Genomic DNA, 115,343 nt, shown 5'->3' with positions numbered 1-115,343 from the left:
CTTCCTCTTTTCGACGTACCGCGTTGCGCACTATCATAGCCCCGGTCCAGCGAAGCGGTTCTGGTGGGAAATGCCCCAACGGCCCTTTGGCTAAACCGCTTTTCGTCCACTCGTTATCGATTCCCAATATCAATGAAGATAAGATCTTTCCGCCCATTCGAGTCTGCGCTACACCATTGCCTGAATAACCAAATCCGTAAAAGATATTGCTCTGTTTATCTAGCTCGCCGAAAAAAGGGAAACCAGTAGCAGAACGATCAGAGCCCCCCGTCCATGAATAAGCAAACTCCTCTCCTCTCAAATGAGGAAACAACTTATCGAACGACTTGCGCAGTAGACCTTGGTAGCGTGTTGGCTTGTTAAACATTGCGTCAACTTGGTTATTGAAAGAAAACTGATTGCCGCCTTTCCCCAACATCAAACGGCCACCTGGCGTATCTCGGTAATAGTGGACGAAGATACGTGAATCCAACACGCTAGAACCTGCCTGCCAACCAGATAGAGGTAGTGCGTCACCAAGCGGCTTGGTGATCACCATGTCGGAAGAGACCACCACGATACTGTTTTTAAACTGTTTAAACTGCTCCACCATCCATGCATTTAATGCCAATACCACCTGCTGCGCTTGAATGTTTCCTTTAGGTGTACAGACAATGGCAGGTTTTCCATAATCTAGACGCGTCATCGGCGTGTTCTCATAAACTTCTACACCCAGATCAATAGCAACACGGCGTAACCCTCTCGCTAATAATGCAGGTTGAACGCTCGCTGCAACTGGAGAGTGAAAGCCTTCTATATTGCGCGGCGATCCCGCATTGGCAAGCAGTTCCTCCACCGAGCAACGACGCCAACTGTTCACTTCTAATCGCTTCAACTCGTCCACAACGGGCTGCATTCCCCCAGTTTGAGCCTGATTGGTTGCAGTGTAATAAACCCCTTTCAACGATAATTGCGCATCGATGTTGTGCTGCTGACAAAAGTCGTCAATCTCGAGCACTGCTTGTTCCGACTCTTTTACTAACCAAGCAGCATGTTCTTCACCGAATAACCGTTTCAATGTCGGGAACTTGGTAGACCAAGTCAACATACAACCGCCATTTGCGCCCGATGCACCACTGCCACAAAGGCCTTTTTCAATCACGACTACCTTTTTTTCCGGAGATTGCTGCTTAATCATAATCGCGGTCCAAAGTCCGGTGTATCCGCCACCAACAATCGCAACGTCAGTATTAATGTTCTGCTGTAACGGTTGTGGCGTTTCTGGTTGCTCAGCTTCAATTGCCTGCTTGAACCAATATGAATGATGTGTCATCGGGTATCCTCGTTAGTGCGTTACATCCATTTCCGCAAACACTTTACAAACGATGATGACAATCAACGAGCAAGAAAATCTAACGCTGAGCGATAGAAAATGTTGCACTGAGAGTGTGAAAATTTTCGCTTTCGACAAAAACAAAATGGGGAGCTCGTGGCTCCCCAAAACAAACAGCAAAAAATATTAGTGGTAAACAATTCAAGTCCGTCTTACTGGTTAGTATTTACCGGTATCACGCATGCGGTACTCGTATTGAACATTGAGAATAGGCTGGTAAACAACTTGCCCGTCACTTTGCAAGAACTCATTTACCATGACTTTTGAGTCAGTGATAGAAAACGATTGGCGATCAACATACGTTGTAAGGCTCGTAAACTCATCACGGAGTTGTCCAGATGATTTATTTTGGTAGCTTTGGATCATGTCTCGGCCCATTTCATAAGCCGCTTGTTTGCTATCCATTACGTCACCATGGATAGTTTCGGTATCGTTTGTCCACTGATAACCACCAGCAAGAGCCATAGAAGGTGCAGCAATCAGAGCAATCGTACTTGCTAAAGTTGTTAAGCGTTTCATAAACCTCTCCTTACTTACCTTTACATCGGGCCAAAATTGGCTCGATACTTATAAGGTACGTATAAAGACCTAAAACACGTCAAAACAATTTCAAATAATGTTCAATTTTCGTTCAACTTATTTCACATTAACTTAGCAACTCAACGTCATATTCAGCCGACATTCGCATTTTCTTCCTTTTGAACAATGGGTTTCAACCTGACACTTCCTTACCAAACCATACAATACCTAAGGTCAATTTTCTCTTAGAATTCCAGCAAAAGAACAGTGTTCAAAACCTTACACAAACGTCGGACACAGCAAAAATCACCTCTTTTCAGTCGTGCTTTGCATTCCTCCTTTTCGGGTTCTTCGCTGCTCGTCCGTCGGTTCTTAATTGTCGCTATTGAGCACAAGTTAATCTGGAGTGAAAATGACCGCGAACAAATCCATTTTTTACCATAGCAAATCGATTTACTCAGATGATTATGCTGATGTCTACAAGCCAATTTGGACCTACAGAGCTAAATTCATCTTACGTGCGCTTTATTACAAACGTGCATTTAAGCACCTTTCAGACAATATTGAATCGTCATTGTTAGAGTTGCTTTGTACACGTACGCATCGATTTTTAGAGAAGCCGTTTCGTCCGTATATCATCAAAAACAACTCAGCGTTCGATCGTTCTAACTTGGTGGTTGATCACTACAAAACGATTTCAGAACTGTTTTCTAAACAAACAATCGAAGAAATCTACACAGACTCGAAAGGCCTAACATTAGCCTCTTTTGAAATTGACGAAATACTGTACTCGGTGAGATTAGTATACGAAGCACGTTATCAAAAAGAAGGCGACATGAGCCTAGTGCTGCACAGCGCTGAAGATGGCAACTTCTACACGCTCTCTTTTACGCTAGGTCACATCGAATCTGGACGCAGCATTATGATTGGCGGCTTACAAGGACCGCGAAGCAGTGAAGAAAACAACGCGAAAATTAAAAAGCTAACTCGTAAGCTTTACGGACAGAGACCAAAAAGCTTGATGGTGAGCTTGCTCACTTTGCTCGCACAAATTTGGGAAGTAAATACGATTCTAGCGGTGAAAACGCAGTCCCATACTTACGCAGCTAAACGTTACAGCAAAGGGCGAATAAAAACGGATTACGATGCACTCTGGCAAGAATTGGGCGGCACCGAATACAATCGTCATTTTTACTCAATTGATGTAAATGCACCCCGTCGAGATATCGAAGGCATGTCGCGCTCTAAGCGTTCGATGTATCGTCGCCGTTATGAATGGCTAGACAACACCAAGGTCACTTTCGAACAAATATTAAAAGGCGAGCAAGCTAAAAGCTAAGGAGAAGCGTTCATGCGTTATTCATTCATTACTGCTTTAGTGTTGTCGGCTTTTTCTTTGTCAGCCAATGCAGAAACCAGTGAGCACATCATAGGTACAAACATTGGCTATGGCGATGTGAACTACGATGCTCCGACAAGCAAAGAATCAGGCGACATGTTCTTAGGTGAAATATATTACCGCTACATGCCAACACATAACTTTGGTATCGAAGCAGGTTATAAAGGCGCGTTTGACGGTATCGGCTCGATACTCGTGAGTCCGATTTCAGAAGTCACCGATACGAGCTTCTCCGGACCTCGCTTGAGTGGCTATGCTAGCTATCCTCTGGGTTCAGGTTTCGAACTGTACGGCAAGGCAGGTGTCACTCTCTACACTCTCGAATACACTTATAAAGTGAACGGTCAGAGCAAGAACATCGAACACTCAAGTGTCGGAGGGGAAGCCGCTGGCGGTATCGGCTGGAGCTATAAACACTTTGGTTTGAATGCAGAATATGTGTACTCAAAAAACAGCGATTTTGACTCTAGCGGCGTGATGTTTGGTGCGCAACTGCGTTTTTAAACAAGGCTTACAAGTTAATACAAAAGGCAGCGAGAGGCTCATTCGCTGCCTTTTTTCGTGAATATAGGTCAATACGCAAGCGCGAGAATGATCCCCGCCACGATAGAAGTAACGCCAAGCCCTCGGGTGAGATACCATTTCTCAGACAGAAACCAAATCCCCATAAACAATCCAAACACAATGCTGATTTGCCTTAGTGCTACGACCAAACTCACGTTGTCGGTCATGGTCATCGCAAACAGCACCAAACCGTAGGTGGATGCCATCATTACCCCCGCCATGCTGGCTGTTTTGCGGATCTGCCACGCAGTCTTAATCTCATCTGGCTTGCCTGTAACCAAGCACCAAACAAGAGCAGGAATACCAATTGCCCAAAACTGCACGCCTAAGTAAAAGATCGCACTGTACTGATCATTCAAGATCTCTGACGCTTGCCCTGTGAGTAAACTCAGCGCTTCTTTATCAACCACGGAGTAACCCGTTGTGCCTATTGCGGCAATCAATGCCCAGAACACACCAACGTTCAAATAAGAGCCCAATGTCATTTGACGAAAGTTCGTCAGTGGTACCAGCATACAACCAAGGGTAATCAGCAAGAATCCAAGCCACTGCTGACTGGATAATTCATGCCCCAATGCCACACTGATTGCGCCGACCATCATCACTGGCAGTGCCCGAGCAATTGGATAAACCACACCCACGTCCGCGTGCTTATAAGCGACAATCAAACCGATCAAATAAACCATTTGTGAAATGCCGCTAATGAGCAGCAATCCCCAAAACTCGCTCGGTAATGATGTCCAGCCAATGGTCGCCAAATACCAAATCAAATAAGGGGTAAGAATGAAACATGCAGAGAAGCTGGCGGCCATGGTAAACGCGAGTCCAGAACCTGAGTTGCTTTTACCAAGGATATTCCAACCCGCATGGAGAACAGCAGAGAAAACGACGAGACCAATCGCCAACATATCCATTTCAATGTTCCTGTCTGAATAAAATAAAGGCCCCGAGATGGAGCCTTAGATGATGGAAAAATCCACTTAACGATTGAGTTCCGCCAGAGATTCAATGCTGATGGCATCGTGTCGCCAATATTCGATATCGCAATCAATCAACTCACCGTGTTGGTTGTAGTTGATGCGCTCCACCACCATCGCGGGAGTGCCAGCTGTCGCGCGCAGTGCCTGAGCCATTTCACCCAACAAAGTGCTGGTTGAAATGCGGTAGCGAATCTTTTGATACGTCACGCCATAATGCTCGCGGTAAATGTCCGTCAGTGAATTTGATAAATCGTAATCCAGCAGGTTCGGAAACAGCTCTGGACGAATGTAGTTTGTTACAAACACCACAGGCCTGTCTTCAAGGTATCGCACTCGGTCGACTCGATACACGTCCGAGAAAGGTTGCAAGTCCAACAAGCGCGCGGCTTGTTTGTTTGCCAGCGTCCCTTTTGCTGCGACCAACTCCGTTTTTGGCACACGATTTTGCGCTTTCGCCATGTTCGGGAAGTTCAGCGTTTGGGTTGGGTCGTAACGCAATGGCTCAGGTGAGATAAACCAACCTCGGCGATCTTCGCGATAGATTCGACCTTCCGCTTCTAGCAGTGATAAAGCTTCACGCAGAGTGACGCGTGTAGTATCGAACGACTCCGCCAACTTACGCTCTGCTGGCAGTTTTTGACGCGGCGATAGCATGCCCGCTTCAATCTGTTCAACAATCGAATCTTTAATTTTTACGTATTGCACGAAGTGTCCTTATCTTTTGCGCCAAGCTTGTGTGCGATTTTCTAACAATTTACCCAAAGTCATCTGAACAATCTTCGCAATTGCGGCAGCCATCATAATCATCACAGCCATTGCCGCTGCAGCGCCAGTTTGACCTGCATCATCCATATTCAGAATCGAGACCGAAGCCGGAATCGTATCGGTTGAGTAAAGGAATACTACCGCAGAAGTGGTGGTCAATGCATTAACAAACAAGTAAGTCGCAATGTCCAAAATCGCAGGTAAGCACACAGGTAATGTCACTTTAAAGAACAACTTGTATTGAGGAAGCTTCACCGATGCCGCCGTGGCTTCAATCTCCGATGGCAACTGCTTTAGCGCTGTCAGTGCAGTCATGTGACCCACGGTGTAGTAATGCACTACCGTGTTAATCACCAAGAATGCCATGGTGCCATAAAGCACGTTCAGAGGATTGTTCGCATCATTGAAGTAAAAGATGTAACCCAAACCAAGCACCATACCCGGTACCGCCATTGGCACCACGCTAAGCATTTGCATCACCTGGCGAATTGGATCGAACGCACGCCCTTTCTCAATGCAGTAAGCACCGACAAAAATGATGGCTGTACCAATAACTGCCGTCCAACCTGCTAGCGTTAGCGAGTTGAAGAATGGGCTCCAACCGTAAGTGCTCATTTCGGCAAAGTTGTAGTTGTTTAGCGTCAGCGCTTTGTTCCAAGGCCAGAACGTAACTAACGAGCCATACACCGCCATACCAAGCACCGCCAGCACTGCGATAGAAATGATGCTGCAGTAAACCAAACAGATGCTGTCGCGCGCTTTATTAGGTTCTGGCTGATAAGGCACCGAGCGAGTGTCGAATAAGCTCTTTTGTTTTTTCTGTACCCAGCGGTCTGCGCCAAACGCCATTACCGCAGGGAATAACAACATAATGCTAGTCACCGCACCCATGGCAAAGTTTTGCTGCCCCACAACTTGCTTGAAGATATCAGTCGCCAGAACGTTGTAGCTGCCCCCAATCACTTTCGGCACACCAAAGTCCGTGATAACCAGCGTAAAGACGACGATAAGCGTACTGATCAAACCGTATTTCGCCGCAGGTAACGTCACCATAAAGAAGGTTTTGATGGGTGAAGTTTTCAGTGCGCGGGCTGCTTCATACAAACGGGCATCTGAAGTGCGCAGCGAAGTCGTCAAAATCATCAATGCATGAGGGAAGGTCCAGAAAATCAAACCCATCGAGATACCAATCACGCCGTAAATCGAGTTTCCTAACAGCATCTCTTTGGCAATGCCTTGATTACCGAAAAGGAAGATCAAACTGATCGCTGGTAGCAACGAAGGCGCAAGAATTGGCGCAGTACCTAGGATTTGGAACAAACCTTTAAACGGCATGCGTGAACGAGTCAGCGCGTAGGCATAGCCAAATGCAAGCACACCCACTACCGAGGTCACAATCACGCCCAAAGTGAAGGTGTTTCCCACCGACACCCATAAGCTTGAAGAAGAAAAGTACGTAGCAAAGTTGGCCAATCCAACAAATTCGCCATTGGCATTTTGCACACTCTTGGTCAACATTGCCCAAAGCGGCATTAAGATGAACAGCACCATCATGGTCGACAAACCAGCGAGCAAACCGAACAACACAAGGTTGTCACGGCTAACACGTCCGAGTAAGGATTTTGCTTTGTCTTGTGTGGTCAGGCTATTCATCGTCATTGTCTTCGCATCCATGTTTACACCTACGCTGCTAGCGCTTTATCAACCGAGGGCACGGCGTAACCATGTAGCCCTTCTTCAGCAAACTGGATGTAACGTACATCGCCCGCCTTGATATTGAGTTTTTGAACCGTTTCCACAGGCACATCCACGACGATGGTTTTCGTTGAGCTGTCGTTTTGCAATACGCAATCAATGCGGAAAAACGCCCCTAAAAACTCGGTTGCGGTAACTCGCACAGGTAAAGAGTTGTTGTAGTTTTCAACGAACTTGATGCTTTCAGGACGCACCGCAAGGTCAAAGCGGTCACCACGTTGGATCTTACGATTGGTCAAGCTTGGCGCTGGCATTAGGGTTTCTGCAATGCGTACTTGGGAGTCCGTTGCGACTGAGGTTTCAATAAAGTTCATGCTGCCGACAAACTCAGCGACAAAGCGCGTGGCTGGTTGTTGGTAGATCTCTTGAGGTGTGCCGACTTGCTCAATCACACCATGGTTCATTACCACGATACGATCCGCCATCGACAACGCTTCATCCTGATCGTGCGTAACCATGATGGTGGTAATGCCTAGCTTGCGTTGCAGCTTACAAATCTCATCACGTAAGTGAACACGTACTTTTGCATCCAGCGCCGATAATGGCTCATCAAGCAGCAGTAGACCCGGAGACAAAGCTAATGCACGAGCCAAAGCAACACGCTGTTGTTGACCACCGGAAAGTTGGTTCGGGAATTTCTCGCCAGAGGTTGGAAGACCAATGGTTTCTAACCAATAATCCACCTTCTCTAACGCTTCTTTGGTCGACATGCCTTGGTTCTTCAAACCCACCGCAATATTCTCTTGCACAGTTAAGTTCGGAAACAGCGCGTAAGATTGGAATACGATGCCGAAATCGCGCTTCTCTGGTGGTAGGAATGTGGTCTCTTGACCGTTTTGAAAAATCGCACCAGACGTTGGCAAGTCTAAACCTGCAATGGCACGTAGCAGAGTGGTTTTACCGCAGCCAGAAGGACCAAGAAAACAAACGAACTCGCCCTTTTCAATCGCTAGCGAGATTTTCTTTAATGCAGTGAATTGTCCGAATTGCTTCACTACATTTTCGATATTTAGGTAATGTTGGTTAGTTGACATAACACACGCTCCAAATGGTATATACCAACTTTAGTTTTGGAGTATTACGTTCCAATGACAAATTTATAGCCAGAAGATGACAAATAGATGAAGGGCGATGAGGTTTGTTTAGGTGACAATTAGAGATTCCCGACTCACTCCTTCGTCGCTCTCGAGAATGACGTTGTAAGTGCGGATAGAAGCTCCCAACTTTCTTAAGTCCGTCATTCCAGCGAACCTAGGTGAGACTAGGAATCTACTTTCAGCAAACTCTGAAATAACAGAGAAAACAAAAAATCCACCTCAACCGAGGTGGATTTCAGCATTCAACTCAAAGCAAATTCAATTAAGATTTTGGCTCTGATTTCGCATCGAACTTCTCAGACCATGCTGCTAGAATCTCTGCACGCTTACTGCCCATTTGCGCGAAGTCCATCTTCGCCATGTTCTCTTGAACATTAGGGAAGTTAGACACAGTCGCTTTCACTTCTTTATGTGCAACCACCGGATACATTTCTACGTAAAGCTCGTTTGCTGCTTTAGAGATTGACCAGTCGACAACGCGCTTCGCTGCATCCGACTCTTTTACAAGACCAACGGCTTCTGATTCCCAGCCGATACCTTTTGGTGTGATAACCGCTAGTGGTGCGCCTTGTGTTTTCAGCTTCGCGCCGCGGCTTGCCATCGAAATACCGATAGCCACTTCACCCATGCCCGCTTGAACACATGGCTTAGAGCCCGAGTGCGTGTAGTGTGCAATGTTCTTGTCTAGGTCACGCATGTAGTTCCATGCCTGATCTTCTCCCATGTTTTGTAGCCAAGCAGAAACCTGCATGTAGCCAGTGCCTGAAGAAGCTGGGTTCGGCATTGCAATGTGACCTTTGTAAACCGGCTTTGTGAGGTCTTCCCAAGACGTTGGTTTCGGTAGGTTAAGTTGTTTCGCTACCGCTTCGTTGAAACAAACTGCGTTAAAGAACGCATCGTTACCGAACCAAGCTTGGTTTGATTGAGGGTCGTTTAGGTTCGCGTGCAGCTCTTCCAAACCTTTTGGTGTGTAAGGCTTAAGAAGACTTTCATCTTTAAGCAGTGCCATTGACGAGCCAGCAAGACCCCAAACCACTTCCGCTTGAGGGTTGTTCTTTTCTGCCAGCAATTTCGCCGTCATGATACCGGTTGAATCGCGAACCCACTTAATCTTGATATCTGGGTTATCTTTCTCAAACGCAGACTTGTATTTAGCAAGAATGTCAGTTTCGAAAGCGGTGTAAACCGTGACTTCCTGTGCTGCCATTGCATTCGTAGCTAGCAGAGAGACAAGTGCAGCCAGCGATCCTTTCATCAAACGGTTTTTCATCATTTTCTCCAGTTAATTTGGCTAAGTTTTCATTTGGTCTGTACCAGTTGACGATATACACCCTACTGAGCCTTTATGACGAAATCATGACCATTAAATGGCAGTTTTACGAAAGTTTGCGATGAATAATCGTTCAATTGATCCGCCATTTTCTGGATATTAAAGTTTTATGAAATTGGAGATTCGCCTATTTACTGCCCTTTTCTTCCTCGATAGAGTGAGCTTGAAATTTGGTGTAGACCAACCAGCCTATTCTGATGGAAATCGAGATGAAAAACGAATACCTACTACTGACTCCAGGTCCTCTATCTACTTCTGAAACAGTACGTGAAGCCATGCTAAAAGACTGGTGTACTTGGGATGATGAATACAACAAAGACATCGTAGAAGTGATCCGCACTAAGCTTGTAAAACTGGCAACTCAACAAGACGGCTACACCAGCGTACTAATGCAAGGTAGCGGCACCGCATCAGTAGAAGCGACAATTGGCAGCGCCATTGGCAAAGATGGAAAGTTGTTGGTTGTCGACAACGGTGCTTACGGTGCACGTATCGCTCAGATCGCTGATTACCTAAATATTCCATGCCATGTAGTTTCCCCAGGCGAAACATCACAGCCACACTTGAACGAGGTGGAAACTGCATTGGCATCGGATCCTGCGATCACACACGTGGCCATTGTTCACTGTGAGACAACCTCTGGCATGCTGAATCCAATTGAGGCATTTGCTTCTGCGGCAAAAGCGCACGGTAAAGTGGTGATTCTCGATGCCATGTCGAGCTTTGGTGGCATTCCTATCGATATCGCAGAGCTAGGCATCGATTTTATGATCAGCTCTGCAAACAAATGTATTCAAGGCGTGCCGGGCTTTGGCTTTGTGATTGCGAAACAAACTGAGATCGAAAAGTGCCAAGGTCAGGCACGTTCTTTGAGCCTTGATCTTTACGACCAGTGGCACTGCATGGAAGTGAACCACGGTAAATGGCGTTTCACGTCTCCAACGCACACGGTTCGCGCTTTCTACCAAGCCTTGTTAGAGCTGGAACAAGAAGGCGGCATTGAGGCTCGTCATCACCGTTACCAAACTAACCAGAAAACACTGGTTGCAGGTATGCGTTCTCTGGGATTTGAGCCACTACTGAGTGATGACCTTCACTCGCCAATCATCACTTCTTTCTACTCTCCGACGCACAGTGATTACCAGTTCAAAGCGTTCTACACGCGTTTGAAAGAGCAAGGTTTTGTGATTTATCCGGGTAAGGTATCGAACGCAGATTGCTTCCGTATCGGCAACATTGGCGAAGTTTACCCAGCAGATATCGAGCGCTTAATCGGTGCGATTGAAAAAGCAATGTACTGGCAAGTTGCGTAAAGCAGCCTTCTGATTGAGAGAGCGTTATGACTCAGAATATCAAACCGACCCATTTCCGCAGCGAAGGCGATGTCAACACGACACCAGCGCGCCAAGCATGGAATGCATCGATGGACGATGAACGCACGCAAGCATTACTCAAGCGTGATTCGGAGGTCTTTCTTCATCAAGCCATGTCAACGCCTTGCTTAGATACCTTGGAAGCAGCAGAAGGCATCTACATCCAAGATGCTACCGGTAAAAAGTACATGGACTTCCATGGCAATAACGTCCATCAGCTAGGCTACGGTCATCCGCATGTGATTAAACGTGTGCAAGAGCAAATTGCCAAACTGCCGTTTTCACCACGTCGTTTTACCAATGAAACCGCGGTTGAATGTGCCGAAAAACTCACCCAAATCTGTGGCGGCGAGTTGAATCGAGTGTTGTTTGCTCCGGGTGGCACATCTGCGGTTGGCATGGCTCTTAAATTAGCACGCCACATCACGGGCAACTACAAGGTGGTGTCGTTGTGGGACTCCTTCCACGGCGCATCGTTGGATGCCATCTCAGTGGGTGGCGAAGCGTGTTTCCGCCAAGGCATGGGACCATTAATGGCAGGTGTTGAGCGAATCCCACCAGCCGTATCTTACCGTGGTGCTTTCCCAGTCGCGGACGGCAGCGATGTGCATTACGCCGATTACCTCGAATACGTGATTGAGAAAGAAGGTGGCGTGGGCGCGTTTATCGCAGAAGCAGTTCGTAATACCGACGTACAAGTGCCGAGTAAAGCCTATTGGAAACGCATCCGCGAAATCTGTGACAAACAAAATGTCATGCTGATCATCGACGACATCCCTAACGGCATGGGTCGCAGTGGTGAATGGTTTACCTACCAAGCCTACGACATCGAGCCAGATATGCTCTGCATCGGTAAAGGTTTGGGTGGTGGCTTAGTGCCTATCGCAGCCATGGTAACCAAAGACAAATACAACACCGCCGAGCAAATCTCCATGGGCCATTACACTCATGAGAAAAGCCCTATCGGTTGTGCTGCAGCACTGGCAACCATGGAAGCTATTGAGCAAGACGGCTTGCTAGATAAAGCCAAAGCTGACAGCCAGTTCATGCGTGAAAAGTTGCTAGAGATGAAAGCTAAGTACCCAGTGATTGGTGATGTGCGTGGCATCGGCATGTTATGGGGCATTGAACTGGTCACTGACCACGAAAGCAAAGCACGCGCGTATGACGAAGCGGAAGCTGTGCTGTACCAATGCCTCAACAACGGAGTGAGTTTCAAGGTATCGCAAGGTAACGTGATTCAACTCAGCCCACCGCTGATCATCACTCGCGAACAACTGACAGAAGCGTTGGCAATTTTCGAAGAAGCCATCGCCAAAGTGTGCAAAGACTTTAACTACTTTTAGGGTCGACTGACCTCAACAAAAACCAATTTATCCAGAGCGCGGTTCCAATGTGTAGGCAGCGCTCTGGCAAGCAAGAAAAAGGATTGAACATGAGCAACTCACCAATTCAAGCAGTGATCTTTGACTGGGCTGGCACTATCGTCGATTTCGGCTCTTTTGCGCCAACTAGCATCTTTGTGGAAGCATTCAAACAAGGCTTTGATTTTGAAATCGACCTTGAAGAAGCGCGCGAACCAATGGGTCTTGGCAAGTGGGATCACATCCAAGCAGTGGGTCGTATTCCTGCCGTTGATAAGCGCTGGAATGAGAAGTTTGGTCGCTCAATGACCAGCGAAGATATCGACGCTATCTACGCAGCATTCATGCCGCTACAAAAAGCAAAAGTGGCGGACCATGCAGACCCAATCCTTAATGCGATTGAAGTTGTGAACGGTCTGAAAGACAAAGGCATCAAGATCGGTTCTTGTTCTGGTTACCCCCGCGAAGTGATGGATGTGCTGATTCCTGTGGCTGCGGATTACGGCTACAAACCGGATTACGTAGTAGCAACGGATGACCTGTCGCAAGGTGGTCGCCCAGCACCATTTATGGCACTGAAAAACGTGATTGAGCTGAATGTTACCGACGTTAATGCGTGTATCAAAGTGGATGACGCCGCACCGGGCATCGATGAAGGTCATAACGCTGGTATGTGGACCGTTGGTTTGCTGCTTTCTGGTAACGAAGCAGGTCTAACTTTTGAAGAATACCAAGCCGCGGACGAAGCAACGCTTGATGCCGCTCGTGAAAAAGCGCGTGCAAAACTGCTCAAGAACTCGCCGCACTACCTTATCGATACGATCGCTGACTTCCCAGAAGTGGTTGCAGATATCGAACGTCGCCTAGCAGCAGGTGAGCGTCCTTAGTCTTCATCTTCCACAAATAAATGAAACAAACGCCCCTTACGTGAGGGGCGCTTTTCTTTTTGGCACTATCTTAAGGAGGTTTGGCTTATTGAAGCGTAGTTCCGTTAGATAGCAGCTTCCTTGTCGGCTCTTGCTCGGTGTATTCGACCGCATCGTGAGCGGCGAGCTTCTCGACTTCCGCCTGTTCACCCACCACAACCAACACGTGTTGTTTCACCAGAGCGTCGACCACTTCAATGTTGTGCTGACGAAGAAGCGCTCTCACCTCGCTCTCTTTTCTTTCATGATACTTAACAAAGTAGCGTGCAGGTTGCTGCTCGGCTTGATCTTGGCGTTCATCCACGAGAGGAAATCCTTGATTGTTTGCCAAGCTGCTTGAGCTCAGTCCGATTGCCAATAGTGCGGTAGCGCCTACCACAGACAAAGAAAGTAAGGTCAACTTCTTCATAGTCACTCCTTATTGAAAGGTCAGAGTCCAACTGTTGATGGTGCCTGTGTCTCTTCTGGCACTGTCCACCGCTTTTAGTTCCCATGTGCCTTGCGATTCAAAACCAGAAAAATCCGCTTGGAACGTGTTTTTTATATCGTTAGCGCTGCCGCCAGTATTATTGTGAAGTACAACTTCTCCACCAGTCGGTGACGTTAAAGTCACTCGTAGATCACCGATGTAAGTGTGGCTAATATCAACGTCAATACTTACTGTGCCTGAATCACCAGAGCGATCGACTTCTACTGCACTGATTACGCCAGAAGATTTATTATCTGGAATCGCAACAGGGCTGGTATTTGAGAAGCTAGAGTCCGAAGAGCTACCACCATCAGGTCCATTACAGCCAGCGTCCAAGAACAGCTTCGCCGCTTCAGCATTAACTAGGCCGTGGCCAGTACGGTTGTCTCGACCAGCAACATCAATATCTGTTGCAGTTTTCACTAGGGCATTACGTACTTGCGCTGCTGTACAGGTTGGGTGGTAACTCCACACCAAGCCAGCTACGCCCGTTACGTGCGGTGTCGCCATTGATGTACCATTGTAGTACTCGTAATCTTCACCAGAGGTTGTTGCAACAGTAATTTCCTGACCAACATACCCCAACAGCTCTTGACCAAATGCACGATCAACCGTTACCGAAACCATACGATAAGCGTTGTTTGTGTCTACCAAGAAAGGGTTTTGTAAACCAGGTAGTTCAGAGTTGCTGTATACGATTGCAGCTCGCGCACCCGCATTGTAACAAGCCTGAACCGCATCCACTTCAGGGTAGTTTCCTGAAGACTGGTTGCCGATACGCTCAGTCAAACAAATTTTGCCCGACATATCACCACAGTTAACGTTACCGCCAGATACATCACAGCTATCTAGCGTTGCCGTTACTGAACCCGCGATTGGATCCGGAACATACGAAGAACCGTTATTGATCAAACGATTGTGAGGAACAATCCCACGATCAAACTGGCTTACACCATTCAAGGTAATATCAGAAAGTTTACCTTCACCTACCGTAACCGTTGATAAGATCGCCACACCCGGGCCTGAGATCTCAACTTGATTAGTAGATTGTGAGAACGCCGCATGATCATTTTGATTATCAACAGCCGCAACAGACATCACTGAGTCATAAGAAGCTGGATAGCTGTGCGCTGTATTGCCATCATTACCCGCAGCGGCGATCAATAGAACGCCTTGATCGTAAATATTTTGCAGTGCATTTTGCTCAGTTCGGCTTGATTGACTACCACCAAGGCTCATGTTCACAACGTTAGCACCATTATCGGCACAGGTCTGGATTGCTTTAACAAGCCCAGATGAGTAACCCCAACCCGATTCGTTAAATACTTTCACGATGTGCAAATTAACATTCTGGTTTGGCATCACACCCTTTACACCTTCGGTGTTGGCAATCGCAGCAATCGTACCCGCGACGTGAGTACCGTGGGCATTGTTGTTACCCGGATCACTCCATGATCCCGTACCACTATCGTTAGTACCAGCAACGCGGTTACCGCTTAGGTCGTTGTGCGAAATGTCGTACCCTGAATCGATAATACATACAGTGCGATTACCCGCATTGAAGTCAGCTAGCAGTTGAGCATTAACCGCTTCATATCCCCATGGGGTCGTTTCGCTGAGCAAATAGCGAGGTGGATCGACTTCCACGTATTCCACATCACTACGATTGCGAAGCGGCTCTAAGTCATCGCCATCCAGTTCAACGCTGTAAATGGCGCGATTGCCCAGTTTTTCCACCTTACGTGCCTTCACCTGTTCTAGAACAGACTCCTGCGCGATTCGTGGCCCCCAGAATGAGTTACCACCCATTGAAGAACGGCTGACTGCATCTTCTTTGAATTTGACGATGTACTTCGTCGGTAACTTAGATTCATCAAATCCCATTGGTGGAGCCGCAAACGCTGACATCGAAGTGGTCAGTGCTATTGCTACAGCAGACAACGAAAATAAGCCTTGTTTTTTACTTGTTGTGTAGTGCATTTGCCCTATTCCTTATTTGAGCTAATTTTTATTCACTATATTCTCATGAAAAGTCATCATCATGATGTTTGCATGAGAGCTTCAGCTATAGTTTACAGAGCAAAAATGCCAAACAATTTGTTTCATGAATATACAAATTTGTACAAAAGATCATTCAATAAACACTTTAAGTTAACATTAAAAATCATCAACAAAACCTTATAAAGCAATTACTTAATTAACAAAAAGTGAATGTTAAATTAATGTTAGTGAGTAATTATTCTAAATATCACCCATTTAATCGATTGCTATGCTGAATGGATTTTTTGACCGTGGTGCCAAAACTGAAATATTGAATATTTAGTTGTTGACTGTCTTGAGCATTTACTCAGAATTAGAAGGTTTAGTGAGAAAAATTCTCATCTAAATACTGTTATAGCCGAGCGTATTCACGCATTCGGAACAATAACCATTACAAGAAGAGTGAATGATGAAAAAAACAATCACACTATTAACTGCATTACTTCCGCTTGCCTCCGCCATTGCAGAGGAGCCAACTTTATCACCAGCAATGGTTTCTGCGGCTGAAGTGGTTAGCGCGCAAGAAAATCAAACTTATACGTACGTTCGATGCTGGTATCGTACGAGCCACTCCAAGGACGATGCGGCTACCGATTGGAAATGGGCAAAAAACCAAGATGGTAGTGACTTCACTATCGATGGTTATTGGTGGAGCTCTGTTTCATTTAAAAACATGTTCTACACCAATACCTCACAAAACGTAATTCGCCAGCGTTGTGAGGAAACACTAGATCTAGCGAACGAGAACGCAGACATTACATTTTTTGCTGCCGACAATCGTTATTCTTATAACCACACGATCTGGAGCAATGATGCTGCAATGCAACCAGATCAAATCAACAAGGTAGTGGCTTTGGGTGATAGCTTGTCTGATACAGGCAACATCTTTAACGCGTCCCAATGGCGCTTTCCTAACCCGAATAGCTGGTTCTTGGGTCACTTCTCAAACGGTTTTGTTTGGACGGAATACGTTGCTAAAGCCAAAAACTTACCGCTATACAACTGGGCAGTTGGTGGCGCAGCAGGTGAAAACCAATACATCGCGCTAACTGGTGTCGGCGAACAAGTTTCTTCTTACTTAACCTACACAAAGCTGGCGAAGAACTACAACCCTGCTAACACATTGTTTACGTTAGAGTTTGGTTTAAATGACTTCATGAACTACAACCGTAGCGTGCCGGAAGTAAAAGCGGATTACGCTGAAGCTCTGATTCGTTTAACAGACGCTGGCGCGAAGAACTTCATGTTGATGACACTGCCTGATGCAACCAAAGCACCACAGTTCAAATACTCAACACAGGAAGAAATTGAAACGATTCGTGCGAAAGTATTGAAGATGAACGAGTTCATCAAAGCACAAGCGATGTACTACAAAGCCCAAGGCTACAACATCGCATTGTTTGATACACACGCACTGTTTGAGAAGTTAACCTCGGCACCAGAAGAACACGGTTTCGTAAATGCAAGCGACCCTTGCTTAGACATCAACCGTTCATCCTCTGTTGACTACATGTACACTCACTCATTACGTTCTGAATGTGCAGCATCTGGCGCAGATAAGTTCGTGTTCTGGGATGTGACTCACCCAACCACAGCAACGCATCGTTATGTGGCTGAAAAAATGTTAGAAAGCAGCAATAACTTAGAAGAGTTTCGCTTTTAATGAGCCGTTGTTGTTCATTGCAAGTTAATCTGCATAAAAATGACCACGATGCTTCGTGGTCATTTTTTATCGATATCGAACCCCGATAACGGGTTTATTTGAGCTCGCTTACTTCAAGCCGTTGATTTAGAGACGTTGACTTTGAGCAGCCTCATTCAGCTTTCTGTTTTTGGTACGTTACCGCGGAAACTGTCCACCATAATAGAGATCAACGTCTTTAAGGTTACATCATCACTGCGGTATGAGTAGGCTCGTATACCCGTAAACTGAACCTGGAACAACTGAGCAAGAAGCAATGTATCCTGAGCTTCAATTTCGCCATTCTCGATTGCTCGCTCAAACAGCTTTGCAAGAAAAGATTCAAATTGGTTTGCTAAGCTGTTTGTTTGATTGCGCAGAGCATTAAAATCCTCAGCAAATTCACTTGCTGATTTGACTAACATGCACACTTCACTGGGATTGGAGTCTCGCTGATTGATAACCACATCAATCGCGAAAGCTTCTATTGCATCTAGAACCGTTGTGTTCTGAGTTAAATGCAACTCAAACAGGGCTTGTAAGTTCGCAACGTACATTTTTAGCGCTTCACAATATAGCCCCTCTTTTGACCCAAACGTCGCATAAATACTTCCAGGACGCAGATTAACGCTATCTTGTAAATCACGTGTAGATGTTGCATGAAAACCTTTCTTCCAGAATAGATCCGAGGCAGCTTTCACCACTTCATCACGTTGGAATTTCTTTGTATTCGCCATGAGCAATTATCAATTTTGAACATATGCTCAATTTTATATTGAGCGACCGCTCAAAATCAACTATCCTGTTCTTGCCTAATCCGCTCATATCCAATTACAGGAGATTTAAACATGGCAGAATTTAAACTGTATACCGCAGAAAACGCACCCGAAGGATCAAAGCACCTGATTGAAAATTCAGTCAAAGCGTTTGGCATGCTACCAAATCTTCATGCTGTTATGGCTGAAGCGCCAACCTTGCTTGAGGGTTATCAAGTCGTGCATGAGCTCTTTCAACAAACATCATTTAACGCAGAAGAATTGACCGTCGTATGGCAAACCATCAACGTTGAACATGGTTGTCACTACTGCGTTCCTGCTCATAGTGCGATCGCGGCGTCAATGAAAGTGGATCAGGAGATTGTTGATGCTCTCGTCAACCAAACACCATTGGCAGACGAAAAACTTGAAACACTACGAGAAACAACGCTTCAAATGGTGCGTCAACGTGGTGTAGTGGAAGAGTCTCAGATAGAGAAATTCTTTGCGGCAGGTTACGGACAGCAGCAACTGCTTGAAATTGTTCTTGGTCTAGCGCAAAAAGTGATGAGTAACTACACCAATCACCTAGCTGACACCCCGGTTGATGCACCTTTCAAGAAGTTCGCCAAGTAACTTAAGCTTTTATTACTGGTCCCATTCATGGGACCAGTAATACCTTCAAAAAAGGCTTTGTTGCATGGCGCTTCGCTAGTGTGAGCTGACACCTAATTACAACGGCGCAACGTCGGTTCCTCCTAAAGACTGGTAAAGCGTAACCTGAGTGAGAAACTGGTTGTAGCGGTTCTCCAACAAAGAAGCTTGTGCGTTTCTGGTGTCTTCTTGGGCATTCAAATAGTCCATGATCGATGTCGAGCCATACTGATACCGCGCAGCATATATGGACTCAGCGGCACTTGCGGCATCATATTGCTCTTGTAAACGCGCCGCCTGATACGTCAATTTCTCGCGTGCTGACAAGGCATTTTCGACATCTTGGAATGCGGCGTACAACACTTGGCGATAACTCACAATAGCCGATTGATAGTCTAAATCGGCAATGGCTTGGCTATTTTTCATCTCATTCCACTGCAAAAACGGCAACGTCATATCCGCACCTAAACTGCCGATCGGGTTGGAAAGCAGGTCTTTGAGCGCTTGTGACGATCCACCCAAAGCCCCAGTGAGCGTCAGCTTGGGCAAGTAGTCTAAATCTGCTGCGTCTTTATTTGCTAGCGCGGCTTTGACTTCATAAAGCGCTGCTTTAATGTCGGGTCTGCGGATCAATAAATCAGACGGAGCACCAACACTCAACGATGGCATATCGCCTTCAGGCAGCATTTGGATGTTTGCACTGATGCTCTTCGGCGGTTGATTGAACAAAATCGCAAAGGCGTTGTTTGCCTCAAGTAAACTCTGTTCAAACTCACTTTGCTGCGCTTGTAAGCTTGCCAACGTACGTTTGGCTTCAAGCACATCTAACTGATCCACAGCGCCAAGTTGGTACTGTTTTTCAATCAATTGTAGCGTTTGAGCTGCGTCTACCACATTACGCTGGCTGAGGTTTAAGCGCTGTTGCAGATAGCCGATTTGCCAATATAGCGATGCCGTCGTTGCTACCAAACTTTGTGCGGTCGCCTCGCGATCTTGTTGACTTGCCATCGCCGACCACTTGGCTTGGTCAACGTCTGCCGAGATTTTTCCCCATAAATCCAACTCGTAATTGACGGATAAGTTAGTGCTGTAACTATCTGCCGATTCCCCGCTATCAAGAGATTTTTGAACTTGTCCTGATGTGGAAGAACTCAACGTAGGGAAAAGGTCATCTTGCGCTAAACCCAGCTGTAAACGCGCTTTCTTTAGCGTTAGCGTTGCCAGCGTCAAATCGTTATTTTGAGCCAACACCTGAGTAATGTATTGATTAAGAGTTGGATCGTTAAACGCCAACCACCAAGGATCCATACTGACATCACCCGCAACATGCATCTGTTGCCAATTTGCAGGCACTTGCACCTCAGGAGCTTGATAGTCGCTACGCATAAGCGAACCACAACCTGACAACCACACTGCGCTTAAGGCAGCCGCGACCAATCGAGTCTTGAATTTCATTGTGTTACTCATTTTTAGTCTCTCGCTAGCGCTTCTATCGGATCGAGTTTGGCTGCATTGCGAGCGGGTAAAAAGCCGAAAGCGATGCCAATCAACGTTGAGCAAATAAACGCCCAGATGATCGAGTTCATTGAGTAAATCATTTGGAAGCTGCTGCCAGATGTACTGAATGCAAAACCAATCAAAAACGCCAAGCCAATACCAGCAATGCCACCACACAAACACACTAGTACCGCTTCAATCAAAAACTGACGCAAAATATCCGCTTGCCGCGCACCCACAGCCATTCGTACACCGATCTCTTTCGTGCGCTCTGTCACCGACACCAACATGATGTTCATTACGCCAATTCCGCCGACAATTAGGGAGATCACCGCAATCGCTGAGATCAGTAACGTCATGGTGGCGGTGGTTTTCTCGATGCTCTGACGAATGGTGTCAGTGTTAATCGTGAAGAAATCTTCTGTACCGTGACGCATTTTTAACAAGTTGATGATGCTCTGTTCTACCGCTGCGCTTGGGGCGTTCTCATCAATCCGTACAGTAATGCCGTTGAGGTAGCGTTGTCCCATCATTCGTCCCGACATGGTGGTGTATGGCACCCAAATTTTCAGCGCGTCGCTGTTGCCAAACGCGTCTTCTTTTTTCTGCGTGACACCCACAATACGCACTGGCAATGAACCTAGAAAAATCACTTCACCAATCGGATTTCTATCCGCAAACATTTCCTTTCTGGTGTTGTCATCAATCACTGCTTCTTGGGCGAGCGAATTCACACTCTCTTCATCCCAAAACTGACCTTTGGCGATCTCATAACCGCGCACACGGAAATAATCTTCCCCAACCCCTTCCACAGACGCGGTTGCATCCTGATTGGCGTAACGCACGGTTAAGCTGTTGGATAAAGACGGCGTGACACTGTCGACAAAAGGTAGACTCTCCAACGATTTAGCATCGTCGGCGGTTAGCGTTTTCACTCGTCCGGAGCGGCGGTCACCAAACCCTTTGCCCGGCCTGACATCAATGGTGTTTGTTCCCATGGATGAAATATTCGACAAAATTTGCTGTTGTGAACCATTACCTAGTGCCACCACGGAAACCACCGAGGCTATACCAATAATGATGCCGAGCATGGTCAAAAACGTGCGCATTCTGTGGCTAGACATCGCCAGCAGCGCCATTTTGAGCGCGTCAATAAAACTGTCCCACTTCCACCACTTACTGGCGGCTTGCGCTGGGCGATGAAAAGACGCGCTCGGTGTATTTGCTGCTTGCTCATTGATTACAACTTGTGTATTTGGCGTATCTGCAATGATTTCACCATCTTTGATTTCAATGATGCGATCCGCAAAGTTCGCCACGTTCATATCATGAGTCACTAAGATGATCGTATGCCCAAGTTGATGCAATTCTTTAAGCAGTGCCATCATCTCTTGCCCACTGTGACTGTCTAATGCGCCAGTGGGCTCATCGGCGAGAATCACCTCACCACCGTTCATCAGTGCACGAGCAACACTCACGCGCTGTTGCTGGCCACCACTCAGTTGGCTGGGCTTGTGAGTCAAACGATCTTCCAGCCCCAAGCGAGCCAATAGTGACTGCGCTCGCTCCGTTCTTTGACGATGAGGAACTCCCGCGTAAACCGCAGGTACTTCCACGTTTGCCACCGCGGTTAAATCCCCCAGCAGATGGTAACGCTGGAATATAAAGCCAAAATACTCGCGGCGCAGCTCCGCCAGTTGGTCGGATTCCAACGTCGATACATCTTGCCCATTAATGAAGTATCGACCGCTGGACGGTTTATCCAAGCAGCCGAGCACATTCATCAGCGTCGATTTACCTGAGCCCGAAGCCCCCACGATCGCGACCATTTCACCGCGTTTTATCTCTAAATTAATGTGGTTCAACACAGTAAGCGACTCGTCGCCAGAGACAAAACGTCGAGTTAAATCCTCAACTTTTAAAAGCACGTTACTCATCTTAGAACCTCATTGGAGGTCGACGACGATCACCTCGGCTTGATGATTCTCCATCCATAGCATTGCCAAGAACAACCTGGTCACCCTCCTTCAAACCTGAGAGAATTTCTGCGTTCACTTTGTTGTTAATACCCACTGTCACGGGCTTTTCCACCACTTGGCCCTGTTCAAGCACTGGCACGGTATAGTTGCCTTTGCCGCCAGATTTTTGCAGCACTTGTGAAGGGACAATCAAGGTATTTTCCGATTGCTCAAGGACAATCGAAACTTGCGCAGTCATGCCAATACGCAAAATACCTTGCGGGTTCTTCACATCAAATACAGCGTTGTAGTAAATGGCGTCGCTATCTGAAATGCTCAAATCGCTGTCATCGCCATCCATGATGGTTGGCCCCGGCTCAATGGCGCGCAATGTACCTTTAAACTGCTGATTCGGTTTGCCTAAAATGGTGAACAGCGCCGTTTGGCCTGGGTGAACAAAAATCACATCGGCTTCCGAAATTTCGGCTTTCACCGTCATCGTATCTAACTTGGCTAACTCGATAATCGTTGGCGTGGTTTGATTGGCGTTTACGGTTTGTCCTTCTTCCACCGCGGTGTAGACCACCGTGCCATCCATCGGTGCGTTGATGGTGGTGTAACCGAGATCTAACTGCGCATTGTCGACGTTGATTTTGGCTTTCTCGATTTCGGCATCCAGTTGCGCTAACTCGGCTTTGTAGATGGCGAGCGTCGCTTCGGCATTCTCGTAATCAGCTCGTGAGCTCGCTTTCGCTGCCAACATGCCTTTTTGGCGCACGTATTCATAGTTTGCTTGTTTAATCTGCGCTTGCTTAGCCTGGTACTGAGCGTTGAGACTATTAAGAGACGCTTGGGCTTCTTTGAGGCTATTTTGCTGAGTCAGGCTGTCAATCTGTGCAATCAAGTCTCCCTGTTTTATCTCATCCCCTAAGTTCACAGCGAGGCGTTGAATTTGCCCAGATACTTGCGCACCTACATTCACCAATTTGGACGCTTGCAACATGCCGTTGGCTAATACCGCCTTTTCAATATTGCCTTTGCGAACGACTTCTGTCGCGTAAGGAGAAATGGGTTCTGGACGTTGCAGATAATGATAACCACCAGCACCAATAGCAAGTAGGCCACACAAAACGAGCCATTTTTTATTGAGTTTCATAGCAGGAGTGAAGTAAATAATCGTTTTGATTTTATACTGCTATTTGTCTTAGCCGTACAGGGTACGAGACGTAAAGATAGGTAAATTAACGTCAAGAAACTGAATGAATAACTTCACTAACGTGAAAAATCAGAGATATTATAGTCACTTCAAAACTTTATTATTCAATACGTATAGCAAAGACCATTTTTAATATAGAAATTCAAGTTATAAGTATTATAAACAAAACTTTTAAATACCAACAAACCAGTAAAATCCAAAATTATTCAACATTCCATCAATTTAAATTTCATTATGGCCATTTTTAATTATTGAATTTCAAGAGGAGTTAAGTGATAAGTTAAATAAAAAATACCCACATAACACAGGTAAGACCGAGAGGAGTGTGTCATGTGGGTTTAAACGATAGTTCTCTTGCTGATTCGAACTACCAACGTTGGGATGCAATGGAAATACAAATGACTCAGAGTTTCCATCACGGACACTTTATCGCTGGATTTCCCTCTATTTGTTAGGGAACAGTCAGTACAATAAAAATAGAGAAGTAATACCGCAAAAATAAAAATAGAGGTTCAGGATTTAATTTACACGTAAAATAACCACTATATTCACGCCATGAAGCATTAATAAATTCAACAATAAATATTTATTAAGTTAAATTTACTTATTGTCAGCACACTGTTAGTTTTACTCTTAAATGCACTGGTCAGATTTGTTTATTTTACTGATTTTCGTTGCAATACAACTTCTAATTAATTCATGAGAAAAACATGCAGCGACAATTAACTCTTTCACCGATTTATTTATTAATCGGGTTAGCCTCCTCGACGGCGTATGCCGGTGGTTTTCAAATTAACGAACATTCGGCGACGGGTCTTGGTCGTGCTTTTGCTGGTGATGCCGTCATTGGTGATAATGCGTCTGTAGTCAGCCGTAACGCCGCAGCGATGACGCTGTTTAAACAAAATGCCTTATCGTTCGGTGTCACTTACGTCAAACCTGACGTTACCGTTAAAAATGCGCAATATCATCGAGCTAACATTAATGCGGATGTCAATGTTGGTATGGGTGGTTTTCCTCCGTCCCCTCAAGCTGACATTACCCCGTCCTTCTCTCAAACCGTGACCGACATTGATGACGTCGATGGCGTTGGTCAACCAGCCGTTGTACCCAATTTTTACTTTATTCACCCTATCAACGACGACTGGTATCTAGGCTTATCGGCATACTCCAACTTCGGAACCGACATGGAGTTTAAACCAAACTATGGCGCACCTGTTTTTGGCGGTGTCACCAGCGTAGCGAGTGTCAACCTTGGCGCAAGCTTGGCATACAAGGTGAACGATCGTTTTAGTATCGGTGGTGGTATTGATGTGATTTACGGCTCTGGTGAGCTGTACCGCGATATGGACGTGGGTGTTTGCGTTGGTGGGAACATACTTGGAAACGAACTAGAACAACGCTGTGGATCCGTAAAAGGCAACGCACTTGATGTGGAAGCTGGCGGCATTGGGCTTGGCGCGAACATTGGCATGATGTACGAGTTTAACGAACGTCATCGCTTAGGTTTAAGCTACAAGCACAGCCCTAACATTGATGCCAAGGGTGACATCCACTTTGCTGGCGAATCGTACGACTCGCTTGCTATGCCGCTACCGGATATTGCGGAGTTTTCCGGTTATCACCGCGTCTTACCTAAATTTGCCCTGCACTATTCTGTGCAGTGGATTGGTTGGTCAGCATTTGACAGCTTGAAAGCTGATGATCAGTTGCTAAAAGATTTTCAGTGGCAAGACTCCGCGCACTACTCCATCGGTGCGACTTGGTACGCCAATGAACGTTGGACACTACGCACGGGTTACATGTTCGACAAAACACCTGTCGATGAGCTGACTTCGCTTTCTATCCCAGATTCGAACCGTCACTGGTTATCTGCGGGGGCCTCTTACCAATGGTCATCAGATACCACGGTTGACATCGGCATGACGTACTTGATTGGTGAAGATGTCAACGTAGAAGAGTACGCGTATGAAGGTGTTCCTGCACCGATGGTGACGGGCGTTACCCATTCAAATGCGTTCCTAATTGGTACCCAGCTCTGCCACCGTTTCTAATTTGTCAGGCAGTGATCAGACCTCTAGGTCATTGCCTTGTAACAACGCTTATCAAGGCGACCGAACAGAGACATTATTATGAACAAAACACTACTTGCTTTTTCACTCTCACTTCTCACTCTAAGCGCGGCTCAGGCTTCTGAATGGGACTATGGCAATGACAAACACGGGCCAGAACACTGGGGAGAAATCGCCAAAGACTGCGCAACCACGAAAAACCAAAGCCCAATCAACATCGACAACCCAGCCGATGCAAAACTGGAAGCACTGAACCTTTCGTACACTGGTCAGGTCATTGGTTTAACCAACAATGGTCATACGCTGCAAGCGCAAGTGAACGGACGTAACAGCTTCACCATCGATGGCGAGACGTTCGAGCTGCAACAGTTCCATTTCCACACACCTTCAGAAAACCAAATCAAAGGCCGCCAATATCCACTTGAAGCGCACTTTGTGCACGCCAACGCAAATGGCGAGTTGGCGGTAATTTCGGTGATGTTTGATGCTGGCGATCAAAACGCAGCACTGTCTAAACTGATCAACGCAATCCCACAAGAGAATCAAACCACTTTCTTTAAAGATACGTTTGAGATTAAAGACTTACTGCCAAAAACTGCAAACTACTATCGATTTAACGGCTCTTTAACCACACCGCCATGTTCAGAAGGTGTGCGCTGGTTTGTGCTTAAAGACACTCAAACCTTATCCAAAGATCAAGCCGCGAAACTGATGGAAGTCATGGGACAAAACAATCGTCCGCTGCAACCGTTAAATGCGCGCGTTGTACTTTCTAACTAATCGCCAAATCCGATAAGGGGCATCGTATTTGCCCCTTATTTTGATTCGCTCTAACCTCACTTAGTTACAGGAACCCCCAATGAAAACTCCATCTGTTCTGTCACTCTTACTCGCACTCGCCCCGACACTCGCCTTCTCTCATAACCTTTCTGTCGGTCAAACTACCCCATCCGTCAGCATTGATACCTATGGCGAAATGACGCTGCAAGGAGACGATGTGGCTTATCAACCTTGGGCAACTCAGCAGATGTTAGGCAAAGTCCGTGTGATACAAGCCATTGCAGGTCGTAGTATAGCTAAAGAGATGAACGCGCCGCTGATGTCAGCAATCACTGCCGCTCACTTTCCTGAAGATCAGTATCAGACCACGACCGTGATCAACCAAGAAGACGCCATTTGGGGAACCGGTACATTTGTAAAATCGTCGGCAGAGGACAGCAAAAAGACATTCTCTTGGTCTTCCATGGTGTTAGACAAAAATGGCGTATTAGCAACAACTTGGGATCTGCAGCAAGAAAGTTCTGCGATTATCGTACAAAATAAACAAGGCGAAATTTTATTCGTGAAAGAAGGGGCTTTAACTCAAGACGAAGTCACACACGTCATCGAACTGATTAAACAGAATATCTAAACCTAAGGTAAGGAAAAGCTATGAAACTGTTCAACACCATCGCACTCTGTCTTTTAGCGACTGTAGCCTCTTTCCAATCGGTTGCTGGAGACAACGATTGGGACAAGATTGCAGATAAAACCGTCAGTTTTAAATCGGAAACCGACACAGTCAATCCACTGTCACCATTTGCTAACACTCGTTTCAGCCACATAAAAATCAAATGTACGCAAGGTACGGTCGATCTGAAAAGCGTTAAAGTAATCATGAAAGATGGTCAGGAAAAGACGTTCGACAGTTTAGGTGTTCTGACTAAAGGCATGTCATCAAGAAGCTTAAGCCTACCAACAAAAGATAGCGCGAAATTAGACAAGATCGAGTTGAACTATGAATCGGTTGGCAGCACTGCGCTGCAAGTCGCGGGGGTGACCAAAAAAGCGCAAGTGGAAATCTTAGGTAAGAAAATCGACGAGTAAGCGATGGCTCAACGAGCTCACCCAAACTAAAAACAGCGGCACTAGGCCGCTGTTTTCATTAAAAAATCATCATGGATAACTAAATGAATTTCTTCAGCTTCGCCAAACCATAAGCGGCGATGGTGACACAATCTTTGATCGTGCCGTCGATCATCATCTGTTCGAACTCCTCAACAGAAAAAGCACGAGTGATCAAATCCTCTTCTTCACTGTCGAGTTGATTGCCCGCGTCCGTTAAGTCACTGGCGAAGTAGACGTGACATGTCTGATTCAAAAAGCCGTATGCGATAAACTGCGCGCCGACATACGCCATGGCGCTCGCCTGCATGCCCGTTTCTTCACGCAGCTCGCCTTTGGCAAGCTCAAGATGATCCGCATTTGGGTTTGATTCCCACGCCCCTTGTGGGATCTCCCAACAACGTTGACCTACGGTGTAACGGTACTGCTGAACCAAGTGAATCATCCCGTTATCGATAGCCAGAATCGCAGCACAATCAGGTTTGTCGACCACACCATAGATGCCCTCTGCGCCGCTCGGACGTAAAATTTTGTCCTCACGCACCGTCATCCACTTATTCTGGTAAACGACTTTGCTGTCTAGCTGTTTGATGTCTGACATGGTTATTCCTTGATTTTTCTGAGGGTTACTGCGGAATAATACCGGATTCGGTTACGCCACCAAAATGTTCTTTAGTTCACTCAAAGACTCAACGGTGTAATTTGGTGCGATACGCTCATCGACGCTTGCGCCTGTGGTATTTAACCAGCAAGTTTCAATACCAAAATTATTACCACCCAGAATATCGGAATGCAGGTTGTCACCCACCATCAGTACGCGCGTTTTGCATGGGTTGCCCATTTGCTGCATCGCGTATTCAAAAATACCTAAGTCCGGTTTTGCTACGCCCACTTGTTCAGAGATCACCACTTTATCGAAGTACTCAGTCATCCCTGTGCGCTCAAGGCGAATTGCTTGCAACTCTGTAAAACCGTTGGTGATGATGCCCATTTTAGCTTTGCCTTGCAGCGCTTCCATCAGCTCTTTTGCACCTGGCAACAAGCTGCAAATATCGGCCATTGCTTCTAAAAATGCGCTATTGAGATCTGCTGTTGTGGTATTCAACTTCTCAGCCCACTCGGTAAAACGCTTATGTTTTAGCTCATCTGCCGTTACTTTGCCGTCTTGGTAATCCACCCAAAGCGGTTTGTTTACGGTTTGGTAATGAGCAAAATCTTGTTCAGTAAAATCTACGCCTTTGCGAGAAAACATAAGCTGTAAACCTTTGAAAGCATCAAAGTGGAATAAGGTTTCGTCAGCGTCAAACAGGATCCAATCGTACTTCATTTTCTTCTTCCCAAAATCAAGGTCGTAATACTGGTGCATAGTCTAGATTGTTTTCTTCTTGAAGATAATCTCTATAATTGGAAATTAATTGTATCCTTGTGCTCAACAATAAATGCTTCACGATAATAGGAGATTGATGTGAACGCGATTGCCTCCCTGCCCGTTTTTGTTGCTGTTGTCGAATGCGGCAGCTTTTCCCTTGCTGCCAAACAGCTGAATCTGACGAAATCGGCGATCAGCAAACGCATCAACCAACTAGAAGACGATTTGGGCATTCGTCTCCTTAACCGAACTACGCGTAAGCTGAGCCTGACCGAAGCGGGAGAACGCTATTTTGAGTACGCCTCTCAAGCGCTCAACCTAGCCCAGCAAGGCGTGGACGCGGTATCGGAACTGCAAGGCTCGCCACAAGGTCGGCTCAAAATTACCGTGCCGATGTCTTTCGGTGTACTGCATATCGCGCCTTTGATCAGCGAGTTTCTCGCTCGTTACCCGAAAATTGAAGTGGATTTAAACCTCGAAGACAAAATGGTCGATTTGGTTAAAGACGGTTTTGATTTGGGGATCCGTATTGGTGAACTCACCTCTTCCAATCTAATCGCAAAACGTCTCGCCCCTTGTAAAAGTGTGCTTTGTGCCTCGCCAGATTACTTAGCGGAGTTTGGAACACCACAAAAACCAAGTGATTTAGTCAGTCACAACTGCCTGCGCTACTCCTATTTCCGTGGCGGCGTCGAATGGATGTTCATCAACAACGGCAGCGAATACAAGGTACTTCCAAAAGGAAACTTTATCGTCAATAACAGCGAAGCCATTCGCCAGTTGCTGTTAAGAGGTTCGGGCATTGCGCAACTGCCAACGTTTATTGCAGGAAGAGACTTTGCCGCAGGAAATCTAAAACCGGTAATGGAAGAGTATTCTCTACCAGAACACGCCATTTATGCGGTTTTCCCTGAGCGCAAGCACATGCCGTTGAAAGTAAGAGCCTTTATCGATTTTATCAGCGAAAAACTCGGTACAGATTTACCTTACTGGGATCGTTACAGCAGCCCAGAAAAATAACCATATTGATGATAAGTGAGTGAGATTTCACTACTGACACGTTCTGACATTCCATCCGCGTAACCTTATTTGGAAATCAACAGGCAATCCGCCAAAACCAATAAGGAATCACAATATGGAAACCGTTATCGAAACTGTGCAATTTCGTCTAACCGCAGGCACAACAGAGCAAGACGTGATCGCCGCTGCCAAACAGTCACAAACGTTTGTGAAGAATCTGCCGGGCTTTTTGTATCGCTCACTCAGTCACGAAGCGACGGACGATGTGTGGACAGACATCATTTACTGGCGTTCAATGTACGATGCAAAACAGGCGGGAAAACAGATTAAGCAAGCCGTTGAATTTCAGCCTCTGTTATCGATGATTGACTGCGAAAGTTTCGAGCTTAAACATCACAACTTAAAAATGTGCAGTGAGCTAGAGAAGTAATCAGCCACACTATCACTAACAACCAGTAGGTCTAGATAAGGAACATCATGAGCAAATCAGAACGACTGTTTGAGCTACTGACGCTTCTGCGCGCAAAGCGTTACGCCATGACAGCGAAAGAGCTCGCAGAAAGAATGGAAGTTAGCGAACGTACGATTTATCGCGATATTCAGTCGTTGCTCAGTTCTGGTGTTCCGATTCAAGGTGAAGCAGGTGTCGGCTACCTGTTGCAAGCTGGCTCTCATCTGCCGCCTTTGATGTTCTCAGAAAAGGAGATGATGGCGCTTGAACTGGGTATGCGGATGGTTCGAGCCTGGTCGGATGTTGAACTCGCCGAAGCGTCTCACTCTGCGTCCACCAAAATACTTTCGGTATTGCCCGATAAGCTCAAACAACAAGTGGAAGATTGTCCGCTGATTGTGCCCGATTATCACACCCAATCCGAGACTGCCAAACGAGGGCAGCTTCTGCGCCACGCGATTGATCATCAGTTTAAGGTCAGTTTAGATTACCAAGATGAAAGCGGACAGGTGACCGAGAGAAAAATCCAACCGTTAGGCCAGTTCTTTTGGGGCAAAGTCTGGACGCTGGTCGCCTGGTGCAAATTGCGCGATGACTACCGCCAGTTCCGCCTCGACCGTATCCAAGCACTGCGTATGCACGATGAAGAGTTTCAGAGTGCGGAAACCAAATCTCTCAAACATTATATTGCGCAGTATGAATCGAAAGATTGAGTGTTTTTCATCCCTTCATCACAAGGATTCTAAATTGCTCTGCTCAATGCGCGATATTTGGAAAGGCACATTTGGTTAAACTAATGTTTCATTTTTAACAGATGCGCAACCAACCTAAGATCGTTAACTTAAGTAGCACGTCAACCACACCGGAGCGTGAAGCTATGAAAGTACTGATTCAATACACCCAAGCAGGGAAATATCGAGATCAAGCGTGGGAGTCTTTAACTCTTCGATCTAAAGGTGACATGCAGGCAGTTACCCCTTCTTATGCTGCCCAACTTATCGAACAAAGCAAAGCGACACTTGTGATGACAGAGGAGCAACAAATCGTTATTCATCCATAACCGATTATTAGCCTTGTTTAACCAACCTTTGTTAGTTGTGCAAGGCTTACATCTCGCCATTTCACGTTATCAATTTTATACACGACCAACTATATTTACATAAAAATCAATAAAATAGTTCTTATTTTCGTTCTCGACACTCCTTCAAAACGGCCTTACATTCATAGCTAAGATATAGGTTATCTGTTAGTCTCTTTATTTCTTCATGATAAAAATTAGGATAAAACCTTTGAAAAAGCATCGGTTTATTATAAGGATAGGTGCAATATGCAATTGATCTGGAACATTATTGGATACTTAATGTTCTCTGGTGTATTAGTTATTTTTTTTCAAACATTCTTTATAGGTATCATGCACCTTTTAATGCCAAAAGACATTGTCAATAGCTACTTTAAAGAACCTTATTTTAACACTTTCGAACTAGCTCTATTTACAGGTTGGCCTTACGCATTTTTCCGAACATTGATGTTTGTTCGTTTAATCGTTCAACCTAACTCAGGTAAAAAACGAAAGTTACCCGATGTATCCCAAGAGGTGCCTAGGTGGTACCGCCTATTATCCTTCATAATAATATGGGTAATTATCATAAACTCTACAATATTAGCACTTGTATTTTTTATCGCAGGTTTTTTATCACTAGCAAATCATGTATGACCTTTACTTATCCAACCAAGTTTAATATCACACTTTAAATGTAAAAAATCACATTAACAATTTCATGCAAATAATAAATACATCAGCTAATTTGTAACTTTTTAAAATGAAAGTCTAGAATGCAAAAAATAAACCTTTTTAAATATAGTTTTTTGTTAGTATCTGCACAAACAAATTATTAGCTAGAGGTGCTCTGTGTCGGGATTATTTGAGTATAAAATAAAAACTCATGATAACTTATCATCAATTATATTAAACATGTATGGTACTCCATATGAAAGGCTAAATTTATCACTTGATAATAAAAAGCTTACGAGTCTATCCGCATCGCTCGAAGTGGAGGGTTACCTGCGAATGCTCATATAGTTAAACAAGCCGAAAAACTGAATAAAATAGCTCAAGCATCTAAAGTGGGCGGACATGTTTTAGTCGGTGTTGGTCTGACGGCTTCCTGCATTCAGATTGCGAATACACAAGACCAACATGAGAAGAATGAAATTTTTGTTGAGTCAATAACTAGCACAGCTGTAGGAATGGGTACCAGCGCGTTAGTCGGTCTATTTTTAGTATCAAACCCTATTGGCTGGGTGACTGCCATTGTACTCGCTGCCGGTTCAACGGCTGTAGGTTATGCATCCGGTAAAGTGGCAAAAAGCTTTTATAATTCAATTGAAAGCAAGCCAAACTTAGTCGCTAGTACTGGAATAGAGTCTATATGCAGCAAGTAATCACATTTCTTTTTTACACTTTAATGACTGGTGTGATTATTATTTTCTTACAAACCATTTTTATCGGTGTCATGCACTTTCTGATGCCGAAGGAGATTGTTGGGAACTATTTTAAAAAACCATATTTTAATGAATTTGAGCTTTCTTTATTCACAGGGTGGCCTTACGCATTTTTCCGAACATTGATGTTTGTTCGTTTAATCGTTCAACCTAGCTCAGGTGAAAAGCGAAAATTACCTAATATTTCTAGAGAAGTACCAAAATGGTATCGTTATTTGTCGATTCTATTACTGGGTATTATCATTGTTAACTCTGTTGTCGTTGCCCTGACTTTATCAATTGGTGCCGTTCTTTTAGCAATTGAATGAGAAATTAACATTAAAATATAACGATGTACTCGACGAAGAGAGCTCAGTCAGAACTCTCTAATCGCCAGTGTTATTGCATACTGATCTCTACTCTTCTTCGTTGAGACGACGAATCAACTTAGCTGGCGTGCCTCCGTATAGACAATCTGGCGGCACATCATGGTTAACGACCGAGTTCGCCGCAATCACCGAGCGAGCGCCAACTGTTACACCTTGGTTGATGACGGAATTTCCGCCAATCCACACATCATCTTCAATCGTGATAGGTTTACAAAACGTTTCCCAACGTCGACGACTTCGGTAATCAACAGAATGAGAAGCGGTATAGAATTGCACGCTCGGTCCAATGAGCACGTGGTTCCCGATGGTAATTTTGGCACCATCGAGCATGACCACGTTCATGTTGATAAAGGTTTCTTCACCTATTTCGATGGTCTTACCAAATTCACAATGAAAAGGGGACTGGACAATACAACGGCCTACCTTGCCAAATAGCTGCTTTTGCAATTCGTCGCGCTGACTTTCGTCGGTGTTATTATTAAGTGCTCTAAGTGCTTGAAGAGCATGGCTTCTAATGGCGTCAATTTCTTTGTCCATGCCATCAAAGACCTGGCCAGACATCATTTTTTCTAGTTCTGTCACTGGAAGACTCCTACAACCTGCAATTACTGCTTTCAGATTCTTCACAAGGTACGTGAACTGTGAAATAAAAAAAGAGAAAAGCCCGGACTTTTCTCTTTCCTGTTTTTATATTTTGTGGAGTCTGTCAACTCACACAATTTCCCAACTGTGGGTCATCTCAACACCTTCGCCTAGCATTAAGCAAACCGAGCAGTATTTTTCTAGCGAGTCAGCCGCCACTTTTGCTACGACTTCTGGGTCAAGCTCGTCACCTGACACTTCAAAGTGGATATTCACTTGCGTAAAGATACGCGGTGCGGTTTCACGACGCTCTGTGGTTAGCTTGGCATTAACTGACGAAACCTTTTGGCCTGCTGTTTTCAAACCATCAACAACATCGACAGAGCTACAGCCACCAGCAGCCATTAGTACCATTTCCATTGGTGAAACAATTGTACTGTCGCCACTTCCAAAGATAATCTCTTGATTTTTATCTGTTTTACCAACAAATTTTAAATCTTCAATCCACGTTACTTCTGCTTTCATCTTTCCTAAACCTATAACACATAATGATAGTTATCATTTTAACATTAGAAGCAAATTCATGACTTCTTTAAATTAATCAGAGTGTCTAATTTCTATTATTTTTTGATAATGAACGAAGCTCTACACACCTATGATACTCAATCAGATAACAGATCTTCTTACCATTGATTATAAAAAATATAGGGATGTAGTATTGCCCCTTACGCACTGAACTACTCCTTTGCTGCTGTCGCTATCAATCAACAAGACATTTACATTCTGCACCTTTTCAACAAACTTGGAAGATAACAGGGCAACGAAAATTTTTTACTATGTTGTGATACATCACAAAATCCACTCATGTTCATTTAGACAGTATCTCTTTATTGCATAATAACTTGCAATCAAAGTCTTTGGAGTTGTTGAGTATGAGAAACATGACTTCTGTATTTTTAACACAGGAAGATAAAGTAATAGATGCTAATGAGTTCTTAGATTCTTGTGAAGAACAGGAATACTTCCAATTCAGAACCGCAATCGCCAAAAACAGAAAAACAAACCCACTGGCACTTTGTAATGTTTGTTTTCAACCAGTAGTTTTAAGAGCCACACCGCAAAGAACTACATTCTTTGCTCACGTAAAAGACTCAGAAGACTGCCCAATCAAAACTACCACGAATCTCACAATGGAAGAGATTCAAGCAATGAAATACAACGGTCAAAAAGAGGGACGACAACACAAAGAGGGTAAGCAAAGGTTAGCGGAACTACTCAGTTCAGATCCCCTATTCTCTAATGAAATCCATATAGAAAAAACATTCCGAGAAAAGAACCCTGTCGGTATAGCCAAACGCTGGCGTAGACCTGATATTTCAGCTCGTTTTGCCTCAGATAACCGAGAAGTCGTATTCGAACTTCAAGTATCAACAACGTTTCTTGACGTTATCATTAGTCGAGAAGAATTCTACAAAAACAACGATGCCTATATCACTTGGGTTTTTCTCGACTTTGACTCTGAAAAATTCACTACTCTCGACATAGCCTATGCCAATAAAGCCAACGTATTCGTTTTGGACAATGAGGCAACCCATGAATCCGAGCTTAACGGTAAACTGGTAATGAAATGCTATTACCGACAGCCTTATATGAGCGAAGAATTGACTATCGCTCACAAGTGGGTTTCAGAAATCGTGGACTTCTCTATGCTTAGTTTTGATGAGGCGACTAAAAAAACGTACTTCGTAGATACTGAACAATTAAGAATGCAAGTAATCGAACAAATTAATGATGAAAAGCTTAGACAACAGATCGAACAGAAAGAAAGAGAGCGAGCCAGAGAAATGGCCTTACAACAGGAAAGAGATGCACAAGAGCGACTTGATAAGTTAGAACGCTCGTATTCAAGTTTTCATGCTCCCAAAAACTACAAAGAGAAAACTCATCGAAGCCAGAAACTATCCGCCTTACCAATGTCGGTCAAATCTGTTGGTAGCACCTCAATTTGCCGAAAGTGTATTAACATAGGAAAACCTCGAAAAATGGGCAGATTGACCGTTTGCAGCAGATGTGGACATGAAATCATTTAAGATAAGCCTGCGGATATTTTCGCCATGTAAATGCACAAATACCTAAAGCAACTTAAGTTGTAGAAGCCGAAGCCATTAAACTCTTTTTAACTTTATTTAATTCATTTAAAGCCTCAGAAACATAGGTGTTTTGGGGTTCTACTTTTTTAATATAACTACCAATACCGATTAATTCATCAACTTCCAAAAGTTCAAATAGCCTCTCATTACCTAAGTTATCATAACCATTCTTAATTAAGTAGTATGAGTCTTTCCTGAATTTCCTTCTCATTTTTTTAGGTACTCTAATAGAATCAGATTGAACTACGAGACCAGTAACAACTTTTCTTTGATTGTCTTTCACAAGTCTTGATTTATCATCATTAATACTGAAACCATGATTTCTTAAATGAGAGAAGATATCATCTATAACATCTTTTGTAATATTATCGCCCGAAAAAAATAGATCATCAGCATATCGAGTATAAGTTAAACCATTTAATTGCGAAATATCATAAAAAATACAATCTAAGTCATAAAAAATAATATTGCTTAATGCAGGGCTTGTCGGAGCACCTTGAGGAAGGTGGTCATAACATGTGCAAATCTTAGCTAATTTATTACTTAAATCTTCAGTGTACCCACAATCAATAAAAACCTTCTCAATTTGACTTATAGTTATATGACCAAAAAAGTTCACTAAATCCAACTTTAGCATTTGCTTGCAGCCTATATGCATTTTTGCGTTATCAATATGAGATTTACCTTGCAAATAGGAATATACATTATCGTGGACGGTCAGAACAGAAAGGATATTATCATTTATCCATCTCTGAATATATTTTAGCTTAGGGTAAGGTGATTCGATGTGGCGAAAACCTTCATGTTTTTTTTCTAAACTAAATAATCTATAAAACCGTTCATTTAGAGTGCAAATTCGGCTTAGTAATGATAGTTCAACACCCAGAAGTTTGGATAAGTGTTCAAGCTCAAAGATTACAGGGAGTGATTTTAACTCCAGTATTTGGGCATACTTAGTTAGAAGCTGTGCCTGTGATTTGTTTAAATCATTTTCTATAAAAAACTTAAACCAACGACTTTGTTCCATCATCAATGTAGCTTCTCTATAGACGTGTGATATGTAAAGCCGCCCACCGTCACGAAATCCGGTAGAGAATCAATGAGGTTAAAGTGAGCCTTATTGATGGCGGGCGAATCACCCGCTCTAACTAACGGTGAGCAGCCAGTGAACAGTATCATATTTTTCTCACGAGTCAACAAGTAAAGAACCATCAATCCTATTTAGATTTGGCATATATAAATCAGATATTCCCAGTGCTGATTCTTTGTAGCCTTCTATTATTTCGTGTTCAAGACTAAAGCTTCTAAACCTGATCGAATTATATAAATTCGATATATTTTCAATAGAAACATCATCGTTTAAAGAAAAGTTATACCCGTCAAAACTAACAATATTTTGATCATTGAGATAGCTGATAACATTAACTGACTCGGTATAAGTAAGACGAAACTTATTATGCAGATCAAATAATGAGGCTTGATTTTTTTCTTTCAAAAAATCAATAGCAACTTTCACATGTGACGGATTCATTTATCTTAACCTACCAAACATTGGGTTTCTGAAAATTTTATTTTCATCATATTTCCACCAAAAAATAGGAAGAACATTATTAGAACAGTTTGACATATATAACTGATAGAGTGCTTCTGATTCTTTGTAACCTAAACTAAAATCTGAGATATTTAACTTATTCCACTTCGGTAATAGCGACGCTTCCATATTTAGAACTACTCCTCTAATTATCTCAGAATTAGGGTGGTCTACAATTCCCTTTGTTAGTTCTGTGTGACAATAAATATCTATGCCAAGTTCGTTCCTTGCATAGTCAACACCAAACCGCATTCCAACAAACGAAAATACAAAATACTTCCTTTGTTTCTGACCTCGGCTATTCATCTCAGTTTTCAAAGTGCGAACTTTGTTCACTATTGTCTTTCCACTTCCAATAAAGTCATCAAAAACAACTATATTCTTCATACCAGCCTGATGAATCCTATCATAACTATCATCCAATACTGGCAGGAAGTTACGTTCTTTCCAATCAGCCTCCTGCCTGCCAAGTAGAGACTTTATTTGATATAAGCCAGTTTGAGAGCCATCGGACTCTTTACCATCGGATGTAGCGACAAATACAGTATCATTGGGCTGAAATTTATGTTCCTTTATGATCTTGATCAGTAGATCATTTGCTTCTAAACGATCATCGTTTTCATGATGAGTGAATCGGCGAAATAGTTCTTTTAACACTACTCTTTCTGGCTCAGTGTTATATGTATTCAATAACGCAGGAAGCGAAGATTCATAGTCTTTTTTAGCCAACCATGGTATTTCTTTTATCAGTTTACCGAGTTCAATGAAATCTTCTTCACTATTGGATTTTGAGGATAAAATTGACATTGATCTTTACACCTAAATTTCGGGTTAAATCTAACGGTAAGTTAGGGCTTGCTGATTATACCTAATAAGCGATAGATGTCTTGTGCTCTATAACAAAGAGGTGCATCAATTTTCAGGCTTAAGTATATGCTGTATCAGTGTCTCACTTAAAGGTTAAGATGGGTGCATTGAGTATTCGAAGCTAACTTAAGAAATGCAAAAGAGACTTAAAAGGGACTAACGAAAAGCAAACCCTACAACACTTAAGTGGTTGATTTAAAAAAACATGTATAACCTTAAGCAAAGCCAAGATGTAAACTCCCATCTCTAAATGTTAAATTTTGGTCCTACTCGCCAATTTCCATTGGGCTTGGTGCGGTTGCACCACCATTGCCATCCATCACTACGGAGTGGCCCGACTGAGATTGCCCAAGGAATTTAAAATCTTCTATCCATTTAACTTCAGCTTGCATGATTTACCTCATTTAGCATCGCTTATTCAAGGCATCGTTGCCCTTACTAGCGGTGTGTTTCTTGTCGATACTTTAGCTCTATCGCATAAAAGGGCAACGGAATTTTCAACATTACTGTAATTTTTTCGCTCGGTTACCTTTCTCTATACGTAACACTTTTTATTTAAGTAACACTTTCTACAAAAATAACGATGAGGTAGCTATGAAGAATATGTCTAAGTTATTGGCCGGTTTCTCCTTCGCACTTCCAGTCTTGTTTCTACTATTGAGTAAAACAGGTACCGCCGATACGATGGATAAGCTGAAGGCTTCAGAGAATACAAGAATCGCAACGCTAGCTGGCGGTTGTTTCTGGTGTACAGAATCGGATTTAGAGCAACTGCCCGGCGTAATCGATGTTGTATCAGGTTATTCAGGTGGTCATATTGAAAACCCGACTTACCGCCAAGTCTCTTCTGGTAAATCTGGTCATATTGAAGTGATTGAGGTGGAGTACGATCCTGCTGTCGTGAACTACGAACAAGTGCTGGACTACTTCTTCCGTCATATCGACCCTACCGACGATAAAGGTTCATTTGTTGACCGTGGCCCTCAATACCGTCCAGCGATCTTCTACCATAATGCGGAGCAAAAACAGATTGCTAAGCAGTTTATGATGGAAATCGACAAGGCGATGATCTATCCAAAGCCGTTGAAAACAGAGCTGATCGAGTTTGAAAAGTTTTACCCTGCGGAGTCGTACCATCAGGATTACTACAAGAAGAGTAGCCTAAAGTACAAATACTACCGCTACGCATCAGGTCGCGATAAATACCTCGACGAAGTGTTTGGTGAAGATCGAAAAGAAAGTCCTAAAACACTTCGACAGTTGATTGAAGAAAAAAAGCTGCTTTCGAAAGTGAAAGCGTACAGTAAGCCTGCTCAGTCTGAAATCAAATCAAACTTAACAGAGCTACAGTATTACGTGACGCAAGAAGAAGGCACGGAGCGTCCGTTTGATAATGAATACTGGGACAACAAAGAAGCGGGAATTTATGTTGATATTGTGACCGGTGAACCGCTATTTTCTTCTACTGATAAATACAAATCTGGCACAGGTTGGCCAAGCTTTACTCGACCAATTAACCCGGGTTACATCGTGGAGAAAACCGATTATAAACTACTCTACCCTAGAACGGAGATCCGCAGTAAGTTTGGTGATTCACACCTAGGTCATGTGTTTAAAGATGGTCCGAAGCCGACGGGATTACGCTATTGCATGAACTCTGCTGCGATGAAATTTGTACCTGTGAACAAGATGGCGAGTTTAGGCTACGGCGATTACCTGTACCTATTTGATAAGTAATTTTAACCAAATTAGGAGTGAACATTCAGCGCGATGAAAGGTTTTAAATCCAACCTTCCCATGAAAGTCTGTCCGGTCTGTCAGCGCCCGTTTTCTTGGAGAAAGAAGTGGGCGCGAAATTGGGAGGAAATCGTTTATTGTTCTGAGCGTTGCCGAAGAAATAAACCAACGAAAACGTAGGTCACTCCGACCCTCTCTGGAGCATGTTATTCCCTTTGTATTAACGTTTGTACGCGTTCTCTTACCAAGGTAATAACGTCCCATCATAAGCCCAAAACGCCCCGCTATCTTGCGGGGTTGCTTTTTCTATCAAGCCTAATAAATCCTTAGCAACTCGCTCTGGCGTGAACAACTTTCCCTCTGGGACATTGGTTTGAAAAGGTGCCGACAAAGCGGTATCTGTGGTGCCAGGGTGAAGTGAAAGCACCGTGCCATGTTTGACCACTCTTTGCCATTCGATCGACATGGTTTTTAGGAACATGTTTAATGCGGCTTTCGATGCTCGATAGCTGTACCAACCACCTAACTGATTATCGCTAATGCTGCCAACTTTGGCCGAAATGGTCGCAAACTTGGGTGCAGTACTGCGCTTTAGCTTGGGCGTGAAGTATTTCGCCAACAGCAAACTTGGCAAAGTATTAACCGTGATGGTTTGCTGAAAGAAGTCTGCGTCGAGCGAGCTAAGATTCTTCTCAGGACCTTTCTCTTGGGTGTGCAACATACCAACACAGTTCACCAACCAATCGACGTGTTCAATCTGCTCACTGAACGCTTTTACCTGCTCGTCTTGCGATACATCCACTTGATGCCAAACGACATTTGGGTGTTGCCAATCTGGTTGCTGCTTACGATAAGTGGCATGCACGCGAGCTTGAGGAAACCGAGCTGCGGCTTCTCTCATCATCGCCAAACCAATTCCACCATTGCCACCGACGATGAGTATTTCCATCACAAGTTCTCCACGTTTTCTATGTAGTGCTCTGCGGTATCAAGAATCGCTTGGCGTTGTTGTTCTTCCATGTTGTCCCAAGAGCGGAAAATCATCCCGATTCGTGGATTGGCTGCGAGGCGCTTGTCGTGTTTGTTCATAAAGCGCCAATAAAGGCTGTTAAACGGACACGATCCTTCCCCACTCCTCGCCTTATTGTCGTAATAGCAACCCTTACAGTAGTCGCTCATTTTGTTGATGTAAGAACCACTCGCCGCGTAAGGTTTGGTGCCAACAATGCCGCCATCCGCAAACAATGCCATGCCACGTGTGTTCGGCATTTCGACCCATTCAATCGCATCAACATAGATACCGAGATACCACTCATCCACTTGATCTGGGTCGATCTCGGTTAGCAAGCAAAAGTTACCAGTGACCATCAATCGTTGGATGTGGTGTGCGTAGGCGTAATCGAGGGACTGCCCAATCGCATTGCGCATACAAGCCATTTTAGTTTCACCATTCCAGAAGAAATCTGGCAGCTTTCTTTCTGCGCCCAACTCGTTCTTGTTCGGGTAATTAGGCATATTCGCCCAGTAGACGCCTCGGATGTATTCTCGCCATCCCAAGATTTGGCGAATAAACCCTTCGACTTGAGAAATGTCGATGCCTGCGTTGGAATGAAATGCCTTGAGTGATGCATCAATGACTTCTCTCGGGTGCAGCAATTTGCTGTTGAGCGAGAAGGAAATTCGGCTGTGATACAAGCTCCACTTAGCATCGTGCTGGCCTGTCATGGCGTCTTGAAAACGGCCGAACAACGGCAGACAGACTTGGCAGAAATGCGCGAGTAAAGACAAGCTCTGCGCGCGATTGATCGGCCACAACAAATCTCCTTCAAGATTTCCGATGGTTTCGATGTCATGTTTTGCCAACCGCTCAGTAATATCGCGCACGTCGGTACTGAACATCAACGGTTGTGGCAGTTGTTCAATGTCTTTGGCTTTGAGCTTGTTACGGTTGTTGGCATCGTAATTCCATTTTCCGCCGACGGGTTTTCCGTCTTGCATCAAGATGTCGAAGCGCTTTCGCATCCGGCGGTAGAAGTGCTCCATCATGATGTGTTTGCCTTGAGGAAACTGCGATTCTATTTCCTCAAACGGCAACAAAAAGTGTTCCGAATCGACACAACGTGTCACGACCCCATCAAGCTTTAGTTTGGCTAACTGTTCTAGTAAACGGTATTCATCGGGGCGTTGATATTCAAACTTGCTTGCACCACCTTCGCTCACATAATGTTGCAAAACTTGCTCAAGATCGTCGAAGGATTGTGTGTCATCCAACGTGAGGTGCAGAACTTGGTGACCTTCACTCTGACGCTCTTTCGCAAACTGTTCCATTGCAGAAAAGAACGCACACACTTTCTGAATATGATGCGTGACGTAAGTATTCTCTTGCTTGAGCTCTGCAATCAAATAAAGCACTTGCTCATCCGGTTGCTGAAACCAAGAGTGCTCACTGTTAAGTTGATCGCCCAAGATCAATCGTACGGTTTCAAATTGCATTACGGTTTCTCCGGTGACGAAGCTTTGTCACTGCTGCCCATTACGATAGGCCAATCGACCATGTCTACACTATCCAAATGCGCGCCAGCACAACGACCTTGCCACCTATCAATGAACTCCATGTGCGGATCGTACATTTCGGTTTGCTTTTCGAGGTTGAATTGTCGTGAACCACGCGGATCAGCACCAACGCCTGCTAAGTATTGCCAGTTTCCCCAGTTCGATGCCACATCGTAATCAACCAGTTGTGACTCAAAGTACGCCGCGCCATAACGCCAATCGAGGCCAAGCTCATGCACTAAACAACTGGCGACTAACTGTCTGCCACGATTCGACATATAACCGGTTTCATTAAGCTGGTGCATACACGCGTTCACGATAGGAAATGGCGTTTCACCTTTCTTCCATTGTTGAAAACGGTGCGCATAAAAGCTGGTGAGTGGTGCTTGATTTTGGATGCCACCGAATCGGAACAGCTGTCGCTTGTGTCGACGGGCATACCAATAAAAGTATTCACGCCAAAGCAGTTCGAAGTAAATCCAGTAGGTTGAATCATTTGCACCATTCTCCGCTTCATAACGTTTCAACATGGCATAAATAGTTTTCGGAGAAACGCACCCATGAGCTAGCCAAGGAGAGAACTTGGTGGAGTAATCCATGCCATCTAAACCGTTGCGTGTTTGTTTGTATTCACTGGCTAGTGTGGAAGCAAAATACTGGCGACAATGTTCAAGCCCGCGGCTTTCTCCACCATGAAACGTAGCTTTTGTGTCAAAGTAATATGCAGTAACGGAAGGCAGATTCACACCTAAAGGAATTGGAGGTAACGAACGGATACTCTCGTGGGGCCGAGAGATGTCTAAACTTTCAACTTGCTTTCTAAACTGCGTGAAAGTCGTAGGCAGTTTGCTCAAGTCAAATGGCAGTTGTTCTTCCCTTAACAGGGTCCGGATTGTTTGCTGTTTTATTTTTACATGAGAAGCGCCTTCAACTGCTAGATCTAACGCTTGTTGCTCATCCGAACCGGGAAAGGCTTCAGCATATATATGTGTGACGCCGAAGCGATTAACAGCATACTTGATTGCTTGATCGGGCGTCAGTTCAACTGCCCACAATCGCTGACCAAGGTGATTCAAAGATTGATTGAGTTCACTAAGCGATGCGTCGAGAAACTGCAATTTCGCACGCCCGAAAGAGGCTTCCTGCGCAAAGTGATGCAAGTAAGGCGTCATTGAAGGGTAGCAATACAAGCAAATTAACTCGTCCATTTCTACACTGGCGCTTTTCAACAGTGGGTTGTCGTGCAATCGCAAGTCGTTCGTGAACCAATAAAGTCCTATTTTCTTTTTCAATTCGCACCCTCAGATGTTAATTCTTCGTCTACGAGTTCTTTTCACGGAGACCCTGACGTTAAGCCTTTTGATTTACTTGCTTTTATACGAAAACGAGAGTTTGACGATCATTAGGTTACTAACGTTCACACGGAATCCATTTGCTGGATATCTCAAAACACGCAATACCACCAAATGCCTGTACATGTTTCATACTGATATTTTATAAAATTTGAATCCAACGGTATTGATCACGATCTTAATCACTCATTTTCTATATAAACCATGCAAAAGTGATAAAAATTAAAGCGACATTAGTTAATATCCGTTAATCTAAGCCCAATCCCATTTTGCTAGTACCATCGCAGAAATGACCGACGAGTTTAAGAAATCAACCGCTAATTTAAAAAAAGCGGTCCCACTGATGATCAAAAACCATGTTGCTGCCACGCCAGCCAACTACGCGCTTTGGTATACCTACGTTGACAAGACCATTCCAGAACTCAACTTTGAGTTAGACATGGTGTTAGAAAACTACGGTATTTGCCCGCCAGCAACCAATAAACAGCTTTACAACAACTATGTGGCCAGCAAAGCAGAAACCAGCCTTGAAGATCTTAGAACCAATGTAGAAGTTCTGCTACACGAAGTATCCAGTTCAATGAGCGATACGATTTCAGATACTTCCTCCTTTTCTGAGATGGTAGACAAAAGCTTTAATAAACTGGAAAAAGTTGAGGACAATAGCCTAAGCATCGAAGAAGTGATGGTGGTGATTCGTCAACTTGTCGCAGAGTCACACGAAATTCGTCACTCAACAAAGTTTTTGAATAGCCAATTGACTAACGCGAGTGAAGAAATTTCTCGCCTCAAAAACCAACTGGCTGAAGTACAGCAAGATGCGTTGTTCGATGGTTTGTCAAACCTATACAACCGCCGAGCATTTGACAAAGATCTCTCTTCACTTATTGCATCAAATCAGGCAATGACCTTGATCATGCTTGATATCGATCATTTCAAATCATTTAACGACAATTACGGGCACCTTTTTGGCGATACAGTATTAAAAGCCATTGCCCGCCGGCTACAACAAAGTTGTCGAGATGGGATATGTGCGTACCGTTTTGGTGGTGAAGAATTCGCGTTAATTGTACCTAACAAATCTCTGCGAATTGCTCGCCAATATGCAGACACACTACGCCGGATGATAGAAAAACTGCGTATCAGAGATAAGCGCTCAGGCACACAAGTTCACAGCATTACCGCTTCTTTTGGGGTAGCAGAATTTGAGCTGGGTGATACGCCTGAAGCCTTAATCAATAAAGCCGATAAACAGCTTTATGAAGCAAAACAACTCGGTCGTAACCGCGTGATGCCAATTTAAATAAACTGGCTAAGCGAAAACGACTTTTATGATAAAAAAGAAAACCCCGCGCTGTAAAGTGCGGGGTTTTTGTATCCAATCATGAGTATCTTAATCGACGCTGTAGCAGTAACTTAGAATGTAGTCGTCACCATTTTTTGCGGTATATTCTTTATCTTCACTGCATGCCATCGGCTTACCTTTTTTGTCGCCTTTGATTAGACTTATCCAATGGCGCATCGCGGTTGGTGCATTGCCAGTTAGTTCAGGACGAAACGTCGTGCGAGTTTCCAATTGAATATCATCAATGTCCACTAATTCCACGCAACCAGTGCCTTTATGACAGCCAAACAGCACTTCTACATGATTGCCCGAATCATCTTTGAACAAAATAGACTTTGGATCTTCCTTTTCACCAGTGTACGCCACGAAGTGTTTTGGGCTTTTCAGGCCGCTGTGTGTACCGTCTTTGAAATAAGCCAAAACATGGCGGTAATCAATCACGTAACTTGATACGTCTTGGTGCGACCCGTTCTCCAATGGGAACATGCGGTCAAGCAGTTGCTTCGCTTTTACTTGTTTCTCACTCTGCTGCTCAGCACTTACCGCTTCGACGGCAAATACGGCTTCAGCGATAAATGGGCGTTGTTGTTGCATCTCTTTTTTATCGAAGTTCAGCATATTCATCGTCATATCCTCGCACTTAAAAACTCGTCCTAGAGTAAAAACTTAAATCCTTTATTTAAGTTTCAGGCAATTCTGTGAAGTGGATGGTTAATTTCCTTGCCTGCTCATTATGTAGACTAGCGAAATATTGACTACAATTTCACAACAAAAATTTTACAATGTGAATTTTACAAAATGTCTGTGTCAAAAAGCCTTATTCGTCAGTCTCATTTTCTTGGTACGAAAATTCGTAACCTAAGAAAAAACAACCATTTAACGATGGAAGATTTGTCTGCCCGTTGTGTAAGAATTAATCCAGAGTACGCTCCGTCGGTTTCTTACCTTTCAATGATTGAGCGCGGAAAACGCGTACCGAGTATCGATATGCTCGAAGTGATCGCGGAAGTTTTTCAAAAAGATCCGGCGTGGTTTTTAGATGATGAACCCGAATTAGAAGCCATCACACCCAACAAAGGAAATCGTGGCGGGATTAGTGGCATGGCGTTGGAGCCGAGCTTCCTGTTTTCCAATGATATTCTTCAAATCGCGATACCAGAAATGCTCTCCCAAACAGGTATCACGGGGCGTCAATTCGCCCACTTACTGATCCGCGCACACCAAGAAAACCATCAAAACCATTTTCCTGATTTAGAGCGCGCCGCCGAAGAGGTCGGCTTGAAGCGGCTGAATCTATCTGTAGAAGATCTCGTAGACATTGCAAAGAGTATGGGATTGGATATCCGCTGGGTAGATCGAGCGCCACAAGATGTGATTGATGAACTGGGCGTCAGCGCCAAACAGTTGATTACGTCTTTCATGGAGCCACCTGGGACTATTTATCTCAATAAACGAATGCGTGACTATCCAACCCGATTGAAGTATGACTTGGCGGTATATATCGGCCATCGAGTGCTCCATAGCAGCGATGCAATGAATAACGTTTTATCTATCGGGCATCAAAACAATTGGGAGCAAATGGACAGCCCTGTGTCGAACTCTGAACTCAATTCGCAAGATATCCTGCAAGCTTGGCGTGATTTTGAGTCCAGCTTTTTTGCTGGTGCCTTGCTTTGCCCCAAAGTACCATTTCGTCAGTTGCTTGACCGCTCCGGTTACGAAATTGATGTTCACAAAAAGGCCGGCGTTTCTCCTTCCGTTGCAATGCGTCGCATGACGGTGGTCTCGCCTTACCCTCATTGGCACTATTTTGATGCCTATGGCCCCGGCAAGTTAAAAGCAGTGTATCGAGGAAATGGTATTCCATTGCCTTGGGGCAACATGCGCAAAGTAAACGACCCTTGCCAGCACTGGGCGGTATTCCGACGCCTTTCCCAGCCTTTGGATACCAGTTCAGCGCAAATTTCGATTTTAAATGTTGGCGACGAGCCACGTATCTACTGCTGCGAATCGGTCAACGTATTTGACCCTGCGGGAAATAATCGCGTGCTATGTGCCGGTATTGATCTTAACCCTGCTATTTCTGCACAAGGTGGCGATGCCGTTTCCATAGCGGAAGAACTTAAGTCCCTTTGTGTCGCTTCCGGCGGAAGTAGTGTTATTCCTCCCCACATCAAAAAAGACTTAACGACTATCGCTAAGATATTAAACATCAACTGGATAGAGCGCGGGATTCAAACCCAAGCAAGGTTGATCTGCTCCAGAGGGGCGGTTTGTCCAAGACAACCTAGTTGTTACAGCAAGTGCGGAGAAGCTGATGAGACGGGCAGCGACGTGAATATCATCGGGCTTTAGAAAGAAAAAACGCCAATCACAATAAACGTGATTGGCGGTATATACTTGTGAACAATTTGTATTCACTAACAACGTCAGTTGGCTAGGTGACCCTCGGCTTAATAAGGGTCACTCTAAGTAAAGCACGATGCGTGCCAACTTTAAAAAAGCCGTTTTTTAGTAGATCCAGATGCATATCGTTGCTTTATTAACCATTAATTTCGCAAACTGCATTTGCAAAATGCAACATTATGCAAATATGCCACTGAATGCACTGCTAATAACGACTCTCTCAGCAAAGTGTCTGTGAACATATGAAGTCACATATTCTTGTACCCAAATGATGATGAGATTTCGGGCTCCCAACTTTACCATTCTTCTAACCCCTTATTGAAACTGGGTTCAGGCTCATCCGCCATGCTTTTGTTGATACATTCTCTCATCGGCTAGTTTCATCATTTGCTCAGAAGATGACATTTGCGGGTCAAATATCGCGTACCCAATACTGGCTTTCAAATAGATAAGCGTTTCATCGTAAATGACGGGCGTCGAGCATAGCGCTAATCGAAGTTTTTGTAGAAGGGACTGAACATTTTCTTCCGTTCCTGGGTGATGAACTACAACTAAGAACTCATCACCGCCCATTCTGGCCACGATGTCTGATTTACGCAGAGAGCTTTTTACCCTTTCAGCCGTAGCGATTAAAACTTTGTCACCTGCGTCGTGACCATAGGTGTCGTTAATGTGTTTAAACCTATCTAGGTCAATATTAATTAAGGCGAAGCTATAACGCTTTTTATAACGTTTCGCTATTTCAAACTGCTGCTTGTAAAACTTCATAAAATAGCGACGGTTTGGTAAACGCGTGAGTTCATCGTGTAAAGCTCTGTCATCTGCAATGGTATACAGTCGATAAATGGCGAACAGCGCGAGGCTAAGTGCGAATATAATGGGATAGCCGATTACTCTAGCTAAATGCAACTGATGCCAAGAGATTTGGCGATCAGCTTTGCCTCCAGAGAAAACCACCATACTCCACCCACCATAAGGAAAATGAACCATCTCTTTTGCATATACCATGCTATTTATACTTTGCGCGCCAAAGAAAGCATCACCAAATGAGCCACCGCTATCGTAACCACGGATCATTAAAGGGTAACGATACGAGAAATCAATTACGCCGGTTTCTCTCATCAGAGCATCGAAATCAATCACCGCACTGATCACTCCCCAGTAGTCCTGATTCATTGGAGGATCAAGAAAAACAGGCACACGCACGATCAAACCTCGGCCACCTTGGATCAATGTAACGGGCCCTGCGATGAAAATTTCTTGTACATCCTTGGCTTTTTGCACCTGTACCCACTGCTGTGGCACTGCGCGGTAATCAAGGCCGATTAGGCGCTCATTACCTTGGCGTGGAAATACGTGACTAATTACATCATTTTTCGCGATACCGATGATTGTAATATGTTTACTTTTATTTAGGATTCGGTGAGCGGCGATACTCAATTCTTTTTCTTGATTTTTAGGAAGTAACGTAATGAGTGTCGCTAAAGTACTGGCTTTGTAGATATCCGCCATAAGTACCGCTTCCAAATTGGAACGGAGAATGGAAAGTTGTTCTTTGGCCTCAACTTGAACTCGCTCTTTGTGAAGCTCTTGCTGGTTTCGATTTAACAGCTCGATAACCCCAATACACAAAGCGAAAAAGGTGAGGAAGAACAATGCAAAATAGCATCGCTTTCTGGGTAAATAACGCATTTTCTCCCCACAACTCGTATACAACTACGAGATTTTTTATTTATTGTTAAAATTCTTATTATCACAAGAATAACCAATCATAATCAGAAAGGTAACAGTGATTGACAACTTTTATGTTTTAGGTGTGAGATGATGCATCAACAAGGCGATTTATTTGGCGGCGATCTATGGCAAGAAGTAGAAAGAGGAAAACTTTATTATGATCCTCATTTTCTTAGCCATCTTGAGGCGGATAATTACTTTGACCAACTTCGAAAGACACTGCCATGGCACCAAGAACACATTACTATGTTCGGCAAGTCAGTACTTCAACCTCGCTTACAAGCGTGGCACGGTGATGCAGCATATACTTACTCAGGCTTAACCATGCAGCCTCACCCTTGGGCTCCTGAGTTAACTCAGCTGAAAGTACGTTGTGAATCAGTTGCTGATGTCACTTTTAATTCTGTTCTCGCTAACTTATATCGACACGGTCAAGACTCAATGGGCTGGCACCAAGATAATGAACCAGAGTTAGGTAGAAACCCTGTTATCGCATCTTTGAACTTAGGTGAAACACGTCGATTTTTGCTTAGAAATTTACATTGTAAAACTGAGATTGAATATGAGCTTTCTCACGGCTCCTTACTGATTATGGCTGGCGAGCTACAGCATCACTGGAAGCACTGCGTACCAAAAACCGCGAAAACCAAAGATGAACGTATCAACCTGACTTTTAGGCAAATTTTTAACTATTGACTCAGCTTTTACATTCTCAATTAATATTGATGGTAGGTTTAGGTTCAGGACTTCATAGGGAATGGATTTATGCGTATTAAACCTCTTAGCTTAGCGGTCTTACTCTCTTGCTCACTTACCTTTGCTGCTCAGGCATCACAGGAAGAGGTACCGCTTCTCGATAATACTCAATCAGCGCAGTTGATTCGTAGTACCTACGAACAGGAACTGTTCACTTTCCCGGCGTTTAAAGAGGGCCATTTTGGCTTACGCATGTACCGCCAAACATTAGATGAGAAATATCACGCTGCCATTTGGACCGACATGGCACAAGTAGCCAGCCGGTTAAACCAATTTGCTAATGAAGTTGTTGAACCAGAAGACATCATTCTCTATTCATCTCAAAGGCTGACCACGTATCAAGAGAAAGAAACCGAACGAGGGCAGCGACGCTATACCGTGACTAAACACCATCCTGAGTACCTTTATCTTGGTGTGGATTTGCTTGGCGCAATGGCAAGAGCAAACGAATACGGCCTAAAGCATAAACAAGACAAAACGCTGAGAAAAATTATTAGGCGCTACGATTTCTCGCGTTACGTTACGGACAAAGAGATGATAGAAGCATGGGCAGCTCAGCTTGCAAACCAAGTCTACTGGCTTCGTCAGTTAGGAGAGCAAGATGTGGTCGAGGAATTCACTCAAACCTTCCGTGACACCTACCCCGACGATAAAGATAAGATGCTTTCAGCTCAGCAGTATTGGAACAAACTCTATGGTATGACGCACATCATCTTTGCCGATTCACAGTATTATCAGGAGCGAGTAAGCGAGAAGAAACACCAATGGATTTATGATTACTTTCGCAACAATATCGATACTATCCTACTGCGCGCCAAAGAAGACGTGATTGCGGAAGTCGGCATTTCGTTTTTGTTAGCAGGCTTGGACCATGATCCGGTCGTAAAGAAAACCCGCCAAGCCATTCGTCACGCAATCAACGCAGAAAAAGGGATGATTCCGTCGGTCGACGGTAACTTTGATCTCAAGTACGGCGAACACCGTAACGTACTAGCCATCATGCTGCTCGATTGGAAAGGGGTACATAAAGCGCCAACTTATCAAGAGCACCCAGAGGCTTTTAAATCGATACCTTACGGCTTAATGCCCAAGCCTTAGAAATAACAAAACCCGCCATTTAGGCGGGTTTTTAGTGTGTATCTTCAATCTAAATTAGAGAGAGATAAAAATGCCCGCTAAGCACGCACTCATCAGGTTAGCGAGTGTACCAGCAGCAACCGCTTTTAGGCCTAGACTTGCAACATCTTTGCGGCGCTCAGGTGCCATCACGCCGATAGAACCCAACTGAATCGCAATTGAGCCAATGTTCGCAAAACCACACAACGCAAAAGTGATAATAATTTGAGTATGCTCAGACAGTGTCGCTTTGTGCTGCACAAAATCGATAAACGCAACAAACTCATTCATCACCACTTTCTGACCAATGTATGAACCCGCAGCTAGAATTTCGTGGCTTGGCACACCAATCAACCACGCTAGAGGTGCAAACAAATAACCAAAAATCGCTTGTAGCGTTACGCCAGAGAAACCAAGTATCTCGCCCAAGTTTTCTAGCCCCGTGTTCACCATCGCGATAACACTCACGAAAGCGATAAGCATGGTACCAACAGCAACGGCAACTTTCATACCGCCCATGGCACCGCTTGCTAGCGCATCAATAACGTTACTTTCTTCTGATTTATCTAGCTCAATATTGTTGTAATCGCTTGGCGTTTGACGCTCAGGAACGATGATTTTTGCCATCATCAAACTACCTGGTGCTGCCATAAAGCTTGCCGCGATCAAGTATTTGAGGTCGACACCCAAACCAGCATAACCACCAAGCACACTGCCCGCCACTGAAGCCATACCACCAGCCATCACGGCAAACAGTTCAGAGCGAGTCATGTTAGAAAGAAATGGACGAATAAGAAGTGGTGACTCGCCTTGAGATAAGAAAATGTTCCCTGTTGCAACCAAAGACTCTGCTTTACTCGTACCCAAGAACTTCTGGATAGCGCCGCCAATAAATTGAATCACTTTTTGCATAATGCCCAAATAGTAAAGGGCGGAGATAAGAGCACTGAAGAAGATGATGATAGGAAGGACACGGATAGCGAAGATAAAGCCAGAAGAAGCGAGGTCACCAAAGAGGAATTTAATCCCCTCATCAGCAAAGCTGAGTAGCCCCGCGACACCATTACTTAAACTCGCCAGCGCCGCTTGACCCAACGGGAAATAGAGCACCAAAGCAGCAAACCCCATTTGTAGCATCAAGGCGCGAGATACAGTTTTCCAATTGATGGAAGAACGACCCTCAGAAAGTAGGAAAGCACAACCTAGCAGTGCAACAATACCAAATAGACTAAATAGAACACTCATGAGCTGGACCTACTAAACGTTGAAAAAGAAAAAAGAGCCAAAGGAATTGGCAGAAGAAAGGGACAACGCAGCGAGTGATAACTCACTTTTAGATCCAGAATGTAGACAGAACGAATAGTTCGACATCTTATTTTTACCTTATACAAGCAATTGAACGTAGCTGGTCCGGTCCGTGGGGTCATTCACTGCTGGCGAGCATGTTGCTTGGCCTGCTCCATGTGACGGCTTGTATGGGTAAGGGTCCTGAACAACTAAACCCTAATTCCCGCTTAAACGGGACGCAAGTATAGCCAACAAAAAGAGATATTCATCACATTTATTTACGCAAACGTTCAAGCGTTCAAAATTTAGGCAAAAGTACTCTTTTGTCGTCATACCATTAATAAAAGTAAGGGCATAAGGATAGGCGTTGATGGTAAAAAACATAAAAGTGACCAATAAATATGCAATCAAACTCGAAAGAGCCAAAATTCGTCATTTTGCTCTCGCCAACAGGTGGATTTTGGTTATAATTCGCGTTGCTTCTTTCGAGGCCTCTGAGTATTCAGAGCATCATGATGCCGAGATGGTGAAATTGGTAGACACGCTAGCATGAGGTGCTAGTGCCTTTGGTGTGAGGGTTCGAGTCCCTCTCTCGGCACCATTATCCTTCTTCCCTAATTTTGTTCGAGTGTAATGCAAAGTTCTAAGCAGGCAAGACAGTCTACAGATGCTAACCAACTTCTGAGTGAGCTTGCGGTTCACGCTTTATTACACCTGCACTTTAAAATTCACGCGTCCTCGCATGGCCTCTCCCTTAAAGAACGTAATGACTTACTTCAGAAATGGCTGAAACCAAAACTGAAGAGTAATCGCTATAAGCTGATTAAAAAGCCGTTAAAATCTTTGACTCAGCAGGCAAAAGGTGAGAACGGAAATCTGGAAGAATTACTCGAGCGCTGCGTCGGTGCAGACAAACCTAGAAATCCTCAACCCGATCTAGATAGCTACTTGCTGCTGATCAACGAGATTGAGAAGAAACTGGGGACTACCGTGTTATTATCGCGACCGGAAGACGTCGACTTATCTCACGACCAACACGGCTGTTTGCTGTGTGTGCTTTCTGAGAACTTAAATCAGCACTTCGATGATAATAACGCCCTAATCGCTCCTATTTCGATGCTGTTCCGCGGACCAATGAGTCAACGCTCACTTTTCCTTGGCAGCATTTACGCCAGTGGTACCTTCAATTATGAAGTGCAGTATCAAGACGACCAGTTCGTTCGCATCACATTAGAGTTAGCGTAACTGTAACGCTAAGAAATAAACGAATCGAAAAAGGCCGTGAAACTCGCGGCCTTTTGCTTATCTAGATTTAAACTTGAGTTAATCGATCTCTTTAAATCGAGCAGTAAAGTGGCGCAGCACTGGTGGCTCGTACTCGAAAGTGAGCCCTTTTAACTCATGTGCACGATTTTTCAGTTCGATAATCGCATCCGCAATGTAATCCATATGATCGTTTGTGTAGACACGACGTGGAATGGTCAAACGCATCAACTCAAGCTCTGACGCTTTTTGTTTACCCGTTTCCGGATCTCGACCAAGCAGCAACGATCCTATCTCTACTGCTCGAATACCCGCTTCCAAGTACAAAGCATTACACAATACCTGCGCAGGAAACTGATCAGCTGGAATATGTGGCAAAATCTTAGCGGCATCCACAAACACCGCATGACCACCCGTTGGGTATTGAATCGGAATACCGCCTTCACGTAAGCGCTCACCTAAGTATTGAACTTGGCTAATTCTATAGTGAAGAAAATCCTCATCCGCGGCTTCATACAAACCGCGAGCGAGCGCTTCCATATCACGCCCAGCCATGCCGCCGTATGTTACAAATCCTTCCATGGGTACGCAGCGCGTCTGCACCGCCTGGAACAACTCCTTATGATCACGAATACAACACATGCCACCAATGTTTACCATCGGGTCTTTCTTAGCTGACATGGTGAGCATATCACCGTACTGGTACATCTCACGGATGATTTCCAGAATCGATTTATTCTCGTAACCCGCTTCACGCTGCTTGATAAAGTAGGCGTTCTCACAGTAACGAGCCGAGTCAATCACCACTGGAATATCGTACTTGGTTGCAATCTCGTACACACTGCGCATGTTTTCCATCGACACAGGCTGACCACCGGAGCTATTACAAGTAATCGTGGTGATAATTGCACAGATGTTATGCGAACCGTGCGCTTCAATTGTTGCCACCAGTTTATCGATATCAAAATTGCCCTTCCAATCATAAGACGTAGTGGTGTCGAATGCTTCTTCCGTTACCACGTTAATCGCTTTACCGCCATTGAGTTCAATGTGACCCGCAGTGGTATCAAAATGGTAGTTCGAGATAAATACTGGCGTTTCACCACCACGCACCTGACGCATACGCTCAATCAAAGCGGGGAACAAAATTTGCTCGGCACCACGCCCTTGGTGTGCAGGCACGGTGAGCTTATAACCGAAGAAGTGCTCCACTGCATCACACAGGTTGTAGTAATTTCGACTCCCCGCATAGGATTCATCCCCCATCATGATGCCAGCCCACTGATTATCACTCATGGCACCAGTGCCAGAGTCAGTCAGCAAATCGATATAAACATCATCACTACGAAGAAGAAATGGATTATAGCCCGCTTCTTTTAACGCGACTTCACGGTCTGACAAAGTCGTCATTTTGATTGGCTCAACCATTTTGATACGAAAAGGTTCTGGAATACGTTTCATTGTTAATTTCCTTATACGCATTGCCCTACGCAGTTTCACGTAAGACTAAAAAACAAATAGATAGAATGCTTTTCAATGCGATTGCATTGAGGAAATCAACGAGAAGAGATTTTACTAAGAAGAGACAAGCAGTAGTCTAGGTTATACCAGAACGACAGCACCAAACGGCTATCGAGAATATCCTTTATTCTCATCGTCTTCGTCCTCCTGATAAAAATAAAAAGTCAGAAACCCCATGTCTCTGACCTTTTCAATATAGTGCAGTTTTCAATCAACTTTCAGTGAGGTTACCCTCATTTTAAGAAGGTCTCGCCCTTTTCATTCTGCGTTTGATATTACTTTCTTTGACTAGGTAATCGAAAAGTGGCGCGAATAAGTTAGCAAATAGAATCGCTAACATGATGCCTTCTGGATAAGCCGGGTTCAGCACTCGGATAAAAATCGTCATCACGCCGATTAATACTCCGTATGCCCATTTCCCGTTATTGGTAAAAGCTGCCGAGACAGGGTCTGTCGCCATAAAGAAGGTACCAAACGCAACCCCACCAATCACGAAGTGCCAGTAGAACGGCATGGAAAACATGGGGTTAGAGTCTGAACCGATCGCATTCAATAGTAATGAAGCTCCGATTAAACCGACCAACACGCCCGCAACAATTCTCCACGACGCAATCTTCATAAAGATGAGAACCAAGCCTGTTAGTGCGATCAACAACGTGGAGACTTCACCCATTGAGCCTGGTAAATTACCAACAAAAGCATCTCCCCATGAAATTGTTTGTCCTGTCATATTATTTATCAAAGCACTTTGCCCGCCTTCATACCATTGACTAAGTGGAGTAGCGCCAGAGTAACCATCAGCCGCGACCCACACAGCACCACCGGACATGTTGGCAGGATAGGCAAAGTATAAGAACGCGCGCCCTGCCAGAGCTGGGTTTAGGAAGTTTCGTCCAGTACCACCGAAAATCTCCTTCGCCACAACAATACCGAAAGTGATACCTAAAGCCGCTTGCCATAGTGGAATTGTCGGAGGAAGGATCAGCGCAAAGAGTATAGAGCTGACAAAAAAGCCTTCATTTACCTCATGCTTTCGCACAATAGCAAACAGAACTTCCCAGAAACCACCAACGATAAACACCGTCGCATAAACCGGGAGAAAGTAAGTAGCACCAAGCCACATTTTACTTCCCCACCCCGCTTGTGAAACCGCATCTAACGAGCCCCATACCCAACTCAGTTGCCATGAAGAAACAAGCGCTTGCTGAGCTGAGGCTTGATCCATTCCATACAACAAGGCATCACTCGCTTGCTGGCCTATGTTGTACATACCCCAGAACATGGCAGGGAAGACCGCCAACCACACCATGATCATAATACGTTTTAAATCGATGCTATCTCGAACGTGAGTCATGCCCTGGTTTACCTTACCAGGCGTGTAAAAAATGGTTTCGACAGCTTCGAAAAGTGGGTAGAACTTGTGATACTTCCCACCTGGACCAAACTTAGGTGTCGCTTTCTCAAAGTAATCTTTAAGGCTCATAACACTCCTCCTTTATCTAAAAGATGGTACGCACATGTGTAAAAAGCGATCGTTTTTTAATCTCTTCGTCTTCCTTCTTCGTATTTCACCTTGTTCGCCACTCTTCTGTCTCCTCTTTAAATCCGGCGAACAGTTTATCCAACGAAAAAGGGACCGCTCATGGACACACTCGCCATTGACCTAGCTAGATTCCAATTTGCCTTTACTGTCTCTTTCCACATTATTTTTCCAGCGTTTACGATTGGTTTGGCAAGTTATCTCGCTGTATTAGAGGGCTTGTACTTAAAAACGGGCAACAAACAGTACATGCAAATCTATAAGTACTGGCTCAAAATCTTTGCCATCAGTTTTGGTATGGGTGTGGTGAGTGGCATCGTGTTGAGCTATCAATTCGGTACTAACTGGAGCGTGTTTGCCGACAAAACAGGCCCAATCCTAGGCCCACTAATGGGTTATGAAGTTTTTACTGCGTTTTTCCTCGAAGCGGGGTTTCTAGGCGTGATGCTTTTCGGTATGGATAAGGTGGGTAAGAAGCTTCACTTCGCCGCGACTTGTATTGTTGCATTCGGGACGTTTTTGTCTGCGTTTTGGATACTTTCGGTTAATAGTTGGATGCAAACACCAGCGGGCTATAGTATCAACGAAGCCGGACAGTTTATCCCAGAAGACTGGTGGGCGATTGTCTTCAACCCTTCCTTCCCTTACCGGCTCGTTCATATGTTGCTCGCCGCTTACCTTACTACTGCTTTTGTTGTAGCCGGCGTTGCCGCTTATCACTTGCTAAAAGCAAACCATAACCCTCTAGCCAGAATTATGTTCTCGATGGCAATGTGGATGGCTGCTATCGTGACACCAATTCAAATCGTTGCTGGAGACATGCATGGATTAAACACCCTTGAACATCAACCCGCCAAAGTCGCCGCGATGGAAGGGCACTATGAGTCTCACCAAGGCGCGCCATTGCTCCTCTTCGGTATCCCTAACGATGAAGAAAAACGTATGGAATACGCACTGGAAATCCCCAAACTCGGTAGTTTGATTTTAACTCATGACCTCAACGGTGAAGTGAAGGGATTAGATGCTTTTCCAGAGGAGGAACACCCTCCTGTATCTATCGTTTTCTGGTCTTTCCGAGTCATGGTCGCACTTGGTTTTGGCATGCTTGTTATTGGTTTGTGGAGCCTTTGGCTAAGAAAACGTCGCAAACTTTTTGATTCGAGGGCACTTCAACGTATTTGTGTGCTGTTTGCCCCAGCGGGGTTCATTGCAGTTTTAGCAGGCTGGATAACTACCGAAGTCGGTCGACAGCCTTACACCGTATACGGTCTTTTAACCACAGCCAATTCGGCATCGCCTATTGATGCCGCCGCGGTGAGCGTCTCCCTGACGGCGTTCATCGTGGTTTACTTTGTGGTTTTTGGAGCTGGCTTCTTCTATCTCCTACGTTTGATGCGCAAGTCTCCAACTCGATATGAAGAAGGTCTAGATAGCCGACTTCCTGATGGCACGAAAACCGATGCCATCACACATTCTAACCATCTAACCTAGGAGCTTACTCATGGATTACGCATTAATTTGGTACGCTTTGATTGGGCTCGCCGTTCTGATTTATGTCGCGTTAGATGGCTTTGATCTCGGTATTGGTATCCTATTCCTCAGCGCTAATGACGATGAAGAGCGCGACATGATGATGAACAGCATCGCTCCTGTTTGGGATGGGAATGAAACTTGGCTAGTTCTTGGCGGAGGTGGGCTTTTTGCCGTGTTCCCCCTCGCCTACGCGGTCATTATGCCAGCACTCTATGCTCCCCTGATTTTAATGCTGCTCGGGTTAATTCTGCGTGGGGTTTCTTTTGAGTATCGCTTCCGAACACAACGCGGAAAGTTTTTATGGGATAGCGCTTTTTTCATTGGTTCACTCACCGCGGCATTGATGCAAGGCATTATGCTCGGAACCCTGCTCCAAGGTATAGAGGTTAGTGAACGAGCATACGCAGGTGGATGGTTTGATTGGCTTTCACCATTTAGCGTATTTTGTGGCCTGGCGCTTGTTTGTGCTTATATTCTGCTCGGTTCATGCTGGTTATTAATCAAGCTTCCAAAAGAGCTGATGGGGCGCTATTACGTGGCCGCGCGACGATGGGGACTAGCGATGGTAGCCTGTATATTCATCGCCAGTTTGTGGCTGCCATTGAGCCAAAATATCGTATTTGAACGTTGGTTCTCATTACCAAACTCGCTACTGTTTTTCATTTTACCAATTATTGCAGCGGCACTTATTTGGCAGCTATTCAAAGCCTTACTCGACCACAAAGCCGTCCGAGCCTACGTTCTTGCGATCGGCCTGTTTCTTGTGTCCGCGATGGGTTTCGGTGTCAGTACATTCCCTTACTTGGTCCCATTCGCACTCACTTATCAAGACGTCGCTGCGCCAGATAAGAGTTTGGCATTTTTACTTGCCGGTGCGGTGGTATTACTTCCTCTGATCATAGCCTACACGGCTTATTCGTACTGGGTGTTCCGCGGCAAGATGAAACGTGGAGAAGGATATCACTGATGAAACTAAAGCCCATTTTGTGGTTCATTGGCATTTGGCTGGCAAGCGTGGTCGCCTTGTTTATCATCAGTTCGTTGATACGAACTGCGATATTGTAGGCCCAGAGTCGACTGCACCACATCTGAAGCCATTGAGGTCTATACTCAAGCAAGAGTAAAACAACGGAGTGTTTTTATGACCTTAAAGCGGTTTCTGGTAACTTTGATTCCTTTGACGGTTCCACTGTTTTCACCAAATGCATTGGCCGTAGACAAGCAGATGTCATCCGCCATGAAAAGTAAAATGCGGTCTATTTGCTCCGCAACAAACGAGCAGGGTCATTGGCAACTTGCTGAAGCAACTCCTGACGCCAGACGCTCACTCAACATGGTGCTTTATCAAATGAATGCCGATGATAAATTGAAAGCAATTCATGAGGTGAGAACGAAAATGGTCGGCGGCACCCATTATGCGTTTGAGTTCGAGTTGCAAGATGGTCAAGTCTGGAATGCAATTGTATTGCACAGTGCCCGAGGCGATTACATGATCGAAAGACACGCAAAGAAAGGCGAACTCTGCCCTAAATAGCAATAGACACTACGACTCTACAGCCGACACAATAAAGTCGACTGATTCAGTCGCCTTTATTGTTGGTATGTTTAGGTATCGCTTCAAAAGCTTGGGAAAAGTAATAGCTTTCAACCTGAGGCCTAACTAAATCACAAGCTAACCCAAGGTCATCATTTTTTGTGAAAGGTAAATGTTCTGATAGAACCTCTTTTGACTTTTTATCAACCGTTTTAAAAGATTCAATAATTCTTAGAGGAACGTGAAACTGATGATCTCTCACGAGAAAGAAATAGTATTGGAGATGCTCGCCATATGTCGCAGCGTTATTAATCTCGCTACCAATTTTCACAGCTTCAACACGACTGCCTTCACAATCAAATTTAAACACATTGGTAATTTCTGCTTCCATAGAGCCTGGTACATAAACGATATAGCCAGCACTGAGCTCATGACCAATTAATACATAGCTCTCGTCGCGCTCATGCAGTTGATACGCAAAAGAATGAAATGCACTACAAAGTAAAATGAATCCAAGCCGTTTCTTCATTTTGTCTTCAACTCATCTATGACTTTACGTACGAAGTTTGCCTTAGCATCCGTATATTTTTCGATGGTAATTTCAGCTTGTTCCATCAAAGAAAGTTTTAGAGAAACATGAGGAAAGTGCGCAATACCTAGTACCATATCGATAATAGGTTTGGCAGGCATATCCAAAATGGCAGTACTGCCAATATGCTCGATTTGAGTTGACATCATCTCCGTCACTAACGCCAGTTCAGATCGGCTGCGTGCAAAATCCTGTCGACATGCAGGATCATGCTTAACAACACCTACGTTGTAGTTGGCTAAACCTAGTTTCATCCATCCCTCTCCTAATAAATCCAAATATCATAAGAAGGAAATTATCCAATCACCAAAGTAAAAGCCAAACTTCCGGCACACCCGACACTAATTACTCAACAAATAGAGTCATCTCTGGTGTACTTTTGGTTTGGCTTTCTACTGTTAAACCGTCTCGGTTTTCGCCTCTATCTTCTCATTCACTTTATCGCAAATGTACTCTCCAATAGGCATTGCAGATGTCGCTGCAGGAGAGGGGGCGTTGCAAACGTGTAAGCTTCTTGCGCTCTCGGCAAACAAGAAGTCATGAACCAAGGTTCCGTCGGATAACACTGCTTGCGCACGAATACCCGCAGGATATGGTTTGAGATCTTCTACCTTGATGCTTGGGCAATATTTGTTGACCAACTTGAGATAGCCCGGCTTCCACCACGAGTTCTTAAACTCAGCCAATCCGGTTTTTAGATGCTTTTGTGTCACCTTCCAAAAGCCGGAGAAACTGAGCATTTGCATGGTATCTTGCAAGCTGAAGTTAACCTTGTCATACCCTTCTCGCTTCCAGCCTTGCACCGCATTTGGACCTACGGTCACACTGCCATCAATCATGCGAGTCAGATGGACGCCCAAGAATGGCAAGTCAGGGTCGGGAATTGGATAAATAAGATGATTCACCACTTGGTCGTGTTTGCTATCTAAGCGGTAGTATTCACCACGATAAGGGATGACCTGAAAGTCAGTTGGAATACCCATCATCTTAGTCATGCGATCCGCCATCAAGCCGCTGCAAGTAACCAAGAACTTGGTATTAAGTTGCATGGTTTGCCCGTCTGAAATGCAGGTCAGTTGAACTTCTTCATCCTTCTCTTCGGCAGCCACCACTTTGGTTCTCAGACTGATTTGACCGCCAAGCTTTTTAAACTCTTCCGCCATCTGCTCTGTGACCAAACGATAATCGACAATACTGGTGGTTTTGACATAAATCGCACCCAAGCCTGTGATGTTTGGCTCAGCCAGCTTGAGTTGGACTTCATCGAGTAGCTTTACGTCGATGCCGTTGACATGGCAGCGCTCATAGAGGGCATTCATGCGTTCGATTTCTTGCTCATTGGTCGCAACCAGTAACTTGCCACAGTTCTCCACCGGAATATCGTGCTCGGCACAAAACGAAATGGTTCGCTCTACCCCACGCTTACAAAAATCCGCTTTTAAGCTGCCCGGTGCGTAGTACACCCCGGCATGAATCACGCCGCTATTGTGTCCGGTTTGGTGCTGGGCAAAACCGGACTCTTTCTCAACCAATAAAATGGATTTGTCTGGATGACGTTGCTGTAGTTGCCATGCTGTCGACACACCAACGATACCGCCACCAACAATGATGTAGTCATAGACTGATTTCATACGACCTCTTATAAAACCGATAGTTGAGATTGTTGCAATTTGAACTTGCGACCACTGTAAATGAACACCGCGACAAATACCGCACAGCTTGCCACACGAACCAACATTGGGATGTCGTGCCAAACCAGCAATGTACCCACCACTAACAACAAGAGACGCGTCAGAATGTTTAGAGGACCTTCCAAGTAGCCTTCAATCGCACCAATCAATGCATAGGTACCGATGATGGCAAAGAAGCCTACGGTAATTACCGACGTCACATCCCAACTGACCAAGCCTGTATAGGCAATAAGTAGCGGTACAAGATACAAACCTTTGGCGATTTTCCACGCCATCAAACCAGTGCGCATCGGTGGTGTTTTGGCGATGGTTGCTGCTGCAAAAGCGGTCAAACACACTGGTGGCGTAACGTTACTGTCTTGCGATAACCAGAAGATGATGAGGTGAGCAGCCAGCAATGCCAAGCCTACCGCTTCCATACCCAAACTTTGCTCTAGTAGGGTTTCCATAAAGTCCGCAGGCACTAGCGCCACCATTTCTTTCGCGGTTTCCAACGCCATTGGTGCATTAAGCAGTTCCAGCTTTTCTGGCGCCGCCAACATAAAGATGGCTTTTGCTTGTTCAGGCAATTGACCCGATACCATCAATTCAAGCAATTGGTTTTCTGCAATCAACTTGTAAAGCGCAGGGGCAGACAGTGTGCCCAATACAATATACGCCGCTGTTACAGGTAAACCCATACCCAAAACAAGAGAAGCGAGCGCAATCAGAACGATCATGATGAACAAGTCGCCATTCGCCCAACCGTCGATCATCAGTGAGAACGTGTTGCCGATGCCTGTTGTACTGATCACGTTGATCACCAAACCAATACCCACCAGCAATACGGCTGTTGTCGCCATGTTCTTCGCACCTTGCGATAGCGCTTCGATGATCGCTTTTGGTCCCATCTTGTGATCTTTCGAGAACCAAGAAGCCACCACTACTGAAATGATCGACAAGCCCGCAGCGTAAGTTGGCGTAAAGCCTTGAACCAACAAAGTAACCAAAACCGCCAGAGGGATAAGGTTGTGCCAACCGCTGATTAACACTTTTAATAGAGATTCATCGCTGGTCGTGATTTTTTGAACGCCGCTGCGTTTGGCTTCAATACGCACAAAGAACGCAACAGACAAGAAATAGATAAGGGCCGGAATGAAAGAAACAGCAATGATATCAACATACGGAATTTGCGTGTAAGACGCCATGATGAAAGCACCCGCGCCCATCACTGGCGGCATCAACTGACCACCTGTCGATGCCGCAGCTTCAACCCCCGCCGCGAAGCGCGAAGGAAAACCTGCTTTTTGCATCAAAGGAATACTGATAACACCGGTTGAAACCGTATTTGCCACACTAGATCCAGATACTGAGCCCATCAATCCCGAGCCAATCACTGCGATAAAACCGGGACCACCGATGATTTTACCAGCCGCAGCACGTGCCACATTGATGATGTAATCACCGACACCAGAGCGCACAAGAAACGCACCAAACAGAATGAACATGAATACGAAAGTCCAACTGATGCGCGAGATAGAGCCAAACATGCCCTCAGAAGAATAGAAGCTGCGGTAGAGCAATGTTTCCATACTCAAACCCGGGAAGTGGAAAATACCGGTTGCCCATTTACCCCAAAGCACAACGTAGCTTAAACACACCACAATCAGCACTGGAATAAACCAGCCCATGGTGCGTCGAATCAGTTCGATAACAATCAAAATTGCCATGATGGCGAAGACCCAATCGCTGGTCACGAACTTCACACCGCGTTCATATAGCGCATCTTCGGCATAGGGAATGTAGAGCAAACACGCGACCGCGCCCATGGCAATCAACACATCGATGCCGAGTGCAATCTTACTCTGCTTGAGAGAGATATGAGCCGGATACCAAAGCGCACAAATCACCGCAAAGCCAGCAAAGTGGGTCGCGGAAATCCATAACTCTGGTAACGTCGATAAGGTATTAAACCAAATGTGCAAAGCAGACAACACCACGCCAAACACTGTGATTGTGGTGGTTACCCACGGAAAATCAGTGCGCGTGGGCAGCTCAAACTTCTGCAATTCCTTTTCTATTGAGTCGCTCATCTCATACTCCAAGCTCTGGCGGCTTTTTCCATCTTAGAAATCGGTAGGGATAAAATTCCCCGAGCCAAAACTCGGGGCGAAGTTGGCGTTATTTCGCCATTAGGTCTGATGGGATTTCGATGCCCATTTCTTTGTAGTAACGCACCGCACCTGGATGAAGAGGCACTGGCAAGCCAGCGATCGCTTTCTCAATCGCCATTGCTTTTGTTGCTTTGTGGATGCCTTGTAGGAAAGGCAGGTTCTCGTAGATCGCTTTGGTTAGCTGGTAAACGTCTTCTTCCGAGATATCTTCACGAACTGCCAAGAAGTTAGGCTGTGCAATGGTAGTGATCGGCTTATCTAGACCCGGGTACGTGTTCGCTGGGATCTCGTACTTCGTCCATAGGTTGTAATTGCCGTTCGCCTCTTTGATTTGTTCGTCAGTAAACGAAAGAATCGAAATGTCTTTACCCAACGCAGCAAAAGCTTGAGTGACCGCACCAACAGGTACACCCGCAGGCGTGTTCATGCCGTCAATGGTGCCGTTTTGAAGTGCGCTCGCACTGCCGCCGTAACCCATGTAAGCAAGATTGAATTTATCAGGGTCGACCTTCAGACCTTTCATGATTTGGCGACCAGAGTTCTCAGTACCTGAGTTCTTCTTACCGATAGAGAACTTCTTGCCATCTAGGTTGTTCAGATCAGTCACTGTGCCCGTTTTTGCTAGGTCAGAGCGAACAATAAAGTGCTCAACGTTTTGCCACAGCATAGAGACTGAACGCAGTTGTTCTTGACGACCGCTCTTCTCATAAGGACCTTCACCAGACCAAGCCCACGCACCATAAAGACCTTGTAGAATCGCGAACTGTGCTTCGTTTTCGTTCAGCAGTTTGACGTTTTCACCAGAGCCCGCAGAGCTGATTGCAGAAAGGGAGAAGTGGTGCTTTGGTGCCAATTTCACTTTGCTTAACGTCGCCAACGCTACGCCCACAGGGTAGTAAGTACCACCTGTCGATGCCGTTGCAAGAATATAGCTACGATCTTCTGCCGCAGCGTTAGCAGCAATACCAAAAGAAGTCACAGCGACAGCCAAAGCTTTTACCAGCTTATTCATTTTCATTATTACTCTCCGTGTAGTCGTTTCACGATTGGGGATTTACATCATGTTAAATCTTTATTAACAACATATTCCCTAGAGCAATTGAAATGCCAACTTTTAACCCTTTGTATTTATTGAACTAAGTACTGAAAGACATCAAAAATGAGCAAAATCATGCTGATTTGATAGCAAAGTAATGAGCAAGATCTTGCTCATTGAAGAGGAGAAGGTTGCACGCCTAGATCGCAAAAGGTTAATAAAATGTGACCAAGACAAAATAAATGCACGATTCACTAATAAGCAATATTTTGCCGATGCAATTTTGGATTGAATTGCAACTAATGATCATCTTAACAATAAGAAGAAAAAGCGCATCATTCTAAACTGCTCAATTTATCAGCTGAGGTTTATAGCCTAAACGACTACAAATAGCACAAAAATACAGCAAAGAAAGCCATGTTACAAAAATGAAAAGTCATTTATTCTAATTTTTAATTTAAAAAGCAGCTCGATCCACCAGTTCAGAAATAAACATTGACCGTATCAACTTATTTTCTACTTCGGGGTTGTGCCAATGGCCCTATGTTCGTTAGTGTAACAACACACCAAGGCAAACGTATTCCTTGGTATTTTTTCGTCTTTAAGGATCACCCATGTCAGCAACTGCGCAATTACAATTCGCTTTAAAACGCCCATCTGGCGTTGCTGCTGCGATCCTCCTGCTCTCTCTGGAACTGATTCAGAGCTGACAGGCTATATCTAAACTTTCTGTCAGCTTGAGAAGAAGCTGACGGGAACACCACATACTCCTCCCATTCCTTTCAGTTTCTTCCAAGCGAAACATAAGAGGAATAACAATGTTAAGCGCACGCAATATCGCCGCTTTGGGCTTCATGACTTTCGCCATGTACTTAGGCGCGGGTAACCTGATCTTCCCTCCATTTTTGGGTTACCAAGCAGGTGAAAACTTTCTGAGCGGGATGTCTGGCTTCCTCTTGACGGGTGTAGGTCTGCCTGCGATGGCACTAGTGATGGTGGCTATCGTAAACGGTTCAGATAAATTAACCGCTGCCCTACCTAAACCTTTGGCGACCAGTTTCTGGGTGATGGTGTTTATCGTGATTGGCCCTGCGTTCGTGATTCCACGTGCAATTACCGTGGCTTACCAATTCAGCTTTGCGCCAATGTTTGGTGATGCAGCTTTGGTGCCTTTCACTATTGCCTTCTGTGCTATCACCATTCTATTTGCCCTATATCCGGGTAAATTGGTCGACAACCTAGGCAAGATCTTAACGCCTGCCTTGATGGCAATCTTGATCATCATGTCTGTGACGGCTTTGGTTTCTCCTGCAGGTGAGCTAACTGCCGCAACGGGACCATACCTATCTGGCGCATTTGCTGAAGGCTTGACCCAAGGCTACATGACCATGGATGCGCTAGGTTCTATCGGTTTTGGTTGGATTATCTTCCGCGCGATTCGCAGCATGGGTGTGGATTGCCCGAAAGCCACCGCAAAATACACGCTAATCGCAGCTTTGATGTACGCGGTTGCCATGGCGTTTGTTTACATCTCATTGGCTTACATTGGCTCGACAAGCTCATACTTGGGTTCTGAGTTCAGCAATGGTGGCGACATTTTAACGGCATTCACCTTCAGCCACTTCGGCGCATTTGGTTCACTATTACTAGGTGCCGTGATGGTATTAGCGTGTTTGACTACTGCTATCGGCGTAACCACCGCAGGCAGTGAGTTTTACGACAACACCTTCAGCAAAGTGAACTACAAAGGCTGCGTTATCACGACCATGGTATTGGCAGGTTTAATCGCCAACGTAGGTCTGGAGCAACTATTAGCTATCACATTACCAGCGGTTGTGGCGCTTCACCCAGTCGCGATTGCGTTGATGATCATGGCACCAGTGCGCAACAAGATGTCGCAAATCATGGTCGTCGCAACCGCATTCACTGCTCTAACGTTTGGTTGTGTTGATGCGCTGCACATCCTAGGTTACATGCCAAGTTCCACTGATGAGTGGATGGGTAATTACATGCCTCTGTACAATGACTTTGCTAGCTGGATTATGCCTAGCGTATTTATGATGATTGTTGGTCTGCTGTTTACGACGAAAACCAACCAAACCGAACAATTCGAGCTGGTGAATGAATAGCCGTTTAACATAAGACATCGCTCAATAAGTGCGTTACTATGTAGCTCGCTTATTGATATCAGGCAAAGGAGTTGCCTGAATGAAAGATTGATATGGGTCGCCTATGGATAATCAGTATCTAGACATCAGAACACTGAACTTTATCGTTATTCTGTTCTCTTGCATTTACTCTATTAGTCTGCTTTGTTATCAATACACTCAGGGTAGAGTCAAAGGCTTAAAAACCTTCTCGATATCACTACTGTTTATTGGTTTAGGCCCTTTTTTACTTGGCTTTAGAGGCTCTGCGCCAGACTGGCTGACCATCGTCATAGCCAACACTCTCATATTAGTCGGCTTCTTGCTTACGCTATATAGCGTAAGCATTTTTCGTCAATATCCTTTAAAATTGGCTCACTGTCTTACCTTGTTAACACCTGTTTTCAGTGGTTCATTTTACTATTTCACCTTCCATGACCCTTCTATCAAAAGCCGCATTATTTATCTGAGCATGTATATTTGTATCGTCACCTTCTTTAGTGGTGTCGCCATGCTTAAAGGTACCCAAAAGGACTTAAAGCTCCCTGTTAAAGCAATGGCTTACTCTTTCTTTGGATTTAGTTTTTTTATGGGATTTAGGTCGCTTTGGAGTACTTTTTCAGGTGAGTTACCAAGTTTTATGGTCGCAGGCCTTATCCATCAGCTGACTTTCTTATTTAGCATCTGCCTGATCGTTGCTTTGAGCTTTAGTATGCTGTGGTTAATTAACGGACGCTTGGTGCAATCCATTAATGATCTCTCTCATTTAGATGCACTCACAGGGCTATATAATCGTCGAGCCATGGAAGAAATCGTTCCAAACTTGGTTAATAAAGCACATAAAAAAAGCCAAGCAATCAGCATTATTATGACTGATGTAGACAAGTTCAAAGCGATTAATGATCACTATGGTCACACGGTTGGCGACTCCGTCATGGCAACGATCTCCACTATTTTTAAAAAGCATCTTCCTGAGTCAGCCTGCATTGTGCGATTTGGTGGTGACGAGTTCATGATTGTTTTGCTCGAAAAAGCACAGCAAGCCAAAATTGTCGCAGAGCAAATTCGCCTTGCGGTCGAAACTGAAACCGCTTTGCAATCATTTAAAACTGAAGTGACCATGAGCTTTGGTATCAGTCAGTTATCTGAGGGGCAATCACTTCAAGAGGCGCTTGCTGAAGCAGACGAAGCGCTATATAGCTCTAAACATACTGGAAGGAACCTCGTTACCTTGTTTGGAGAAGGGAAAGACCTAAATTATAAGTTTGTCCCAGCTCCAGCCAAAAGCGCATAACGTGTTTGTTATGCCAATGATTTTACATTAGCTAGAAATCGCACTAAGTATAGTCGGAGCGATTCAAACCAAACTTCTGCATCTTTTGGTTAAGGGTTCGACGTGGTAAATCCAACTCCTGCATCACCTCATTGATGCGTCCATGATGCCTGACTAAAGAATCATGTAGCACCTTACGTTCAAAGTTATGTAGCTGAATCGCCAACGGCACGCCCGCATGCGTCTCTTCAGTTGTTGAGGATGGTCGACTGGAGAGAATTTCCATCACGGAGACGGTTTCATCCAATGCAAAACGCATCGCGACATTCCTTAGCTCACGCACGTTACCGGGCCAAGCGTAAGCAAGAATGGCTTTTCTATCAGCTTCACTCAGTGGACGACTCTCAGGGTTACTTTTCAGAGCAAAGTGTTCGAACAAGATCAACGCGTCTTCTTCTCGCTCACGTAGCGGTGGCAAATAGATCTGCGCCACATTAAGACGATAGTACAAATCCTGACGAAACTCGTCATGATCATTGAGATCTTCTTTCGCGGCGGCGATCACTCTCAAATCAACCGAGATCTGCTGATTACCCCCAACGCGCTCAACCGTATGTTCCTGCAATGAACGCAACACTTTCACCTGCATAGACAGCGGCATACTCTCGATTTCATCAAAGAATAAAGTGCCTTTATCCGCGTATTCCAACTTACCAATGCGCTTTTTACCCGCTCCGGTAAATGCCCCTGCTTCATGCCCAAACAGCTCACTTTCAAACAGGTTCTCAGGAATAGCGCCACAGTTGATTGGCACAAAATGATAGGATCTGCGTTGGCTTTCATTATGCAAACTGGTCGCCACCAGCTCTTTACCACAACCTGTTTCGCCGTAAATGATCACGTTAGTATCAATGCGTGCTAACTTGGCTACTTGTTCTCTAAGCTGTTGCATCACTCGGCTTCGGCCAATCAGCATTTCTTCTAAGCCGCTAACGCTAGATAGATACTCTTGGCGATCTTGAGTAGACGTTTGTGCGCGATAACTCTCGACCGCATCGGTCACTCGCTGGGATAGGCGCTCAGGTTGGAAAGGTTTCTCGATAAAATCAAACGCACCGTTTTGCAACGCCCCAACTGCCATATCGACATCACCATGTCCGGTGATCAAGATAACCGGCGTTGGAATGTGATTGGCAATCAGGCTTTCTAGTATCGACAAGCCGTCGGTGTCCGGCAGGCGAACATCACTGACAATCGCATCAAATTCTTGGCTAAGAATGGCGGCTTTGCCCTCCTCCCCCAAACTAAACGCGGTCACGTCGAACCCCGCGAGTTGCAGCCACTGACTGGTAGCCTGACGAACAATGTCATCGTCTTCGATAAGTGCAATTTTAGGGATGTCGTCAAAAGCCATGAGTTACTGCCTGCTTTATGGGGTGGGAAAGAAATCGATCTTTATTAACGGTAGCAAAAACCACTGAGGAGAGAAGGAGCTAGATCTCACTTCTTGCTTACAAGTCTTTAACATCCAACCAGTTAGGCGCACTCTTTAATGACTGTTGGTGAGAACGCACTAGCTGAATGGAGTCGGTATGCAGCGCAAAAGGAATGGCAAAACATGGCTTGTGGTCGCAATTGCGGCAGTGCTGATGTTGTCTTGCTATAGCGCCAGCAGAGAGGTTGCCCGTCAGTGGTTGAGTGTACAAACTCAAACCGAAGCTCAACAAAAACTACTCGACTATATTGGTGAAGTTCGCCGTGCACTCAAACGCTTCTACCACTTACCTTACCTCGTCACCAATAACCCAGAAACCATCGCGTTTGTGAAAGGAAACCGGACTTATTACGAGCCATTGCAAACCCAACTGACTCAGCTAGATAAAGCCGCCAATACGGAAGGTTGGCTAATCCTGTCTAACTCTGGCGAAGTATTGGTATCGAGTTTGATCGAAGAGCGCTTTAGCCTGTCTGACCGAAAAGCCATTGTGGAACAAATTCACAATCAAGGCGGCGGTGTTTCCTTGGTGAACAAAACCAAAGGTTCGAGCCCGTTGTATTATCTTGCAGCCCCTATCTACGACGGTCTGGATATCGCAGGCATTGTAGTGGTGCAAATCAACCTCAGCTTATTGACCGAACAGACTATTACTAGCCAAGACATCATTACGTTGCAAAATCGCCAGCAACGCTTTTTCCTATCGAGCAGCTCGCTCTATAACGCTGACTGGTTTAACGAACCGAGCAACACCGTTCAGTTAGAAACGCAGCGCTTATACGACAACACCAATATCAGTGTGTGGACGCTCAATCAGCAACGCTATTTTGCGCACACCGTAAAATTGGATGATTTGAATTGGTACGTAAGCTACCTCACCCCTTCTAAGCCGATTCAGCAAACCATCAACGTAATTGGTTGGAGCGTAGCAGCGCTACTCTTATTGGTTATATTACTCGTCATCATTGGTCTACAACGTCGCCAAAAGCACATCAATCAACAGCGAATTCAAGCCCTGTTGGAAGAGTCTCAACGCCGCTTGAAACAGATGATCAATAAAACCCACGTTGGTTTGCTATTGATTGATGAACAAGGACAACTGTTCGATCTCAACCCAATGGCGAAGCGTTTGTTCTGTTTACCAGAAAGCGTCAATCGACACGCTTTTGCTTGGGAGTTATTCGATGCAGGCAATCCTAATTCCACCACACTTAAGTTGCTCAAGGACTTACCTAAACATAAAGAGCTCGCAGAGATCAGCACGGTCGAAACCATTGCCAGACGCAGTGACGGAAGCGTCTTCCCTGTCCTGTTCTCGCTAACCAGTTTCCCTTGGCATGGCGAGCAGTATTTCCTTGCGACGATCATAGACATCAGTAAGCGGAAAAAAGCCGAGCAATCGCTGCAACAGGTCAACCAAGAACTGGCGCAACGGGTAGAAGAGCGTACTCAAGCGCTAAAAGAAGCGCAAAACCAATTAATTGAATCGAGCAAAATGGCCGCCTTGGGTCGCATGTCGAGCGCGATTACTCATGAGCTCAATCAGCCACTGACAGGCTTGCGTACCCTGCTCACCACAAACGAACTGTTGGCAGAACGTGGCGAAACGGAGATGATGAAAGCCAACAATGTTTTGGTACAGAAGCTGATTGATCGCATGGCAAGCATGACCAGTCAGCTAAAGACGTTCGCCTACAACAAACCAGAAAGCTTACAGGCAATTTCTCTCATCTCTGCACTCGAAGATACTTTGCGAGTGTACCAATCCCAATTAGAGAACGTGGACGTACGTGTGCGGGTTCCTCATGACTTACCTAACATCATGGGTGAAGAACAACGACTGCTTCAGGTGCTCGGTAATCTTGTCTCGAATGCGCTAGACGCAATGAACAACACCACCAACCCGCAGCTCAACTTGATCGTCAATCCAACTGTTAATCAGGTCGAACTGATCGTCAGTGACAATGGCTGCGGCGTGTCAGATGAGATGCTTGAGTCCATGTTCGAACCCTTCCAAACCTCAAAGAAAATTGGTGAAGGATTGGGGCTGGGTTTAGCGATTACGGCCAACAATATGCGTGATATGAACGGACAAATTACCGTGCATAAGAATGAACAAAATGGGCTGACTTTCACTCTATTGTTCAAATCAGCCTAGGTTGATATTGATTACAAAATCATCATTAGAACTAAGCATCCCCGCTGTTTTAGAAAAATACGATCTCGATACAAGTATCGAGGTGTCTCCTACACTATTCTCAAGCAATAAATCCACAAACATTTCCTAAATATAAAGAGTGAGAAACATGATTAAGTTTCCTGAACATTTTCTTTGGGGTGGTGCCATTGCTGCAAACCAAGTAGAAGGGGCGTACAACCTTGGGGGTAAAGGGTTATCGACATCAGACATGCTGCCAAACGGTATTTTGAGTCCGCATCAAACCCGTGCAGAGCGTACACCGGGTATCAAAGACGTGGCGATCGACTTCTACAATCGCTACCCAGAAGACATCGCGCTGTTCAAAGAGATGGGCTTTAACTGTCTGCGCCTATCTTTAGCTTGGAGCCGCATCTTCCCGAACGGGGACGAGTTAGAACCGAACGAAGAAGGTTTGGCGTTCTACGATAAAATTTTTGACGAACTTGCCGAGCACAACATCCAACCTTTCGTGACCTTATCTCACTACGAAATGCCTTACGCACTGGTTGAAAACTATGGCGGTTGGGGCGATCGTCGCGTCATCGAATTCTTCGAACGTTATGCTCGCACCGTGCTGGGACGCTACAAAGACAAAGTGAAGCTGTGGTTAACCTTCAACGAAATCAACATGTCTCTACACGCACCATTTACTGGTGTTGGTTTGCAAGAAGACGCCAATGAACAAGAGATTTACCAAGCGATTCACCACCAGCTAGTCGCAAACGCAAAAGCGGTAAAACTGTGTCAGAAAATCGTACCAAACGGCAAGATTGGTAACATGCTGCTTGGCGCAATCAACTACCCATACACCTGTAATCCTGATGACGTGCTTGCTGCCATGCATGAAAACAACAAGTGGTTGTTCTTCGGTGATGTGCAAACACGTGGTCAGTACCCTGGCTACATGAAGCGTTACTTCCGTGAAAACGGCATCGAAATTCAGATGGAAGCAGGCGACTTAGAAGAAATTGCATCGGCAAGTGTCGATTTCATCTCATTCAGCTACTACGCAAGTGGCTGTGCAAGTGCAGACCCGAAACAGAAGGAAGTGGGTAACATTGTCGATAGCGTACCAAACCCATATCTTGAGAAGAGCCAATGGGGCTGGTTGATCGATCCAAAAGGCCTGCGCATTCTGCTGAACTTCCTTCACGATCGCTACCAAAAACCACTGTTTGTCGTAGAAAACGGCTTAGGTGCACGTGATGAAATCGATGAAAACGGTGAGATTCAAGATGATTACCGCATCGCTTACTTGAACGACCACCTTGTGCAAGCACACGAAGCGATTCTGGATGGCGTTGAGTTGATGGGCTTTACCAGCTGGGGGCCAATCGATTTGGTCGCGAATTCAACCGCTGAGATGAGCAAACGTTACGGCTTTATCTATGTCGATCGTCATGATGATGGGCAAGGAACGCTAGAACGTAAACGTAAGAAAAGCTTTTTCTGGTATCAAGACGTGATTCGTACTTCAGGCGGTTCATTGAAAAGCTAAGCCTGTTGTCTAGGTATAAAGTGCAACTAGGCATTCGCCTAAACCATCAAGCCCTGCAATTGCAGGGCTTGAATTTTAAGGTGTTTATTCATTTAGAGATTAAACTGCAATCTCTCCACCGTCTTCACGGCGAATAACCACTGTCGCCGCTCGTGGGCGCACAGAAACACCAGCAGGCGTTTCTTCGGCTGCATCTTCACTGTATGGCCAGTTACCTGGGTGCTGAATATTCACAAACAATGATTTGTAATCAGGGCTGATGGTAAAGCCTGTTACTTCACAACCATTTGGTCCGACAAAGAAGCGTTTCAATTCAGCTTGATTATCCGCACCAATCACAGCTTGATCACCATTCTCATCTGTTAGCTTAGATGGAACAACAGCCAACATTTGATCATTGGTGTAAGACGTGACTTCATCTGCGCCGTTATCAGTCTGAATCCACAAAATACCACGGCCATCAAACGCTAATCCGTCTGGGCTCGCAAACTGGTTTAACTCATTCAAGCCAGAACGGTTGGTATCTGCATCACCATTTGCTGGCGAACCAAACACAAAGATATCCCAAGTAAAGTCAGTTGCTGAAGCACCTTCATCCCAACGAATAACATGACCAAACTTATTATTCAAACGTGGATTCGCAGGATTGGTTTCATCTGTACGGCGCGTATTGTTCGTCAATGTTAAATATACTGAACCCGTGAATGGATCAACCGTACACCACTCTGGTCGATCCATTGGTGTTGCCCCAACTAAATCCGCCGCACCCGCAGTATTGATGATAATTTCAGCCAGTGAATCAAAGTGATCCGCTAACGTACCACCAGCGGTTGTTACGCTATCAAGCGTTAATGGTAACCAAGTACCTGTGCTGTCTTCATTGAAGCGCGCCACATACAGTGTGCCTTCATCCATGTACTTGTCACCCATCGCCAAGCGGTTATCAGGGTTAGCATCTGCTGGATCCCACGCTGCCGCAGATTCAAATTTGTATAGGTATTCAAAGCGAGAATCGTGACCAGAATAAAATACCACTGGTTTGCCTTCTTCAAGCTTACCGAAAGTACAGCCCTCGTGACGGAAACGACCTAGCGCAGTACGTTTCTTCGCACGTGAGTTTTGCGTGTAAGGGTCAATCTCGACAATGTAACCGTGACCATTGGCTTCATTACGGTAATCATCCATCGCACTTGCTCCTGTTGGAGCCACATTAAAGCGAGAGAACTCATCAAGACGCTCTTCTGCATTACCTGCTAATGTCTCCCACAAGTAGCGTGTGCTTTGGTCATCAACACCAATGCGATCTTGCTCTTCTGTACGAGTCCCGGCGTTAACAAAGTAACCAGGCCAGTTCTCTTCACACGTTAAGTAAGTGCCCCACGGCGTGTAGCCGTTGCCACAGTTGTTTAACGTACCACGCGCTTGGCTGCCATCTGGTGAGAAACGAGTGACAGTTAAAGATGTGTGGGCTACCGGGCCAGACAAATCCATGACTGTCGCACCAGTATAACGACGGTTTAGTGGGTCAGTATCAACCAACTTCCACATGTTGTCTTCCAGTTGAATGCGAACCACTGATACACCGTGCGCGTAAATCTCTTTGCGCACTTCATCTACAATGGTACGTACGCCATTTTCAACCGTCGGACCGTTTGGATGCAGTGCTGATGTGTCGATGTACTCGTGGTTAATACATAGCAAGCCATCTGTAGTGCTATCGTTCAATGGGAAAAAATGCATGCCGTCATGGTGCATGCCTAGCGCATTTAACTGATCGGTACTGGTGTTGGTACCATCATTTCGCCATGCGCTGCCTTGTGCATTAAGTGGTGTTCCCCAAGGTACTAGTACTTGTGCGGTGTAGCCTTGTGGAATTGAAACTGCGTCAGTGAGTGAGCCAGGGATAGATTCAAAGTTAAGAACGGCTTTAGATGCGCCCGAACCACTGCTTACTGTACTCCCTGAGTCAGACGAGTTACAACCAGCCAATCCGAAAGCACCAAACGCTGTCATCGCACTGATACCTAAACCACCTTTCAGAATGCTGCGTCGAGATAGGCTCGCTTCTAATACTTCTTCAAATGGTTTGTTTTCACTTTGGTTATAACGCGTCGCGTCAAAGGTTTCCTTGCTCATTTTTACTTTCCCGATCTTATAGTTTAATTAATAAATAAGTGATTAGTTGAACGGCAAGAAGTTTGGATAAGAAAAATGACAAAAGTGCTTAAAACATATGAAACTTGTGTTTCAACAATACTGCAAACCAATCAACACAGCTAACGAAGCAATTAAATTCTGGTCACATAATCACCAACTGTATCGCTTCATTCTGATTTTACTTGGGCTAAAGTGTGATAGAAGGTATAAGGTGTACGAAATCAAATCATCTACGAGAGATAATCATGAAATTAGACAAGATCGATAACAAGAGCCGTCGTATCCGTAAAAAGCTGTTCTTAGGTGAGTTCGCAATCCTAGGTTTCGAGATCAGCTGTGAAACAGACATTAACGACTTCGACCGTTACGATGCATTCGTTGATGACTTTATCGACTACATTGACGAGCTTGGTCTTTGCTTCGGTGGCGGTGGTCTAGAACTGTTTGAAGGCTTCCTATGTTCTACTGACCGTTACGGCAGTGCGACTGAAGAACAGAAAGCGCAAGTTATCAAATGGTTAGAAGCACGCCCAGAAGTGAAAAGCGCGCAAGCGGGCGAACTAGTTGACGCCAACTACCTGTAACTAAAGGGCAACCTGTAATACGCAGAGCTCACTAAATGGTAGAGAAAGCTGGTCTTAAGACTGGCTTTTTTATTTTTGGAAGAATGCGATATTAAAAATAGGGTGCTTGGGAAGTTGCGCGGAGTGATTGTGGCGTTTTTGAGCTGGCAATCAACGGGAAACTGCGTTCCACAGCCAGCTCGTGCCTTTAGGTATAATTAACTATGATTTTTTAGCTGGGGCGTCTTTCGTGTCTTTCCAGTATTGAATACGCACACGATGTAGCTGAGCTCTTCTAGTCTTTTTCATAGTAAAGTCCCTCATCTTATATAAGTAACGCTCCTCATGGAGCTTATTGTCTAAGGTCGTATCCCCTTCAATCTATAAGGGAATCAATCATTTAACCGTGACCAATTTCACAACATAATGATAATTACCGATTTCTTGCAGCCTGTTTTTACTGGCAAACGGCATATTATCTATCTGACACAGTTAACTTACTCACCAGATATGACAGAAAAATGGCAATCAAGTTCCCTACTTATACTGTCATTGAATCTTAATAAGGATTAACAAGGTGGGCATTTCAGATTTACCATACTGTTTATAAAAACCGCAAGAATTTTTATTTCTTTTCAAACAAATCTCTACTCAAGATCAATTCACTTTCATCTTTATCGTCTCCCTTTTAACGCATTGTGATCCAGTTCAATCCACAGAACTCGGAACAAAAAGCGCACATTAATACATTCACCACCAAACTTGTGCGAGATCTCTTACAAGAGTTGTAAGCAAATAGATTAACCACCGCTAAGAGCAATGCCAAAAAAAACATTAAACATATGATTTAAAAGTAATATTTAAATTCACTTAAAATAATAAGTAAAAATAATTTAGAAAAGTTAATTGAGTCAAATCAGCAAAACATCAATACTCAATTTGTCGACAGGATGTTGGCGGGAACAGGAAAAAAGCCTAAAGGATTGGGTATCTTCAGGATGAAGATTTGATAGCTTAGGATGAGTTATCAGCAAGGATGTAGTTAAGCTCTAGGATAGAGTTCGCCCGTCAGGATGATAGGCAAGAATGGACACCGCTAGGAAGGCGATGAACAAGGAACTCGGTTAAAGGACTTAGCCACAATCAAGGATAGATGCAGGGAGCACCTATTAGTAGCTGGATTGCTGCGAAAAAGAATAAGCCCCGTCTGGGAAACCAGGCGGGGTTTTATTTTGTCTGTAATGTATTGATAGCGATTCATCTTTATCGTTTAAGTCTTCTCTGTTTTCATAAAACACCGTGCTATCATTTTCTTTACGTCTCCCAACAAAGCTCTCAGAAAATCACACACTATGCTTAATCCTGTTTGGTTACATACATTTAAGACATTGATTGAAGTCGGTCATTTTACGCAAACGGCAGAAAAACTTTTTATGACTCAGCCTGGCGTCAGCCAACATATCAAAAAATTAGAGCAAAGTTGTCAGCATGCCTTGATCAAGCGCGAAAACAAAAGCTTCGAATTAACCGAACAAGGCAGGATTGTCTACGCATATGCGCTCGAGTTAGAAGATAGAGAGAAGAAGCTGCTCGAAGAGCTCAGTTTTGATGATGCATTTTCAGGCCACTGTAAACTGGCTTGTTCTGGTGCAATGGCGTTAATGTTGTATGGGCCCATTTTGGAGAAGCAAAAACAGCACCCGAGCTTATCGTTACATTTAGAAGCCGCGCCAAATCAATCTATTCTCAACGCCATAACGCAAGGGCACATTGATATTGGTATCGTGACTGATGTTCCCAACAAAGGTCTGTTTCACAGTGAGCGAATTGGTAAAGAGAGGTTGTGCTTGGTTCTGCCAAAGCAATATCAAAATAAGCAGATAACGCCACAACTCTTGCATGACTGTGGTGTCATTAGCCACCCTGATGCCGAGCATTACATGACGCTGTTTTTTGACCAATGTGAAGAACCACAGCTCCAAGAAATTAAGATGAGCGATTTACCATTATCCGGCTACGTAAATCAGTTGAGCCAAATTTTGCTGCCTGTCAGCAAAGGACTTGGCTTCACCGTGCTGCCTCAAAGTGCGGTCGACAATTTTCCACTAAAAGACACGTTATACATTGCTCAACTGAAAAACACTGTATGTGAAGAGCTATTTCTGGTTCGTAAGCGCAGTCGTGCTCTACCTCTGCGCTATCAGACCATCAAAGAAGTGTTATTGGATGTGATCGGTGGCGCGCATCAATGATGTTAGCCACTCTTCGCTGGTAATGCGTTCCTCTTGGCAATCCACCCAATATGGTTTGCCAGATAACCAGCTCTTTGACGCGACCTCTTTTATAAACACATCCACGGAATCAACGTCATCTTTGGCGTAATCCCATTTATTACGCATGTGTTCTGCCGCTTCTTGATTAGTGTACGCCTTGCCGTTGCGGATAAAGGTGCAAGAGGATTGCTCAACTCGTTTTATCAACGTCGAGATATCTTGCTCTACCCCTGCTAGTGCAAAGGTAGGCAGAATGCTTAATGTAAGTAACAACGTCCACTTTGCTTTCATCGCACCTTTATCCTTATCCCTGACCACGTAACTACTAATAGTAACTACTGATAAGTGACTTAACTATTCTGGTGTTTGGCTGTTTAGCTCAGCAATTATTGCCACCATGCCTTAGCAGGCTGAGGCTCCGCAATCGCCAAGCGTTGACCAATCTCAGGGCTCACCAACGTAACACCGCGCTCTTCACTGATGTCTAACGCACGTTGCATTGGCTCATTCCAATCGTGCATTGATAAATCAAACGTGCTGTTATGGATCGGCATCATCACTTTGCCCTGCACATCGATGTGTGCTTGAACGCTTTGCTCTGGGAACATGTGAATGTCTGACCAGAGTTCATTGTACGCACCTGTTTCAATCATGGTGAAGTCAAACGGACCGTACTTTTCGCCAATCTCTTTAAAGCCATTGAAGTAACCAGAGTCACCACTGAAGAACACTTTGTGTTGTTGTGCATTGATAACCCAACTGCCCCACAGCGTCGTATCGCGGTCTGTCAAACCTCGACCAGAGAAATGCTGAGTCGGAGTTAGTGTATATTCAATGCCGTCAACAGAGTGTGACTCCCACCAGTCTAGTTCGATCACTTTCTCTTTGGGTACACCCCAATTCACCAGTAATTGGCCTACTTTTAACGGCACCAAGAAAGTGCCCACCTTGTCGCCTAGCACTTTAATAGAAGCTTTATCTAGGTGATCGTAATGGTCATGACTGATCACCACCACATCGATAGTTGGCAAATCTTCTATCGTGATGGGGGTTTGGTGAAAGCGTTTTGGCCCTGCCCATTGTACAGGAGACGCGCGATCACTGAATACAGGGTCGGTCATTACCAGTTTTCCATCGAGCTTCATTAATACGCTTGAATGACCCAGACGATAGATGACGTCATCTTGCTCTTCTAACAGTTGCCGCGCTGTGATCGCATGCACTGGAATTTCAATCGTTGGTGTTGGGTTAAGGCGCTCAGTCGTAAAATACGCTTTCATGATTTCGAACATGTCGCCCAAACCGCTTTTGTATTCCAACTCTATGTTTGAAAATTTGTCCGGGTATGTTGGCGCTTTTTCAGTATCAACATTAGAACAAGAAATCATTGATGTACCCATCGCGAACGCTCCTACTGTGGCTAGCAAAGTTTTTTTCATAAAAAGTTAACCCGAACAAAAGTAAACTACACGGTGCAGTTTACATTCTAATTATCAAAAGTAAACTACTTAGTGTAAAATAGATCAAGAAATGATCTTCTTAACTTAGCAAGCTTATGAATGTAAAAAGAAAAAGTCGTAGCGAAACCAAAAGAGAAGCCATCCTGTGCGCAGCAAAGCAAGCGTTCCAAGAGTTTGGGGTGCAAAACACCAGCATGGATAAGCTCTCTGCTATCGCGCAAGTCTCTAAGCGCACGGTCTACAACCATTTCCCTTCTAAAGAAGCGATCGTGACAGAGTTACTAACCGAACTATGGCGTTCTTCAATGATGGATAGCGACATTGAACGTTTACCAACACTCCCGCTAAAAGATCAATTGATTGAATTACTCTACAGCGAGATCATTGTGGTGACGGAACCAAACTATATTGAGCTGGCAAAAGTGGCATTTGGGCACTTCTTATTTAAGCCGGAAGATCTCAAAGAACAAGCAGAACAAATGTCGAAACAGGAAACCGCCCTGTACCGCTGGCTTACTGAGAAATCGAACAGTGGCGCTTTGCAAATTGATGATGTACATATAGCGAGCACTCAATTGCACAACTTACTTAAAGGCAGTGCATTCTGGCCGCAGTTAATGGGAATTCGCCCCTCTTTGTCGAATGAAGAATCTAGGCTGTTAGCTACCCAAACGGCGGAACTTTTTTTAAGTCACTATCAAAACAGCTAAAAACAGCGGTCAAATTGGCCGCTTTTTTAAGCGATAATTCGTGACAAAGCGATGAAATTTTTGCTCAATTTTATTTATCTCACCCTTGACAGTCTCATACCGCAAGGCGTGAGCGTTCGATAAAATATTTTTGTCGTGTCGACGATGCTTTTTCGTTTTCATCTCACAAAAAAACGCCCTAAGGTGCGCACCTCTGACGACGTGGTTGTTCAACCACAATTCTAAATCGTTGAAGTAAGTAGGTTATGTCATAACATGATCACCTGCCTACTGCATTCTATGCTCTATACTTATATTTTAATTTGGTACTGACTTACTAAGGAATTGCCATGCGTATTGCTATTCTCTCTCGTAATGAGAATTTATATTCAACCATGCGCCTAAAACAGGCGGGTGAAGAACGTGGGCATCAAATCGATGTGATCGACACGCTTCACTGTTATATGGACATTACGAGCAACAACCCTAAGATCCGCTACAAGGGTGAAGAATTACCGCAATACGATGCTGTTATTCCACGTATTGGGGCATCTATTACGTTTTACGGCACTGCTGTTGTACGTCAGTTTGAAATGATGGGTACATTTTGTGTCAACGAATCTGTCGCGATCAGCCGCTCTCGTGACAAGTTGCGCTCATTGCAACTGCTATCACGTAAAGGCATCGGTTTGCCACGCACTGGCTTTGCTCACCATCCTGACAACATTCAGGACGTGATCAAAAACGTTGGTGGCGCACCTCTAGTAATTAAATTGCTAGAAGGCACTCAAGGCATTGGTGTTGTACTTGCTGAAACAAATAAAGCGGCAGAAAGCGTGATTGAAGCTTTCATGGGTTTGAAAGCTAACATCATGGTGCAAGAATTTATCGAAGAAGCAAAAGGCGCGGACATCCGTTGTTTTGTTGTCGGAAATAAAGTAATAGCCGCAATGAAGCGCCAAGCAAAAGAAGGTGAGTTCCGTTCTAACCTTCACCGTGGCGGCTCTGCACAACTCGTGCGTTTGAGCAAAGAAGAGCGTGCGACCGCTGTAAATGCTGCGAAAGTGATGGGCTTGAACCTTTGTGGTGTGGATATCCTTCAATCTAAAAATGGCCCAGTGGTAATGGAAGTGAACTCTTCCCCTGGTCTAGAAGGCATCGAACTAGCAACGGGTAAAAACATTGCAGGTATGATCTTCGATTTTATCGAGAAAAACGCTAAGCCAAATTCAAACCGTACTCGCGGTAAAGGTTGATTTTTGTTTAACGCACAAGAGAGCCAAAAAACGGCTCTCTTGTTACTCGTCGCTAGGATGACACTATGAATCAGAAAATGATCATTGGGAATGCCGAAGCTATTTGCTTGCCAGAGTTAGGGATTACTCACCTTGAAGCGCGTATTGATACAGGCGCTCAAACCTCTTCATTACATGTAGACAATATTGATTGCTTTGAAAAAGATGGTCAGTCTTATGTTGCATTCGATCTGCACCCAGATGTATACCATTTAGAACAAGTGGTTCGCTGCACAGCGAAACTAAAAGCAAACCGTAAGGTTAAATCTTCTAACGGTACTTTTGAGCACCGCTGCGTGATCACGACGATGCTGCGTATGGGCGACCAACAATGGCCAATCGACATTACGTTGACTAACCGTGAAAAAATGACTTACATGATGTTGTTAGGTCGTCAAGGCATGGCAGACAAAGTGCTCGTTGATCCTAGCCAATCTCACTTATTGGCATCTTAACCCCGTAGCTTCAGATGAGTGATCGAACGTTTTTGTTGAGCATCACTCGTCTGGCTTTATCTTCGCCTACTTCCTACGAAATAACGCAAACAACAATCCCTTCGCTTTAACTTTTGTCACTCGCCAGTGCGTCATTGGCTTAGTCGGCGCTGTATTCAAAATGTGCTGATACGCTTTTTCATCCAAAGTCACCTCTCCCCCATGTGCCAGAAGCAAACATTGCGGATTCATCTCAAACACACGCTTTAATGATTGCCGATATTGATTCGGATGAAATATGGGAAACGGCGCAATCAGATGCTTTTTCACCTGCACCATTAAATCCGCCACATACAGCACATCTTGTTCAGAATGATAAACCGACAGATCTCGATCAGTATGCCCTAGCGTTTCTAGCACCTGCCAATCATCAAATCCAGGAATAAACTCTCCATCAATAAGTTCAATATCTGGCTTTAACTTGCGGGAATACCACAGGTTTTGCTTTGGTTTACGCATCCGATTCGCCATCCAGCGTGCTAACATTAAATCGGTCAAATGCATTAGCCAACCGTCTACACCGCTATACCACTGGCTCTCTCGCTTTGCGGCCAATAGCTTACATCCTGTTAAATCACGTAGTTTGTGCGCACCACCAGCATGGTCTGGATGCATGTGGGTCACAACAACCAACTTTAGGTCAGAAAAAGGACGATGGAGTTGATGTTCAATAAAGTCTTTAAGATGAGGGATGTCTGCTCGACTGGCACCATCAAGCAACAATAATTTATCGGAATATTCGGCGAGATACATGGTCTGAATGTACCCCTGAATTCTGTGCAGCTGCAAAATATGTCCTTATTTTAGTGAGATGCTTCATGACCGAATCCTTACTGGTCAGACCAACTATAACAGCAGAATGGACGCTTCGGTAAACAAATATTCACACGTAGCGACGACAACAAATCATAATCGAGATGATAGATTTTAATCATTAGACTCAAGGGCCCTTTTATCCGTTAATGCGCGCACACGGAGTTCGTGTCAGGGTATGAGGTAAATACCTCATGATTTGCTTTTTTGTACTTTTCCTTCTAATTAATTAAGGAGTTAAGTACATTTTTGTGAGAATCGAGTTGGAAAAAGCAACTAAATTAGACCGCATCCGCGCGGACTACAACGTTCACTACTGGAGCCAAGGTTTCTACGGCATTGATGACCAAGGCGAAGTATATGTATCACCACGTAGTGATCGTGCACATCAAATCCCTTTCAGCGCTATTGTAAATGAGCTAGAAGCGAAGCAGTTAAATCTGCCTGTATTAGTACGCTTCCCGCAAATCGTGCACCAACGTGTGCATGGTATTTGCCACGCATTCAACCAAGCAATTGAAGAATACCAATATCCAAACAAATACTTGTTGGTGTACCCAATTAAAGTAAACCAACAACGTGAAGTGGTGGATGAAATTCTAGCGAGCCAAGCTCAACTAGAAACCAAGCAGCTTGGTCTTGAAGCGGGTAGCAAGCCAGAATTGTTGGCGGTACTTGCATTGGCTCAACAAGGTAGCTCCGTGATCGTGTGTAATGGCTACAAAGACCGTGAGTATGTGCGTCTTGCACTGATCGGTGAAAAGCTGGGTCACAAGGTATTCATCGTACTAGAGAAGCTTTCTGAGCTGGATCTGGTACTAGAAGAAGCGAAAAGTTTGGGCGTAAAACCGCGCCTTGGTTTACGCATTCGCCTCGCCTCTCAAGGCGCAGGGAAATGGCAAGCAAGTGGCGGTGAAAAATCGAAGTTTGGTTTATCAGCATCGCAAGTGCTTAGCGTTATTGAACGTCTTAAACGCGAAGGCAACCTAGACGCGATGCAACTGGTTCACTTCCACCTTGGTTCACAGATGGCAAACATCCGTGATGTACGCAATGGTGTGAACGAGTCTGCACGTTTCTACTGCGAACTACGCGCACTCGGTGCAAACATCGAGTACTTCGATGTGGGCGGCGGCTTGGCAGTGGATTATGACGGCACACGCAGCCAATCATCGAATTCGATGAACTACGGCCTTGCAGAATACGCACGTAATATCGTCAACACAGTGGGCGATGTGTGTCTGCAATACGAACAACCAATGCCAGTGATCATTTCGGAATCGGGTCGCTCGCTAACAGCGCACCACGCTGTATTGATTTCTAACGTAATTGGTACCGAATCGTACCTACCGGAAGAAGTACATGAGCTTGATGATGACGCTCCGCTTTTACTACAAAACATGTGGCGAAACTGGGAAAACTTACAAGATGGTACAGACGCTCGTGCGTTAATTGAGATTTACAATGATACCCAAAGTGATTTGGCAGAAGTGCACTCTCAATTTGCTACAGGCGTGCTTAACTTGGAACAACGTGCGTGGGCAGAACAATTGTCACTGCGCATTTACTTCGAATTAAGCCGCAAGATGAGCACTAAGAATCGCTTCCACCGTCCGATTCTGGACGAGTTGAGCGAACGTCTTGCGGATAAGTTCTTCGTGAACTTCTCGCTCTTCCAATCTCTACCAGATGCTTGGGGTATTGATCAGGTGTTCCCTGTTCTGCCACTTTCTGGTCTTGGCGAGGCGGAAGAGCGTCGTGCAGTGATGTTGGACATCACATGTGACTCTGATGGCGCGATCGATCACTACGTTGATGGTCAAGGCATCGAGAGCACGCTACCTGTACCAGCTTGGAGCAAAGACAAACCGTACCTAATGGGCTTTTTCCTAGTAGGCGCATACCAAGAAATCCTTGGTGACATGCACAACCTATTTGGTGATACCCACAGTGCTGTAGTCAATGTTGATGAACACGGTCAATTTGAGATCAGTTACATCAACGAAGGTGATAGTGTAGAAGACATGATGCGCTACGTTCATATCGACGTGGATGCGATTCGTGACAATTATAAACAATTGGTTTCACAGCGAGTTGAAGCCAATGAACAAGCACAAATCCTAGCAGAACTAGAACAAGGTCTAGCAGGATACACCTATTTAGAGGACTTCTGATATGAATGATTTGTTTACTAAAACTGATTATTCGCTTTACTCCAACTCTATGTCGTTTTTACGTCTGCCGTACATTCGTAACCCGGTATCGGCAGACGCAGACGTTGTGGTGTTGGGAGTCCCTCTGGACATGGCAACATCTGGTCGTCCAGGTGCGCGTATGGGTCCAGATGCAATTCGCCGTGCCTCAGTCAACTTGGCATGGGAAGGTAAGAAGTACCCTTGGAGCTTCAACGTATTGGATAAACTGAAAGTGATCGACGCAGGTGATCTCGTGTTCGATTGCGGTGATGCGGAAGATTTTACTTACCGCCTTGAAGCGGCAACCAGTGAAATTCTAAAAAGTGGTAAAACCATGTTGGGATTGGGCGGTGACCACTTCATTACGCTACCTATCCTGCGTGCCTATGCGAAGCATCATGGCCAAATGGCGTTGATTCACTTTGATGCTCATACGGACACCTATGCAAATGGCAGTTCATACGACCACGGTACGATGTTCTACCATGCGCCGAAAGAAGGTTTGATCTCAGCGAAGAACTCAATACAAATCGGCATTCGTACGGAGTACAAACAGCAAGATCACGGCTTCAATGTGATTAATGCGATGCAAGCGAATGACATGTCGGTGAACGAGATCCTAGAAGAAATTCGTCGCACCGTCGCAGACAAGCCAGTGTATGTTACTTTTGACATCGACTGCTTAGACCCGGCCTTCGCACCGGGAACTGGTACACCAGTTTGTGGTGGCTTGAACTCAGACAAAGCGCTGAAAATTATTCGTGGTTTAGCCGGCATGAATATCGTGGGTATGGATGTTGTCGAAGTATCGCCTCCATACGACCACAGTGATGTTACCGCACTAGCGGGAGCAACCATCGCACTAGAAATGCTTTACGCATACGCATCTGAGCGCGAATAGACATAATCATTTCTAAGGGAGCTTCGGCTCCCTTTTCTTTCTGATGCCTTCCTCTACCTTTTATTCACTCGTTTCATCTTGAACTCAGATCAACCGAGCAGACGCTTTATTTTTGCACTTTAACCATTAAAACCAGTTACCTATAAGGCTCATACTATTCACGAAAAGCAAAAGATTTAACGTAAATAGACAAAGAAATGCACCTCTTTTTGAAAACAAAATCGGATTAGTTTTTCTAATTGAAATCATAGATTTTTATCTTGCTCGACTTCACAGTTTTCGATTGCTAATTATACAAGCAAGCACTATTATCTCGCGCAAATACCCCCGCAACACAAGAAGTCAGTTGGCACTCTGTAAAAGAGCGCTAAGGGTTTTTACGTCTTAAATTTTTTGGAGAGATACGCAAATGTCTGCTTCGTTTCCATTAGCGAAACTTACCTTTTTAATCGCTATATTGACTGCCGTGGGTCAAATGACCCAGACAATGTACGTGCCTTCAATCGGTCATATGGCGGGCGAGTTTTTGGTATCTGCGTCATCACTTCAAGCTGTGATGGCTTGTTACCTAATCCCATATGGCTTGTCGCAATTTGCGTATGGCACACTATCGGACCGCTTGGGACGCAAACCGATCATCATCGTCGGGCTGCTTATCTACATCGCGGGTACACTGGTAGCATTATTTGCACATCAATTTGAATGGTTCTTGATTGGTAGCTTTATCCAAGGCTTAGGTATTGGTTGCGGCGGTGCGATGTCACGCACTCTGACTCGCGATTGCTTTGAAGGCTCTGATCTACACAGAGCAAACAGCTTAATTAGCATGTGTGTGATTTTCTCACCATTAATGGCACCAGTATTAGGCGGCTACCTAACAGAAGCTTTCGGATGGCGGTCGAGCTACTTGTTCTTAGCGCTATTTGCTATCGCGGTTGTGATCACCATGATGACAAGCATGATGGAGACGCTACCAAAAGAGAAACGCAAATTCGAACCAGTAGCCAAAAGCTACAAACACGTTTTGTCTGACCGTCGCTTTCAAGGCTTTTTAATTTGCCTGGTTGCAACATTCGCAGGTGTGGGTGTATTCGAAGCGGCGGCTGGGGTGTTGTTAGGTGGGGTATTAGAATTACCTGCAACAACGGTAAGTTTGCTGTTTATATTGCCGATCCCAGGTTACTTGGTGGGTGCGGGCTTATCTAGCTACATCGCAAGACGTCGCTCTGAGCGTCGTGCTCTAAATGTAGGCTTGGTCTCTATTTTTGTAGGCTCTGCTATTGTGCTCATCCCAGGCTTGTTTGGTTTAACCACGGCATTAACGCTGGTTGGAGGCGCAACCGTGTACTTTTTGGGTGCGGGCATTCTCTTCCCAGCAGCAACAACTGGAGCGATTGCGCCATTCCCATACCATGCAGGAACAGCAGGCGCGACATTGGGTGGCATGCAAAACTTGGGGGCAGGTGTAGCAACTTTGCTCGCGTCACTATTTCCAGCGCATAACCAGATGCCTTTGGGCATTTTGATGATGGCAATGTCGGTAATTGCAATGCTTGGGTTAATGTGGGTGAATCGAGCACACAATCACTCAAACGAAGTACCGCAAGTTATCTGATCATTATCAGCTTACTTTCAAAATCCAAAAGGGACACACTCAACAAGTGTGTCCCTTTTTTCATATCACACTATATCGATTTCCCGATGAGAATGATTTAACTTTCGAATTGATATTTGTTAAAAATAACAGCTGCTTACACAATGTGTTTTCAGCTTCCTTCAAATTGAGTAGCCAACTCGAAAATATTGAGGATTCTCACTTTTTCGGCATACCCCATAACAAAGAATGGACAACTGAAAACCACTAACAAAATGAAAGCCCAGCCCTCAGGATGAGGCCACTTGAGTGTACAATAAGGATAAAATCAGATGCGTTTCACTTTAACTACGTTGGCCGTCTCGGTCGCGCTTGTCGCCGGATGCAGCAATCAAGGAATCCCCAGCATGACTCAATACTCCCAAACACAGATCGTTGCTCAACAAACTCAAGCTCCGGTTGCGAAAAAAGTCCCTCACTCGATGACTATTCATGGCGATACCCGCGTTGATAACTACTACTGGATGCGTGACGACGAACGTAAAGACCCTGAAATTTTACAGCACCTAGAGAAAGAAAATCAGTACGCAGAAACCGTTCTAAAGCACACTGAAACACTTCAAGATACGCTATTTGAAGAAATTAAAGGGCGCATCGCAAAAGACGACAACTCAGTACCGGTTCGTAAAGGCAACTACTTCTACTCCAGTGAAGTGACCGGAGATAACGAGTACGAAGTCCATTTGCGAGCTAAAGACTTTGCAGGCAAAGACAAACAAATCATTTTAGATGTCAATGAACTAGCAAAAGAACATGAATTTTTCAGTATCGGCGGCCTATACGTTAGTCCGAATGAAAACTTATTGGCGTATGGCGAAGACACATTAAGCCGCCGCGTGTACACCCTTAAGATCAAAGACCTGACAACAGGCAATTACCTACAAGATGAAATCGAAGGGGCCTCAAGCGCTGTCGCATGGCAGAACGATAACAACGCCTTTTACTACATCAAAAAAGATCCACAGACCTTATTGGGCTACCAAGTTTATCGTCATGTATTGGGCACACCACAAAGCAGCGATGAGCTGATTTTTGAGGAAACCGACAGCGCCTATTACACCTCACTAAGCAAAAGCAAAGATGGCGAAGATATTTATATCTGGCATTCGAGTACAGAAACCAGTGGGGTCTCTATTATTGATGCGAACAACCCTAAAGCAAAGGCGAAACCGTTCTATCCTCGTGAAGATGGCATTGAATACAGTATTTCTAAGCTAGGCGATTGGTACTACATTTATACTAACTATCAAGCCGTCAACTTCCGTTTGATGAAAGTTCATCAAAATGACATGCATGACCGCTCTAAATGGCAAGATGTGATTGCCGCAGACGACAACACTCAACTTGTCGACTTCGAGTTATTCGATGATCACATCGTCTATGAGCAGCGCTCTAACGGCCTAGCAAGCGTCACTGTACGTCAGCTTTCAACAGGAAAAGAACTCCCCCTCACATTTAATGACGATGCGTTTGCTGCCTATTTGACAGGTAACCTAGAGCTGGATAACGAGAAAGTTCGTATTTATTACAGCAGTTTAACCACTCCAGGAACCTACTACGATTTCGATCTAAAAACGGGCGGGTCAGAAATCATGAAGCAAACACCTGTACTTGGTGATTTTAATCCTGACAATTACCAATCAGAACGCATCATGGTCACAGCCCGTGACGGTAAAGAAGTACCCGTTTCTTTGGTGTATCGTAAAGACTTATTTAAGAAAGATGGTACGAATCCACTCTACCAATATGGTTATGGATCTTATGGCGCAACCATTGAGCCAACTTTCCGCTCGACACGTTTGAGTCTATTGGATCGCGGCTTTGTTTACGCCATTGCTCATATTCGTGGATCTGAAATGCTTGGCCGCCCTTGGTATGAAGACGGTAAAAAACTAACCAAGCAAAACACATTCAACGACTTTATTGATGTGACTAAAGGTTTGGTTGAACAAGGCTACGGCGCGAAAGATAAAGTCTTCGCTGTTGGTGGCTCTGCAGGAGGTCTCTTAATGGGGGCTATCATCAACCAAGCACCAGAACTGTACCGCGGTATCGGTGCACATGTTCCGTTTGTGGACGTGGTAACCACCATGCTCGATGAATCGATTCCATTGACCACCAATGAGTATGATGAATGGGGTAACCCAAATAACAAAACATACTATGACTATATGTTGAGTTACTCGCCTTACGACAACATCAAGGCGCAAAACTACCCGAACATGTTGGTAACGACTGGCTTGCACGACTCTCAAGTACAGTACTTTGAACCAATGAAGTGGGTCGCCAAACTTCGTGAAATGAAGACAGACGATAACGTCTTGTTGTTCAAAACCGATATGGAAGCCGGACACGGCGGCGCATCTGGTCGATTTAAACGCTTAAAAGAAGATGCGCTAGAGTATGCCTTCTTCCTCGATTTACTCGATAAAAAATAAGCGTATTAATAGAACTGCATCTCTTCTAACAACAAAAATGCCCGCAAGTTGCGGGCATTTTTTATAGACGCACTCTCTAAACAAAGAGTGGGGTTACCTAAGCACAGAATGACTAGCGTCTCTTATAGCCAAAGGATAGCAGAAAGAAAAACGCCTACTCACAACGAGTAGGCGTTAACACAATAAATGTGTTTAGGCAGTAGAAACTGGCCTATTTATTAGAAGTAGTAACGAGCACCTAGAGTCCAGTAGTCGTTCTCTTCATTGTTGTAGTCGTTACCTAGATCAAACTGGTAAGCTGCAAACGTTACGAAAGCAGGAGTTACAGCGTACTCTGCTTGTAGCGCAGTTTCGCTTGAAACTGTCTTATTGTCTTCTTCGTCTTCTACGCCTTCGTAGTTAACGCTGAATGTCCAATCGTTTACGCCGTATGCCAAAAGAGCTTCAAGTTGAGAAGTGTCTTTACGCATTTGGTAGAAGTACTCGTTCATACCGTATACTACTGCTGCGTATAGACCTGAACCGTACTGACCGTAGTTTACAGAGAATAGGTGTGATTCAGCGTTCTTAGTACCTAGAGTCGCGTTTTTAACATCACCACCGCTGTATACGTAGCCTAGACCAAAGCCAGCTACAGAACCGCTCAATGCAACTTGACCACGTTGCTCGTATGTTGTTGCATCTGAAGTTTGCTCACCTTGCCAACCTAGACCTAGGTTGAAAGCAAAACCTTCACCAAATTCAAAACCTTTACGGTAGCTAAGCATTTTATCAGCACGAGCTGAGCCTAGGTTGCCGTGGTTGTCGTACAAAAAGTCGTTCGCAAACGCGATTGGTAGATCCGCAACGCCAGCGACATCGTAGTAAGGTGACCATTGAGTACCTGCTACTAAACGGCCAAACTGCTCATGAGTAGCACCGATGTAACCTAGACGAGTTTTGAACGATTGCTCGCCACCGTTTAGGTAGTTAAGCGCCCATTCACCTTTAGCGTCGATAGTAATACCGTTGCCAATGTCTTTCTTACCCGCAACGTTAATACGTGGAGACACTTGGTGAACTTTTACATCTTCTTCGAAATACTCACCCACGCCAACTGAAACGTGACCGCCGATCGATAAAGATGTACCATCGCTGTTGTAAACTTCTGCTGCGAAGGCCTGTGAACCACATGCTAGTGCCGCCACTGCAACGGCTAGAGTTTTCATTTTCATTGTTAACATCCGTATAGTTGTTTGTACCGGTTCGCTTAGAAACAGATTAAATCCGAATCAATCGCAACGAACACATAACAAAGTAGTAATGAAATAGAAATGAAACAAACACTTTCTTATGCAACCAGTGGTATTAATGCTCACATTTTGAACTGAGTCACAAAAAAATAGGGAACTTTTCATTCCCCATCATAAAATCTGTGGCTTTTTACGTGTCACATCTCCCAACGTGCGAGTGGCTTCTCAGTTTTGATACCCTTACTGCCCCAGCGGTCAATAACATCAATTTGCAGTATGCGGCTCGGTTTAATAAGCGATGTCAAGGTTTTCGACGGTCGTTTATCCGTCACTAACCATAGCGTTTTATCTTGTTCAAACTGAGCTTTTAAAGATAATTTGTCTTCTTCTGTCCACTCGAGTTCCGGCTTAAATTCGCGCCCAACCACAAACAATTGGTTGCCAGAGGCAAAGTCCTCTAATGACTCACTCATCAGTACCACTGAATCGATGCCTTTATCGAAGATCTCTGCCTGTTGTTGGTTGATCAGTTCACGCACATTGAGCATAAGAGCCTGTTGATTCGTTTGAATAGCCTTTTGGTGTTCAGGATATACACGTTGTAGATCCTCTCCAACAATGCCCGCCATTCGGATTAAGTTTGTAGGGTTCAGCCATGCGTACTTCGATGTTGACCCGTTTTCCAATGTCAGTACTGCAACTCCTTGAGCTCTAGGAGAAATGGCCTGCGATGCATCGATTTCAATCAAGTGAATGTTGCCCTGTCGAGCGTAAACATAAGTCGGGTCTTGTTTCCAAATCGCACCAAGAGTAACAGCAACCGTCGCGGCTTGACCCGCTTGCTTAACTTGCTCTGTACCTTTATTTGCGAACCAGTTCTCAAGACGCTCAACGCCGTAACGCTTTGGAGGCAGATACTGAGTCTCTATCCCTGTACCTTTCATGAGTTGCTCAGACAACATGTACGTGACGGGAGTGCTGGTTAAAATGTCTTTGGCGCCTGCCAACGATGGAAGTGTCGTCGCTATAACCAAACCAAAAGTTATCGCTAATTTTTTTATCTTCATGTTCATTACTTTATAAAAAGGGTTACGCTTTTTGGATAATTCGGTAAACCGTTGCTGTTAGGAAAAATGCCGCAGAAACAATGATGATGGATGCGCCTGATGGCACTGGTAGCTCAAGCTCCATCGGCAGTATGGTTCCTATTAAACACGCAATGGTTGCCAATAAAGAAGAAAGGAGAACAAAACTGCCCATGCGTTTAGTCAATAACCTAGCCGTTGCACCAGGAATCAGTAGCAATGCACCAACCAATACCGCGCCAATAATCTTTACCGCGGCGATGGTGACCAAGGTGATCATCATGACAAATAAGTAATCATAAAAGCTGGTATTAAAGCCGCGTACACGTGCAATATCCGGGCTGATACAAGTTAGCAAAATGCGGTTAAACGTTGGAATAAGAAGCAGTAATATGATCAAACAACTGATCGCTAAAATAAGGATATCGTTGTCCGTCACAGTCAAGATCGAGCCAAACAACACGTTCTCCAACATGTGAATGTTGATCTTACGAGCAACGTACATTAACAGCGCAGCACCAACCGCTAACGCTAATGCAAGAAAAACCCCAACCAGTGTGTCGTAAGGTACATTCGTACGATTACGAACAAAGTGAAGCAACAGCGCAAAAATCATACAAAAGCTAAACAATCCGATGATCGGATTCTCTGGCGGCTCACCGAGCAACACACCAATCGCGATTCCGGTAAGCGCAGCATGCCCAACCGCTTCAGAGAAAAAAGCCAGTCGCTTGGCGATGACTAATGTACCAAGACCACCAAGTAATGGTCCTAATATCAGCGCTGCCACAATTGCGTTTACCATGAAGGCATAAGAAAAGCTATCGCTTAACCATCCAGCTTCAACGCCGCTAACCGCTAACTCTCGCAACCAATCCATTATGCAGCCTCCACTTTTGCTGTGTAGTGCTTGAATAATGTTTCTATACGATCAGGGCTTAGCACATCTGAATGGTGACCTGACGCCACAATTTGACGATTTACGACATGGACCTGCGCATCTAAACGGCGCACGGCGGTCACGTCATGATGTACTGCCACCACCGTTTTGCCTTCTCCAACAACTTCATGAATCAAACCTTCAAGATATCGAACACCTTGCTCATCCATGCCAGTTGTAGGTTCGTCTAAAACCAATAAATTGGGCTCATCCAGTAAAGCTTGCGCAAACAAAACACGCTGTTGCTCACCGCCAGAGAGTTGCCCCATACGACGGTCGCTACGCGTTGCCATACCCACGCGATCCAGCTGGGCCAGGGCATGTTGAGTTTGTTTCGTTTTACGTCGCCAAAATAGAGGGATACGAGTTTGGTTAAGCAGTACAAAATCCATCACGGTTAACGGGAGGCTTGCTTCAAACATCGCTTTTTGTGGCACATACCCTATCTTCCCCGATGCAGCTGATGGTTCTGGCCAATTGAGCGCTATGTTTCCCGAAAATGGCGTGAGTCCAAGTACCGAACGAAGCAAAGAGGTTTTACCACCGCCGTTCGGTCCCATAATCACGTGACATTTCGCGTTCTCGAATTCGACGCTGATGTTCTGCAAAATGATATTGTCGGCGTATTTTAGGCCCACGTTACTTAAGGAAATGGAAGGTCCAGTCATTACGCCTTTTCCCCTGCTCGCTTACTCGCCACAAATTTCATGGCTTCGATTAGTGTTTCCACATTATCTCGCATCTCAACCTCGACTTTATCGGCCTCATACTCACCGTGAGTCATGTGAGAAAAGCGATAAAGCTGCACCCCAGTCGCCTCTTCGATGGTATCAACAAAGCGATTCGGCATATTGAGCTCATAAAACAGAACATCAATGCCCGATTCACGAATTTTCTCTATCGTTTCCTGTAGCTGACTTGCACTTGGTTCTACACCATGAGCAGGCTCAATGACAGCGGCAACGTCAACACCAAACTCCTGAAGGATATATCCGTAAGCATTGTGGGTTGTCGCCACCTTCATACCTGCCGTGTCCAACTCACCAAGAGACAACATTGCATCACGCTTCATCAGGCGAAATGTTTTCGCGTAGTTACGAGCATTTTGGCGATAGAACGTAGCATTGTCTGGGTCCAATTGGCTTAGCTCACTCGCGATGGTGTAAACCTTTTGAATGGTTGTTGATAAACCGACAAAGGTGTGAGGGTTCACTGCTCCTTGACCAACAGACTGCCCCATAGCAGGCAATAAAGGCACTTCTTTGTTCGCTTCGATAACCACGAGATCATCACGCTGAGAAGCCTTGATCACTTTCAGTGCAAAATCGTCATGACCAATACCATTGATCACTATTACGTCCATTTCATTTAAGCGCTTAAGATCATTAGGTTGTGGCAAATAGTTGTGAGGATTAAAACCAGCATCAACCAAAGGAACGATGTCCGCCTTCTCACCAACAACGGCTTTAACATAGCTGTAATAAGGTTGAAGCGTAATACCAATACTGAGTTTATCGGCAGCAAAGCCAGTAGAAGACACCGTCAATAACGCGGTGGCTGTAAGAATACGACGTAAAAGAGAGCGTTTGATCATAGTACTTATCAATTATGTTGTCTTAATGGGCGTGAGAGTGGGAAGAAGAGTCTGACAGAATGATTTGTTTCCACCCGAAATCGTGGCGTTTAGCTAGATCGCTTAGTCCCTCCACATTTAACGAACGGCTAGAATCATTAAACCAAATATCAGCTTGAGAACTGCGGCTATCCAACAGCATGGAAGCAGAGCCTTGGGCACTGGTCTTCACGCCAATGTAGACACCGTCATCAATTCGTTGCCACTGATGAGAACCTTTACGCTTCCAGTTTTGGTCTTTCACGAACGGAGCAATCCAAAGCACCTCCATATCAGAGATCTCAGGCCAAGTTCCGGTATCTAACTGCAAATCACGAATCTCTTCATGAGCGAGCTTAAGCTCAGCGATCAACCCCAACTCATTTTGATGTAAATCCGTGATTAACACTTGATGAGACTGCATGTCTGGCTTTTCAGTCGCGACCTGATGGTAGGGCATAAGTATGGCTGCTGAACTGAGAATTGCTGCGATTGTCAGTGCGACCCACTTTCCTTCTCGGTTACCATCATCAGGGCGAACTTTCTGTACACTCATTTCTCTTTCAGCTCAACGATATCCACTTCCACCGGGCTTTCATGTCCGGCATCAAATACCAAATAGAAATCTGTTTCAGGGTGAGTAAATTCTGCGATGGAACGCTTATCTGTTTTTTCTTTGGCGATCAGATTGTCGTCGTAATCGTACATTTCGACATCGTAGTCGACCGCTGTCGATCCATCCGAGTAGCCCGCTTCACAAATCACTTTATCTTGCGCCAAGTGACAGCTCATCAGAGGAAAATGTGCAGCAGCGTGAAAGGACGCAAATCCAGAAAAAAGCAAAACCGCTTTTAGAAGAGAAGTGTTATTCATGATAATTCCAAAATGGCCCAGCAATTGCTGAGCCTAATTCGATTAGTTAAGTTGAGTTTCAAACGTAAGGTGAACATTGGCACTCGCTTTATCCGCCAATGGATTATCTTTCAATTCACCTTTGTAGTTCGCTTTCATTAAGTAGCGCCCGGCGACTTCTGGCGTGAAGATCACTTTGCCATCTTTATCGCTCACCACATCGATTTGTTCTTGATGGTTTCGGTACATAGTACCTTCACGTGTAATCTCAGCAGTAACGCCCTCTTGTGGCTCTCCGTTAAAGAAAAACTGGAACGTCACAGGCTCACCTTCAATGATGTCCGATGGATGCGTGATCGGTTTCATCTCCAGCATTTTGCCTTCAATCTCCAACGCTTTGTCCGTTGGCATACCAACCGTAATGTAGCTTTCTGCTCGGGTGTAACTTAGTTGAGTAACCACATCACGCGCTTGCTCGGGAAGCACATCACCACGCTCAGCTTTGCTTGCTCGCGCCCATTTCACCGTATCACGACGGCCCGCTTTGTATTGTGTGTAGTAGCTCGGCTGATTATTAATCGCAACTTTGTGCGTGCCTTCTTCTGTAAAAAAGAAATCAAACATAGAGCGACGCTTGCCACGAACAACAAAGTTAGGACGCTCAGAGCGGCCATCCGGCATCACCACAAATGCCTGATCACTACCCGCAGGCTTATCAAAAACAAACGTTCCGTGAGAGGCAGTAACATCAAATGTCAGCCAGTCACCGCCTTCTTTAGAAACCGTAAAGTGAGAGGGCAGAACCCAACGTGGATGTGCTTGCGCGGTGGTGGTTACAGCCAATCCCATTGCCATTACACTCGCCAATGCCACTGCTTTCATTTTGGTTTTCATTGTTGTGTCCTTTAATCACTTAACTTGATAATTGACGGTGATGACACCCGTCTCTTGTGTTGGTTTAAGCTCATAGCGCACGTCACTGTCCGCTAGCGTTATTTTTTGACGTAAGTAGTTTCGCCCACCGTGTTCACGAACGACTTCGACGTACAACGTGTAATTTCCTTGTTCCAAACGCTCCCCTGCGTCATTGGTTCCATCCCAGACAAAGCGGTATTGACCAGCAGGACGTGTTGCAGAAGTCACCGCATCAACAAGTTCACGATCATAACGACCCGCTTTTCTCCACCAGCTGCGTAGATCTTTTAACCATTCGTCTTTCCCTACCCATAACTGAATGGTTTTAACCGGTTTACGCTGATCGTTTTCAACCCAAACCGCCACATAAGGGCGTGCATACATTGAGGTATCTATCTTTGGAAGTTCGAGTTCGAAGTCGACCTTCGCGTTATCTGGTAGAGGCGCCGCGGAAAGAGAGAAAGGAGCAAAAGCCGCGATCAAAGCGGCTTTACAAAAGTGATTACGGCGGAAAAATCTTCCTGTGTTCAACATAAGTGTTCTCTAAAAAAGCTGTTATGGAACAGCAACAAAATAAATTACGAGCGACAGTAACGTACCAAAGCTCATCCATTGCATAGACGTTCTGAGCGTCTTCTTCTTAGGCAGTAACAAGCACACGCCTGTAAGAACAAAAAACACCATCAAAAGCGCAGTGACGTCGATAAACCACTTCCAAATCCCACCACTGTTGCGCCCTTTATGTAGATCGTTCAGCAGCGCAACAATACCGTAGTGCGTCGTTTCAACATCTGCCGCACCAGTAGTCATATCAATAAAGACCGTAGCGTTATAACCTGGGCCTTTAAAATCCATAGACAGCTCTCCGAGTAACAACTCACCTTGCTCAACTTCGGTATACACATCTAGTGCGGAGGGAGTGCCGCGAAGCTCGGTTTCTTTAGTCAAGAAAGCCACCAGTTCTTCACGATTAGGTTGAAAGGTATCTGAATGTGAGAATAGAACTGAGTGCGGAACCGTCAGAGTATGTTGTTGAATGATAGGTTCACTGCGTTCAAACAATTCGGGGCGATTGAGGGTAATACCAGTTACTGCAAAAAACAGCGTAACTAAGAGAAGAGCCATCGAAATATAGATATGTAGGCGGCGAGCCCAAGTTTGAACACCTTTGCTTTTAAGCAACATAGAAACAATCATCACCAATAAATGTGGGGCATAATTTAGGTGATAATCATTCGTATTGGCATTTAATTTACATTGTTTACTTTTTCAATTCAGCTTGGCTTGCGCATGTTTTAGCTATTTGGGCCAATGCGAGTTACAGGTTGCCTACCTTTTAGATAATAATCATCTCAATTAAAATAACTAAAAGTTAAACCACTTCCTCAATTCGCAAAAATGACATAGATCTCATATAAACGTAGGTTACTATGTTCTTTTTAACCTAATTACTTTCGGTGTAAAACATGAATAAATGTCCTGCGATCATCGGTATTGTATTTGATGAAAAGAGTTTGAAAGCTATCGATAGAATAAATGAATTACATGAATTAGAGAGATCGGCCAAAGTATTTATTAGCTTGGGTAACCTTTGGAGTATTTTTGGAGGAAACTCCCTGAAGGGGACAGCGAGTAGTGGCCTATCTAAAGCAATTACTGCTATTCCCGCCAAACCAGGATGGGAAACCGCTAAAAATGTTAGCATTGGATTAGGAAGAGGAATTTCTTCTGATGCAAGCCAAACTGCTTGGAGTATATCACAAGCTAATTGGGAGTATTACTTCAAATCATATAGTGCCTTAGATCAGATCAAGCTGAGAGAAATCGAAAAAATCGCCACTTTCCAAGCACTTGATCATGTACACGATAGCAAGCAATATAGATTTTGGAAAGCGATCTCAGATGGATGTAAAATATGAACAAGAACGCTGTAATAATACTCTTATCATTTTTCTCAAGTGTCGCTTTAGCAAATGCAAAATTTGAAGACAGTTTATTTAAAAATGTAAGCCAATCTATTGATAATTATGGTGCTAAGATAAAGCAGTGTGAGTCTATGGCAAAACAGAATACGCCTGACAAAAAAACCCTAGAGTATTCAAAGAACCATATAGAAGCATTAACTCCTGTTCTGCCGTTTTTAAGCGAAAAAGCTTTTGAAGCTTGTGTCTTAAAAGAGAAACAAGAACTAGCATATTACTTATTAATAGCAAAAAATAACGCTTCAAGAACCTCAACATTAAAGCTTGTAGAATCGACTGAAAGCCTTGCTTTTCATATCGAACCTACATCTATAGAAAAGTTTGAAACACTGAGCAAAGTACATCAAGAATATATAGAGAAAAGCCCCTTTTTCTCCCGACCATTTGATGCGTTAGCCTTTTATGAAAAACTCATGCAGTAAATAGCCTTTATGACTTTAGACAAAAAAAATACCCGAGACTGAGCTCGGGTATTTAATAAAAATGTTCGCTATGAGTCCTGCGTCGATTCTACTTTGCGTAGCTGAGATAGATACTTAACCCAACTTTTTGCCTGATTCGATGGCTTAATCTCATTCGCTCTTTTGGCATTAGCGAGCGCATCGTCAAACCGCTTAAGTTTGTAGTAAGCGCGAGTTTTGATAAGTGCAACATCCGCTTTACGACCTCTGACCTTATCGAGCGCGGCAATGGCATCTTTATAATGGCCTTCTTGCACCAACAGTTGAGAATAGTTCCAGTAATACTGCCTATCTAGCTGAGCTGCAATACGCCAGCTATCAATAGACTCTTCCCACTCTTTTGCCATTTGCCAATACGTTGCTTGCTGGGCTTTTAGCTTACTATTCGAGTTTACATCCTCTAGCTCGTTCATCACCAACGCAGCTCTCTCAGGAATACCTCGTTTCGCGTACAATTGTGCCAGCAGCTTTAAGTCATCTTGGCTAAGTTGTAACCCTTTCAGTTTTGCCAACGCCAAAGAGTCTAGGGCACGTTTGTTGTCATCAACCCGTAGGTATAGAGCAACAAGCTGACGCCACCATTCAATTCGTTCAGGTTCAATCACGATTAAGCGTTTGATGGTCGAGATTGCCGGCTTCCACTTTTTCAGTTCTAGCTCAGCAGAAAGCTTTATCGACAACGCGCCAAGCTTGTCTGGCTGACCAAACTTCTCATAACGAGCCATTGCTGAAAGCACTTTTTGCCACTGACTCAGTTGATAATGAGATTGGGAAATACGCAGCCATAGTTCATGCGCTTTTTGACCTTTAGGAATGTTTTTGCTCAAGGCATAGTAATGAGGTAAAGCCTTAGAAAAACGTTGCTCGTTCAGCAGTATATCAGCCAACATTTTTCGGGTTTGCCATGCTTGCTCATCTTGTAGCAAACCACTATTGACTGCCAACTCAAGTTGCTTAATCGCCGCTTGAGTTTGCTCGTTCTGCCAGTAAAAAATACCCAACATTCGAGCGACATAAGCTTGGTCATATCCACGAGAAAGCTCCATAGCTTCAAGAGATGAAATCGCTTCTTTTAGTTTCTCCTCCTGAGCCAAGTTGTGTGCTCGTTGAACTCTCGCTGCGGTGTATTGGCTTAACTCACTGGCAATGGTTGAGAGTGCACTCAGGCTTAATACCGTACCGATTAAGAATTTTTTCATCATTTGGCTAACTTGAACTCCACTTTAGCGGTTTGTCCGAACTGCTCAATTGACACACCATCCTCAACTTTTGGCTGATACTTCCATTTTTTAAGCGCACGGATTGCTTCCCTTTCAAACATGCGCTCGGGCTCAGCCTCGATCACTTCAATATCTTTTGGTCGTCCAGTTGCATCGATCGTGAAACGCATAATGACATAACCTTCCACTCTACGTTTCAGCGCCTTACTTGGATAGCGAGGATCAACACAATACAACGGCAGTGCTTGCTGGTTGCCCATTGTTCCCTTCAAGTTTGGGGCGCTAATCGCGATGCCTTCAAGGGCTGTGTTTAAACCTAAAGCACTGACTGGCGTCATCTGACTCATTGGTTCCATTTGAGTGTCAGCTTGAGACAGATCCATTGGCTCCGGCGCTTGAGGTGGTTCTGGTTGCTCCGGCACTGAACGTTGACGACGCTGCACGTCTGCTTCATTCTCTACCATCACCATATCAAAACGAACGGCTTCTGAAGCTTCTGGTGCACGCTGGTTGCCTTTATCAACCATCCACGCCATAAAGCTAAACAAGCTCACAGAAATTAACAGTGATGCTGGTAGTGCAAGTAACAGCCTGCCCATTAAGGTTTCTCCGCCGCCAAAGCAATGTTTTTCACACCTGCTGCCTTTGCAGCGTCCATCACTTTCACGACAGTGCCATTGTAAGCATGCTCGTCAGCTTGGATAACTAACGAGGCATCAGGCTGATCAAGTAACAGATGCTCAATAGAGGCCTCAACACGCTCAATATCAACCACTCGTTTGTCGATGTACACATCATTCGCTGCCGTTACTGCGATAAAAATGCCCGCGTCTTTTTGACTTACTACATTAGAAGCCTGAGGGCGATTCACTTCTACACCGGATTCACGTACAAACGAACTGGTCACAATGAAGAAGATCAACATGATGAAGACGATATCAAGCATCGAGGTTAAATCGACTTGAGCTTCATCTTGTTGGTTAGGTCTGCGTCCGAGTCTCACTTTTGACTCCTTAAAGATTGTTCTAACTGGATAGCTTTTCGTTCACACACTTTGCTAAGGCGAGCATGAATAAACATGCCCGCAAGCGCTGCTACCATACCTGCCATGGTTGGCAGCGTAGCAAGTGAGATACCAGAAGCCATCAATTTCGGATTGCTGCTGCCTTGCGATGCCATTACGTCAAACACCGTAATCATGCCTGTCACCGTCCCTAACAACCCTAGCATTGGGCAAACCGCCACAAGTAGCTTAATAGTCGATAGGTTTTGGCGCAGTTCGATTTGCGCTTTTGCAATCCATCCTTCACGGATTTGATGCGCGTACCAAGAGTGGTGCTCTGATCTTGCTTGCCACTGCTCACAAAGCTGTTTTTTTACCCCAGGGAAAACCGTTGTGAGATAAATAACTCGCTCCATAACCAACAGCCAGCACACCGCCACGACGGCGGCCAGCCACCATAGGATTTGACCACCTTGCTGCATAAAGCTCATCAATGTTGTGGCCCAATCCTCACTGATCAAACCCAATGTGCTGAGTAGGATCTGCTCCATTACGCTGCGTTCTCCGCTAAGGTGTTAGAGTGACTTTTGTTACTCGGCATATCACGCTCAGCTTGTTCTGCAACTAAACCGATGCCTTGTTTTTCTAAGATACTGCGAATATTTTCTGCTTGAGAGCTCAATACGTTGTGCGCTAATAGCAAAGGCATGGCTGAAACAAGGCCAAGTACGGTAGTCACAAGTGCCATTGAAATACCACCCGCCATTACTTTCGGATCACCATTACCAAATTGAGTGATGACTTGGAAGGTTTCGATCATACCCGTTACCGTGCCTAGTAGGCCAAGCATAGGAGCTAGAGCAGCAAGAAGCTTAAGCATCGACAACCCTTTTTCTAGGTGGGTTTGCTCATCAACAACAGCTTCCAAAAGACGTAGTTCTAACGCTTCTACGCTGCGATGCTTGTCTTTCTGGTATACCGCAAGCACGCGACCCAAAGGGTTGTTTCCTGGCTGCGCTGGGGTTTTCAGTTGCTTCATGATTTTCTGGCGCGAAATCATCAGTGATGCACCACGTACGAGCGCAATCAATAGGCCGATAGCCAATAAACCAAGGATTATTTTACCGACAACGCCACCCGCATTTAGGCGATCAGCCAAAGTCGGTGAGTTTGCAAGCTGTTCAAGAAGAATGCCACGTGATGGATCAATGACAAGTGCATCAATGTCACCAGAGGAAATAGTATTCGCTGTTGGACCGTTCTCAGGCTGACGAAGATAGTTTACCGCGTCTCCGCGTTGACCATTCCACTTAACGTAGCCAGTCTCATCCAGCAGCGCCATAGAACCAAGACGAACACCATTAACCGTTTGTTCACGACCTTCGCCATTTAGCAGTGTGAAAGAGACGTTTGCCATTTCACCGCTTGCTTTGATTTGTTCTTCCATGCTGCGCCACATCGCCTGAAGTTGGGTCAACGTTGGCAGTGATTTAGCCGCAACAATAGCATCGATATCTTTCTGATATGAGTTTGCATCTACACCCGTTACTGAGCTCTTGAGCTCTGACTCTAGCTCTTTTGCGGTCTGGCGAACGACGCCAAATAGCTCACCTAAGCTCCCGGTTTCTAGACGTAGCTTTTCTTCTAGCTGCGCCAGTTCCGCTTCGTTTTCACCGAAAGTAACACTTAATGAATCCGCTTCTGCTTGAAGAGCAGCTCGCTCTGCTGCCAATTTATTCTTTATAGCCTGTAGCTCTTGCTCTGTTTGCTTAAAACCTGATTCACGCGTGACATTGTGCGATTGCTGTTGACGATTTTCTTGCTGCGCCTTTTGTAACAACGCATCACTAGCAACAGTTGTATGAGGCATTAATGCGGCTGTCGAGATTAGTGCAACCGATAACCATTTTTTCATCATTTATTTGCCCTCCGCAGCGGTTAACGACACTGGCAGAGTTAACATACTCGGCGCGATCTGTTTATTCGCCATAGCGAACGCTTTATCTAGCTCTGATTTTTGCTCAGAACCCACTTGTTGCCATGCTTGTTGTTGCTGTGACCAGCTCCAAAATGTGTCACCAGATAAGCTACGCGCTACCAAAGACAAACGCCCTAAATAGAGAATGTCCGCCTCCACAGCTTCATTGTCACCTAGGTTAATCTTGCCTTGGTAAACGCCAAGCTTGGTGCCGTAATCCATTTCAATTTGGTACGCTTCTAAAATACGACGAAACTTCTCTGCATCCGCAACGTCTGCACGCGTCATCATGGAATCCAGCTTTGCAATTCGCTCCTCACGTTGCGCTTTGCGTATAGGCTTGTCGTTAGCGACGAGCACTTTTAAGCCCTCAAGCATGTGATACATCAAAGGCACGACACCTTGACGAGTTTGAGCAATCTGCTCAATTTGCTCGTTCAAGCTATCAACTTCTTGATTTTGACTTTCAACAAGGCTTGCAAGATGATCGCGATAAATCTTCAAGTTACCGACTTCCTCTTGCAGCTGCTCAATTTCAGCTTCTAGAGTAAGTGATTTTTCTGCGCTTGCATCAATACGTTTTTGGCTTACCGCCGACGACTGGTTTGTTTTACTCTGCACAGCTTGTGCATCGTTTAAGTTCGCCGCGTGAGCGGGAATCAAAACCGATGATATCAACAGAGCGATACTTGATTTCATTAGATTCATACGAGTTATATTTCTGTGTTCCAAAAACGACCAAAGGGGAAGACTACCCTTCCCCTTTAATAATCAAATTGTTATCAGTACTTGAACTGGATTGTTGCCATGTAGTTGCGGCTTTCTCCAACCACAACCCCACTCGCACCTTTTTGCTCGCCATTCGTGCTACCACCACCTGCGAAGTAGTCGGTATCGAATAAATTCTCGACATTGAATCGAGCAATAATATCCAAGTTTTCATCGTACTTATGTTTGTATGACACGCCCATATCAACGCGAGCGTAGCCATCTTTCTTGAAGGTGTTCTGTGCATCACCGTAGCGATCACCTTCATAAATCAAACCAAGGTTTAAGTTAGTGTTGTCTTGAACCTTGTAGCTAGACCATAGACTTGCCGAGAACTCTGGCACGTCTACAGGGCGGTTACCTTCATATCTTTCTGCCTTCTTAAGCTCTGCATCCAAATACATTGCAGAAGCGGTTAGCGACAACTCTGGGGTCACAAAACCTTGAGCCATTAACTCAGCGCCTTTGTGAACTTGCTCACCACCTTGCGTTTTCTTGTGTAGGAGATTGCCGCCCGCGTCTTTGCCGCTTTCAACATCCAGCGAGATGTTCTCTAACGTGATATCAAACACAGCACCAGATACAAATAAACGCTGATCAAACAGTTCCCACTTCGTACCGATTTCATAAGAGATACCACGCTCAGCGTCGAGTTTCTCACCTTCATTGATGTAGGTACGACTACCGTTGCTGACTTCACCTTGAGGCATGAAGCTTTCAGAATACTGAACGTAAACCGAGCCATTCGTCGATGGGTGGAAAATGACACCAAATTTTGGAGAAACCTGGTTTTCGGTCAGTTCATCATCACGCTTTTCGTCATAACGAACACCTGCAAGCACTTGCCAGTAATCATTAATCGTCATCATATTTTGCGCGTAGATACCCCAAGTATCGTACTCAGCAGTTGGTGATTTCTTCGAACTACGATAGCTAGGCTTAGGCACCGTTTCTCCTGGCGCAATACTCGCCTCATTATGAAATGCCATAAAGCGATCATAACTGTAATCTAAGTAGTTAGCGCCCACTAACAACGTGTTTTCCGTACCGAACAAAGTAAAGTCCGTCGTCACATCTATATATGCAGTATCAAATACCCAATTATCGGAGCGATCGTTGCCTCGATGCTTAATCGTATTTAACTCTTCATACTGATCAAACTTAGGGTAAGACTCTACATCAAAACGCTTAAAGTCTTGGCGGTTGTAACCTGCTTTTACGTTCACGTTATCCGTGACTTGCGCATTAATATCGACACCGTAGTTTTCTACTTCGTTATCAATTTCAGACCACTGCGCATCCCAAATGTACTTATCACCGCGAACCGCTTTGCCATCAACAATGTATGCGCCAGAGTCCACGCTACCATCGTCTTTCGTGCGATCGTAATGAGCCGATACCATAAAGTTGTCTGTGATATCGTACTCAACCACTAGGCCAGCTACCGTACGATCTGTTTTAGGCTCAGTGCCATCACCGTACCTGCGCCAAGAGCCGTAGCTTTCTTTGGCAAAAATTGCGCGCGCTCGCAGTGTCTCTGCATCATTTAGCGCGCCGCTCACATCAAGCACAGTGCGTGAGTGATCATTCGAACCTAGATCTTGGCTCAAACTTGCTTGTGTTTGAGTTGTTGGTTTTTTCGAAACCATGTTTACCAAGCCACCCGGCTCAGATTTACCGTATAGCAGACCTGATGGACCTTTAAGCACTTCAACACGCTCTAAAAGCTCAATTGGCTGACGGTAGTGTGACCAGTGTTGACGGCCATCACGAAGAAAACCGTCTGAACTGCTAAGTTCAAAACCACGTAGAGAGAAACGTTCGCGGTTACGGCTTGTACCACCCGCGCTAACACTTGCATCGTTACGTAGCACTTCACCAAGTGTACTTGCACGCTGCTCATCAATTACCGTTTCATCGATAACCGCTACTTGTCCCGGCGTTTCCAGCTGCGTCATTTCCATGCGCATTGCTGTACTGTTTGTATCCGCCTTGTAGCCGAACTCTCGACCTTCTACAATTACATGTTCGTCTGTTTGAACTTCCGCCACTGCAGGTGTTGCTAACACTGCACCGATCACTAACGCCAAATGGCTCTTAGTAAACATATCCTTTCACTCCGATTATTATTTTTCGGGTCACATACTTGTTGAATGCGATTCCCTCTTAATTATTTCGCGGGTGAATATAAGTGATAAGTATTACCATTTGCATTAAATTTACATTCTTTGCATTTGCAAACTTTTGTAAAGTACTCTCTGATGATGCGCCATGATAATGTGATGTTAATCACAAAAATTACGACTTAATCATACTTATTGCTTGAACACTAAAGTAACCCTCAGACCACCTTGCTCACGGTTTTTCGCCGTAACTGCTCCACCCATAATACGCATGGATTCTTTGACAATCGCAAGACCTAAACCGTAGCCACCAAGCTTTTTATCTCTAGAAGCATCTAAGCGTGTAAACGGATCAAAAATATCGACCAGCTTGTTATCTGGAATACCAGGCCCATCATCAGATACTGACATGATGGTGAACTGCTGCCCTTCTTTGACATAATTTTCCAGAGAAACTTCTATCTGAGATGCTGGTCCTGAATATTTAATGGCATTACCAATAAGATTGTTCAAACAACGAATGACCAGCGTTTCTTCACAAATGGCTTTAGCACATACAGCTTCTGAGCGGAAAGACAACGTCTGTTCTGACTTCAAATCTATTTTGCAACGTTCTACTTGCGGGGAGAGCAAAACTTCTAAATCACAGCGTTTCGTGGCTTTGTCGAAGCGCGCATTTTCCAAGCGACTGAACTCCAATATATCGCTGATCAAATGGTTTAGCTCTTTTGCTTCATCTTCTAGCCTTGTCACTAGGCTTTGCTCACTTTCTCCAACACGCTTTCGCAAAAGATGCAGAACCAAGTTCTGCCTCGCTAACGGCGTTCTCAATTCGTGAGAGACATCTCTTATAAGCAGTCGCTGCTTTTCAGCGAGAGAATGAATCTGTTGCGTCATGTGATCGAAGTCTTGCGCTAACTCGTTAAACTCACGCGTGCTCGACTTCAGCTCTTTCACGACACTGACATTAAAATCGCCATTAGATAGCTTTTTGCTTGCTTCTCTCAATCGATCCAATGGTTGCTGTAAGTTACGTGCCATTAGCAGCGAAAAGAGCGCCAAAATAACCACTGCAATCACGACTTTGAGAATAGAGAAATACAGAATGAAGTCATTTGCAGGGTGCAGTCGATGTGGCAATTGAATCACTAAAGTATTGCCATGAACTAAAGGAATATTGATGATGGGGCGATTCACTTTCCCCTCAAGTTGATCATCAATGCTTCTCTTAAATTGAAGTTTGAACTCGAAGTGCGGATGCATCAGACGGTGCGTAACTGGTTGCTGATGTTCATTCAACACAAATAAATAAAAGTTTTGCGCATTTGCCCAGTCAGCAAGTTCGTCCATGTCTCCGTGCTCAATCAATACATTGGCTTGATGTGCAAGGTCTAGCATTTCTTCTCGCACACTATCGGGCACTTTCAACATGGCTTTCACCAGAGCTTGTTCCGCTAAGGATTGCACGACCAAAATACTAATGACAATTGCGGTCATGCAACTAAATAACTTGAACGCTAAGCTATCTTTACGTTTTGCAATAAAAGGTGGACACCGGAGCTTCATTAACGGTTTACAGCCTCTAAATAACTGTAACCTTTGCCACGGAAGGTTTTGATATGTTGCTTGGAAAGCCCCGCCTCAACTAACTTGCGACGTATGTTACTGATGTGCATATCAAGGTTGCGATCAAAAGGACTCAGCTCTTTCTTTAACACTTCGGTTTGAAGCTCTGCTTTTGAAATCACGACTCCTTGGTTTTTTACCAAGTAGCTCAATAGTTCAGCTTCCGTACTTGTGAGGGGTAAGCTATTAAGCTGGTCGCTGATCGTTTGAACGGTACTACACATCGTCTGACGTTGACGTTCCAAGCCAACACGACGAAGAATCGCTTTGATGCGCATTAGAAGCTCAGCGACATTAAAGGGCTTTCCGATATACTGATCGGCCCCCGCTTGGTAACCATCAAGCATCGAGTTTTCATCGTTGAGAGCGGTAAGCATTAGAATAGGTGTCGCGAAGCGCTGACAGATCCTACGAGCAACTTGCATGCCGTTAAGGTTTGGTAACATGACATCAAGCAATACAAGATCTACAGGCGTTTTTTCCATATATTGCAGCGCACTTTCACCGCAATGCACAGAAGAGACGATGTAGCCCTCCTCTTGCAAAACCGCTTCTAACAGCTCACACAAAGGAACGTCATCATCGACTATCAAAACTCGTGACATTACCACTCACCATTCAAATAAAAATGGTTCGCATTTTATTACTCATTTACTAATTAAACAACTACACACTCTAAGGCTTTAAGTCCACAGGACTCAGTCCAAGAAGCAGCAACGTGCCATTAGAGTTTAATGTTCACTTTTACTAAAGGTTCCTAACAATATGCACCTAGATATATCTTCATAGAAAAAACGAGTACAATCTGGCAACCGCAAAGCAAAAGATAAAGCGAATGGAAACGTTATTAATTGGTCACCGTGGCGTGGCAGGTTCATACCCTGAGAATACAAAAATAAGCATTCAGGCAGCCATTGACCTGGGGTTGAAGTGGGTGGAAGTGGATATACAGCCTACCAAAGATAATGTTTTAGTGGTTTGCCATGATCATACCGTCAATCGATGCAGCAATGGACAAGGCCGTGTTGATGAGCTCACCCTGGAAGAGTTAAAAGCATTAGATTTCGGTAGTTGGTTTAGCACAGACTTTTCAGGCGAGAAGATCGTGACACTAGATGAACTGCTCACTTTAGCTACTGAGAATAAGCTTAACTTGAATATCGAAGTTAAAGTAGACAACCATCCAGCGGAAGAAGTGGCGCAGACTCTCGCCAATGCGTTAGCAAAAAGTCCAATGCCGCAAGAGAATGTACTCCTATCGAGCTTTAGTCATGACGCCATTAGAGCGATGCACAAATACTGCAGTGGCTACCGATTGGGTGTGTTAAGTGAATTCTTTACGAGAAAAGATAAACGCCTTTTGGAAGAAGTTAGTGCCTATAGCTGCAACCTAAACATTAACTGGGTTCGTACTCGCCAGATAAACAAACTCCAACAAGCCGGTTACAAAGTGATGTGCTATACGGTGAACAATCCAAATAAACTGAAATACCTGCCTCAGTTAGACGGTATTTTTAGTGATCATCCACAGCGCTTTATGCCATAGCCTATAAGAGCCAGAACATTAAAGGGGACCTTTTATTACCACTCAATCTGAATTGGTGTCCCCATCTCGACAAGCTGGATAAATTCATCCATCTCCTCGTTGGTAATCGCAATACACCCATTAGTCCAATCAAAACTTTGGATGTAAATCGGCAACTGACTCTCACCGTTTTTTAAGCCATGAATTTTGATGTTCCCTCCAGGGGACACCCCTCGGCGCTTCGCTTCCAACGTATCAATCGCATCAGGGTAACTGATATGCACAGAACGATAAAAAGCAGAGTCCTCTATAACATAATCTAGAGTGTACTCGCCCTCTGGCGTGCGATTGTCTCCCTCTTCTTGTTTATGTCCTTGAGGGTTCGCTCCTAAAGCAATTCGGTATTCTTTTAGCACTGCTCCTTGTTCCATCAAATACATTCGACGCTTAGACTTGTCGACTTTAACAAGGTCAACAGCTGCGTGAGTGCCCGAAGCAAACACACAACACAAGAACATAGAGCACCATTTTACTGACATTGTCGTAACGCCTAAGCTAATAAAGTGAACAAGAAAAGAGCGATAATGCTAGTCAGTTAATGCTCGTAAAGCAAACAGTATCTAATGCGGAACCGTAAGATAGCACTCGCTGAAAGGCGTACTTCTTGTTGTTGTTTGATACAACAAAAGTCAAAGAGAAGATTTCTCTATTCATTGCGGCTAAGTTGCATTACTTTATAAGCATATTTATTTATAAAGTCCGCACTTTTTGAGAGGGAACCATGATTAACATTGCTTTTTTTAGTGCAAAATCCTACGACGAAGCCTCTTTTAATAAAATTAAAAATAACCGCGATTTTGAATTTCACTATCACGACTTCCGACTAACCGAAAAAACAGCCAAGATGGCGCACGGCAGTGATGTCGTATGTGCGTTTGTTAATGATGATCTTTCAGCTCCTGTCCTTAAACAGCTTTCTCTGGGCGGGACCAAGCTTATTGCTATGCGCTGCGCGGGATTTGATAAAGTTGATCAACAAGCAGCCAAAGAACTAGGTTTACAAGTGGTTCGAGTTCCTGCTTACTCACCAGAGGCAGTGGCAGAGCACACGGTTGGTTTAATGATGTGCCTAAACCGCCGTCTTCACAAGGCCTACCAACGGACACGTGACGCCAACTTCTCGCTAGAAGGTCTTGTTGGCTTTAACTTTTTCGGAAAAACCGTTGGTGTTATTGGTACGGGTAAGATTGGTATCGCGACGATGCGTATCTTCAAAGGGCTTGGCATGGAGCTGCTTTGCTACGACCCCTACGAAAACCCATTAGCGCTAGAAATGGGAGCCCGTTACTGTTCGCTTGAAGAAATCTACGCTAATGCGGATGTTATCTCTCTCCATTGCCCAATGAGTGAAGAAAACTATCACTTACTGAACGAAAAAGCCTTCGCGCAAATGAAAGATGGCGTGATGATCATTAACACCAGTCGAGGCGAGTTGCTAGATTCACTAGCAGCGATAGAAGCGTTGAAACAAGGTAAGATTGGTGCGCTTGGCCTAGACGTGTATGACAATGAAAAAGACTTATTCTTCCAAGATAAATCTAACGATGTCATTGTAGATGATGTTTTCCGCCGTTTATCGGCTTGTCATAACGTGCTGTTTACTGGCCACCAAGCATTCTTGACTCACGAAGCACTTAATAATATTGCCTCTGTGACGCTTGATAACGTCGAAGCCTTTTTCTCTGGTAACGTATCGGGCAATGAACTGATTAACTAAAGCCAGACAATCGAGAAGTATAGTAGAGCGTGTGATCTCAGCTATGCTATACTTCTCGACTATTTAAAATTTGAGCCAAATTACCATGAGCATAAAAACTGATATTCAAAAGCTGCACAACCGTTTAGATACATGCCAACGTAAACTTGATGCGGCACGTTCTCGTGGTGATCACGAAATGATTACAAAGTTCACGGATGAAGTAGAACAGCTTACCAAAAAGCTTAACCAGTTAAAGCACAAGCAAAACTATGAGCTGAACAAAGAACGTAAAAGCTTACTTGATATGCCTTTCTCTCGTGAAATCACCAAAGCAGAACAAGCGGACATCGGCAAACTGAAAAAACGCGTACGCGGCTTAGTAATCGTTCACCCATTAACAAAAGTTGGTAAAGAACTTCGCCTTGATGTGATGACAGGCTTTGCGCCAAAAGAGTTTTAAAACTCGCATTAACATTTATGGAGCCTAAGCATTTGCTTGGGCTTTTTATTTTGTACTGCTTCATTAGATTTCATCGACATATCAATCCATAAGCTATTAAAAAGGCCAGCGACAAAAGCCACTGACCTATTTCGACCAATATCGTACGCATTACATCTCAACGTTACGACAGTTGCTGCAACTTGTGCTCCACAACAGGATCATTCGGAACCAACTGCTGAGCGACTTCCAAAAGCTGTACTGCATCTTTCGGGTTGTCATACTCATGCTTAAGTGCAATATCAACAAGTGGCTGAATATCGATTTGCGCTTGATGCTCCTTCACATGTTCTTTCTTTTCTTCAATTAGTACATTATGAGCGGTACTCAGTAAGTTTAAACGATGCTGTGAGCTCGCATTCGCCTTGTTAAGGCACTGATAGTAATCTTCTTTTAAGCGCAGCGTTTTGGTCTGATGACGAAACTGCGCTATATCTATCTTCTGATAACGTATAAAGTCTACGGCCACTTGCTTATAAAAACCGAATTTATTCAAATACGTCGCGTGGGTACCATGTCCCATCCCGAAGACTCTTAAGTGAGTGAGCTCTGGGTAGCGTTTGGCGTGAAGGCGGTCGATTTCATTAGTTGGATCATAAATGATGTAGCCTTTTGCATCGCCAAGGTCAAGGTCATGATACTTTCCTTCCCAATCAAATTGTTGGGCTAGTTCAGTACTTGGCCTATCATCCCATGGCACCAAAACTTTGTTTTTTGTGCTGACCGGGTGAAACATCAATACTTGATCCAATTTTAATAGATTAGAAAATGCACCAATAGCAAAACCACCGCGGCTAAGTCCATAGCCTAAACGACATTCAAAGGGCTCAAGTAAAGTCGACAGTTGCTCTAGAAAGAAAATCAAATTACGGCTACGAAACCAGTTACTTTTCCCAAGATGCTGAAATGAAATAATATTTACTTTTTGTTTCTGGGCTAAGCGATAACCCCAAGGCGCAAAGTCTGAGTGTAAGTCCTGTACTTGTAGATTCGTACCAGCAGGGGAAAAGGTGAACAACAACGGTTTATTGCGGTCGATAAACTCATACTTAACAAATACATCATCAAGTAAGTCCTCCCCGGACATCGGTAGCCTGGTTTGCTGTTCTTCACGAGAAAGAGCCAGCCATTCATCCAACCAGTACAGTAACTTCATTAATCCTCCATCTAAATTGCGCCTAGCAATTGTGTTAAAAATCTAGTTTTTAGTGTGTGATCATCTCTCCCTGGTTACAGGGGACTCTGATATCAGTCCTCTTTTAAAACAAAGCGTGAATTTGCTTATTAAATTGGTCAATATCTAAGGTTTGATGGCGAACAAACTCCTGCGCCACCAGATTAAAAAATTCTAATTTATCTAATTGTGTGGATTGAGTGCCGTGTCCCATACCGACGACTTTTAAATGGGTAAGCTCTGGATAACGTTCAGCATGAAGACGATCAATGCGATTGGATGGGTCATAAATAATATAACCTTTGGCATTGCCCAAATCTCGATCATGGTAGCCGCTTTCCCAAGCAAACTGAGCAAGCTCAGTACTCGGCCGATCATCCCAAGGCACTAACGCTTTATTTTTAGTGCTAACAGGATAAAACAACAAAAGATGTTCTAGTTTCAGCAAGTTAGCGAACGCGCCAATTGCAAAGCCACCTCGACTTTGCCCATAACCCAAACGACATTTGAAGGGATGAAGCAACTCAGATAGCTGCTCCAGAAAGAAAATCAAATTCCGACTACGGAACCAATTACTTTGTCCTAAATGTTGAAAGGCAATAATGTTTACTTTTTGTTGTATTCCGAGCTCGTAGCCCCAAGGAGGAAAATCCGGAGTTAAGTCTTGTACCTGCACATCAGTACCGGAAGGAGAAAATGTGAACAACAATGGCTTGTTAAGATCGACGAGTTCATACTTCACAAACACATCATCAAGTAAATCGTAGCCAGAGATAGGTAAAGCCGTCTCTTGTTCTTGTTGAGTAAGAGCTTGCCATTCATCTAACCAGTAAAGTAGCTTCATTTTTCCTCCAAGTACATTTGCAGTATTTAGACTGGGACTCTATCAAAATGCGTTTAAGCATCCCACGTTGAGACTTAACAAAGCTCTATTTGAAGCCCAAATGACACGTATGGAAATGTCTTCGATTGAAGGTATTACTGCGTAAACTAAACCCAATGTAGGTACGCAAAAACTTGGAGAAAGAGCTAGAGAAAAACCAATTAGAAGTTTCGATAACAGCGGTTAAAAAACAGCAGATACAAAAAAACCGCTGTAAGAACAGCGGTTTTTTAAAAGTGGCGGAGAGATAGGGATTTGAACCCTAGATACGCTATTAACGTATGCCGGTTTTCAAGACCGGTGCTTTCAACCACTCAGCCATCTCTCCACAAATTGTTACTAAAACTTAGTCTTATACTATTGATGCTAATTTTTAGTTTTGCCTTCAGTTATACCAAGTGAAAAGGAAACTTGAAAGCGATGTTTAAAGCCTGGCGATGTCCTA

At 44.6% G+C, this 115,343-nt stretch carries 107 protein-coding genes, 2 tRNA genes and 1 pseudogene (1 of these 110 running past the window's edge); 48 read left to right on the top strand and 62 right to left on the bottom strand.

The genetic code is table 11. The annotated features are described in order from the left end of the window. Window positions 1–1,312, bottom strand: the 5' portion of a protein-coding gene (locus IJ23_RS10980) for an FAD-dependent oxidoreductase (RefSeq protein WP_050550083.1). Its footprint begins 128 nt before the window's first position; 1,312 of the gene's 1,440 nt are visible here — the first part of the coding sequence; the start codon lies at window positions 1,310–1,312; its stop codon lies beyond the left edge, outside the window. Between the two features lie 219 nt (window positions 1,313–1,531). Continuing rightward, a complete protein-coding gene (locus IJ23_RS10975; protein WP_017819758.1) occupies window positions 1,532–1,891 on the bottom strand; it encodes a DUF3316 domain-containing protein in 360 nt (119 codons plus the stop codon). Between the two features lie 412 nt (window positions 1,892–2,303). Here IJ23_RS10975 and IJ23_RS10970 point away from each other — a divergent pair, with 412 nt between their 5' ends. Together IJ23_RS10970 and IJ23_RS10965 are read left to right on the top strand one after the other, a co-directional pair. After that, complete coding sequence (locus IJ23_RS10970) at window positions 2,304–3,230, top strand: VirK/YbjX family protein (RefSeq protein WP_005374042.1); 927 nt, start codon at window positions 2,304–2,306, stop codon at window positions 3,228–3,230. A gap of 12 nt (window positions 3,231–3,242) precedes the next feature. Beyond that, window positions 3,243–3,794, top strand: a complete 552-nt coding sequence (locus IJ23_RS10965; protein WP_005374044.1) for an outer membrane beta-barrel protein — start codon at window positions 3,243–3,245, stop codon at window positions 3,792–3,794. A gap of 68 nt (window positions 3,795–3,862) precedes the next feature. On the opposite strand, the gene IJ23_RS10960 is transcribed toward IJ23_RS10965, so the two are convergent. The 5 genes from IJ23_RS10960 to IJ23_RS10940 all read right to left on the bottom strand — a co-directional run bounded on the left by IJ23_RS10960 (window position 3,863) and on the right by IJ23_RS10940 (window position 9,724). After that, the gene (locus IJ23_RS10960) at window positions 3,863–4,768 is read right to left on the bottom strand and encodes an EamA family transporter (RefSeq protein WP_033906282.1); all 906 of its coding nucleotides are present in this window, start codon (window positions 4,766–4,768) and stop codon (window positions 3,863–3,865) included. Between the two features lie 66 nt (window positions 4,769–4,834). Then, the gene (gene phnR, locus IJ23_RS10955; RefSeq protein ID WP_005374048.1) at window positions 4,835–5,539 is read right to left on the bottom strand and encodes a phosphonate utilization transcriptional regulator PhnR; all 705 of its coding nucleotides are present in this window, start codon (window positions 5,537–5,539) and stop codon (window positions 4,835–4,837) included. Window positions 5,540–5,548: 9 nt separating this feature from the next. After that, window positions 5,549–7,273 carry a putative 2-aminoethylphosphonate ABC transporter permease subunit gene (locus IJ23_RS10950; protein ID WP_033906280.1) on the bottom strand — a complete coding sequence of 575 codons (1,725 nt, stop codon included), beginning with the start codon at window positions 7,271–7,273 and terminating at the stop codon, window positions 5,549–5,551. Between the two features lie 8 nt (window positions 7,274–7,281). Further along, window positions 7,282–8,388 carry a putative 2-aminoethylphosphonate ABC transporter ATP-binding protein gene (locus IJ23_RS10945; protein ID WP_005395343.1) on the bottom strand — a complete coding sequence of 369 codons (1,107 nt, stop codon included), beginning with the start codon at window positions 8,386–8,388 and terminating at the stop codon, window positions 7,282–7,284. 325 nt (window positions 8,389–8,713) lie between these two features. Further along, window positions 8,714–9,724: a putative 2-aminoethylphosphonate ABC transporter substrate-binding protein gene (locus tag IJ23_RS10940; protein ID WP_152560918.1), complete on the bottom strand. Its 1,011-nt coding sequence runs from the start codon at window positions 9,722–9,724 to the stop codon at window positions 8,714–8,716. A 266-nt stretch (window positions 9,725–9,990) separates the two neighbouring features. On the opposite strand from IJ23_RS10940, the gene phnW reads away from it, so the two are divergent. The 3 genes from phnW (at window position 9,991) to phnX (ending at window position 13,405) form a co-directional block, all read left to right on the top strand. Beyond that, window positions 9,991–11,094 (top strand): 2-aminoethylphosphonate--pyruvate transaminase, encoded by a 1,104-nt coding sequence (gene phnW / locus IJ23_RS10935; protein WP_033906278.1) that lies wholly within the window; start codon window positions 9,991–9,993, stop codon window positions 11,092–11,094. Window positions 11,095–11,120: 26 nt separating this feature from the next. Further along, on the top strand, window positions 11,121–12,500 hold the full coding sequence (locus IJ23_RS10930) for an aspartate aminotransferase family protein (RefSeq protein ID WP_033906277.1): 1,380 nt from the start codon (window positions 11,121–11,123) through the stop codon (window positions 12,498–12,500). Between the two features lie 89 nt (window positions 12,501–12,589). Then, the gene (gene phnX, locus IJ23_RS10925) at window positions 12,590–13,405 is read left to right on the top strand and encodes a phosphonoacetaldehyde hydrolase (RefSeq protein ID WP_033906276.1); all 816 of its coding nucleotides are present in this window, start codon (window positions 12,590–12,592) and stop codon (window positions 13,403–13,405) included. Window positions 13,406–13,490: 85 nt separating this feature from the next. On the opposite strand, the gene IJ23_RS10920 is transcribed toward phnX, so the two are convergent. Both IJ23_RS10920 and IJ23_RS10915 read right to left on the bottom strand, forming a co-directional pair. After that, window positions 13,491–13,853, bottom strand: a complete 363-nt coding sequence (locus IJ23_RS10920; RefSeq protein WP_033906275.1) for an ATPase — start codon at window positions 13,851–13,853, stop codon at window positions 13,491–13,493. A gap of 9 nt (window positions 13,854–13,862) precedes the next feature. Beyond that, complete coding sequence (locus IJ23_RS10915) at window positions 13,863–15,893, bottom strand: S8 family serine peptidase (protein WP_033906274.1); 2,031 nt, start codon at window positions 15,891–15,893, stop codon at window positions 13,863–13,865. 466 nt (window positions 15,894–16,359) lie between these two features. Here IJ23_RS10915 and IJ23_RS10910 point away from each other — a divergent pair, with 466 nt between their 5' ends. Continuing rightward, a complete protein-coding gene (locus tag IJ23_RS10910) occupies window positions 16,360–17,616 on the top strand; it encodes a type 2 secretion system lipase (protein ID WP_017819748.1) in 1,257 nt (418 codons plus the stop codon). A 155-nt stretch (window positions 17,617–17,771) separates the two neighbouring features. Here the strand turns inward: IJ23_RS10910 and IJ23_RS10905 are convergent, their stop codons facing one another. Beyond that, a complete protein-coding gene (locus IJ23_RS10905; RefSeq protein WP_033906273.1) occupies window positions 17,772–18,371 on the bottom strand; it encodes a TetR/AcrR family transcriptional regulator in 600 nt (199 codons plus the stop codon). Window positions 18,372–18,482: 111 nt separating this feature from the next. Between IJ23_RS10905 and IJ23_RS10900 the strand changes: the two genes are divergently transcribed. Next, window positions 18,483–19,025 carry a carboxymuconolactone decarboxylase family protein gene (locus tag IJ23_RS10900; protein ID WP_005374097.1) on the top strand — a complete coding sequence of 181 codons (543 nt, stop codon included), beginning with the start codon at window positions 18,483–18,485 and terminating at the stop codon, window positions 19,023–19,025. A 96-nt stretch (window positions 19,026–19,121) separates the two neighbouring features. On the opposite strand, the gene IJ23_RS10895 is transcribed toward IJ23_RS10900, so the two are convergent. The 3 genes from IJ23_RS10895 to IJ23_RS10885 are packed head-to-tail and all read right to left on the bottom strand — an operon-like array spanning window position 19,122 to window position 23,654. Beyond that, on the bottom strand, window positions 19,122–20,498 hold the full coding sequence (locus tag IJ23_RS10895) for an efflux transporter outer membrane subunit (RefSeq protein ID WP_081886416.1): 1,377 nt from the start codon (window positions 20,496–20,498) through the stop codon (window positions 19,122–19,124). A gap of 14 nt (window positions 20,499–20,512) precedes the next feature. After that, entirely contained in the window at window positions 20,513–22,477 is a 1,965-nt protein-coding gene (locus IJ23_RS10890) for a MacB family efflux pump subunit (protein WP_033906271.1), read from the bottom strand. A gap of 1 nt (window position 22,478) precedes the next feature. Next, window positions 22,479–23,654, bottom strand: coding sequence for an efflux RND transporter periplasmic adaptor subunit (locus IJ23_RS10885; protein ID WP_033906270.1), 1,176 nt, complete (start codon window positions 23,652–23,654; stop codon window positions 22,479–22,481). A gap of 770 nt (window positions 23,655–24,424) precedes the next feature. Here IJ23_RS10885 and IJ23_RS10880 point away from each other — a divergent pair. From IJ23_RS10880 to IJ23_RS10865, 4 genes are all read left to right on the top strand, one after another. Then, on the top strand, window positions 24,425–25,768 hold the full coding sequence (locus IJ23_RS10880) for an OmpP1/FadL family transporter (protein ID WP_050550082.1): 1,344 nt from the start codon (window positions 24,425–24,427) through the stop codon (window positions 25,766–25,768). Window positions 25,769–25,846: 78 nt separating this feature from the next. Next, window positions 25,847–26,566: a carbonic anhydrase gene (locus IJ23_RS10875; RefSeq protein ID WP_033906269.1), complete on the top strand. Its 720-nt coding sequence runs from the start codon at window positions 25,847–25,849 to the stop codon at window positions 26,564–26,566. A gap of 79 nt (window positions 26,567–26,645) precedes the next feature. Further along, the gene (locus tag IJ23_RS10870; protein WP_033906268.1) at window positions 26,646–27,197 is read left to right on the top strand and encodes a YtfJ family protein; all 552 of its coding nucleotides are present in this window, start codon (window positions 26,646–26,648) and stop codon (window positions 27,195–27,197) included. A gap of 20 nt (window positions 27,198–27,217) precedes the next feature. Continuing rightward, window positions 27,218–27,652 (top strand): hypothetical protein, encoded by a 435-nt coding sequence (locus tag IJ23_RS10865; RefSeq protein WP_033906267.1) that lies wholly within the window; start codon window positions 27,218–27,220, stop codon window positions 27,650–27,652. A 79-nt stretch (window positions 27,653–27,731) separates the two neighbouring features. On the opposite strand, the gene IJ23_RS10860 is transcribed toward IJ23_RS10865, so the two are convergent. Further along, on the bottom strand, window positions 27,732–28,271 hold the full coding sequence (locus IJ23_RS10860; RefSeq protein ID WP_033906266.1) for an NUDIX domain-containing protein: 540 nt from the start codon (window positions 28,269–28,271) through the stop codon (window positions 27,732–27,734). Window positions 28,272–28,322: 51 nt separating this feature from the next. Next, the gene (yjjG, locus tag IJ23_RS10855; RefSeq protein ID WP_005374109.1) at window positions 28,323–28,997 is read right to left on the bottom strand and encodes a pyrimidine 5'-nucleotidase; all 675 of its coding nucleotides are present in this window, start codon (window positions 28,995–28,997) and stop codon (window positions 28,323–28,325) included. 138 nt (window positions 28,998–29,135) lie between these two features. Here yjjG and IJ23_RS10850 point away from each other — a divergent pair, with 138 nt between their 5' ends. The 6 genes from IJ23_RS10850 (at window position 29,136) to IJ23_RS10820 (ending at window position 33,320) form a co-directional block, all read left to right on the top strand. Continuing rightward, window positions 29,136–30,059, top strand: coding sequence for a LysR family transcriptional regulator (locus tag IJ23_RS10850; protein ID WP_025541423.1), 924 nt, complete (start codon window positions 29,136–29,138; stop codon window positions 30,057–30,059). Window positions 30,060–30,174: 115 nt separating this feature from the next. After that, complete coding sequence (locus IJ23_RS10845) at window positions 30,175–30,489, top strand: hypothetical protein (RefSeq protein ID WP_033906265.1); 315 nt, start codon at window positions 30,175–30,177, stop codon at window positions 30,487–30,489. A 47-nt stretch (window positions 30,490–30,536) separates the two neighbouring features. Next, a complete protein-coding gene (locus IJ23_RS10840; RefSeq protein ID WP_033906264.1) occupies window positions 30,537–31,223 on the top strand; it encodes a helix-turn-helix transcriptional regulator in 687 nt (228 codons plus the stop codon). 164 nt (window positions 31,224–31,387) lie between these two features. After that, window positions 31,388–31,570: a hypothetical protein gene (locus IJ23_RS10835; protein ID WP_021035913.1), complete on the top strand. Its 183-nt coding sequence runs from the start codon at window positions 31,388–31,390 to the stop codon at window positions 31,568–31,570. Window positions 31,571–32,634: 1,064 nt separating this feature from the next. Continuing rightward, window positions 32,635–32,952 (top strand): hypothetical protein, encoded by a 318-nt coding sequence (locus tag IJ23_RS10825; protein ID WP_235213034.1) that lies wholly within the window; start codon window positions 32,635–32,637, stop codon window positions 32,950–32,952. After that, on the top strand, window positions 32,940–33,320 hold the full coding sequence (locus IJ23_RS10820) for a hypothetical protein (RefSeq protein ID WP_005374128.1): 381 nt from the start codon (window positions 32,940–32,942) through the stop codon (window positions 33,318–33,320). The genes IJ23_RS10825 and IJ23_RS10820 overlap by 13 nt, the downstream gene beginning before the upstream one ends. Window positions 33,321–33,407: 87 nt before the next feature. Here the strand turns inward: IJ23_RS10820 and IJ23_RS10815 are convergent, their stop codons facing one another. Both IJ23_RS10815 and IJ23_RS10810 read right to left on the bottom strand, forming a co-directional pair. Next, window positions 33,408–33,962, bottom strand: coding sequence for a sugar O-acetyltransferase (locus IJ23_RS10815; RefSeq protein ID WP_031780875.1), 555 nt, complete (start codon window positions 33,960–33,962; stop codon window positions 33,408–33,410). A gap of 129 nt (window positions 33,963–34,091) precedes the next feature. Further along, on the bottom strand, window positions 34,092–34,487 hold the full coding sequence (locus IJ23_RS10810; protein WP_033906262.1) for an OsmC family protein: 396 nt from the start codon (window positions 34,485–34,487) through the stop codon (window positions 34,092–34,094). Between the two features lie 407 nt (window positions 34,488–34,894). On the opposite strand from IJ23_RS10810, the gene IJ23_RS10805 reads away from it, so the two are divergent. Next, a complete protein-coding gene (locus IJ23_RS10805; RefSeq protein ID WP_050550081.1) occupies window positions 34,895–36,052 on the top strand; it encodes a DUF6035 family protein in 1,158 nt (385 codons plus the stop codon). 52 nt (window positions 36,053–36,104) lie between these two features. On the opposite strand, the gene IJ23_RS10800 is transcribed toward IJ23_RS10805, so the two are convergent. The 4 genes and pseudogenes from IJ23_RS10800 to IJ23_RS24125 form a co-directional block, all read right to left on the bottom strand. Continuing rightward, a complete protein-coding gene (locus tag IJ23_RS10800; protein ID WP_050550080.1) occupies window positions 36,105–37,142 on the bottom strand; it encodes a reverse transcriptase family protein in 1,038 nt (345 codons plus the stop codon). 156 nt (window positions 37,143–37,298) lie between these two features. Beyond that, the gene (locus IJ23_RS10795) at window positions 37,299–37,643 is read right to left on the bottom strand and encodes a hypothetical protein (protein WP_033906261.1); all 345 of its coding nucleotides are present in this window, start codon (window positions 37,641–37,643) and stop codon (window positions 37,299–37,301) included. Further along, on the bottom strand, window positions 37,644–38,510 hold the full coding sequence (locus tag IJ23_RS10790; RefSeq protein ID WP_033906260.1) for a phosphoribosyltransferase-like protein: 867 nt from the start codon (window positions 38,508–38,510) through the stop codon (window positions 37,644–37,646). 335 nt (window positions 38,511–38,845) lie between these two features. Next, window positions 38,846–38,962, bottom strand: a pseudogene (locus IJ23_RS24125) (osmotically inducible protein OsmC); the annotation flags it as partial. A gap of 202 nt (window positions 38,963–39,164) precedes the next feature. Between IJ23_RS24125 and msrB the strand changes: the two are divergent. Together msrB and IJ23_RS24120 are read left to right on the top strand one after the other, a co-directional pair. After that, window positions 39,165–40,307, top strand: a complete 1,143-nt coding sequence (msrB, locus tag IJ23_RS10785; RefSeq protein ID WP_033906259.1) for a peptide-methionine (R)-S-oxide reductase MsrB — start codon at window positions 39,165–39,167, stop codon at window positions 40,305–40,307. A 33-nt stretch (window positions 40,308–40,340) separates the two neighbouring features. Then, window positions 40,341–40,487, top strand: coding sequence for a DUF2256 domain-containing protein (locus tag IJ23_RS24120; RefSeq protein WP_080996743.1), 147 nt, complete (start codon window positions 40,341–40,343; stop codon window positions 40,485–40,487). 61 nt (window positions 40,488–40,548) lie between these two features. On the opposite strand, the gene IJ23_RS10780 is transcribed toward IJ23_RS24120, so the two are convergent. The 3 genes from IJ23_RS10780 to IJ23_RS10770 are packed head-to-tail and all read right to left on the bottom strand — an operon-like array spanning window position 40,549 to window position 44,152. Continuing rightward, window positions 40,549–41,256, bottom strand: a complete 708-nt coding sequence (locus IJ23_RS10780; protein WP_017635508.1) for an SDR family oxidoreductase — start codon at window positions 41,254–41,256, stop codon at window positions 40,549–40,551. Continuing rightward, window positions 41,256–42,800 (bottom strand): cryptochrome/photolyase family protein, encoded by a 1,545-nt coding sequence (locus IJ23_RS10775; RefSeq protein WP_033906258.1) that lies wholly within the window; start codon window positions 42,798–42,800, stop codon window positions 41,256–41,258. The genes IJ23_RS10780 and IJ23_RS10775 overlap by 1 nt, the downstream gene beginning before the upstream one ends. Beyond that, complete coding sequence (locus tag IJ23_RS10770; RefSeq protein ID WP_033906257.1) at window positions 42,800–44,152, bottom strand: DASH family cryptochrome; 1,353 nt, start codon at window positions 44,150–44,152, stop codon at window positions 42,800–42,802. The genes IJ23_RS10775 and IJ23_RS10770 overlap by 1 nt, the downstream gene beginning before the upstream one ends. Window positions 44,153–44,501: 349 nt before the next feature. On the opposite strand from IJ23_RS10770, the gene gefA reads away from it, so the two are divergent. Next, window positions 44,502–45,515 carry a diguanylate cyclase GefA gene (gene gefA, locus IJ23_RS10765; protein ID WP_017635511.1) on the top strand — a complete coding sequence of 338 codons (1,014 nt, stop codon included), beginning with the start codon at window positions 44,502–44,504 and terminating at the stop codon, window positions 45,513–45,515. 90 nt (window positions 45,516–45,605) lie between these two features. Here the strand turns inward: gefA and IJ23_RS10760 are convergent, their stop codons facing one another. Then, window positions 45,606–46,181 carry a malate synthase gene (locus IJ23_RS10760; protein ID WP_033906256.1) on the bottom strand — a complete coding sequence of 192 codons (576 nt, stop codon included), beginning with the start codon at window positions 46,179–46,181 and terminating at the stop codon, window positions 45,606–45,608. A gap of 174 nt (window positions 46,182–46,355) precedes the next feature. Between IJ23_RS10760 and IJ23_RS10755 the strand changes: the two genes are divergently transcribed. Beyond that, on the top strand, window positions 46,356–47,912 hold the full coding sequence (locus IJ23_RS10755) for a DUF3612 domain-containing protein (protein ID WP_080773721.1): 1,557 nt from the start codon (window positions 46,356–46,358) through the stop codon (window positions 47,910–47,912). A 387-nt stretch (window positions 47,913–48,299) separates the two neighbouring features. Here IJ23_RS10755 and IJ23_RS10750 read toward each other — a convergent pair whose 3' ends face one another. Continuing rightward, window positions 48,300–49,655 carry a diguanylate cyclase gene (locus tag IJ23_RS10750; RefSeq protein ID WP_033906255.1) on the bottom strand — a complete coding sequence of 452 codons (1,356 nt, stop codon included), beginning with the start codon at window positions 49,653–49,655 and terminating at the stop codon, window positions 48,300–48,302. A 132-nt stretch (window positions 49,656–49,787) separates the two neighbouring features. Between IJ23_RS10750 and IJ23_RS10745 the strand changes: the two genes are divergently transcribed. After that, window positions 49,788–50,393, top strand: a complete 606-nt coding sequence (locus IJ23_RS10745) for an alpha-ketoglutarate-dependent dioxygenase AlkB family protein (RefSeq protein WP_033906254.1) — start codon at window positions 49,788–49,790, stop codon at window positions 50,391–50,393. A 69-nt stretch (window positions 50,394–50,462) separates the two neighbouring features. Next, on the top strand, window positions 50,463–51,551 hold the full coding sequence (locus IJ23_RS10740) for a DUF3541 domain-containing protein (RefSeq protein ID WP_005384167.1): 1,089 nt from the start codon (window positions 50,463–50,465) through the stop codon (window positions 51,549–51,551). Between the two features lie 54 nt (window positions 51,552–51,605). Here IJ23_RS10740 and IJ23_RS10735 read toward each other — a convergent pair whose 3' ends face one another. After that, window positions 51,606–52,814 carry a NupC/NupG family nucleoside CNT transporter gene (locus IJ23_RS10735; RefSeq protein ID WP_017635515.1) on the bottom strand — a complete coding sequence of 403 codons (1,209 nt, stop codon included), beginning with the start codon at window positions 52,812–52,814 and terminating at the stop codon, window positions 51,606–51,608. A 412-nt stretch (window positions 52,815–53,226) separates the two neighbouring features. Here IJ23_RS10735 and IJ23_RS24115 point away from each other — a divergent pair, with 412 nt between their 5' ends. The 3 genes from IJ23_RS24115 to IJ23_RS10725 all read left to right on the top strand — a co-directional run bounded on the left by IJ23_RS24115 (window position 53,227) and on the right by IJ23_RS10725 (window position 54,101). Beyond that, on the top strand, window positions 53,227–53,409 hold the full coding sequence (locus IJ23_RS24115; RefSeq protein ID WP_021035910.1) for a hypothetical protein: 183 nt from the start codon (window positions 53,227–53,229) through the stop codon (window positions 53,407–53,409). After that, a tRNA-Leu gene (locus tag IJ23_RS10730) sits at window positions 53,374–53,457 on the top strand. The genes IJ23_RS24115 and IJ23_RS10730 overlap by 36 nt, the downstream gene beginning before the upstream one ends. Window positions 53,458–53,489: 32 nt before the next feature. Then, window positions 53,490–54,101, top strand: coding sequence for a DUF2913 family protein (locus IJ23_RS10725; protein ID WP_005384170.1), 612 nt, complete (start codon window positions 53,490–53,492; stop codon window positions 54,099–54,101). Between the two features lie 78 nt (window positions 54,102–54,179). Here the strand turns inward: IJ23_RS10725 and IJ23_RS10720 are convergent, their stop codons facing one another. Continuing rightward, window positions 54,180–55,580, bottom strand: a complete 1,401-nt coding sequence (locus IJ23_RS10720) for a tryptophanase (RefSeq protein WP_033906253.1) — start codon at window positions 55,578–55,580, stop codon at window positions 54,180–54,182. Between the two features lie 298 nt (window positions 55,581–55,878). Continuing rightward, window positions 55,879–57,123, bottom strand: coding sequence for an NADH:ubiquinone reductase (Na(+)-transporting) subunit B (locus IJ23_RS10715; protein ID WP_033906252.1), 1,245 nt, complete (start codon window positions 57,121–57,123; stop codon window positions 55,879–55,881). Between the two features lie 159 nt (window positions 57,124–57,282). Here IJ23_RS10715 and IJ23_RS10710 point away from each other — a divergent pair, with 159 nt between their 5' ends. The 3 genes from IJ23_RS10710 to IJ23_RS10700 all read left to right on the top strand — a co-directional run bounded on the left by IJ23_RS10710 (window position 57,283) and on the right by IJ23_RS10700 (window position 60,247). Beyond that, window positions 57,283–58,671, top strand: coding sequence for a cytochrome ubiquinol oxidase subunit I (locus tag IJ23_RS10710; RefSeq protein ID WP_033906251.1), 1,389 nt, complete (start codon window positions 57,283–57,285; stop codon window positions 58,669–58,671). A 10-nt stretch (window positions 58,672–58,681) separates the two neighbouring features. Beyond that, window positions 58,682–59,680 (top strand): cytochrome d ubiquinol oxidase subunit II, encoded by a 999-nt coding sequence (cydB, locus tag IJ23_RS10705; protein ID WP_033906250.1) that lies wholly within the window; start codon window positions 58,682–58,684, stop codon window positions 59,678–59,680. Between the two features lie 174 nt (window positions 59,681–59,854). Further along, complete coding sequence (locus IJ23_RS10700) at window positions 59,855–60,247, top strand: hypothetical protein (protein WP_033906249.1); 393 nt, start codon at window positions 59,855–59,857, stop codon at window positions 60,245–60,247. A 46-nt stretch (window positions 60,248–60,293) separates the two neighbouring features. Here IJ23_RS10700 and IJ23_RS10695 read toward each other — a convergent pair whose 3' ends face one another. The 5 genes from IJ23_RS10695 to IJ23_RS10675 all read right to left on the bottom strand — a co-directional run bounded on the left by IJ23_RS10695 (window position 60,294) and on the right by IJ23_RS10675 (window position 65,698). Beyond that, on the bottom strand, window positions 60,294–60,776 hold the full coding sequence (locus tag IJ23_RS10695) for a hypothetical protein (RefSeq protein WP_033906248.1): 483 nt from the start codon (window positions 60,774–60,776) through the stop codon (window positions 60,294–60,296). Then, window positions 60,773–61,090: a GrpB family protein gene (locus tag IJ23_RS10690; RefSeq protein WP_033906247.1), complete on the bottom strand. Its 318-nt coding sequence runs from the start codon at window positions 61,088–61,090 to the stop codon at window positions 60,773–60,775. Before IJ23_RS10690 ends, IJ23_RS10695 begins: the two co-directional genes overlap by 4 nt. Before the next feature lie 144 nt (window positions 61,091–61,234). Continuing rightward, window positions 61,235–62,467: an L-2-hydroxyglutarate oxidase gene (gene lhgO / locus IJ23_RS10685; RefSeq protein WP_033906246.1), complete on the bottom strand. Its 1,233-nt coding sequence runs from the start codon at window positions 62,465–62,467 to the stop codon at window positions 61,235–61,237. An 8-nt stretch (window positions 62,468–62,475) separates the two neighbouring features. Further along, window positions 62,476–64,599: a TRAP transporter permease gene (locus IJ23_RS10680; protein ID WP_033906245.1), complete on the bottom strand. Its 2,124-nt coding sequence runs from the start codon at window positions 64,597–64,599 to the stop codon at window positions 62,476–62,478. 88 nt (window positions 64,600–64,687) lie between these two features. Beyond that, a complete protein-coding gene (locus tag IJ23_RS10675; RefSeq protein WP_017635521.1) occupies window positions 64,688–65,698 on the bottom strand; it encodes a TAXI family TRAP transporter solute-binding subunit in 1,011 nt (336 codons plus the stop codon). Between the two features lie 836 nt (window positions 65,699–66,534). On the opposite strand from IJ23_RS10675, the gene brnQ reads away from it, so the two are divergent. Both brnQ and IJ23_RS10665 read left to right on the top strand, forming a co-directional pair. Then, the gene (gene brnQ / locus IJ23_RS10670) at window positions 66,535–67,845 is read left to right on the top strand and encodes a branched-chain amino acid transport system II carrier protein (protein WP_033906244.1); all 1,311 of its coding nucleotides are present in this window, start codon (window positions 66,535–66,537) and stop codon (window positions 67,843–67,845) included. 103 nt (window positions 67,846–67,948) lie between these two features. After that, a complete protein-coding gene (locus IJ23_RS10665) occupies window positions 67,949–69,157 on the top strand; it encodes a GGDEF domain-containing protein (protein ID WP_033906243.1) in 1,209 nt (402 codons plus the stop codon). Between the two features lie 43 nt (window positions 69,158–69,200). Here IJ23_RS10665 and IJ23_RS10660 read toward each other — a convergent pair whose 3' ends face one another. After that, window positions 69,201–70,550, bottom strand: coding sequence for a sigma-54-dependent transcriptional regulator (locus IJ23_RS10660; protein ID WP_005384179.1), 1,350 nt, complete (start codon window positions 70,548–70,550; stop codon window positions 69,201–69,203). 178 nt (window positions 70,551–70,728) lie between these two features. Here IJ23_RS10660 and IJ23_RS10655 point away from each other — a divergent pair, with 178 nt between their 5' ends. Together IJ23_RS10655 and IJ23_RS10650 are read left to right on the top strand one after the other, a co-directional pair. Beyond that, a complete protein-coding gene (locus tag IJ23_RS10655) occupies window positions 70,729–72,789 on the top strand; it encodes a sensor histidine kinase (protein WP_033906242.1) in 2,061 nt (686 codons plus the stop codon). Between the two features lie 148 nt (window positions 72,790–72,937). Further along, complete coding sequence (locus IJ23_RS10650) at window positions 72,938–74,329, top strand: glycoside hydrolase family 1 protein (RefSeq protein WP_033906241.1); 1,392 nt, start codon at window positions 72,938–72,940, stop codon at window positions 74,327–74,329. 99 nt (window positions 74,330–74,428) lie between these two features. On the opposite strand, the gene IJ23_RS10645 is transcribed toward IJ23_RS10650, so the two are convergent. Then, window positions 74,429–76,465 (bottom strand): PhoX family protein, encoded by a 2,037-nt coding sequence (locus tag IJ23_RS10645; RefSeq protein WP_005374207.1) that lies wholly within the window; start codon window positions 76,463–76,465, stop codon window positions 74,429–74,431. Between the two features lie 266 nt (window positions 76,466–76,731). Here IJ23_RS10645 and IJ23_RS10640 point away from each other — a divergent pair, with 266 nt between their 5' ends. Further along, complete coding sequence (locus IJ23_RS10640) at window positions 76,732–77,070, top strand: YggL family protein (protein WP_005374208.1); 339 nt, start codon at window positions 76,732–76,734, stop codon at window positions 77,068–77,070. A gap of 1,331 nt (window positions 77,071–78,401) precedes the next feature. Continuing rightward, complete coding sequence (locus tag IJ23_RS10635; RefSeq protein WP_017819717.1) at window positions 78,402–79,301, top strand: LysR family transcriptional regulator; 900 nt, start codon at window positions 78,402–78,404, stop codon at window positions 79,299–79,301. Here the strand turns inward: IJ23_RS10635 and IJ23_RS10630 are convergent. Both IJ23_RS10630 and IJ23_RS10625 read right to left on the bottom strand, forming a co-directional pair. After that, window positions 79,269–79,613, bottom strand: coding sequence for a DUF5329 family protein (locus IJ23_RS10630; RefSeq protein ID WP_033906240.1), 345 nt, complete (start codon window positions 79,611–79,613; stop codon window positions 79,269–79,271). The two genes, IJ23_RS10635 and IJ23_RS10630, sit on opposite strands and share 33 nt — an antisense overlap. Window positions 79,614–79,708: 95 nt before the next feature. Beyond that, window positions 79,709–80,722: an MBL fold metallo-hydrolase gene (locus IJ23_RS10625; protein ID WP_033906239.1), complete on the bottom strand. Its 1,014-nt coding sequence runs from the start codon at window positions 80,720–80,722 to the stop codon at window positions 79,709–79,711. 155 nt (window positions 80,723–80,877) lie between these two features. Between IJ23_RS10625 and IJ23_RS10620 the strand changes: the two genes are divergently transcribed. The 3 genes from IJ23_RS10620 (at window position 80,878) to IJ23_RS10610 (ending at window position 83,221) form a co-directional block, all read left to right on the top strand. Continuing rightward, on the top strand, window positions 80,878–81,492 hold the full coding sequence (locus tag IJ23_RS10620) for a TetR/AcrR family transcriptional regulator (RefSeq protein WP_005374222.1): 615 nt from the start codon (window positions 80,878–80,880) through the stop codon (window positions 81,490–81,492). Between the two features lie 329 nt (window positions 81,493–81,821). Continuing rightward, entirely contained in the window at window positions 81,822–82,727 is a 906-nt protein-coding gene (rimK, locus tag IJ23_RS10615; protein WP_005374224.1) for a 30S ribosomal protein S6--L-glutamate ligase, read from the top strand. A gap of 65 nt (window positions 82,728–82,792) precedes the next feature. Further along, complete coding sequence (locus IJ23_RS10610) at window positions 82,793–83,221, top strand: ATP-dependent zinc protease family protein (RefSeq protein ID WP_005384193.1); 429 nt, start codon at window positions 82,793–82,795, stop codon at window positions 83,219–83,221. Between the two features lie 66 nt (window positions 83,222–83,287). On the opposite strand, the gene IJ23_RS10605 is transcribed toward IJ23_RS10610, so the two are convergent. Beyond that, window positions 83,288–84,013, bottom strand: a complete 726-nt coding sequence (locus tag IJ23_RS10605) for an MBL fold metallo-hydrolase (RefSeq protein ID WP_033906547.1) — start codon at window positions 84,011–84,013, stop codon at window positions 83,288–83,290. 323 nt (window positions 84,014–84,336) lie between these two features. Between IJ23_RS10605 and speA the strand changes: the two genes are divergently transcribed. The 4 genes from speA (at window position 84,337) to IJ23_RS10585 (ending at window position 91,261) form a co-directional block, all read left to right on the top strand. Continuing rightward, window positions 84,337–86,247, top strand: a complete 1,911-nt coding sequence (speA, locus tag IJ23_RS10600; protein ID WP_033906546.1) for an arginine decarboxylase — start codon at window positions 84,337–84,339, stop codon at window positions 86,245–86,247. A gap of 1 nt (window position 86,248) precedes the next feature. Further along, entirely contained in the window at window positions 86,249–87,169 is a 921-nt protein-coding gene (gene speB / locus IJ23_RS10595; RefSeq protein WP_033906238.1) for an agmatinase, read from the top strand. A gap of 409 nt (window positions 87,170–87,578) precedes the next feature. Beyond that, complete coding sequence (gene emrD / locus IJ23_RS10590) at window positions 87,579–88,784, top strand: multidrug efflux MFS transporter EmrD (protein ID WP_005374234.1); 1,206 nt, start codon at window positions 87,579–87,581, stop codon at window positions 88,782–88,784. A gap of 311 nt (window positions 88,785–89,095) precedes the next feature. After that, window positions 89,096–91,261, top strand: a complete 2,166-nt coding sequence (locus IJ23_RS10585; protein WP_081886414.1) for a S9 family peptidase — start codon at window positions 89,096–89,098, stop codon at window positions 91,259–91,261. Window positions 91,262–91,479: 218 nt separating this feature from the next. On the opposite strand, the gene IJ23_RS10580 is transcribed toward IJ23_RS10585, so the two are convergent. From IJ23_RS10580 to IJ23_RS10535, 10 genes are all read right to left on the bottom strand, one after another. Continuing rightward, window positions 91,480–92,475, bottom strand: coding sequence for a porin (locus tag IJ23_RS10580; RefSeq protein WP_017635534.1), 996 nt, complete (start codon window positions 92,473–92,475; stop codon window positions 91,480–91,482). 215 nt (window positions 92,476–92,690) lie between these two features. Further along, window positions 92,691–93,560, bottom strand: coding sequence for a metal ABC transporter solute-binding protein, Zn/Mn family (locus IJ23_RS10575; protein ID WP_033906236.1), 870 nt, complete (start codon window positions 93,558–93,560; stop codon window positions 92,691–92,693). Window positions 93,561–93,582: 22 nt separating this feature from the next. Then, window positions 93,583–94,458 (bottom strand): metal ABC transporter permease, encoded by an 876-nt coding sequence (locus IJ23_RS10570; RefSeq protein WP_005374244.1) that lies wholly within the window; start codon window positions 94,456–94,458, stop codon window positions 93,583–93,585. Continuing rightward, window positions 94,458–95,186: a metal ABC transporter ATP-binding protein gene (locus IJ23_RS10565; protein WP_033906235.1), complete on the bottom strand. Its 729-nt coding sequence runs from the start codon at window positions 95,184–95,186 to the stop codon at window positions 94,458–94,460. The genes IJ23_RS10570 and IJ23_RS10565 overlap by 1 nt, the downstream gene beginning before the upstream one ends. Then, window positions 95,186–96,112: a metal ABC transporter solute-binding protein, Zn/Mn family gene (locus tag IJ23_RS10560; RefSeq protein WP_033906234.1), complete on the bottom strand. Its 927-nt coding sequence runs from the start codon at window positions 96,110–96,112 to the stop codon at window positions 95,186–95,188. Before IJ23_RS10560 ends, IJ23_RS10565 begins: the two co-directional genes overlap by 1 nt. Before the next feature lie 22 nt (window positions 96,113–96,134). Next, a complete protein-coding gene (locus IJ23_RS10555; protein ID WP_033906233.1) occupies window positions 96,135–96,686 on the bottom strand; it encodes a DUF6162 family protein in 552 nt (183 codons plus the stop codon). Then, the gene (locus IJ23_RS10550; protein WP_005374251.1) at window positions 96,683–97,003 is read right to left on the bottom strand and encodes a hypothetical protein; all 321 of its coding nucleotides are present in this window, start codon (window positions 97,001–97,003) and stop codon (window positions 96,683–96,685) included. The genes IJ23_RS10555 and IJ23_RS10550 overlap by 4 nt, the downstream gene beginning before the upstream one ends. A 42-nt stretch (window positions 97,004–97,045) precedes the next feature. Beyond that, window positions 97,046–97,876: a DUF4198 domain-containing protein gene (locus tag IJ23_RS10545; protein WP_025768070.1), complete on the bottom strand. Its 831-nt coding sequence runs from the start codon at window positions 97,874–97,876 to the stop codon at window positions 97,046–97,048. Between the two features lie 15 nt (window positions 97,877–97,891). Continuing rightward, window positions 97,892–98,431, bottom strand: coding sequence for a DUF2271 domain-containing protein (locus IJ23_RS10540; RefSeq protein WP_033906231.1), 540 nt, complete (start codon window positions 98,429–98,431; stop codon window positions 97,892–97,894). Window positions 98,432–98,452: 21 nt separating this feature from the next. Next, entirely contained in the window at window positions 98,453–99,082 is a 630-nt protein-coding gene (locus IJ23_RS10535) for a PepSY-associated TM helix domain-containing protein (RefSeq protein ID WP_021035904.1), read from the bottom strand. A gap of 281 nt (window positions 99,083–99,363) precedes the next feature. On the opposite strand from IJ23_RS10535, the gene IJ23_RS10530 reads away from it, so the two are divergent. Beyond that, a complete protein-coding gene (locus IJ23_RS10530) occupies window positions 99,364–99,816 on the top strand; it encodes a hypothetical protein (protein ID WP_033906230.1) in 453 nt (150 codons plus the stop codon). Beyond that, window positions 99,813–100,301 (top strand): hypothetical protein, encoded by a 489-nt coding sequence (locus IJ23_RS10525; RefSeq protein WP_033906229.1) that lies wholly within the window; start codon window positions 99,813–99,815, stop codon window positions 100,299–100,301. Before IJ23_RS10530 ends, IJ23_RS10525 begins: the two co-directional genes overlap by 4 nt. A 68-nt stretch (window positions 100,302–100,369) precedes the next feature. On the opposite strand, the gene IJ23_RS10520 is transcribed toward IJ23_RS10525, so the two are convergent. The 9 genes from IJ23_RS10520 to IJ23_RS10480 form a co-directional block, all read right to left on the bottom strand. Further along, the gene (locus tag IJ23_RS10520) at window positions 100,370–101,542 is read right to left on the bottom strand and encodes a tetratricopeptide repeat protein (RefSeq protein ID WP_033906228.1); all 1,173 of its coding nucleotides are present in this window, start codon (window positions 101,540–101,542) and stop codon (window positions 100,370–100,372) included. Beyond that, the gene (locus tag IJ23_RS10515) at window positions 101,539–102,159 is read right to left on the bottom strand and encodes an energy transducer TonB (protein ID WP_033906227.1); all 621 of its coding nucleotides are present in this window, start codon (window positions 102,157–102,159) and stop codon (window positions 101,539–101,541) included. Before IJ23_RS10515 ends, IJ23_RS10520 begins: the two co-directional genes overlap by 4 nt. Continuing rightward, complete coding sequence (locus tag IJ23_RS10510) at window positions 102,159–102,563, bottom strand: ExbD/TolR family protein (RefSeq protein ID WP_005374257.1); 405 nt, start codon at window positions 102,561–102,563, stop codon at window positions 102,159–102,161. The genes IJ23_RS10515 and IJ23_RS10510 overlap by 1 nt, the downstream gene beginning before the upstream one ends. Then, window positions 102,560–103,114, bottom strand: a complete 555-nt coding sequence (locus tag IJ23_RS10505) for a MotA/TolQ/ExbB proton channel family protein (protein WP_017635540.1) — start codon at window positions 103,112–103,114, stop codon at window positions 102,560–102,562. The genes IJ23_RS10510 and IJ23_RS10505 overlap by 4 nt, the downstream gene beginning before the upstream one ends. Then, the gene (locus IJ23_RS10500) at window positions 103,114–104,481 is read right to left on the bottom strand and encodes a MotA/TolQ/ExbB proton channel family protein (protein ID WP_033906226.1); all 1,368 of its coding nucleotides are present in this window, start codon (window positions 104,479–104,481) and stop codon (window positions 103,114–103,116) included. Before IJ23_RS10500 ends, IJ23_RS10505 begins: the two co-directional genes overlap by 1 nt. Next, entirely contained in the window at window positions 104,482–105,249 is a 768-nt protein-coding gene (locus IJ23_RS10495; protein ID WP_005374260.1) for a DUF3450 domain-containing protein, read from the bottom strand. A 74-nt stretch (window positions 105,250–105,323) separates the two neighbouring features. After that, window positions 105,324–107,417: a TonB-dependent siderophore receptor gene (locus IJ23_RS10490; protein WP_033906225.1), complete on the bottom strand. Its 2,094-nt coding sequence runs from the start codon at window positions 107,415–107,417 to the stop codon at window positions 105,324–105,326. A 207-nt stretch (window positions 107,418–107,624) separates the two neighbouring features. Next, window positions 107,625–108,998 (bottom strand): sensor histidine kinase, encoded by a 1,374-nt coding sequence (locus tag IJ23_RS10485; protein WP_033906224.1) that lies wholly within the window; start codon window positions 108,996–108,998, stop codon window positions 107,625–107,627. Then, complete coding sequence (locus tag IJ23_RS10480; RefSeq protein ID WP_005386018.1) at window positions 108,998–109,663, bottom strand: response regulator transcription factor; 666 nt, start codon at window positions 109,661–109,663, stop codon at window positions 108,998–109,000. Before IJ23_RS10480 ends, IJ23_RS10485 begins: the two co-directional genes overlap by 1 nt. A 230-nt stretch (window positions 109,664–109,893) precedes the next feature. Between IJ23_RS10480 and IJ23_RS10475 the strand changes: the two genes are divergently transcribed. Then, window positions 109,894–110,604 (top strand): glycerophosphodiester phosphodiesterase family protein, encoded by a 711-nt coding sequence (locus IJ23_RS10475; protein ID WP_033906223.1) that lies wholly within the window; start codon window positions 109,894–109,896, stop codon window positions 110,602–110,604. A gap of 35 nt (window positions 110,605–110,639) precedes the next feature. On the opposite strand, the gene IJ23_RS10470 is transcribed toward IJ23_RS10475, so the two are convergent. Next, a complete protein-coding gene (locus tag IJ23_RS10470; RefSeq protein WP_017819702.1) occupies window positions 110,640–111,122 on the bottom strand; it encodes a L,D-transpeptidase family protein in 483 nt (160 codons plus the stop codon). A 242-nt stretch (window positions 111,123–111,364) separates the two neighbouring features. Here IJ23_RS10470 and IJ23_RS10465 point away from each other — a divergent pair, with 242 nt between their 5' ends. Together IJ23_RS10465 and IJ23_RS10460 are read left to right on the top strand one after the other, a co-directional pair. Then, window positions 111,365–112,360 (top strand): 2-hydroxyacid dehydrogenase, encoded by a 996-nt coding sequence (locus tag IJ23_RS10465; protein ID WP_033906222.1) that lies wholly within the window; start codon window positions 111,365–111,367, stop codon window positions 112,358–112,360. An 85-nt stretch (window positions 112,361–112,445) separates the two neighbouring features. Then, window positions 112,446–112,802 carry a YibL family ribosome-associated protein gene (locus IJ23_RS10460; protein WP_005374274.1) on the top strand — a complete coding sequence of 119 codons (357 nt, stop codon included), beginning with the start codon at window positions 112,446–112,448 and terminating at the stop codon, window positions 112,800–112,802. 163 nt (window positions 112,803–112,965) lie between these two features. Here the strand turns inward: IJ23_RS10460 and IJ23_RS10455 are convergent, their stop codons facing one another. The 3 genes from IJ23_RS10455 to IJ23_RS10445 form a co-directional block, all read right to left on the bottom strand. Further along, complete coding sequence (locus tag IJ23_RS10455; protein ID WP_033906221.1) at window positions 112,966–113,997, bottom strand: hypothetical protein; 1,032 nt, start codon at window positions 113,995–113,997, stop codon at window positions 112,966–112,968. Between the two features lie 103 nt (window positions 113,998–114,100). After that, a complete protein-coding gene (locus IJ23_RS10450; RefSeq protein ID WP_033906220.1) occupies window positions 114,101–114,859 on the bottom strand; it encodes a hypothetical protein in 759 nt (252 codons plus the stop codon). 276 nt (window positions 114,860–115,135) lie between these two features. After that, window positions 115,136–115,226, bottom strand: a tRNA-Ser gene (locus IJ23_RS10445). Between the last annotated feature and the right edge of the window lie 117 nt (window positions 115,227–115,343).

The organism is Vibrio sp. OY15, assembly GCF_000742455.1.
Classification (GTDB): Bacteria; Pseudomonadota; Gammaproteobacteria; order Enterobacterales; family Vibrionaceae; genus Vibrio; species Vibrio alginolyticus.
Note: the sequence above shows the minus strand (reverse complement) of the source record. Positions and strands in the feature narration are given on the sequence as shown.

Excerpts from the sequence above, each read along its gene's own strand:
- IJ23_RS10535 (WP_021035904.1), bottom strand. The coding sequence starts at position 99,082 with ATGTTGCTTAAAAGCAAAGGTGTTCAAACTTGGGCTCGCCGCCTACAT.
- IJ23_RS10460 (WP_005374274.1), top strand. The coding sequence starts at position 112,446 with ATGAGCATAAAAACTGATATTCAAAAGCTGCACAACCGTTTAGATACA.
- IJ23_RS10780 (WP_017635508.1), bottom strand. The coding sequence starts at position 41,256 with ATGGAAATACTCATCGTCGGTGGCAATGGTGGAATTGGTTTGGCGATG.
- phnX (WP_033906276.1), top strand. The coding sequence starts at position 12,590 with ATGAGCAACTCACCAATTCAAGCAGTGATCTTTGACTGGGCTGGCACT.
- IJ23_RS24115 (WP_021035910.1), top strand. The coding sequence starts at position 53,227 with ATGGTAAAAAACATAAAAGTGACCAATAAATATGCAATCAAACTCGAA.
- IJ23_RS10720 (WP_033906253.1), bottom strand. The coding sequence starts at position 55,580 with ATGAAACGTATTCCAGAACCTTTTCGTATCAAAATGGTTGAGCCAATC.
- IJ23_RS10495 (WP_005374260.1), bottom strand. The coding sequence starts at position 105,249 with ATGAATCTAATGAAATCAAGTATCGCTCTGTTGATATCATCGGTTTTG.
- IJ23_RS10645 (WP_005374207.1), bottom strand. The coding sequence starts at position 76,465 with ATGAGCAAGGAAACCTTTGACGCGACGCGTTATAACCAAAGTGAAAAC.
- cydB (WP_033906250.1), top strand. The coding sequence starts at position 58,682 with ATGGATTACGCATTAATTTGGTACGCTTTGATTGGGCTCGCCGTTCTG.
- IJ23_RS10790 (WP_033906260.1), bottom strand. The coding sequence starts at position 38,510 with ATGTCAATTTTATCCTCAAAATCCAATAGTGAAGAAGATTTCATTGAA.
- IJ23_RS10560 (WP_033906234.1), bottom strand. The coding sequence starts at position 96,112 with ATGATCAAACGCTCTCTTTTACGTCGTATTCTTACAGCCACCGCGTTA.
- IJ23_RS10620 (WP_005374222.1), top strand. The coding sequence starts at position 80,878 with ATGAATGTAAAAAGAAAAAGTCGTAGCGAAACCAAAAGAGAAGCCATC.
- IJ23_RS10655 (WP_033906242.1), top strand. The coding sequence starts at position 70,729 with ATGCAGCGCAAAAGGAATGGCAAAACATGGCTTGTGGTCGCAATTGCG.
- IJ23_RS10550 (WP_005374251.1), bottom strand. The coding sequence starts at position 97,003 with ATGAATAACACTTCTCTTCTAAAAGCGGTTTTGCTTTTTTCTGGATTT.
- IJ23_RS10760 (WP_033906256.1), bottom strand. The coding sequence starts at position 46,181 with ATGAATATGCTGAACTTCGATAAAAAAGAGATGCAACAACAACGCCCA.
- IJ23_RS10800 (WP_050550080.1), bottom strand. The coding sequence starts at position 37,142 with ATGATGGAACAAAGTCGTTGGTTTAAGTTTTTTATAGAAAATGATTTA.
- IJ23_RS10775 (WP_033906258.1), bottom strand. The coding sequence starts at position 42,800 with ATGCAATTTGAAACCGTACGATTGATCTTGGGCGATCAACTTAACAGT.
- IJ23_RS24120 (WP_080996743.1), top strand. The coding sequence starts at position 40,341 with ATGAAAGGTTTTAAATCCAACCTTCCCATGAAAGTCTGTCCGGTCTGT.
- IJ23_RS10875 (WP_033906269.1), top strand. The coding sequence starts at position 25,847 with ATGAACAAAACACTACTTGCTTTTTCACTCTCACTTCTCACTCTAAGC.
- IJ23_RS10455 (WP_033906221.1), bottom strand. The coding sequence starts at position 113,997 with ATGAAGTTACTGTACTGGTTGGATGAATGGCTGGCTCTTTCTCGTGAA.
- IJ23_RS10515 (WP_033906227.1), bottom strand. The coding sequence starts at position 102,159 with ATGGGCAGGCTGTTACTTGCACTACCAGCATCACTGTTAATTTCTGTG.
- IJ23_RS10695 (WP_033906248.1), bottom strand. The coding sequence starts at position 60,776 with ATGAAGAAACGGCTTGGATTCATTTTACTTTGTAGTGCATTTCATTCT.
- IJ23_RS10890 (WP_033906271.1), bottom strand. The coding sequence starts at position 22,477 with ATGAGTAACGTGCTTTTAAAAGTTGAGGATTTAACTCGACGTTTTGTC.
- IJ23_RS10840 (WP_033906264.1), top strand. The coding sequence starts at position 30,537 with ATGAGCAAATCAGAACGACTGTTTGAGCTACTGACGCTTCTGCGCGCA.
- IJ23_RS10555 (WP_033906233.1), bottom strand. The coding sequence starts at position 96,686 with ATGAGTGTACAGAAAGTTCGCCCTGATGATGGTAACCGAGAAGGAAAG.
- IJ23_RS10945 (WP_005395343.1), bottom strand. The coding sequence starts at position 8,388 with ATGTCAACTAACCAACATTACCTAAATATCGAAAATGTAGTGAAGCAA.
- IJ23_RS10880 (WP_050550082.1), top strand. The coding sequence starts at position 24,425 with ATGCAGCGACAATTAACTCTTTCACCGATTTATTTATTAATCGGGTTA.
- IJ23_RS10715 (WP_033906252.1), bottom strand. The coding sequence starts at position 57,123 with ATGAGCCTTAAAGATTACTTTGAGAAAGCGACACCTAAGTTTGGTCCA.
- IJ23_RS10755 (WP_080773721.1), top strand. The coding sequence starts at position 46,356 with ATGTCTGTGTCAAAAAGCCTTATTCGTCAGTCTCATTTTCTTGGTACG.
- IJ23_RS10820 (WP_005374128.1), top strand. The coding sequence starts at position 32,940 with ATGCAGCAAGTAATCACATTTCTTTTTTACACTTTAATGACTGGTGTG.
- phnW (WP_033906278.1), top strand. The coding sequence starts at position 9,991 with ATGAAAAACGAATACCTACTACTGACTCCAGGTCCTCTATCTACTTCT.
- IJ23_RS10575 (WP_033906236.1), bottom strand. The coding sequence starts at position 93,560 with ATGAAGATAAAAAAATTAGCGATAACTTTTGGTTTGGTTATAGCGACG.
- brnQ (WP_033906244.1), top strand. The coding sequence starts at position 66,535 with ATGTTAAGCGCACGCAATATCGCCGCTTTGGGCTTCATGACTTTCGCC.
- IJ23_RS10635 (WP_017819717.1), top strand. The coding sequence starts at position 78,402 with ATGCTTAATCCTGTTTGGTTACATACATTTAAGACATTGATTGAAGTC.
- IJ23_RS10835 (WP_021035913.1), top strand. The coding sequence starts at position 31,388 with ATGAAAGTACTGATTCAATACACCCAAGCAGGGAAATATCGAGATCAA.
- emrD (WP_005374234.1), top strand. The coding sequence starts at position 87,579 with ATGTCTGCTTCGTTTCCATTAGCGAAACTTACCTTTTTAATCGCTATA.
- IJ23_RS10505 (WP_017635540.1), bottom strand. The coding sequence starts at position 103,114 with ATGGAGCAGATCCTACTCAGCACATTGGGTTTGATCAGTGAGGATTGG.
- IJ23_RS10585 (WP_081886414.1), top strand. The coding sequence starts at position 89,096 with ATGCGTTTCACTTTAACTACGTTGGCCGTCTCGGTCGCGCTTGTCGCC.
- lhgO (WP_033906246.1), bottom strand. The coding sequence starts at position 62,467 with ATGAAATCAGTCTATGACTACATCATTGTTGGTGGCGGTATCGTTGGT.
- IJ23_RS10910 (WP_017819748.1), top strand. The coding sequence starts at position 16,360 with ATGATGAAAAAAACAATCACACTATTAACTGCATTACTTCCGCTTGCC.
- IJ23_RS10470 (WP_017819702.1), bottom strand. The coding sequence starts at position 111,122 with ATGTCAGTAAAATGGTGCTCTATGTTCTTGTGTTGTGTGTTTGCTTCG.
- IJ23_RS10975 (WP_017819758.1), bottom strand. The coding sequence starts at position 1,891 with ATGAAACGCTTAACAACTTTAGCAAGTACGATTGCTCTGATTGCTGCA.
- IJ23_RS10450 (WP_033906220.1), bottom strand. The coding sequence starts at position 114,859 with ATGAAGCTACTTTACTGGTTAGATGAATGGCAAGCTCTTACTCAACAA.
- IJ23_RS10530 (WP_033906230.1), top strand. The coding sequence starts at position 99,364 with ATGAATAAATGTCCTGCGATCATCGGTATTGTATTTGATGAAAAGAGT.
- gefA (WP_017635511.1), top strand. The coding sequence starts at position 44,502 with ATGACCGACGAGTTTAAGAAATCAACCGCTAATTTAAAAAAAGCGGTC.
- IJ23_RS10480 (WP_005386018.1), bottom strand. The coding sequence starts at position 109,663 with ATGTCACGAGTTTTGATAGTCGATGATGACGTTCCTTTGTGTGAGCTG.
- IJ23_RS10810 (WP_033906262.1), bottom strand. The coding sequence starts at position 34,487 with ATGAAAGCAGAAGTAACGTGGATTGAAGATTTAAAATTTGTTGGTAAA.
- IJ23_RS10740 (WP_005384167.1), top strand. The coding sequence starts at position 50,463 with ATGCGTATTAAACCTCTTAGCTTAGCGGTCTTACTCTCTTGCTCACTT.
- IJ23_RS10665 (WP_033906243.1), top strand. The coding sequence starts at position 67,949 with ATGGATAATCAGTATCTAGACATCAGAACACTGAACTTTATCGTTATT.
- IJ23_RS10680 (WP_033906245.1), bottom strand. The coding sequence starts at position 64,599 with ATGAGCGACTCAATAGAAAAGGAATTGCAGAAGTTTGAGCTGCCCACG.
- IJ23_RS10725 (WP_005384170.1), top strand. The coding sequence starts at position 53,490 with ATGCAAAGTTCTAAGCAGGCAAGACAGTCTACAGATGCTAACCAACTT.
- IJ23_RS10525 (WP_033906229.1), top strand. The coding sequence starts at position 99,813 with ATGAACAAGAACGCTGTAATAATACTCTTATCATTTTTCTCAAGTGTC.
- IJ23_RS10920 (WP_033906275.1), bottom strand. The coding sequence starts at position 13,853 with ATGAAGAAGTTGACCTTACTTTCTTTGTCTGTGGTAGGCGCTACCGCA.
- IJ23_RS10950 (WP_033906280.1), bottom strand. The coding sequence starts at position 7,273 with ATGGATGCGAAGACAATGACGATGAATAGCCTGACCACACAAGACAAA.
- IJ23_RS10710 (WP_033906251.1), top strand. The coding sequence starts at position 57,283 with ATGGACACACTCGCCATTGACCTAGCTAGATTCCAATTTGCCTTTACT.
- IJ23_RS10520 (WP_033906228.1), bottom strand. The coding sequence starts at position 101,542 with ATGATGAAAAAATTCTTAATCGGTACGGTATTAAGCCTGAGTGCACTC.
- IJ23_RS10970 (WP_005374042.1), top strand. The coding sequence starts at position 2,304 with ATGACCGCGAACAAATCCATTTTTTACCATAGCAAATCGATTTACTCA.
- IJ23_RS10885 (WP_033906270.1), bottom strand. The coding sequence starts at position 23,654 with ATGAAACTCAATAAAAAATGGCTCGTTTTGTGTGGCCTACTTGCTATT.
- IJ23_RS10895 (WP_081886416.1), bottom strand. The coding sequence starts at position 20,498 with ATGAAATTCAAGACTCGATTGGTCGCGGCTGCCTTAAGCGCAGTGTGG.
- IJ23_RS10545 (WP_025768070.1), bottom strand. The coding sequence starts at position 97,876 with ATGAAAACCAAAATGAAAGCAGTGGCATTGGCGAGTGTAATGGCAATG.
- IJ23_RS10960 (WP_033906282.1), bottom strand. The coding sequence starts at position 4,768 with ATGGATATGTTGGCGATTGGTCTCGTCGTTTTCTCTGCTGTTCTCCAT.
- IJ23_RS10860 (WP_033906266.1), bottom strand. The coding sequence starts at position 28,271 with ATGTCAGACATCAAACAGCTAGACAGCAAAGTCGTTTACCAGAATAAG.
- IJ23_RS10965 (WP_005374044.1), top strand. The coding sequence starts at position 3,243 with ATGCGTTATTCATTCATTACTGCTTTAGTGTTGTCGGCTTTTTCTTTG.
- yjjG (WP_005374109.1), bottom strand. The coding sequence starts at position 28,997 with ATGAAGTACGATTGGATCCTGTTTGACGCTGACGAAACCTTATTCCAC.
- IJ23_RS10500 (WP_033906226.1), bottom strand. The coding sequence starts at position 104,481 with ATGATGAAAAAATGGTTATCGGTTGCACTAATCTCGACAGCCGCATTA.
- IJ23_RS10475 (WP_033906223.1), top strand. The coding sequence starts at position 109,894 with ATGGAAACGTTATTAATTGGTCACCGTGGCGTGGCAGGTTCATACCCT.
- IJ23_RS10610 (WP_005384193.1), top strand. The coding sequence starts at position 82,793 with ATGAATCAGAAAATGATCATTGGGAATGCCGAAGCTATTTGCTTGCCA.
- IJ23_RS10660 (WP_005384179.1), bottom strand. The coding sequence starts at position 70,550 with ATGGCTTTTGACGACATCCCTAAAATTGCACTTATCGAAGACGATGAC.
- msrB (WP_033906259.1), top strand. The coding sequence starts at position 39,165 with ATGAAGAATATGTCTAAGTTATTGGCCGGTTTCTCCTTCGCACTTCCA.
- IJ23_RS10865 (WP_033906267.1), top strand. The coding sequence starts at position 27,218 with ATGAAACTGTTCAACACCATCGCACTCTGTCTTTTAGCGACTGTAGCC.
- IJ23_RS10735 (WP_017635515.1), bottom strand. The coding sequence starts at position 52,814 with ATGAGTGTTCTATTTAGTCTATTTGGTATTGTTGCACTGCTAGGTTGT.
- IJ23_RS10675 (WP_017635521.1), bottom strand. The coding sequence starts at position 65,698 with ATGAAAATGAATAAGCTGGTAAAAGCTTTGGCTGTCGCTGTGACTTCT.
- IJ23_RS10750 (WP_033906255.1), bottom strand. The coding sequence starts at position 49,655 with ATGCGTTATTTACCCAGAAAGCGATGCTATTTTGCATTGTTCTTCCTC.
- IJ23_RS10940 (WP_152560918.1), bottom strand. The coding sequence starts at position 9,724 with ATGATGAAAAACCGTTTGATGAAAGGATCGCTGGCTGCACTTGTCTCT.
- speB (WP_033906238.1), top strand. The coding sequence starts at position 86,249 with ATGAATGATTTGTTTACTAAAACTGATTATTCGCTTTACTCCAACTCT.
- IJ23_RS10465 (WP_033906222.1), top strand. The coding sequence starts at position 111,365 with ATGATTAACATTGCTTTTTTTAGTGCAAAATCCTACGACGAAGCCTCT.
- rimK (WP_005374224.1), top strand. The coding sequence starts at position 81,822 with ATGCGTATTGCTATTCTCTCTCGTAATGAGAATTTATATTCAACCATG.
- IJ23_RS10905 (WP_033906273.1), bottom strand. The coding sequence starts at position 18,371 with ATGGCGAATACAAAGAAATTCCAACGTGATGAAGTGGTGAAAGCTGCC.
- IJ23_RS10570 (WP_005374244.1), bottom strand. The coding sequence starts at position 94,458 with ATGGATTGGTTGCGAGAGTTAGCGGTTAGCGGCGTTGAAGCTGGATGG.
- IJ23_RS10640 (WP_005374208.1), top strand. The coding sequence starts at position 76,732 with ATGAAATTAGACAAGATCGATAACAAGAGCCGTCGTATCCGTAAAAAG.
- IJ23_RS10485 (WP_033906224.1), bottom strand. The coding sequence starts at position 108,998 with ATGAAGCTCCGGTGTCCACCTTTTATTGCAAAACGTAAAGATAGCTTA.
- IJ23_RS10490 (WP_033906225.1), bottom strand. The coding sequence starts at position 107,417 with ATGTTTACTAAGAGCCATTTGGCGTTAGTGATCGGTGCAGTGTTAGCA.
- IJ23_RS10745 (WP_033906254.1), top strand. The coding sequence starts at position 49,788 with ATGCATCAACAAGGCGATTTATTTGGCGGCGATCTATGGCAAGAAGTA.
- IJ23_RS10845 (WP_033906265.1), top strand. The coding sequence starts at position 30,175 with ATGGAAACCGTTATCGAAACTGTGCAATTTCGTCTAACCGCAGGCACA.
- IJ23_RS10625 (WP_033906239.1), bottom strand. The coding sequence starts at position 80,722 with ATGGGTACATCAATGATTTCTTGTTCTAATGTTGATACTGAAAAAGCG.
- IJ23_RS10900 (WP_005374097.1), top strand. The coding sequence starts at position 18,483 with ATGGCAGAATTTAAACTGTATACCGCAGAAAACGCACCCGAAGGATCA.
- IJ23_RS10700 (WP_033906249.1), top strand. The coding sequence starts at position 59,855 with ATGACCTTAAAGCGGTTTCTGGTAACTTTGATTCCTTTGACGGTTCCA.
- IJ23_RS10650 (WP_033906241.1), top strand. The coding sequence starts at position 72,938 with ATGATTAAGTTTCCTGAACATTTTCTTTGGGGTGGTGCCATTGCTGCA.
- IJ23_RS10870 (WP_033906268.1), top strand. The coding sequence starts at position 26,646 with ATGAAAACTCCATCTGTTCTGTCACTCTTACTCGCACTCGCCCCGACA.
- IJ23_RS10930 (WP_033906277.1), top strand. The coding sequence starts at position 11,121 with ATGACTCAGAATATCAAACCGACCCATTTCCGCAGCGAAGGCGATGTC.
- IJ23_RS10540 (WP_033906231.1), bottom strand. The coding sequence starts at position 98,431 with ATGTTGAACACAGGAAGATTTTTCCGCCGTAATCACTTTTGTAAAGCC.
- IJ23_RS10630 (WP_033906240.1), bottom strand. The coding sequence starts at position 79,613 with ATGAAAGCAAAGTGGACGTTGTTACTTACATTAAGCATTCTGCCTACC.
- IJ23_RS10565 (WP_033906235.1), bottom strand. The coding sequence starts at position 95,186 with ATGACTGGACCTTCCATTTCCTTAAGTAACGTGGGCCTAAAATACGCC.
- IJ23_RS10605 (WP_033906547.1), bottom strand. The coding sequence starts at position 84,013 with ATGTATCTCGCCGAATATTCCGATAAATTATTGTTGCTTGATGGTGCC.
- IJ23_RS10580 (WP_017635534.1), bottom strand. The coding sequence starts at position 92,475 with ATGAAAATGAAAACTCTAGCCGTTGCAGTGGCGGCACTAGCATGTGGT.
- IJ23_RS10690 (WP_033906247.1), bottom strand. The coding sequence starts at position 61,090 with ATGAAACTAGGTTTAGCCAACTACAACGTAGGTGTTGTTAAGCATGAT.
- IJ23_RS10795 (WP_033906261.1), bottom strand. The coding sequence starts at position 37,643 with ATGAATCCGTCACATGTGAAAGTTGCTATTGATTTTTTGAAAGAAAAA.
- IJ23_RS10805 (WP_050550081.1), top strand. The coding sequence starts at position 34,895 with ATGAGAAACATGACTTCTGTATTTTTAACACAGGAAGATAAAGTAATA.
- IJ23_RS10915 (WP_033906274.1), bottom strand. The coding sequence starts at position 15,893 with ATGCACTACACAACAAGTAAAAAACAAGGCTTATTTTCGTTGTCTGCT.